This window comes from Vibrio methylphosphonaticus (assembly GCF_023634655.1).
GTDB classification, from domain to species: Bacteria; Pseudomonadota; Gammaproteobacteria; order Enterobacterales; family Vibrionaceae; genus Vibrio; species Vibrio methylphosphonaticus.
Map to the genome: position 1 here is coordinate 1 of NZ_JAMKMS010000011.1, position 115343 is coordinate 115343.

The 115343-nt window shown below is 44.2% G+C and carries 100 protein-coding genes (1 of these 100 running past the window's edge); 37 read left to right on the forward strand and 63 right to left on the reverse strand.

Going from position 1 to position 115343, the window contains the following annotated elements:
* Together M9196_RS13780 and M9196_RS13785 are read left to right on the forward strand one after the other, a co-directional pair.
* The coding region (locus M9196_RS13780; RefSeq protein ID WP_250618109.1) for an IS110 family RNA-guided transposase at positions 1-668 on the forward strand (668 nt) is incomplete at its 5' end.
* A 442-nt stretch (positions 669-1110) separates the two neighbouring features.
* On the forward strand, positions 1111-2076 hold the full coding sequence (locus M9196_RS13785; RefSeq protein WP_250618110.1) for an integron integrase: 966 nt from the start codon (positions 1111-1113) through the stop codon (positions 2074-2076).
* Positions 2077-2143: 67 nt separating this feature from the next.
* Here the strand turns inward: M9196_RS13785 and rplT are convergent, their stop codons facing one another.
* From rplT to thrS, 4 genes are all read right to left on the reverse strand, one after another.
* Entirely contained in the window at positions 2144-2497 is a 354-nt protein-coding gene (rplT, locus tag M9196_RS13790; protein WP_004401084.1) for a 50S ribosomal protein L20, read from the reverse strand.
* Between the two features lie 41 nt (positions 2498-2538).
* Entirely contained in the window at positions 2539-2733 is a 195-nt protein-coding gene (gene rpmI / locus M9196_RS13795; protein ID WP_250618111.1) for a 50S ribosomal protein L35, read from the reverse strand.
* A 115-nt stretch (positions 2734-2848) separates the two neighbouring features.
* Positions 2849-3400 (reverse strand): translation initiation factor IF-3, encoded by a 552-nt coding sequence (gene infC / locus M9196_RS13800; protein ID WP_250618237.1) that lies wholly within the window; start codon positions 3398-3400, stop codon positions 2849-2851.
* A gap of 3 nt (positions 3401-3403) precedes the next feature.
* Positions 3404-5329, reverse strand: a complete 1926-nt coding sequence (gene thrS, locus M9196_RS13805) for a threonine--tRNA ligase (RefSeq protein WP_250618112.1) — start codon at positions 5327-5329, stop codon at positions 3404-3406.
* A gap of 385 nt (positions 5330-5714) precedes the next feature.
* Here thrS and M9196_RS13810 point away from each other — a divergent pair, with 385 nt between their 5' ends.
* On the forward strand, positions 5715-5918 hold the full coding sequence (locus M9196_RS13810) for a hypothetical protein (RefSeq protein ID WP_250618113.1): 204 nt from the start codon (positions 5715-5717) through the stop codon (positions 5916-5918).
* A gap of 50 nt (positions 5919-5968) precedes the next feature.
* Here M9196_RS13810 and fabV read toward each other — a convergent pair whose 3' ends face one another.
* The 5 genes from fabV to M9196_RS13835 all read right to left on the reverse strand — a co-directional run bounded on the left by fabV (position 5969) and on the right by M9196_RS13835 (position 13554).
* Positions 5969-7171 carry an enoyl-ACP reductase FabV gene (fabV, locus tag M9196_RS13815; RefSeq protein WP_250618114.1) on the reverse strand — a complete coding sequence of 401 codons (1203 nt, stop codon included), beginning with the start codon at positions 7169-7171 and terminating at the stop codon, positions 5969-5971.
* A 218-nt stretch (positions 7172-7389) separates the two neighbouring features.
* A complete protein-coding gene (locus M9196_RS13820) occupies positions 7390-9672 on the reverse strand; it encodes an acyl-CoA dehydrogenase (RefSeq protein WP_250618115.1) in 2283 nt (760 codons plus the stop codon).
* Between the two features lie 115 nt (positions 9673-9787).
* Positions 9788-10426, reverse strand: coding sequence for a TetR/AcrR family transcriptional regulator (locus tag M9196_RS13825; RefSeq protein WP_250618116.1), 639 nt, complete (start codon positions 10424-10426; stop codon positions 9788-9790).
* 364 nt (positions 10427-10790) lie between these two features.
* Positions 10791-11975 (reverse strand): D-alanyl-D-alanine carboxypeptidase family protein, encoded by a 1185-nt coding sequence (locus tag M9196_RS13830; protein WP_250618117.1) that lies wholly within the window; start codon positions 11973-11975, stop codon positions 10791-10793.
* A 283-nt stretch (positions 11976-12258) separates the two neighbouring features.
* Positions 12259-13554, reverse strand: a complete 1296-nt coding sequence (locus tag M9196_RS13835; protein ID WP_250618118.1) for a GGDEF domain-containing protein — start codon at positions 13552-13554, stop codon at positions 12259-12261.
* 408 nt (positions 13555-13962) lie between these two features.
* Here M9196_RS13835 and M9196_RS13840 point away from each other — a divergent pair, with 408 nt between their 5' ends.
* The 6 genes from M9196_RS13840 to M9196_RS13865 all read left to right on the forward strand — a co-directional run bounded on the left by M9196_RS13840 (position 13963) and on the right by M9196_RS13865 (position 19374).
* Positions 13963-14247 (forward strand): hypothetical protein, encoded by a 285-nt coding sequence (locus M9196_RS13840; RefSeq protein ID WP_250618238.1) that lies wholly within the window; start codon positions 13963-13965, stop codon positions 14245-14247.
* A 544-nt stretch (positions 14248-14791) separates the two neighbouring features.
* Entirely contained in the window at positions 14792-15928 is a 1137-nt protein-coding gene (locus M9196_RS13845) for an ABC transporter substrate-binding protein (RefSeq protein ID WP_250618239.1), read from the forward strand.
* 6 nt (positions 15929-15934) lie between these two features.
* Positions 15935-17641: an ABC transporter permease gene (locus M9196_RS13850; protein WP_250618119.1), complete on the forward strand. Its 1707-nt coding sequence runs from the start codon at positions 15935-15937 to the stop codon at positions 17639-17641.
* Positions 17607-18257, forward strand: a complete 651-nt coding sequence (locus M9196_RS13855) for an ATP-binding cassette domain-containing protein (protein ID WP_250618120.1) — start codon at positions 17607-17609, stop codon at positions 18255-18257. The genes M9196_RS13850 and M9196_RS13855 overlap by 35 nt, the downstream gene beginning before the upstream one ends.
* Positions 18250-18921: a CDP-alcohol phosphatidyltransferase family protein gene (locus tag M9196_RS13860; protein ID WP_250618240.1), complete on the forward strand. Its 672-nt coding sequence runs from the start codon at positions 18250-18252 to the stop codon at positions 18919-18921. Before M9196_RS13855 ends, M9196_RS13860 begins: the two co-directional genes overlap by 8 nt.
* Positions 18922-19029: 108 nt before the next feature.
* Positions 19030-19374, forward strand: coding sequence for a YajD family HNH nuclease (locus M9196_RS13865; protein WP_250618121.1), 345 nt, complete (start codon positions 19030-19032; stop codon positions 19372-19374).
* A gap of 127 nt (positions 19375-19501) precedes the next feature.
* On the opposite strand, the gene gnd is transcribed toward M9196_RS13865, so the two are convergent.
* Positions 19502-20950, reverse strand: coding sequence for a decarboxylating NADP(+)-dependent phosphogluconate dehydrogenase (gene gnd, locus M9196_RS13870; RefSeq protein ID WP_250618122.1), 1449 nt, complete (start codon positions 20948-20950; stop codon positions 19502-19504).
* A 101-nt stretch (positions 20951-21051) separates the two neighbouring features.
* Positions 21052-22554, reverse strand: a complete 1503-nt coding sequence (zwf, locus tag M9196_RS13875; RefSeq protein ID WP_250618123.1) for a glucose-6-phosphate dehydrogenase — start codon at positions 22552-22554, stop codon at positions 21052-21054.
* A gap of 328 nt (positions 22555-22882) precedes the next feature.
* On the opposite strand from zwf, the gene M9196_RS13880 reads away from it, so the two are divergent.
* Entirely contained in the window at positions 22883-24253 is a 1371-nt protein-coding gene (locus tag M9196_RS13880; protein ID WP_250618124.1) for an L-serine ammonia-lyase, read from the forward strand.
* A gap of 150 nt (positions 24254-24403) precedes the next feature.
* Here M9196_RS13880 and M9196_RS13885 read toward each other — a convergent pair whose 3' ends face one another.
* From M9196_RS13885 to M9196_RS13900, 4 genes are all read right to left on the reverse strand, one after another.
* The gene (locus M9196_RS13885; RefSeq protein WP_250618125.1) at positions 24404-25423 is read right to left on the reverse strand and encodes a YcjF family protein; all 1020 of its coding nucleotides are present in this window, start codon (positions 25421-25423) and stop codon (positions 24404-24406) included.
* Positions 25420-26793, reverse strand: a complete 1374-nt coding sequence (locus M9196_RS13890) for a YcjX family GTP-binding protein (RefSeq protein ID WP_250618126.1) — start codon at positions 26791-26793, stop codon at positions 25420-25422. Before M9196_RS13890 ends, M9196_RS13885 begins: the two co-directional genes overlap by 4 nt.
* Before the next feature lie 159 nt (positions 26794-26952).
* A complete protein-coding gene (locus M9196_RS13895) occupies positions 26953-27138 on the reverse strand; it encodes a hypothetical protein (protein ID WP_250618127.1) in 186 nt (61 codons plus the stop codon).
* Positions 27139-27230: 92 nt separating this feature from the next.
* Positions 27231-28751: a fumarate hydratase gene (locus tag M9196_RS13900; RefSeq protein ID WP_250618128.1), complete on the reverse strand. Its 1521-nt coding sequence runs from the start codon at positions 28749-28751 to the stop codon at positions 27231-27233.
* Positions 28752-28943: 192 nt separating this feature from the next.
* Here M9196_RS13900 and pabB point away from each other — a divergent pair, with 192 nt between their 5' ends.
* A complete protein-coding gene (pabB, locus tag M9196_RS13905; RefSeq protein ID WP_406707688.1) occupies positions 28944-30335 on the forward strand; it encodes an aminodeoxychorismate synthase component 1 in 1392 nt (463 codons plus the stop codon).
* Between the two features lie 6 nt (positions 30336-30341).
* Here the strand turns inward: pabB and M9196_RS13910 are convergent, their stop codons facing one another.
* From M9196_RS13910 to M9196_RS13925, 4 genes are all read right to left on the reverse strand, one after another.
* Positions 30342-32036, reverse strand: a complete 1695-nt coding sequence (locus M9196_RS13910; RefSeq protein ID WP_250618130.1) for an ATP-binding protein — start codon at positions 32034-32036, stop codon at positions 30342-30344.
* A 7-nt stretch (positions 32037-32043) separates the two neighbouring features.
* Entirely contained in the window at positions 32044-32583 is a 540-nt protein-coding gene (locus M9196_RS13915; protein ID WP_250618131.1) for a heme NO-binding domain-containing protein, read from the reverse strand.
* 123 nt (positions 32584-32706) lie between these two features.
* On the reverse strand, positions 32707-34161 hold the full coding sequence (locus M9196_RS13920) for a hypothetical protein (protein ID WP_250618132.1): 1455 nt from the start codon (positions 34159-34161) through the stop codon (positions 32707-32709).
* A gap of 1 nt (position 34162) precedes the next feature.
* Positions 34163-36136 carry an EAL domain-containing protein gene (locus M9196_RS13925; protein WP_250618133.1) on the reverse strand — a complete coding sequence of 658 codons (1974 nt, stop codon included), beginning with the start codon at positions 36134-36136 and terminating at the stop codon, positions 34163-34165.
* A gap of 368 nt (positions 36137-36504) precedes the next feature.
* On the opposite strand from M9196_RS13925, the gene M9196_RS13930 reads away from it, so the two are divergent.
* The gene (locus M9196_RS13930) at positions 36505-36861 is read left to right on the forward strand and encodes a hypothetical protein (protein WP_250618134.1); all 357 of its coding nucleotides are present in this window, start codon (positions 36505-36507) and stop codon (positions 36859-36861) included.
* A gap of 177 nt (positions 36862-37038) precedes the next feature.
* Positions 37039-37386, forward strand: a complete 348-nt coding sequence (locus M9196_RS13935) for a hypothetical protein (RefSeq protein ID WP_250618135.1) — start codon at positions 37039-37041, stop codon at positions 37384-37386.
* A 71-nt stretch (positions 37387-37457) separates the two neighbouring features.
* Here the strand turns inward: M9196_RS13935 and M9196_RS13940 are convergent, their stop codons facing one another.
* Complete coding sequence (locus M9196_RS13940; protein WP_250618136.1) at positions 37458-38342, reverse strand: sigma-70 family RNA polymerase sigma factor; 885 nt, start codon at positions 38340-38342, stop codon at positions 37458-37460.
* A gap of 336 nt (positions 38343-38678) precedes the next feature.
* On the opposite strand from M9196_RS13940, the gene M9196_RS13945 reads away from it, so the two are divergent.
* From M9196_RS13945 to M9196_RS13960, 4 genes are all read left to right on the forward strand, one after another.
* On the forward strand, positions 38679-39014 hold the full coding sequence (locus M9196_RS13945; RefSeq protein WP_250618137.1) for an Hpt domain-containing protein: 336 nt from the start codon (positions 38679-38681) through the stop codon (positions 39012-39014).
* 6 nt (positions 39015-39020) lie between these two features.
* Entirely contained in the window at positions 39021-39614 is a 594-nt protein-coding gene (locus M9196_RS13950; RefSeq protein WP_250618138.1) for a CoA pyrophosphatase, read from the forward strand.
* 273 nt (positions 39615-39887) lie between these two features.
* Positions 39888-41138, forward strand: a complete 1251-nt coding sequence (locus M9196_RS13955) for an aromatic amino acid transport family protein (RefSeq protein WP_250618139.1) — start codon at positions 39888-39890, stop codon at positions 41136-41138.
* A gap of 87 nt (positions 41139-41225) precedes the next feature.
* Positions 41226-42587 (forward strand): L-serine ammonia-lyase, encoded by a 1362-nt coding sequence (locus M9196_RS13960; protein ID WP_250618140.1) that lies wholly within the window; start codon positions 41226-41228, stop codon positions 42585-42587.
* 145 nt (positions 42588-42732) lie between these two features.
* Here the strand turns inward: M9196_RS13960 and queD are convergent, their stop codons facing one another.
* The 4 genes from queD to M9196_RS13980 are packed head-to-tail and all read right to left on the reverse strand — an operon-like array spanning position 42733 to position 45893.
* Positions 42733-43095 carry a 6-carboxytetrahydropterin synthase QueD gene (queD, locus tag M9196_RS13965; protein ID WP_250618141.1) on the reverse strand — a complete coding sequence of 121 codons (363 nt, stop codon included), beginning with the start codon at positions 43093-43095 and terminating at the stop codon, positions 42733-42735.
* A 59-nt stretch (positions 43096-43154) separates the two neighbouring features.
* Complete coding sequence (locus M9196_RS13970; RefSeq protein WP_250618142.1) at positions 43155-44288, reverse strand: hypothetical protein; 1134 nt, start codon at positions 44286-44288, stop codon at positions 43155-43157.
* A 4-nt stretch (positions 44289-44292) separates the two neighbouring features.
* Complete coding sequence (locus M9196_RS13975) at positions 44293-45309, reverse strand: glycosyltransferase family 2 protein (RefSeq protein ID WP_250618143.1); 1017 nt, start codon at positions 45307-45309, stop codon at positions 44293-44295.
* Positions 45306-45893, reverse strand: coding sequence for a hypothetical protein (locus M9196_RS13980; RefSeq protein ID WP_250618144.1), 588 nt, complete (start codon positions 45891-45893; stop codon positions 45306-45308). Before M9196_RS13980 ends, M9196_RS13975 begins: the two co-directional genes overlap by 4 nt.
* Positions 45894-46215: 322 nt before the next feature.
* Here M9196_RS13980 and M9196_RS13985 point away from each other — a divergent pair, with 322 nt between their 5' ends.
* The 6 genes from M9196_RS13985 to M9196_RS14010 all read left to right on the forward strand — a co-directional run bounded on the left by M9196_RS13985 (position 46216) and on the right by M9196_RS14010 (position 54226).
* Positions 46216-47835, forward strand: a complete 1620-nt coding sequence (locus M9196_RS13985; protein WP_250618145.1) for a methyl-accepting chemotaxis protein — start codon at positions 46216-46218, stop codon at positions 47833-47835.
* A 164-nt stretch (positions 47836-47999) separates the two neighbouring features.
* Positions 48000-49400 carry an asparagine--tRNA ligase gene (asnS, locus tag M9196_RS13990; RefSeq protein ID WP_250618241.1) on the forward strand — a complete coding sequence of 467 codons (1401 nt, stop codon included), beginning with the start codon at positions 48000-48002 and terminating at the stop codon, positions 49398-49400.
* A gap of 247 nt (positions 49401-49647) precedes the next feature.
* Positions 49648-49947 (forward strand): hypothetical protein, encoded by a 300-nt coding sequence (locus M9196_RS13995; RefSeq protein ID WP_250618146.1) that lies wholly within the window; start codon positions 49648-49650, stop codon positions 49945-49947.
* Between the two features lie 247 nt (positions 49948-50194).
* The gene (locus tag M9196_RS14000) at positions 50195-51385 is read left to right on the forward strand and encodes an amino acid aminotransferase (protein ID WP_250618147.1); all 1191 of its coding nucleotides are present in this window, start codon (positions 50195-50197) and stop codon (positions 51383-51385) included.
* Between the two features lie 204 nt (positions 51386-51589).
* Positions 51590-53479, forward strand: a complete 1890-nt coding sequence (locus M9196_RS14005; protein WP_250618148.1) for a DUF294 nucleotidyltransferase-like domain-containing protein — start codon at positions 51590-51592, stop codon at positions 53477-53479.
* Positions 53480-53509: 30 nt separating this feature from the next.
* The gene (locus tag M9196_RS14010; RefSeq protein ID WP_250618242.1) at positions 53510-54226 is read left to right on the forward strand and encodes a 3'-5' exonuclease; all 717 of its coding nucleotides are present in this window, start codon (positions 53510-53512) and stop codon (positions 54224-54226) included.
* A gap of 119 nt (positions 54227-54345) precedes the next feature.
* Here M9196_RS14010 and M9196_RS14015 read toward each other — a convergent pair whose 3' ends face one another.
* The 3 genes from M9196_RS14015 to M9196_RS14025 form a co-directional block, all read right to left on the reverse strand.
* Positions 54346-56229, reverse strand: coding sequence for a methyl-accepting chemotaxis protein (locus tag M9196_RS14015; RefSeq protein ID WP_250618149.1), 1884 nt, complete (start codon positions 56227-56229; stop codon positions 54346-54348).
* Positions 56230-56734: 505 nt separating this feature from the next.
* On the reverse strand, positions 56735-58306 hold the full coding sequence (locus tag M9196_RS14020; RefSeq protein ID WP_250618150.1) for a BCCT family transporter: 1572 nt from the start codon (positions 58304-58306) through the stop codon (positions 56735-56737).
* A 322-nt stretch (positions 58307-58628) separates the two neighbouring features.
* Complete coding sequence (locus tag M9196_RS14025) at positions 58629-59102, reverse strand: MarR family winged helix-turn-helix transcriptional regulator (protein ID WP_250618151.1); 474 nt, start codon at positions 59100-59102, stop codon at positions 58629-58631.
* 383 nt (positions 59103-59485) lie between these two features.
* Between M9196_RS14025 and M9196_RS14030 the strand changes: the two genes are divergently transcribed.
* Positions 59486-61078, forward strand: coding sequence for a BCCT family transporter (locus M9196_RS14030; RefSeq protein ID WP_250618243.1), 1593 nt, complete (start codon positions 59486-59488; stop codon positions 61076-61078).
* A gap of 79 nt (positions 61079-61157) precedes the next feature.
* On the opposite strand, the gene M9196_RS14035 is transcribed toward M9196_RS14030, so the two are convergent.
* From M9196_RS14035 to M9196_RS14060, 6 genes are all read right to left on the reverse strand, one after another.
* On the reverse strand, positions 61158-61793 hold the full coding sequence (locus tag M9196_RS14035) for a response regulator transcription factor (protein WP_250618152.1): 636 nt from the start codon (positions 61791-61793) through the stop codon (positions 61158-61160).
* A complete protein-coding gene (locus M9196_RS14040; RefSeq protein ID WP_250618153.1) occupies positions 61793-63142 on the reverse strand; it encodes a cache domain-containing protein in 1350 nt (449 codons plus the stop codon). Before M9196_RS14040 ends, M9196_RS14035 begins: the two co-directional genes overlap by 1 nt.
* 107 nt (positions 63143-63249) lie before the next feature.
* Positions 63250-64533, reverse strand: a complete 1284-nt coding sequence (locus M9196_RS14045; protein ID WP_250618154.1) for a TRAP transporter large permease — start codon at positions 64531-64533, stop codon at positions 63250-63252.
* A gap of 11 nt (positions 64534-64544) precedes the next feature.
* Positions 64545-65099 carry a TRAP transporter small permease subunit gene (locus M9196_RS14050; protein ID WP_250618155.1) on the reverse strand — a complete coding sequence of 185 codons (555 nt, stop codon included), beginning with the start codon at positions 65097-65099 and terminating at the stop codon, positions 64545-64547.
* A gap of 190 nt (positions 65100-65289) precedes the next feature.
* Positions 65290-66384, reverse strand: a complete 1095-nt coding sequence (locus M9196_RS14055; RefSeq protein ID WP_250618156.1) for a TRAP transporter substrate-binding protein — start codon at positions 66382-66384, stop codon at positions 65290-65292.
* A gap of 503 nt (positions 66385-66887) precedes the next feature.
* Positions 66888-67301, reverse strand: coding sequence for a MarR family transcriptional regulator (locus M9196_RS14060; RefSeq protein WP_250618157.1), 414 nt, complete (start codon positions 67299-67301; stop codon positions 66888-66890).
* Between the two features lie 229 nt (positions 67302-67530).
* Between M9196_RS14060 and M9196_RS14065 the strand changes: the two genes are divergently transcribed.
* Positions 67531-68208, forward strand: a complete 678-nt coding sequence (locus M9196_RS14065; protein WP_250618158.1) for a DUF2982 domain-containing protein — start codon at positions 67531-67533, stop codon at positions 68206-68208.
* A gap of 49 nt (positions 68209-68257) precedes the next feature.
* Here the strand turns inward: M9196_RS14065 and M9196_RS14070 are convergent, their stop codons facing one another.
* The 8 genes from M9196_RS14070 to M9196_RS14105 all read right to left on the reverse strand — a co-directional run bounded on the left by M9196_RS14070 (position 68258) and on the right by M9196_RS14105 (position 76946).
* Positions 68258-68911, reverse strand: coding sequence for an MBL fold metallo-hydrolase (locus M9196_RS14070; protein ID WP_250618159.1), 654 nt, complete (start codon positions 68909-68911; stop codon positions 68258-68260).
* Between the two features lie 78 nt (positions 68912-68989).
* Positions 68990-70651 (reverse strand): L,D-transpeptidase family protein, encoded by a 1662-nt coding sequence (locus tag M9196_RS14075; protein WP_250618160.1) that lies wholly within the window; start codon positions 70649-70651, stop codon positions 68990-68992.
* A gap of 88 nt (positions 70652-70739) precedes the next feature.
* Positions 70740-71843: a DUF1513 domain-containing protein gene (locus M9196_RS14080; protein ID WP_250618161.1), complete on the reverse strand. Its 1104-nt coding sequence runs from the start codon at positions 71841-71843 to the stop codon at positions 70740-70742.
* Positions 71824-72891, reverse strand: coding sequence for an imelysin family protein (locus M9196_RS14085; RefSeq protein WP_250618162.1), 1068 nt, complete (start codon positions 72889-72891; stop codon positions 71824-71826). Before M9196_RS14085 ends, M9196_RS14080 begins: the two co-directional genes overlap by 20 nt.
* Before the next feature lie 9 nt (positions 72892-72900).
* On the reverse strand, positions 72901-74364 hold the full coding sequence (locus tag M9196_RS14090; RefSeq protein ID WP_250618163.1) for a di-heme oxidoreductase family protein: 1464 nt from the start codon (positions 74362-74364) through the stop codon (positions 72901-72903).
* 87 nt (positions 74365-74451) lie between these two features.
* Complete coding sequence (locus M9196_RS14095) at positions 74452-75711, reverse strand: imelysin family protein (protein ID WP_250618164.1); 1260 nt, start codon at positions 75709-75711, stop codon at positions 74452-74454.
* Between the two features lie 158 nt (positions 75712-75869).
* Positions 75870-76466 carry a GTP cyclohydrolase II gene (locus M9196_RS14100; RefSeq protein WP_250618165.1) on the reverse strand — a complete coding sequence of 199 codons (597 nt, stop codon included), beginning with the start codon at positions 76464-76466 and terminating at the stop codon, positions 75870-75872.
* A gap of 306 nt (positions 76467-76772) precedes the next feature.
* Positions 76773-76946, reverse strand: coding sequence for a hypothetical protein (locus M9196_RS14105; protein ID WP_250618166.1), 174 nt, complete (start codon positions 76944-76946; stop codon positions 76773-76775).
* A 226-nt stretch (positions 76947-77172) separates the two neighbouring features.
* Between M9196_RS14105 and M9196_RS14110 the strand changes: the two genes are divergently transcribed.
* Positions 77173-77649 carry a WbuC family cupin fold metalloprotein gene (locus M9196_RS14110; RefSeq protein ID WP_250618167.1) on the forward strand — a complete coding sequence of 159 codons (477 nt, stop codon included), beginning with the start codon at positions 77173-77175 and terminating at the stop codon, positions 77647-77649.
* 294 nt (positions 77650-77943) lie between these two features.
* Positions 77944-79320 carry an ATP-dependent RNA helicase DbpA gene (gene dbpA / locus M9196_RS14115; RefSeq protein WP_250618168.1) on the forward strand — a complete coding sequence of 459 codons (1377 nt, stop codon included), beginning with the start codon at positions 77944-77946 and terminating at the stop codon, positions 79318-79320.
* A 122-nt stretch (positions 79321-79442) separates the two neighbouring features.
* On the opposite strand, the gene gyrA is transcribed toward dbpA, so the two are convergent.
* Complete coding sequence (gene gyrA, locus M9196_RS14120; RefSeq protein WP_250618169.1) at positions 79443-82088, reverse strand: DNA topoisomerase (ATP-hydrolyzing) subunit A; 2646 nt, start codon at positions 82086-82088, stop codon at positions 79443-79445.
* A gap of 307 nt (positions 82089-82395) precedes the next feature.
* Here gyrA and ubiG point away from each other — a divergent pair, with 307 nt between their 5' ends.
* The 4 genes from ubiG (at position 82396) to yfaE (ending at position 87571) form a co-directional block, all read left to right on the forward strand.
* Complete coding sequence (ubiG, locus tag M9196_RS14125) at positions 82396-83106, forward strand: bifunctional 2-polyprenyl-6-hydroxyphenol methylase/3-demethylubiquinol 3-O-methyltransferase UbiG (protein ID WP_250618170.1); 711 nt, start codon at positions 82396-82398, stop codon at positions 83104-83106.
* Positions 83107-83805: 699 nt separating this feature from the next.
* The gene (nrdA, locus tag M9196_RS14130) at positions 83806-86094 is read left to right on the forward strand and encodes a class 1a ribonucleoside-diphosphate reductase subunit alpha (RefSeq protein ID WP_250618171.1); all 2289 of its coding nucleotides are present in this window, start codon (positions 83806-83808) and stop codon (positions 86092-86094) included.
* Positions 86095-86162: 68 nt separating this feature from the next.
* Positions 86163-87296 (forward strand): class Ia ribonucleoside-diphosphate reductase subunit beta, encoded by a 1134-nt coding sequence (nrdB, locus tag M9196_RS14135; RefSeq protein WP_250618172.1) that lies wholly within the window; start codon positions 86163-86165, stop codon positions 87294-87296.
* Complete coding sequence (gene yfaE / locus M9196_RS14140; RefSeq protein WP_250618173.1) at positions 87296-87571, forward strand: class I ribonucleotide reductase maintenance protein YfaE; 276 nt, start codon at positions 87296-87298, stop codon at positions 87569-87571. Before nrdB ends, yfaE begins: the two co-directional genes overlap by 1 nt.
* Positions 87572-87691: 120 nt before the next feature.
* Here the strand turns inward: yfaE and M9196_RS14145 are convergent, their stop codons facing one another.
* From M9196_RS14145 to M9196_RS14160, 4 genes are all read right to left on the reverse strand, one after another.
* Positions 87692-88549, reverse strand: a complete 858-nt coding sequence (locus tag M9196_RS14145; RefSeq protein ID WP_250618174.1) for a sterol desaturase family protein — start codon at positions 88547-88549, stop codon at positions 87692-87694.
* Positions 88550-88561: 12 nt separating this feature from the next.
* Entirely contained in the window at positions 88562-89581 is a 1020-nt protein-coding gene (locus tag M9196_RS14150; RefSeq protein ID WP_250618175.1) for a DUF2804 domain-containing protein, read from the reverse strand.
* 277 nt (positions 89582-89858) lie between these two features.
* Positions 89859-90101, reverse strand: a complete 243-nt coding sequence (locus M9196_RS14155) for a hypothetical protein (RefSeq protein WP_250618176.1) — start codon at positions 90099-90101, stop codon at positions 89859-89861.
* Positions 90102-90326: 225 nt separating this feature from the next.
* A complete protein-coding gene (locus M9196_RS14160) occupies positions 90327-91565 on the reverse strand; it encodes a CinA family nicotinamide mononucleotide deamidase-related protein (protein WP_250618177.1) in 1239 nt (412 codons plus the stop codon).
* 162 nt (positions 91566-91727) lie between these two features.
* Between M9196_RS14160 and M9196_RS14165 the strand changes: the two genes are divergently transcribed.
* Positions 91728-92297 carry a TetR/AcrR family transcriptional regulator gene (locus M9196_RS14165; protein ID WP_250618178.1) on the forward strand — a complete coding sequence of 190 codons (570 nt, stop codon included), beginning with the start codon at positions 91728-91730 and terminating at the stop codon, positions 92295-92297.
* 66 nt (positions 92298-92363) lie between these two features.
* On the opposite strand, the gene M9196_RS14170 is transcribed toward M9196_RS14165, so the two are convergent.
* From M9196_RS14170 to M9196_RS14210, 9 genes are all read right to left on the reverse strand, one after another.
* Positions 92364-93851: an arylsulfatase gene (locus M9196_RS14170; protein ID WP_250618244.1), complete on the reverse strand. Its 1488-nt coding sequence runs from the start codon at positions 93849-93851 to the stop codon at positions 92364-92366.
* 33 nt (positions 93852-93884) lie between these two features.
* A complete protein-coding gene (locus M9196_RS14175) occupies positions 93885-94286 on the reverse strand; it encodes a DUF4345 domain-containing protein (RefSeq protein ID WP_250618179.1) in 402 nt (133 codons plus the stop codon).
* 80 nt (positions 94287-94366) lie between these two features.
* The gene (locus tag M9196_RS14180) at positions 94367-94834 is read right to left on the reverse strand and encodes a hypothetical protein (RefSeq protein ID WP_250618180.1); all 468 of its coding nucleotides are present in this window, start codon (positions 94832-94834) and stop codon (positions 94367-94369) included.
* A gap of 4 nt (positions 94835-94838) precedes the next feature.
* Positions 94839-96080, reverse strand: a complete 1242-nt coding sequence (locus M9196_RS14185; RefSeq protein WP_250618181.1) for an anaerobic sulfatase maturase — start codon at positions 96078-96080, stop codon at positions 94839-94841.
* 100 nt (positions 96081-96180) lie between these two features.
* Positions 96181-97923 carry an arylsulfatase gene (locus tag M9196_RS14190; RefSeq protein ID WP_250618182.1) on the reverse strand — a complete coding sequence of 581 codons (1743 nt, stop codon included), beginning with the start codon at positions 97921-97923 and terminating at the stop codon, positions 96181-96183.
* 13 nt (positions 97924-97936) lie between these two features.
* The gene (locus M9196_RS14195; protein WP_250618183.1) at positions 97937-98359 is read right to left on the reverse strand and encodes a tetratricopeptide repeat protein; all 423 of its coding nucleotides are present in this window, start codon (positions 98357-98359) and stop codon (positions 97937-97939) included.
* Between the two features lie 9 nt (positions 98360-98368).
* Positions 98369-98776: a hypothetical protein gene (locus M9196_RS14200; RefSeq protein WP_250618184.1), complete on the reverse strand. Its 408-nt coding sequence runs from the start codon at positions 98774-98776 to the stop codon at positions 98369-98371.
* A gap of 62 nt (positions 98777-98838) precedes the next feature.
* Complete coding sequence (locus M9196_RS14205) at positions 98839-100014, reverse strand: iron-containing alcohol dehydrogenase (RefSeq protein WP_250618185.1); 1176 nt, start codon at positions 100012-100014, stop codon at positions 98839-98841.
* A gap of 22 nt (positions 100015-100036) precedes the next feature.
* The gene (locus M9196_RS14210; protein ID WP_250618186.1) at positions 100037-101452 is read right to left on the reverse strand and encodes a coniferyl aldehyde dehydrogenase; all 1416 of its coding nucleotides are present in this window, start codon (positions 101450-101452) and stop codon (positions 100037-100039) included.
* A gap of 289 nt (positions 101453-101741) precedes the next feature.
* Between M9196_RS14210 and M9196_RS14215 the strand changes: the two genes are divergently transcribed.
* Positions 101742-102257, forward strand: a complete 516-nt coding sequence (locus M9196_RS14215; RefSeq protein ID WP_250618187.1) for a glycine cleavage system protein R — start codon at positions 101742-101744, stop codon at positions 102255-102257.
* A 257-nt stretch (positions 102258-102514) separates the two neighbouring features.
* On the opposite strand, the gene M9196_RS14220 is transcribed toward M9196_RS14215, so the two are convergent.
* From M9196_RS14220 to pspA, 8 genes are all read right to left on the reverse strand, one after another.
* Positions 102515-103195, reverse strand: a complete 681-nt coding sequence (locus M9196_RS14220; RefSeq protein ID WP_250618188.1) for a DNA-3-methyladenine glycosylase I — start codon at positions 103193-103195, stop codon at positions 102515-102517.
* Between the two features lie 213 nt (positions 103196-103408).
* Positions 103409-104020: a DNA-3-methyladenine glycosylase I gene (locus M9196_RS14225; protein ID WP_250618189.1), complete on the reverse strand. Its 612-nt coding sequence runs from the start codon at positions 104018-104020 to the stop codon at positions 103409-103411.
* 127 nt (positions 104021-104147) lie between these two features.
* Positions 104148-107258 (reverse strand): efflux RND transporter permease subunit, encoded by a 3111-nt coding sequence (locus M9196_RS14230; RefSeq protein WP_250618190.1) that lies wholly within the window; start codon positions 107256-107258, stop codon positions 104148-104150.
* Positions 107258-108376 (reverse strand): efflux RND transporter periplasmic adaptor subunit, encoded by a 1119-nt coding sequence (locus tag M9196_RS14235; protein WP_250618245.1) that lies wholly within the window; start codon positions 108374-108376, stop codon positions 107258-107260. The genes M9196_RS14230 and M9196_RS14235 overlap by 1 nt, the downstream gene beginning before the upstream one ends.
* Entirely contained in the window at positions 108376-109404 is a 1029-nt protein-coding gene (locus tag M9196_RS14240) for an efflux RND transporter periplasmic adaptor subunit (RefSeq protein WP_250618246.1), read from the reverse strand. The genes M9196_RS14235 and M9196_RS14240 overlap by 1 nt, the downstream gene beginning before the upstream one ends.
* 193 nt (positions 109405-109597) lie before the next feature.
* Positions 109598-109987 (reverse strand): envelope stress response membrane protein PspC, encoded by a 390-nt coding sequence (gene pspC / locus M9196_RS14245; protein ID WP_250618191.1) that lies wholly within the window; start codon positions 109985-109987, stop codon positions 109598-109600.
* Positions 109977-110213, reverse strand: coding sequence for an envelope stress response membrane protein PspB (gene pspB, locus M9196_RS14250; protein ID WP_250618192.1), 237 nt, complete (start codon positions 110211-110213; stop codon positions 109977-109979). Before pspB ends, pspC begins: the two co-directional genes overlap by 11 nt.
* A 9-nt stretch (positions 110214-110222) precedes the next feature.
* Entirely contained in the window at positions 110223-110891 is a 669-nt protein-coding gene (pspA, locus tag M9196_RS14255; protein ID WP_250618193.1) for a phage shock protein PspA, read from the reverse strand.
* Positions 110892-111081: 190 nt separating this feature from the next.
* On the opposite strand from pspA, the gene pspF reads away from it, so the two are divergent.
* From pspF to M9196_RS14275, 4 genes are all read left to right on the forward strand, one after another.
* Positions 111082-112158 carry a phage shock protein operon transcriptional activator gene (gene pspF, locus M9196_RS14260; protein WP_250618194.1) on the forward strand — a complete coding sequence of 359 codons (1077 nt, stop codon included), beginning with the start codon at positions 111082-111084 and terminating at the stop codon, positions 112156-112158.
* A 140-nt stretch (positions 112159-112298) separates the two neighbouring features.
* Entirely contained in the window at positions 112299-113918 is a 1620-nt protein-coding gene (locus M9196_RS14265; protein WP_250618195.1) for an ABC transporter substrate-binding protein, read from the forward strand.
* A complete protein-coding gene (locus M9196_RS14270; protein WP_250618196.1) occupies positions 113919-114881 on the forward strand; it encodes an ABC transporter permease in 963 nt (320 codons plus the stop codon). It abuts the gene before it with no gap.
* Positions 114868-115343, forward strand: partial view of an ABC transporter permease subunit gene (locus M9196_RS14275; RefSeq protein WP_250618197.1) — the 5' portion only. It continues 412 nt past the right edge of the window; the window shows 476 of its 888 coding nt (coding positions 1-476); the start codon lies at positions 114868-114870; its stop codon lies off the right edge, out of view. The genes M9196_RS14270 and M9196_RS14275 overlap by 14 nt, the downstream gene beginning before the upstream one ends.

Here is a 115343-nt window from a genome sequence, read left to right on the forward strand (position 1 = left end):
GCCTGCATCGTATTCGCCAGGGGTTAATTAAAACAAGAACCGCAACCATCAACCAACTTAGAGGGCTACTCTCTGAATTTGGCCTTGTCATGCCACAAGGCCGCTACTCGGCCCAAAACACTATCGGGAGTATCCTCGAAGATGCGGAAAATGGCTTGCCTATGCTGGCTCGTGAACTACTTCAAGATCTGTCGAACAAGATTCAAAGCCTTAATCTTGAAATCCTACACTATGACCGAAGAGTCTCAGCATTAGTCCGAGAAATGGCTTCAGCAAGGGCTCTTATGAATATTCCTGGTGTTGGGGAACACAGTGCAAGTACCATTATCGCGACCGTCAATGACGCTAAGCAATTTGGCTCTAGCCGGCAATTTGCCGCGTGGATAGGGTTGGTTCCAAGGCAATACTCAACCGGTGGTCATGTTCATCTTGGGCGCATCAGCAAAAGAGGCGAAAAACACATTCGCACTCTCCTTATTCATGGCGCAAGAGCCGTTATTGCACGATGCAAAGAGAAGACCGACCACAACAGCATTTGGTTAAACCAACTCGTTGAACGACGCGGTTATAAACGAGCGGCTGTCGCCCTAGCAGCAAAGAATGCTCGTATCATATGGGCATTATTAACAACAGGAAAAGAGTACAAGATTAACTATGTAAACGGTTAACACTCACCGAGTCAAAGCAATAGCAAATGATGACAATACGATCAGACCGAGATGTTTAAACCTGTCTATAAAGCTAGTAGCAAATACTGTCTAACGAATGAGGTCAGCATCAAGCGAATATCATCAGGGTGACGGAACGAATCCGATTAAACACCGAATGTAGAGCTGCTGTCCGATCCACTGTTGTCAGCGCGAGCTATTGTTGACAAAAGAGGGAGTCCATGTAGCTTTATAGACGGACTTATTCCGTACTTTCTCGCACGCTACCGCCTTCTATAATCATAGAATTGGTCTATGTTAGAGTATTATTACTGAAAAATCAGTTAGCTAAGTAGTATTAAACTTGTTGCTCATCACAAAAGCTAGAATTCTTCCGTCTAAGTTCGGAGCTCACGCCTAAACTAAAAGTCTGTATATATAAACAGTATTCAAGGTAGTGGCGATGAAATCTCCTTTTATGAATTACATTCGTGAATTTATGCGTGCTAGACATTATTCAGAGCGAACCATTGATGCTTACCTTACCTGGATAGTTCAATACATTGTCTACCATAACAAGAAGCATCCTCGCGAACTTAATAGCAAAGATGTAGAGGACTTTCTGTCATATCTAGTGACTAGTCGAAACCTAGCGGCTCGCAGCCAAGCTGTCGCTCTCAATGCTTTAGTATTCTTATATAAACACATAATTGGAGTGCCGATTGAATTGGATATCCAGTTCAAAAAATCACATAAAGGAAAAAAGCTGCCTACGGTACTAACAACACGTGAAGTCGCAAAGCTATTAGAAAATATTCCCGCTAACTACTTGCTTCCAACACAATTGATGTATGGCTCTGGCCTGCGTTTAATGGAGTGTTTAAGGCTTAGATATCAAGATATTGATTTTGAATATGGTGCACTGAGGATATGGCGAGCTAAAGGTAATAAAAACCGTATTGTTACATTGGCTAAAGAACTATTACCGGCAATCGAACTACAGCAGAAAAATGTCATGAAGCTTTGGCAGCAAGATCTTAAGCAAAAGGAATACTCAGGTGTGTTTTTACCTAATGCATTGGCAACGAAATACCCCAACTCTAACAAAGAGCTTAACTGGCAGTATTTATTCCCTTCGATAAGATTGGCCGTTGATCCAGTATCAAAGCGGCTTTATCGCCATCATATTAATGAGACGAGTCTTCAAAAAGTTGTTAAACAAGCGGTAAAAAAGGCGGGAATTAGTAAGTCGGTAAGCTGTCACACGTTGCGCCATTCATTTGCAACTCACCTTCTTGAAAGTGGTGCAGATATTCGCACAGTTCAAGAGCAGCTTGGTCATACGGATATTAAAACTACCCAGATATATACTCATGTGGTGAATCGTGGTGCCAATGGCGTAAAAAGCCCACTATCCAACTTACTTTAGGTAATAAAATTTAGGCAATAAAAAAGGAGAGCAAATGCTCTCCTTTATCAAAGATCTAAACTGCTAATTAAAGAGCAGCTTTCGCTTTTTCAACTAGAACTGCAAATGCAGCTTTGTCGAATACAGCGATATCAGCAAGGATCTTACGATCGATCTCGATAGATGCTTTCTTAAGACCGTTGATGAAACGGCTGTAAGATAGACCATTTTGACGAGAAGCCGCGTTGATACGTGCAATCCACAGTTGACGGAATTGACGTTTCTTGTTGCGACGGTCACGGTATGCGTATTGACCTGCTTTAGTAACAGCTTGGAAAGCTACGCGGTAAACACGTGAACGTGCTCCGTAGTAACCTTTAGCTTGTTTTAGAACTTTCTTATGACGTGCACGAGCTTGTACACCACGTTTTACGCGAGGCATTATGTCTCTCCTAAACTAAACGATTGATAAACTAAAAAGAATTAAGCGTATGGCAACATACGTAGAACTGCAGCAACTTCACATTTAGGAAGAATTGCGTTCGGACGTAGTTGACGCTTGTTCTTAGTAGTACGCTTAGTCAAGATGTGACGTTTACCAGCGTGCTTAAATTTGATACCACCAGCTGTTTTCTTGAAACGCTTAGCTGCACCTTTGTTGGATTTCATCTTAGGCATGATGAAGAACTCCGCATTGTTGAGTTAATTAAACACTAGTAATTAGGCGAATAAAACCCTACCGCTTACCTCTTTAACAAGGCACGGCAAGGTTATATTACTTGCAAGCCGTAAATTACTTCTTCTTAGGGGCCAATACCATGATCATCTGGCGACCTTCAATTCTCGTTGGGAAAGATTCGACTACTGCAAATTCTTCAGTATCCGCTTTCAAACGATGTAGAACGTCAACACCGATGTCTTGGTGAGCCATTTCGCGGCCACGGAAGCGAATTGTTACCTTCACTTTGTTGCCGTCTTCAAGGAAACCAGTCAGGTTGCGTAGTTTTACCTGATAGTCTCCAATATCAGTTCCAGGACGGAATTTTATTTCCTTAATCTGAACCTGTTTTTGCTTTTTCTTCTGCTCTTTAGCAGCTTTGCTCTTTTCAAAGAGGAACTTACCATAGTCCATCACGCGACAGACTGGTGGCTCGGCGTTAGGGCTGATCTCTACGAGATCCATACCAGCTTCTAGAGCTGCATCTAACGCTTCTTGAATCAGAACGACACCAACAGGTTCACCATCTGCACCTGTTAGACGAACTTCACGAACGCCACGAATTTCACCGTTTAAACGATGCTGGTTTTGTTTGGCCGGTTGTTGGCCACGTCTTCCGCCTTTAATAGGTTATTCCTCCAGATTGAGCTTACGGCTTGCGATTTCGGCTTGGATGTATGTGATAAAGTCATCCACTTTAAACTTACCTAAATCGTTGCCCTTACGAGTACGTACTGCAATTTCGCCTGCTTCCATTTCTTGGTCGCCACAAACGAGCATATACGGTACACGTTTCAAAGTATGTTCGCGGATTTTAAAGCCAATCTTCTCATTTCTCAAGTCCGCTTTGGCTCTAATTCCACTTTTTTGCAGTTTTTTCGTAATTTCTTGAACATATTCAGACTGTTTGTCAGTAATTCCCATAACAACAGCTTGCTCTGGAGCTAACCATGTTGGGAAGAAGCCTGCATATTCTTCAATTAGAATACCAATAAAGCGCTCTAGTGAACCTAAAATCGCGCGGTGAATCATAACTGGCGTGTGACGCTCGTTATCTTCGCCTACGTAAGTTGCTCCTAAACGCTCGGGTAATGCAAAATCGAGCTGCACTGTACCACATTGCCAAGCTCGGTCCAAACAATCATGCAAAGTAAATTCAATTTTAGGTCCATAGAATGCACCCTCACCTTCTTGAATCTCGTATGCGATGTCCATAGATTTAAGCGCAAGCTCTAAATCCGACTCTGCACGGTCCCACATTTCATCAGAACCAACACGTTTTTCAGGACGCGTAGATAGCTTAACAACGATATTGTCAAAACCAAACGTCTGGTATGTATCGTAAACCATCTCAATACAAGATTTTACTTCTTGCTGAACTTGTTGCTCTGTACAGAATACGTGAGCATCATCTTGAGTAAAGCCACGAACACGCATAATGCCGTGTAATGCGCCAGACGGCTCGTTACGGTGACAAGAACCAAACTCAGCCATACGCAACGGTAAGTCACGGTAAGACTTAAGACCTTGGTTAAAGATCTGTACGTGACCTGGGCAGTTCATTGGCTTGATAGCGTATTCACGGTTCTCAGAAGAAGTCGTAAACATCGCTTCTGCGTATTTATCCCAGTGACCAGAACGTTCCCAAAGTACACGGTCCATCATTAATGGGCCTTTTACTTCTTGGTAATCGTATTCTGTTAGTTTTTCACGAATGAACACTTCAAGATCACGGAAAATAGACCAACCATTGTGGTGCCAGAACACCATACCCGGTGCTTCTTGCTGCATGTGGAACAAGTCCAAATGTTTACCAATTTTACGGTGGTCACGCTTTGCCGCTTCTTCTAGACGTGTTAGGTGCGCCTTCAGTGCTTTTTTATCGTGGAATGCCGTACCGTAGATACGCTGCAACATTTTGTTGTCGCTGTTACCACGCCAGTATGCGCCTGCTACGTTCAGCAATTTAAAGTGCTGGCAGAAGCTCATGTTTGGCACGTGTGGACCACGACACATGTCGATGTATTCTTCGTGATGGTATAGGCCTGGACGATCATCTTTAGAGACGTTTTCATCCAAGATTTCAATCTTGTAAGTTTCGCCGCGGCTTTCAAATGCATCGCGTGCTTCTTGCCAGCTTACTTTTTTCTTAACCACTTGATATTTGGTTTTGGCAAGCTCTTTCATGCGCTTTTCGATCTTCTCTATATCATCTTGTGTTAGAGATTCTTCTAGATCGATATCGTAATAAAAGCCATTGTCGATCGTAGGACCAATCGCCATTTTTACGTCTGGGTACAATTGCTTAATCGCATGTCCCAAAAGGTGAGCACATGAGTGACGAACGATCTCTAGACCGTCTTCGTCTTTTGCCGTGATGATTTCTAGGCTTGCATCATTTTCAATAAGATCACAAGCATCTACACGTTCGCCATCTACACGACCAGCAATGGTTGCTTTCGCTAAACCAGGACCAATAGAAAGGGCAACATCTAGAGTGGAAACAGGGGCATCAAATGAACGCTGACTGCCGTCAGGAAGAGTAATTACAGGCATGTATAATCCTATTACAGTGGTCTTGCACACCAAGCAAGACTTGCATTAATGATTAACAACCTTACACAGAGTAAGACTGTCACTATTTATCGAGAGAGTTACGCTATTGAGTGCAAATACAGATGCACCCTTTAACGCAAGGCGACATTGTAACTAATGAGTGTTAAATAACAATCGAATTCTATCACTCGTCACATTTTTACTGTCCCAGATAAACATATGACGGGTCAGTGACGGAATAATGAAGATTGAATTACCGACCAACTTTCCTACTATTAGTCATGTAAGCATTTTAATAGTATCAGTGTGTAGGCGTTAAACGTCTTGGCAACGCTTACTCATTTAAGTAAACGGCATTTAAGTAAACGGCATTTAGGTGAACAGTATGGATAGTTTGGATTATTACGTCAGACTCAATAAAAATGGCCATGCCAATGTCTATCGCGATGGGCACCTTCTTTTAGGAAGTGAGGTGATTGAGATTGACAACATGCAAGATGAGTATCATCAGTTTAATTCAGAAGCGACAGCCATTATACAGTTAGCTAGCGGGGTTCGCTTAACCGACATCAAAGTACAAGATGAGTAATGAGAAAAGGAAGCCGAAAGGCTTCCTTTTTTATCTTGCTATTCGCTAGATTATAGGTCGATAACGTCAAACTCGACAAGCGGAGAGATATCCGCTTCGTAGTCAACGCCTGCAACCCCAAAGCCAAATAACTTCAAGAACTCTTCTTTGTACTCAACGTAATCCGTTAGCTCTTTCAGGTTTTCAGACGTGATCTGTGGCCATAGCGCTTCACAGTGCTTCTGAATGTCTTCACGCAGTTCCCAGTCATCAAGACGCAGACGGTTTTTGTCATCCACTTCAGGTGCTGTGCCGTCTTCTTTATATAGACGCTGTGAGAACATACGGTGAATCTGTTCCATACAACCTTCGTGAATGCCTTCTTCGCGCATCTTTTTAAAGACCATCGCAATGTATAGCGGCATGACTGGAATCGCAGAGCTTGCTTGAGTCACAACAGACTTAAGCACAGCAACGTTTGCACTGCCGCCCTTTTCTGCAAGCTTAGCGTTTAACTCAGACGCAGCACGGTCTAAGTCCATCTTCGCCTTACCCAACGCGCCTTCCCAATAGATTGGCCACGTTAGCTCGGTACCAATGTATGAGTAAGCGACTGTCTTACAACCATCAGCCAAAACACCAGCATCAGAAAGTGCGTTAACCCACAATTCCCAATCCTCGCCACCCATAACGGTAACGGTGTCTTTGATCTCTTCTTCGGTTGCCGGCTCAACGCTCGCTTCAATAATGGTGTCAGAGTTCGTGTCAACGGCGGTAGAGGTGTACGTCTCGCCAATTGGTTTTAGCGATGAACGAATTAGCTCACCGGTATCTGGTAGCTTACGGACTGGTGACGCTAGTGAGTAAACGACCATGTCGATTTGACCAAGGTCTTCTTTAATCAGATCGATAACTTTTTGTTTTGCTTCGTGCGAGAAGGCATCGCCATTAATGCTTTTCGCATAAAGGCCTTCTTCTTTTGCCAGTTTTTCAAATGCCGCTGAGTTGTAGTAACCCGCAGTACCTGGCTTACGCTCAGTCGCTGGTTTTTCGAAAAATACGCCGATTGTTGACGCACCACCACCAAATGCCGCAGCGATACGAGAAGAAAGGCCGTAACCACTAGAAGAGCCAACAACAAGCACGCGCTTTGGTGCATTAGCGATTGGGCCTTGCGCTTGGGTATAAGCAATTTGTTCTTTTACGTTAGCTTCACAACCTACTGGGTGAGTAGTAGTACAGATAAATCCACGAATTCGGGGTTTGATGATCATATTCAGTTCCTCAAAAAATCTTTGTTAGGATAAAAGGTTCAAAGACAAATCGCATCTTATTTCTGTCAAAAACCCTTAATTTCCTAAGTGGTTGGAGCACTTTCAGAGCAAAATCATCTTTTATTGAGACCAAAAGAAGAGCGCATAAGCGCCCTTCTTAACTTTACTTGTTACGTTTTTTAGTACCGAACGGACTTATCCTCAGCAGAAGTCGCTCGTTAGGCCACACTATTTAGCTTAGGTTTGTTCTCGCTGTGTGTTCTGACTTCACTCAAGTCATGACTAAAGTGATCCACTTGAATCGCTTTATAACGTAAGGCATCGGCTGCGTTGATTTTATCGACTTCTTCTTGCGTCAATACCTCCGCTTCCAATGCTTGAGCCAAACGCTCCTTGAGCAAGCCTTTCTTCGCCACTTTGCCCTCTTTCACACCTTTGAATAACTTCTTCTCTAGGTCTTGAATGTCAAACATCGCAATGAAAGCGTTCTCCATCAAGCCGATTTTATCATCCTCTTTCGAACCGATATAACAAAGTTGGGTTAAACGATCACGCTGGGCTCCTGGTACCATCATTGCTTTAGCGATATTAAGACCAATTTCATCCGATGGTTTTTCAAAGTGATTACCAATTGGGAACAACAACCCTTTTAATGTTCGCCCTGCCCAGCGCGCTGGGAAATTACGGTACGCTTCATTCAAAGACGTCGCGGCATGATGCATACAGTGCTGAACCGCGTAGTGAACAAAATCGAGATCTGCACGCTGACGACCATCATCTTCATATTTTTTCAACGCCGCTGACGCCATGAACAAGTACGCCAGTCCATCACCTAAGCGAGCTGAAATCGTCTCTTTTCGTTTTAAGTCGCCGCCAAGCGTTAGCATGGCAAAATCCGCACTCACCGCTAATGCTTTGCTAAGCCTCGTAATATCTTTATAGTAACGCTTCGTTGGACCGCTCATGTAAGCCCCAACGAACGCCGAGCCCGTTAATGCCGCACCAAATGCACCAAAGGTATTTTTTGTGGCGTGACCAATGTGTTTGAAGAGCAACTTGTCAAAGTCCGCTAATGCCTGCTTTTCATCTGGATTTGCCGCCGCTTCCATCTCTTTTAACACGTAAGGGTGACAACGCGTCGCACCTTGACCAAAGATCATTAAGTTACGAGTTAAAATATTGGCACCTTCTACAGTGATGGCTACCGGGATCCCAAGATAGCTGGATGCGAGGTAGTTCATTGGTCCATCTTGAATAGCCCGCCCTGCGTGGATATCCATGGAGTCATTTAGAATGGTACGTGCCATTTCTGTCATGTGATATTTCGCAATGGCAGTAACAATGCCTGGCTTTTCGCCCATATCAAGAGAAGTCGTCGTCATGGTACGCGTAGCTTCAAGCAAATATGTTAGACCGCCAATGCGGCCCATGGCCTCTGCTACTCCTTCAAACTTACCAATCGACATACCAAATTGCTTACGAACATAGGCATAAGCTCCGGTCGTTCGTGTTGTAAGATGCCCGATCGCCGTGCCTAATGCTGGCAGTGAAATACCACGCCCTGCTGACAAACATTCCACCAGCATACGCCATCCACGACCCGCGTAATCCGCTCCGCCAATTAACCAATCCATCGGAATAAATACATCGTTACCACGTGTTGGACCATTCATAAAGGCAAGATGAATAGGATCATGACGCTCGCCAATTTCCACACCTTTATGGTTTGCCGGTATCAACGCACAGGTAATACCGAGATCTTCTTTTTCACCCATCAACTGGTCAGGATCATGAAGTTTAAAGGCTAAGCCTAATACCGTTGCAACAGGTGCAAGGGTGATGTATCGCTTATTCCAGTTGAGACGAATACCAAGCACTTCTTTACCTTCATGCTCGCCATAACAAACAATACCTTTATCTGGAATGCCACCAGCATCGGAACCGGCTTCTGGACCCGTTAATGCAAAACATGGAATATCCGTTCCGTCTGCAAGACGTGGTAACCAGTAATCTTTCTGCTCTTGCGTTCCGTAATGGGATAATAACTCACCAGGACCCAGCGAGTTAGGTACCATCACCGACACAGCAGCACTGATGCTTCGTGTTGCGATCTTGGTGACGATTGTCGAGTTCGCCAACGAAGAAAACTCGCGGCCACCGTACTCTTTGGAAATAATCAGAGAGAAGAAACGCTCTTTACGTAGAAAATCCCATACCTCTTTCGGCAAATCGCGGTCTTTCGTCACTATTTTGTAGTCATCAAGCATCGCGAGCAGTGTTTCAAGCTCGTTGTCCATAAACGACTGCTCTTCTGCCGTTAGAGTCGGTTTTGGGTACTGGTGTAGTGTTTTAAAGTTAGGCGTTCCAGAGAACAACTCCCCATCCCACCAAACACTGCCCGCCTCCATCGCTTCACGCTCTGTTGCGGATAGTGGTGGCAGTACTTTTTTAAACATTTTAAATGCTGGGTCACTCACCCATTTTCTTCTTAGAGAGCTCATGTTACCTATCCTTTTGTTCACAATTTGTCTTGTTTTTAAAATAATTATTTAGGGTACAAACTTGGTGGTGCACTCCGTTTAACAGCCGTTAAATCGGGAAAACTTTAGTTAACAATCATGACGTCTCAGCGGCGACACCTGCAGCCAAGTACGGAATAATTTGATCGATGATCACTTCGGCATCGACTTTTCTTTCAAATGAACTGTACGCAATTTCTGAAAGCGCTTGGCTTGAAGCCATCGTAAAAACACACGTACCTAGGGTGAAATGCAACCGCCAAAACAGGGTTTCTGGGGTTAGTTGAGTATTGGCCTTTAATACCGATTGAGTAAACATCGCCAGGGTTTCGGTGTAACGCGTGGAAATAAACCAGCGTAAATGCCCTTGTACATCGGTATAACCACGACCCACTAACAACATAAAACGACTGGCGCCATTTGGCTTCACTTGGTTCAAACTCAACAACGGCTGTTTCAGTGCCTTGAACACTTCTTCCATCGTATGCGAGTCTCGATCATTAAGCTCATACAGTGCTTTTTCCACCGCCGGCATAAAGGCTTCCAGATAACGGTTCAAAACCGCTCTTACTAACGTTTTTTTATCACCAAAATGATAATTGACCGATGCCAAGTTTACATTTGCTTTGCTGGTAATAGTCCGCAAGGAAGTGTCGTTAAAGCCCTGTTCGGCAAACAATACCTCTGCTACATCTAAGATTTTGTCTTTGGTGGTTATCTTTGCCATTTCAATCATCCGTATAAAACATATGTTTGAATATACGCCTGCAACAGAGATATAACAAGTGATTAACATCAAACATTTTGAAACTGGTTAGACCAGAATCAAAAAGGTCGCGATACATCAGACGGTTACAAAAAAAGAAATGCATTTAAATTTTTTTGAGAAGAAAGGGGAACTAACGCAAAAGAAGGGGGTCTATTACTATGCAGTCAGTAATGAACCGATGAACACATTTACACTGACTTTTCATAGCTGACGGCACTGCTGCTGTTTTTTCTTATAAACTCCTATATTTGTATGTGCCCAAACCACTATTGGTTTGGGCTTTTTTTTGGGTTTACTTTCTTCGAAAGTTGTGACGTCGATGTTTAAGAACCTAGCTTTCCCACAGCGACTTGGTATCTGAAAACAATGACTTAAACCAAAGAACGACAGTATCAACGACGCGGGTGAAAATTGACCCTTCTTCAACGCTCGATTTCGCCACCAGCGGCTCAGTCATGATTTCGTCAACGCCAATTTTCCATGTCACGCTACCAACAATATCGCCTTGTTTCACGGGGGCAATGAGCGGCGCATAAATCTCCACTTCTTTCGATAGATCTCGGCCTTTTCCTCGCGCATACGTGGCGTAGACATCCTGCTCAAAGCCAACAGAAAGATTCTTGCCTTCACCTTTCCAAATTCGTACTGAGCGCTCATCCCTATCGGCAACCGCCAGCTGGTCGGTTTCATAGAAGCGGAAACCGTAATTAAGGAGCTGTCTGGATGCCTCAGCTCGTGTTTGTGTACTTGGTGTTCCCATCACGACAGAAATCAAACGCATCTGCCCCTGTGTGGCAGAGCTCACTAAGCTATAACCTGCTTCCGACGTATAACCGGTTTTCCCTCCATCCACATTAAGTGAATTGTCCCACAACAATCGGTTTCGGTTATATTGTTGAATATCCGCCCAAACAAAACGTTTCTCCGAGTACAACGCATACACCTCTGGCATATCTTCAATAATACGTTGCATCAAGATCGCCATATTTTGCGGTGTGGTGTGGATCCCTTGGCCATCAAGTCCGTGCGCGTTGATAAACTCGGTGCTTGTCATTCCTAGCGAGACTGCCCATTGATTCATTAGTGCGACAAAACCACTCTCTGTGCCCGCAACATGCTCAGCCAATGCTACCGCTGCGTCGTTACCCGATTGGATGATAAGTCCGCGCATCAGATCCGCCACAGTGACGCTGTCACCTGGTTTAATAAACATTTTTGACGAATCAGGGAATTTAACCGACCACGCATTTTCACTCACTGCGACTTTACTGTCCCAAGAGGTGCGCCCGGATTCAATTTCTTTGCCCACGACATAAGCCGTCATCAATTTTGTCAGGCTTGCTGGTGCCAATGCGGCGTCTTGGTTCTTTTCAACTAAAATCGCGCCAGATTGGTAATCCATCAGCACATAGCCTTTCGCATTTAATGTTGGTGGGTTTGGCGTCACCAACGCATAAGCGGTAGCAGACGAACACAAAGTCATCGATGCAAATAGCAGTGACAATGATTTATTCATCTCACTTACTCCTTAAATAATGGTTGCTCCATTCGTTTTCGATAGAGGAAATGCAGCAGCGCATGATGGATTAAATTCATCGAGCCACGTCCGGAGCTAAAAAGGGTTCCCCTCTCATCAAACTAGATGAAAATCAGCCATTTCACAGGCTTTTTTTGTAAGATTTATTACGATGTCAGTCGTCGGTAGGATTGGGTAGGAAAGGTGGGAGCGAAAACAATGGTTTTGCTTTAGCGACCCAAGCATGACCAAAATCTGCGTTGTTACGTTGAGGCAAGCACTCTTATTGGCAGTCTAAGAACGCAATCGCAGAGCCAGCCTGCTTTTTAGCTAAGTACATCGCCCTATCAGCAATCGCTATTGCATCCGTTGTACACCACTTAGACTCTTTACACAGCGTCAAACCAATGCTTAAACTCACGTCAATTTCTTTACCTTCACTGCTCTTAAAGCGATGAGAAAAAACTTGTAACAAATGTTCAGCGATACTGCGAGCATGAGGCTGGTTTTTAATGCCTTTCATCACCACAAGAAACTCATCTCCTCCCAGCCGCGCGGTTATGTCTGACTGACGAGTAAAGTCATTCATTCGTCGTGCCAGCTCGACTAAGATTTCGTCTCCCGTCGTATGACCATATTGATCATTAATGATTTTAAAATTGTCGACATCAATATAAAGAAACGCAATAGATTGGGTAAAGCTTTCGCTAGCATTGATTAAGGTTTGCAAACGGCGATCAAGTAACCGACGATTAGGCAAATTCGTTAACGGGTCTAAATTTTGCTCTTCGATGATTTTAACCTCACGAGCCTTACGCTCAGAAATATCCCGAACCACCGCCAATAAGTAACAACATCCATTATGCTCTACCATGTTTACACTGGCCTCAACGGGTAGCTCGGTACCATCTTTTCTTCTGTGAGTTGCTTCGATATATTTGTTGCGCTCTATCTTCATATTTAAGACATGTTCACTCCATGACACAGATGGGTTAAACAACGGATTAATGTCTGATACGCTCAAACGCAGCATTTCCGACTTCGAATATCCTAAGCGTTGGTATGCTAGCTCGTTACAGTTGAGAATTTGTCCTGAAGCGGGATCCACCACATAAATGGCGTCATTAGACTTGAGTACTAGCTGCTCTAATAACAGCTCGCCGGCCTGCGATTGCCGTTCACCGGATAAGTCTCGAATTTGGGATATTAGCTGCGTCGTGACTCCATCATCATTACAATGAGCGACAATGCATAAGACAGCATAAATAGTATGACCATCTTTGTGCCGATAACGCTTTTGAATTTCGACTGGCTCATTTGGGTTCTGGTCAAGCCGACTACGAATAATTTTATTAAGGCGAAGATCGTCTTGATGAGTGATCACCACCTCATCAGACATAATTTCAGCTTGGGTGTATCCCAGTAAATTCAACAGCGCTTGATTGACATAATGAAGCTTACCTGACGATTCCGTGATGATCGTCGGTACTGATGTTATATCAAACAGTTTCAATATCGCACTATTCAAATTGCTGGTACCCCTCTCATCCATTTCCTTGCTACCCCTTACGGTATCCATTCTGTATCCCTAGACTCAGACTGGCATGGTTCACGCTGATGTTTATCGCCTAAGGCTCATTACCTTCTAAAGGGTTGGGGAGCAGTTATGTTTCGCCTAATGTCGATGTTATCGTGATCAGCGTAAGTAAAAATAACGACGTAAATAAAATATTTCCTCTCATTGAAGCGCGTAATCATGGAAATTCGAATCACTGGCTTGTCGTTATTTACAAAATACTCAAAATTGAGACAGATCAAACTCCTGTTTGATTACTCATTTAGAGGCATGTGTTGCATGACGCTTATGCAATAGCATCGCGTCTCTCTAATTCTTGGTTTCATTATGAACATTCAAACTGAGCAGACATTTAGTGCTGATAATCAGCCACATAGGTTCACCCCTAACCCTACCGCCCCCACAACATCTATAGGCATTCGAAAGCCTAACTTATACGAAGCCGCTAAGGGTCTCATTGCGCAGGTCAAAGCTGAACTGCCGCTCTATGATGAGTCTACGTTTAAGTGTGGGCCCGATAATTCCTGCATAGGCTGTCCGAAAAAGCTATTAGAGCTGGTTGAAACGGAAGTGAGTTATTGGGAGTCGGCGCTTGAGCGTGGCATCATACCCAACTTCGAAGAGTTACGTCGTTTTGGAAAACTCTGCCATAGCGTAAGACGGGGTCTTGTTCGCAATGGTCTGATTGAAAATTAATCGAAGCGTCGTATAAGTACTTTATCTATACAAGCATAAGCATAAGCATAAGCATAAGCACTGGAAGTATATAGGTACTCTAACCATATAGAAGTACCTTAACCAAGTATAAGTACCTTAACCATATACAAGCACCTTAACTAGGTCACAAGTACGCTAAGTGCCAAAACATTTACCTCGCAATTTAAAGGCGATGAAATTGTCCAGAGCGCGGTGAAATCATCGCGCGTTAGGCTTTATTGAGTTACCCCTCCCTTCTTAAGATACGACTCACCTCCTTATCCATTATTTCCCTAAAAATTACGCCACATCGTTGAAATTTATTCTGAATCTGTCCGGTCGAGTATCAAAAGTCTCAAATTTTAATGAATCTTGCGGGTGTTTCGCGCTCAACGCACACTCACTATTGATTCTGACACGCTAACCTTTAGTATCTTTTATTAACAACTCGGCATGGTTTGCCACACTATTCACAATGGATGATAAAATGAATAAAAAGACATTCAGCAGATCCGCACTGACCACTATCGTCAGTCTAACGACTATGGTCAGTCTTTCGTCTTTTCCACTCTACGCACAAGACAATAGTCCCTCTGATCAAAATTGGGACGCGGTTATCAAGGAAGCCAAAGGACAGACCGTCTACTTTCATGCCTGGGGTGGCAGCCAAGAAATTAATCGCTATTTGCAATGGGCTGGACAACAAATTCAGCAGCAATATGGCGTCACGTTCAATCATGTCAAAGTCACCGATATCGCCGAAACCAGTGCACGATTATTAGCAGAGAAAGCCGCAGGTAAAAATAAAAACGGCAGCGTTGATATGGTGTGGATTAATGGTGAAAATTTCAAATCAATGAAAGAAAATGCGCTTCTTCATGGCCCGTTTGTTTCCTCTCTGCCAAGTTGGCAATACGTCGATAAATCGTTGCCTATCGATGTCGATTTCTCAGTATCAACCGACGGACTTGAAGCCCCGTGGGGAGTGGGTCAACTGGTTTACATTCATGACACACAGACTCTCAACAATCCCCCAACTTCCTACTCAGAAATGCTCAACTACGCACAAGCGTACCCAGGCAAGCTCAGCTACCCTAAACCACCGGAGTTCCATGGCACCAGTTTCTTAAAATCACTACTGATTGAGTTAACTGAAAATGACCCATCTTTAGCTAAACCGGTTACTGATGCGGATTTTTCCGGCGTCACTCAACCGCTTTGGGCGTATCTCGACGCGTTTCATAAAGTGGCATGGCGTGGCGGCAAACAATTCCCAGCTGGCACTGCAGAAACGCTGCAATTACTGGACGATGGTCAGCTTGATCTAGCGATTACGTTTAACCCCAACGCGGTTTTCTCTGCCCAAGAAAGCGGCGCATTAAGCGAAAGCACCGCCGCTTACGCGTTCGACAACGGCGCATTGTCTAATATTCATTTTCTTGCCATTCCATGGAATGCAAGCGCACAAGCTGGTGCAAAGGTCGCGATCAACTTCCTACTTAGCCCAGAAGCCCAATCGCGTAAGGGTGATATCACCGTATGGGGGGATCCTTCTGTTCTCAAAAGTCAGTATTTACAAGGTTCTGCGGCTAAAAGTCAGCAATTTAAATCAGTGGCTGAGCCTCACCCGAGCTGGCAAGCAGCACTCGAGCAAGAGTGGCTGCAGCGCTATGGTAGCTAGTTCACTATGCTAAGACTGTTGTACGGCCTATTAGTCGTTGTCTGCATATTGCCAACCATACCCGGATTACTGGGTGTGGGTGTGGCCTCACTTGGGTATATTCCCCCATTGAGTTTACATGCGTTTTCTTTGGATGGGTTTAGCCAGGTATTCTCCTGGCAAGGCGTTGAAACGTCGTTAATGTTGACCTTATTCACGACCCTTGCCAGCAGCTATCTTGCCTGCGTACTGACTTTTTTTATCTTAGAGTCGTGCTGGAATCGACCAATTTGGAACAAGATCGAACTGGCACTGTCGCCACTGCTTGCCATGCCACACGTCGCTTTCGCAATAGGATTTGCCTTTTTGTTCGCGCCGACAGGCTTTGGTATTCGTGTACTCAGTGAGTTTTTCAATATCAGCCAGAACACAGGAGTAGACTCGCGTGCTTTGCTGATTAAAGACCCATACGGGGTTGGACTTACCTTAATGCTTGCTCTTAAAGAGGTGCCGTTTCTGCTCCTCATGAGCATACCTATCCTGAAACAACTTAGAGTTCGGGAAACCATAAAAGTCGCCTCGGCGTTAGGCTATCGCCATCATGTGACATGGTGGAAAGTCATCATGCCTCAGTGGTTTAACAAAATGCGTTTTCCTATGCTTGCGGTCATTGCTTATAGCTTATCTGTGGTTGATGTTGCTTTAGTCCTTGGCCCCACTAACCCACCGACATTCGCCGTGCTCGTCTGGCAGTGGTTTAACGATCCGGACCTCCAGTTACTGCCTCGCGCGTCAGCAGGAGCGGTCATATTGTTTTTAGTGGCATCGTTATTAATTATGCTCGCTAGATTCATCGAACATGCGATCTGTCGCTCAGCGAAACAGTGGCAATATTCCGGAAGATGGGCGCCTCGCCTACCCGGCAAAGCGATGATTTTAACCCTTATCGCGCTTTTTCTTGTGATGCTTCCACTGATCGTGACTTGGACGTTTGCGCTGCGTTGGCGCTTTCCAGACAGCTTGCCTAGCCGATACACATTGAGGTTTTGGGAGTACGAGTGGCACGGAGTGTTAGAGGTGCTATCGCAAAGCTTATTCATTGCCTTGATTTCAGCCACTATTGCGCTTGTCTTTGCCATTATTGGTCATGAATATCGCCTCCGTTATCGATGGCAGGTGCCTGGGTACGTCATCGCTATCCCAATGCTTATTCCGCAATTAAGTATTTTATTCGGCTTACAAGTGGCGACGCTTGTTATCAGCAACGGGCACTACACCTTTTGGGTTTGCTGGTCACATGTGTTTTTTGCTTTTCCTTATATTTACCTTTCATTAGACGGTCCATGGCGCAGCTATAACGAAAAATTGACTCAAGTGTCTTTGAGCCTGGGTAAAAGCCCTATAAACACATGGCTCCATGTCAAACTTCCACAGCTATTACCTGCCATCATCTTTGCGTGGGCGGTGGGAATAAGTGTCAGCTTAGCGCAATACCTACCTACCCTGATTCTCGGAGCGGGACGTGTTTCAACCATCACCACCGAGGCAGTCGCGCTATCGAGCGGTTTTGACCGCCGTGTCACGGCCATTTATGCGCTTTTCCAAGCGTTGCTACCGCTACTATTTTTTACTCTGGCTGTCATGGTCAGTCGGCTAAATACTCGTCATCGATATAAGCGAGTAAAAGGATTAATACCAAATGAGTCTTTCTCTAGAAAACCTCGCCATCCGTAAGAGTGATGGTGAGGTGCTGTTTTCTAATTGCAACTTCTCGATTCAACCGGGAGAAATCGTGACATTAATGGGTCCAAGTGGCTGTGGGAAATCGACACTGCTTGATGCCGTCGCAGGTCATCTCAGTAACGAATTCGCCTACACAGGGCAGGTAATGCTTAACGGGCAGTCCATTGACGCACTCGAGCCACACGAGAGAGAGGTCGGCATTTTATTTCAAGATGACTTGCTGTTCCCTCATCTTAACGTGTGGGAAAACTTAGCATTTGCTCTTCCTAATGAGGTAAAAGGTAAAGATCGCAAAGCGCAAGCACTCACAGCATTGGGGGCGATTATGCTAACACCACTCGCCCACCATTTTCCGGAGCAACTGTCCGGTGGGCAACGTGCACGGATTAGTTTAACAAGAATGCTACTGGCCAAACCAAAGGTTGCACTCCTCGATGAACCTTTTAGTAAACTAGATCAAGCGCTACGAAGTCAGTTTCGTGATTGGGTGGTCGAGCAACTGCGTGATGCCAATATTCCCACCTTGATGGTGACTCATGATAAAGACGACATTCCAGTGAATAGTCGTGTCTATACTTGGCCATGGGAGAATAATGAAGATGCTTGATAGACTCAGTATTAAAGTCATTCGATGGCCGTTATCAAAAAGCGCCGAGACGCTCAATCATTTCCAATTTACCGCCAATCAAGTCACTCTTTTTGGTTTTGTTCTCGGCTGCTTAGCCTTTCCTGCACTTGTACTGGAACAGTATACCGTCGCACTGCTATTCATATTACTTAACCGGATATGCGACGGATTAGACGGTGCATTGGCGCGAATTCAAGGTATCTCTGATGCGGGCGGCTTTCTGGATATCAGTCTCGATTTTTTGTTTTACTCTCTCATCCCTTTTGGATTTGTGGTAGCCAACCCTGAAAGCAATGCGGTCGCGGGTGCCTTTCTGATTTTTTCTTTTATTGGTACCGGTTCAAGCTTTTTGGCGTTTGCCGTGATGGCAGGTAAACGAGGCATCGAAAATCCCGTTTACCAGCACAAGTCGCTGTATTATATGAGTGGATTAACAGAGGGAACCGAAACCATTGGTTGTTTTGTGCTGCTTTGCCTGTTCCCACAACACTTTTCCACTATCGCGTTTATTTTTGGTACCGCGTGCTGGTTCACCACATTTACTCGTATCTACTCGGGCTTTCATACGCTCAAAGAGCCTGAGCTCAAATATCCTCAGAGTAAAACGCCTGACAGCAACACACCTGAGAATAAGCAGCAATAGTGAGATCCGGCTAAAGTGAGATCCGGCTAACGCTGACATCGCCTCAATCCGGCATTAGTATGATAAAATCAACACTGGTATTAAAATTGAAACAACGAAGGATTTAATATGTCTTCTGATTATACGGGTTCTAGCTCTGCGTACGCTCGCCAAGAAAGCGGCTACCGCGAGAAAGCACTAAAACTCTACCCATGGGTATGTGGCAACTGTGCTCGTGAGTTTGTTTATTCAAACCTTCGCGAACTTACTGTTCACCATAAAGATCATGACCATACAAACAATCCCAATGATGGCAGTAACTGGGAGCTGTTATGCCTGTATTGTCACGATCATGAGCACTCAAAATACACCGACCACGACCGTTACGGCAGTGAAGTCAAACCGGGTCAGGATGAGCATGAAAGTGCCACTCATAACCCGTTCGCTGATTTAGCGAAAATGATGAAGAAATAGATGAAGAAATAGACGCAAGCCAGTCACGAAAAGAGACACGCAAGTGACCACGTTTCGCGGTTTATTCAAATAAAAAAATGGAGCCTAACGGCTCCATTTCACTATCAAGGTTACTATCAACGATTAATTATACGTCGTAAGTCGTCGACGCTGTATCGCCGCCAGTACCAGTCCAGTTCGTGTGGAAGAATTCACCACGTGGACGGTCAGTACGCTCATAAGTGTGAGCACCGAAGTAATCACGCTGAGCTTGTAGAAGGTTCGCAGGAAGACGAGCAGTCGTGTAACCGTCTAGGAACGTAAGCGCAGAAGTCATACATGGCATTGGGATACCCGACTCCATAGACTTAGCGGCAACTTTACGCCATGCACCCATACAATTATCTAGGATACCTTTGAAGTATGCATCTGAACCTAAGAAAGCAATCTCTGGGTTCGCTTCGTAAGCATCACGAATGTTGCCTAGGAAAGCAGAACGGATGATACAACCACCACGCCACATAAGCGCAACGTTACCGTAGTTTAGATCCCAGCCGTTTTCGTTCGACGCTTCACGCATTAGCATGAAACCTTGAGCGTAAGAGATGATCTTAGAAGCCAGTAGCGCTTGACGGATTGCATCCACCCACTCTTGCTTGTCGCCTTCAACTGGAGCAACCGTTTTTCCGAACAGTTTCTCAGCTTCAACACGTTGATCTTTAAGTGCAGATAGGCAACGAGAGAATACAGATTCAGTGATTAAAGTGAGTGGGATACCCATGTCTAGTGCATTGATGCCTGTCCATTTGCCCGTACCTTTTTGGCCAGCAGTGTCTAGGATCTTCTCAACTAGCGCTTCACCGTCTTCATCTTTGTAGCCAAGGATGTCAGCCGTGATTTCTACTAGGTAGCTGTCTAGCTCAGTTTTGTTCCAGTCAGCAAATACAGCCTGCATTTCGTCGTGGTTCATACCTAGGCCATCTTTCATGAATTGGTATGCTTCAGTGATAAGCTGCATGTCACCGTATTCGATGCCATTGTGAACCATCTTAACGAAGTGACCAGCACCGTCGTTACCAACCCAATCACAACAAGGCTCACCCGCGTCAGTTTTCGCTGAAATACCTTGGAAGATAGGCTTAACCGCTTCCCAAGCTTCTGGAGAACCACCTGGCATGATAGAAGGACCGAAACGTGCGCCTTCTTCACCACCAGAAACACCGGTACCGATGAAGTGAATGCCTTTCTCACGAAGAGCGGCAACACGACGGTTAGTGTCTGGGAAGTTAGTGTTACCACCATCAATGATGATGTCGCCTTTGTCTAGAAGCGGTACCAGCTTATCGATGAACGTATCGACTACGTCACCAGCACGTACCATAAGCATCACTTTACGTGGTGTTTCTAGTTTCTCAACGAGTTCTTCCAAAGAATAAGCACCAACAATGTCAGTGCCTTTCGCTGGGCCTTCTAAAAATTCATCAACTTTGGCAGCAGTACGGTTATGCGCCACAACTTTAAAGCCGTGATCGTTCATGTTTAGGATAAGGTTCTGACCCATTACGGCCAAACCAATAACACCAATATCACCTTTCATCGTTCTCTCCATCAATTCGGCAACTTAACTTGCTGCGATTAAGTTTTAGTTAACTTCATACGACCAAAGCAAACGGCTCTGGTCGTTAAATTTATTTAAAATTACAGTTCACAGTAGTCTGTGTCTGTGAGGTTTTTACATGGGAAACGCCAAGCTCGACCGTCGTCATGCAACAACTTGTCGCACTCTTTTGGTCCCCAAGTACCACAGGCATAGCCATAAAGCGCTTGTGGTCCCTGCTTATAATCTAAGATTGGCTGAACAAACTCCCAACATGCTTCTACTGCATCACTACGAGCAAATAGCGTAGCATCGCCATTTAGCGCATCCAGTAGTAGACGTTCGTAAGCCGTTAACATTTGTGTTTCTTGTAACGACGCGTAGTGGAAGTTCATCTTCACTTCTTTGGCATTAAACCCAGCACCTGGCTCTTTCAAACCAAAGCTCATCTGAATACCTTCATCTGGCTGAATACGTATGATGAGCTTGTTTTCTGGCGCATTTTTGCCAAAAACAGGATGTGGTGTTTGTTTGAAGTGAATAACAACTTCAGTCACACGTGTAGGTAAACGCTTACCAGAACGAACGTAAAATGGCACACCATTCCAACGCCAGTTATCGATAAACATCTTAAGGCCCACATACGTTTCCGTTCTGGAGTCATCAGCAACGCCGTGCTCGTCACGGTAACTAGGCAGGAACTGTCCACGAACATTGGACTCGGTATATTGCCCTAGTACGAGATTGTCACGTAAATCATCATCCGATAGCGGGCGAAGACACTGCAGTACTTTAACGACTTCATTACGGATAGCATCCGCATTGATTTGCGCTGGCGATTCCATGCCCACCATTGCTAATACTTGCAATAAATGGTTTTGGAACATGTCACGAACGGCGCCGGAGCCGTCGTAGTATCCACCACGTTCTTCTACACCAAGGAACTCGGCACCAGTGATCTCAACATAATCAACGTACTGATGATTCCAAAGCGGCTCAAACATCGCATTCGAGAAACGCAAAACCAGCAGATTTTGAACCGTTTCTTTACCTAAGTAGTGATCGATACGATAGATTTGGTGCTCTTGGAAGTGCTCATGAATCTCTTTATCTAGTTTACGAGCAGACGCAAGATCATAGCCAAATGGTTTTTCAATAATAAGACGCTTCCAGCCATCCTCTTCGCTGTTAAGGCCGTGGGCCGCGAGACTTGCTGGAATAATGCTGTAAAGGCTTGGCGGCGTCGCCAAATAGAAAAGCGTGTTACGTTGTTCAAAACCATACTGGTTAGCAACCTCATCAAGACGAGTCGCCAGTTTTGCGTAATCTTGCGTGTCCGACGTATCAATCGCTTGATAATGAAGGTGGTCACAGAACGCTTCTAGCGTTTCCGGCTCCGTTTTCTCCATTTCTTGCAGCGATTTTTTAAGCTTTTCTCTGTATGACTCGTCACTGTATTTTGTGCGACTTACACCAAGAATAGCGAATGATTTTGGCAGCTGTTTGCTGGCAAACAAATGGTAAAGTGCAGGGATCAACTTACGGTAAGTCAGATCACCCGAAGCACCAAAAATAACGATGCTGCTGTTTTCAGGGATTACCATCTTTTTTCCTTAGACAATGGGGGCAATTGTTTAGCGGACGCAATGTTAACAGCGTGCTAGGCAAAAAGAAAATAACTTTTGCCTATCCAAATAATAGGTAAATTCACTCAATTTATGACATCCGACCACTAACGCGCAAACGTTTCACTTATCATATAAAACCAGACTCATTAAAAACAGCACATTCCATACGAATTCCCTCTTCACAGCAGAGGAAAATCAAACCATTGCCAAAATTTACAAACAAATAATAATAAAATAGGAAATTTAACAATATAATAGAAAGGTCAATCGACGAATAGCTATAAGAAACAGTGAGACAGTCAATATGCTTTCAATTTTCGAAATCTACAAAATCGGCGTCGGGCCTTCAAGCTCTCATACCAATGGTCCAATGATCGCCGGGTATGAATTTACTCAACTCCTTGTCACCAACCTCAACAATGTGAGTCGAATTCAAGTCGATTTGTATGGTTCGCTTTCACTCACTGGTATCGGTCATCATACCGATAGAGCGACTATCCTTGGGCTACTGGGTAACAAGCCTGACACCATTAAGATCACCAGTGCCAATGATGCGATGCGCGCAGCGATTAAAGAAGGTACGTTAACGCTATCAGGCCAACATGACATCAGTTTTAATTTTAAAAAAGATATCATTTTTCATGAGGAAAACCTCCCTCTTCACGAAAATGGCATGACAATCTCTGCCTTTGATGAAAATGGCGATCGCCTCGCCTTTGAAACCTATTATTCAATTGGTGGTGGTTTCATCGCAACAGAAGATGAGCTGCAAAACGGGAAAAAAACCAAAGCGATTGATGTCGAATTCCCTTTCTCCAGTGCGGACGAGATGCTAGAGCAAGCCGAAACAAGTGGCATGAGTCTGGGTGGGATGATCCTTCGCAACGAAGTCTCGTTTACCGATTTGGAAACCATTAACGCCAAAGCCGAGCAAATTTGGCGGGTAATGATGCGTTGTATGGAGCGCGGTTTTGAAACAGAAGGTATCCTTGATGGCGGTCTCAACGTTACCCGACGTGCCCCTAACCTACTTAAAAAACTTGAAGCAAATGCCGCAATAGAAAATGACCCAATGGAAATTCTTGATTGGATCAACCTTTTTGCCTTCGCGGTCAGTGAAGAAAACGCCGCTGGCGGACAAGTGGTGACATCACCCACGAATGGGGCTGCAGGTGTGATCCCTGCCGTATTAATGTACTACCATCGCTTTATCAAAGAACTCGATACGAAACAGCTTAAAGACTTCCTAGCCGTATCAGGGGCAATCGGTATTCTTTATAAAACCAATGCTTCTATTTCTGGTGCTGAAGTAGGATGCCAAGGCGAAGTTGGTGTCTCTTCATCAATGGCAGCGGCAGGATTAACCGCGCTTCGAGGCGGAAGCAATGAGCAGATTTGTATCGCGGCCGAGATTGCGATGGAGCATTCCCTCGGTATGACTTGTGACCCTATTGGCGGGCTAGTTCAAGTACCGTGTATTGAACGCAATGCTATGGGAGCAATGAAAGCCATCAATGCTTCCCGCATGGCGTTAAAACGCACCAGTAAATGCCTCATCTCCTTGGACAAAGTTATCGAAACTATGTACCAGACGGGTAAAGACATGCATAAGAAGTATCGTGAAACGTCGCAAGGGGGACTGGCTCTCATTCACCTTGCGCCACCCTGCGAGTAATATTTGGCTGATAGACTAAGCAATAAAAAAGCCAGTTAGGTTTCATCCTTACTGGCTTCCTCTATAACATTTGATGACTTAAACAAACGCCATTCTAGGTTCTAGTTTGTAGTTTGTAGCTTCTAATAAAAGCGTCAACCCACTTACCAATCAACTTAGTTTATTTCGTAAACTCGCCATCACAGACTGACGAATAGAGCTAAGCTTTGGCTGCTCTTGAGCTGGGAATGGAATCGGGCGCATTAAGCTGATCGTTTTGAGTCCTAAGCGAGCGGTGATAAGACCAACCCCTAGCCCTTGTCCTGCTCTAGCTGATAACTTTTCAGCTAGATTCAATGACAGAATATCAGCACTTGACTCTATCGCCAGTTCCGTCGCACCAGCCACTGCTATGTTGACGAGGACAAGTTTAAAGAGACGTAAACGAGACCAATATCCAAGCTCCACACCATAGACTTCTGACAGTTTGTCGATCATCTTGAAGTTTCGCCACGCAATTAACAGCATATCGGCGATCGCGAGTGGGCTTAAAGCAACAAGTAACGCGGCCTCTCCGGACAACGTTGATACCGTTGATAGTGCTTTTTTGTCTTGTTCGGTAATCACCATCGACTGGTACATATTCAGTACCTCAGCATCACTATGGGCACTGTGAACACTGTTTTTCCAGCGGTCATACGATGGATGTTCAGGTTGTATTCCCGCTTCCTCAGCTAATCGTTGGCAGAATTTTTCCCCCTGCCCTACGCCATCGCTATCAATAAGTTGTTCAGCTTGCTCTTGAACTGAAAAATGGTCTTTCAGTTTCCTAAGTTTGTATAACTCTTTTCCGAGCGCGCCAATACCTAGGGTAGCAATTGCCGTAACTAAACCAGACCAACCCAATGACAGCCAATCCCCTGTACTAGCCGCCGTTATAACATTGTCAACGGCTTGCCAACCTACTAATCCAGCAAAAGCAACGAGCAAAGACGTGGCGATCCAGCCTTTTTTACTATTACCTTTAATAACGCGCTCTAACGCTTCATCCTCATCTTCATGAGCTTCGCTTGACGTGATCGGTACAAATGTTTCTTGGGGTTCAAAGAGAGTTTGGCTCGTGACATCACAATCAATATCCGATGTCTTCTCATCTTCTGTAAATACTTGTCGCCCTTTTAGATCATTCATCGAAGTTTATCTCCAATTAAATACTGCAGTGCTTTATCAATACGAATGTGGCTGCACGGCTCATCAGCAGAACTCTCTAGTGGTCGAAACGACGTAAACTCAAACCGGTTCGTTTGCCAGTAGTCTGATTTAGGTAACTTAGCGGGGACGTCTCCGGGGTAAAGCGTCATTGGCTCCCCATCTAAATTTGTCCCTCTAAGCGCAGGTACGCTTTCGCTGCTTTTGCCAACAAATCCGGCTTGGGTCGCGCGGATCGATGCGACGCTCATGCAATTCATATCTATGTTTTCAAACGCGGTTTCTTGCCACGCGGGGTGAACCATCTGTTGTAATAAGCTGACTAAGTTATTGTGCTGCTCTGGCGTCACGTGATCAGCCTTAGTCGCAGCAAATAAAATTTTATCGATACGAGATGAAAACAACCGACGCAGTAAGTTAGTTTGCCCATAACGAAAGCTTTTCATAATCTGCTGTAACGCTTCTTTCATGTCATGAAAAGCTTCATCTCCAGCCATTAAAGGCTGCAAACAATCCACCAGCACTATCTGGCGATCAAACGTCGCAAAATGGTTCTTATAGAACTGCTTGACGACCTTGTTTTGATACTCTTCGTATCGATGTCTAAGCATGTCATAGCTACTATTTTTTACCACTTTCCCATCTGGATGTTTACACGGGAAAAACTGCAGAACTGGTGCACCGTGAAGCTCGCCTGGTAAAACAAAACGCCCCGGTTGCACCCAATGTAGACCACGATTTTTGCAATCAAATAGATAGTCAGTAAACACTTGTGCGATTTCAGCAATGGCTTTTTCATTCGCGGGTTCGTTCGAATCAAAGCCCTCTAGTGAGGTCAACCACGCTTGTGCACATTCCAAACGAACACCTTTCAAGTGTTCAAATTGCAAGTCACTCCACTGCTCAAACGACATATCCAATAAAGGTAAATCAAGCAGCCACTCGCCTGGATAATCAATGACATCAATATACAGAGTGGATGTTTTGCTCAGTAATCGTTTCGCACCTTTTGCCGGTTTATATTTTAATGCCAAACGTATTTCGCTTACGTCTCTTGTCGGCTTTGGCCAATCTGGTGGCGTACCATGCAATTGTTCCATTGCTTCATCGTAAGCGAAACGCGGAACCATGAGATTTGATTGTGGTATGCGTTTAGCGCCAATTAAACGCTTATCGCGCGCGCATTCTAATAGCGGTAAATTGTCATGAGTCGACGTGTGAAGTAATTGGTTAACTAACGAAGTAATGAACGCGGTTTTCCCCGCGCGAGACAAACCGGTGACCGCAATTCTGACATGAGAATCCATACTGCGATGTAAAAGATCTGATACTTCCTGACCAATTCGGTTCATTCAACGAACTCCAAATAAATAACGAGATTGCAGTATGCACTATACGAGATTAATGAAACATGAACAAAAAACCCCTGAAGCTATTCAGAGGTTTTAGTCGTAATCAGGGCTTTTAACCATAACTAGGAATGTGATAATCAGAACCGGCCCTTGACTGGACTAATCGTCTTCGATGAGCTTGTAAATAACGAAAAGTGCTATTTCTAGTAGTGCGGTAAGTACACAGACCATGGTTACATACTTCTCATTGAAGATGCTGACCCCATGAAAAATTAGGTCGTAACCAACAAAAAAACCGACGATGAGCAGTACTGCAATTTGTAATATTTGTATAAATCGAGGCATTCGCGCGCTCTCCTTCATTATTTTTTCAGTATACTGCTGAATTATAGATAAAAAAGAGAATATGTCTGCACATACTCTCTTATTTTTATCCTCTATGACGCGCTTTCAGCCTCAGCAATTTTAACTTTCCAGGTATCTGGTCCGATCTGGTGAGCATTTGCGCCCGTTGAGTCGACCGCTACGGTGACAGGCATATCCTCAACTTCAAACTCATAAATTGCTTCCATGCCGAGATCTTCAAACGCAACAACGCGGGCTTTCTTAATCGCTTTAGCAACGAGATACGCCGCACCACCTACCGCCATTAAATACACAGCTTTGTGCTCTTTAATGGATTGAACCGTCGCTGGTCCACGTTCTGCTTTGCCAATCATACCCATGATGCCAGTTTCATTGAGCATCATATCGGTAAACTTATCCATTCGTGTCGATGTCGTCGGTCCCGCAGGGCCAACCGCTTCATCGCCCACCGCATCCACAGGGCCAACGTAGTAAATGAATTTGCCTTTAAAGTCCACGCCAGCGGGTAAACCTTCGCCGCTTTCTAACATTCCTTGAATGCGCTTATGAGCCGCATCACGACCGGTCAGAATTTTACCGGAAAGCAGAACCGTTTCTCCTGTTTTCCATTCTTGGACATCTTCTTGCGTGACTTCATCTAAGTTTACACGACGAGTATTCGCGCCCGCTTCCCAAGTGATATCCGGCCATTCTTCCAATTTAGGTGGCGTGAGCTCCGCAGGACCACTTCCATCAAGAGTGAAGTGCACATGACGTGTTGCTGCACAGTTCGGGATAAGACACACTGGTTTAGAAGCCGCATGCGTTGGTGCGGTTTTGATCTTGACATCAACAACCGTCGTCAAACCACCCAGGCCTTGAGCGCCAATTCCAAGCTTATTCACACGGTCAAAAATATCGAGACGAAGCGCTTCTTCTGCGTTTTCGGCACCTTTATCAATAAGCTCTTGAATGTCGATGTGCTCCATCAGCGACTCTTTGGCAAGGACCGCGGCTTTCTCTGCTGTACCACCTATACCTATTCCCAGCATACCCGGTGGACACCAGCCTGCGCCCATTGTAGGTAATGTTTTTTCTACCCACTCAGCAACGTCATCTGATGGGTTTAGCATCACCATTTTGGTCTTGTTCTCTGAGCCGCCGCCTTTTGCAGCGATTTGAATTTCAACTTTATCACCCGGGACCATGTTGATGTGCACAACCGCGGGCGTATTGTCTTTCGTGTTAATTCGTTTGCCAGCAGGATCAGAGAGAACAGACGCTCGCAAAGGGTTATCTGGGTTTGTATACGCTTGTCTCACTCCCTCATCGACCATCTGTTGAACGGTTAGATCTGACGCCCATTGAACATTCATACCGATGTTAACAAAACACGTAACAATACCCGTATCTTGGCAAATTGGTCGATGGCCTTCTGCAGACATTCGAGAGTTGATCAAAATCTGTGCGATCGCATCTTTTGCCGCTTGACTCTCTTCTTTTTGATACGCTTTATCTAACGCTTGGACAAAGTCGAGGGGGTGATAGTACGAGATGTACTGCAATGCATCAGCGACACTACTGATTACGTCTTCTTTACGAATAATCGCCATTGAATACCTCTTTATTCTAATTGCTTCCTGTAGAACGGACTGACTTCTTTTGTGCGATTTCCTTGTTCATTAACAGGCTAAACCCTATTAAACTCAAGGATAAATGTCCGATTTTTTATTGTGAAAATATGATACTCTTGCTTTCCTCTATGCGCCATGTGTGCGACAACGTTTCTGTCACAATTTACACAAATGAATACAAAAGAACTACAACCTATTCAATTCCTTGACGTTCCTTATCAAGAAGATCTTGCGAAACACTACTTTGACGCAATTGAATCTCAACCTTGGTCAATGTTACTCAAATCCTCCGCTTTGAATCATGAAAACGGTCGATTTGACATTCTCGTTAGCAAACCTATCGCAACATTGGTAACGCATGGTGTGACCACGACGTTAACGAGCCAGACAAGTACTCCCAATAAGTTAACTGATGAAGGCAGCGCCATTGAGAGTCAAGACGACCCTTTTGTTTTGCTCGAGGCCGCTATTCAAAAGCATATTGGGTCTATTCAAAATGATTCAAAATGGCCATTTCTCGGCGGCGCATTAGGTTACTTCTCCTATGACCTGGGTAGAAGGGTTGAATCACTTCCAGAGTTGTCACTTCATGATATCCATGCGCCAGATATGGCAGTAGGCATTTATGATTGGGCGTTGATTGTGGATCATCAAGATCAAGAAGCCGTCGTTATTGGCCCTGATGCAGCTGAGCGTTTGCAATGGCTAAAGAATCAAGCACCTGTGCTTGCTACGCCTTTTCAGCGTACTTCTGACTGGCAAGCGAACATGGATGCTGCGGATTATTCAAATAAATTTTCAGCTGTGCAGCAGTATCTGCAAGCGGGTGACTGTTATCAAATTAATCTTGCTCAACGTTGGCAAGCCGACTATCAAGGCAGTGAGTGGCAAGCTTTTTTACAGCTTGATCAGCAGAACAAAGCGCCTTTTAGCGCGTTCATACGCCTTGAAGATATCGCGGTATTAAGTATCTCACCGGAGCGCTTCTTACTCGTTAACGACACACAGATTGAAACCAAACCCATTAAGGGAACTCGTCCACGTAGCGTTGACCCAGTAAAAGATAAAGCCAATGCGATAGAGCTTGCCAATGCCGAAAAAGACCAAGCTGAAAACTTAATGATTGTGGATTTACTCCGCAATGACATTGGTCGTGTTGCGCATCCTGGCAGCGTTAAGGTCCCTAAGCTGTTCGACATTGAAAGCTTCCCGGCGGTTCATCACTTGGTCAGCACGATTACGGCAACGTTAGATGAGAGGTATAACGCGATTGACCTCTTGAGAGCGAGTTTTCCTGGAGGCTCCATTACCGGAGCGCCGAAGATACGTGCCATGGAGATCATTGAAGAACTGGAACCTCATCGCCGGCATATATACTGCGGCAGTATCGGTTATATCAGTGCGCACGGTGTGATGGATACCAGTATTACGATTCGAACGTTAGCGGCCTACCAAGGTAAGCTACACGCCTGGGCTGGCGGTGGAATTGTAGCCGACAGTAAGTGTGAAGCGGAATACCAAGAAACCTTTGATAAACTAGCGAAAATCCTACCGGTTTTGTAGCGCCAACTACACGCTGTTGGGATTCCATTTCTCTAATGTTTTCACTAAATCTTTTGCTGTGTAGGGTTTGGATAAAATATCATCCATACCCACTTCAAAGCATGTTTGCCTTTCTTCTCTTGTCGTGCCCGCGGTCAAAGCAACAATAGGGTTTTGGTAGTGTTCTGACCGCAATATCCGTGTCGCTTCAAATCCATCCATCACGGGCATGCGACAATCCATAAAGATCAGATCATAGCGATGCTTTCTCGCACAATCGACCGCCTCAACACCGTTAACCGCAACGTCTGGAGAGATCGCTAACTTACTCAACATCTTAGTTATGATCACCTGGTTAAGCTTGATATCGTCGACCACCAGTATTTTCATTGTTGATAGGTCAACAGCCGCTGATGACGCATTTTCTGATCGCTTCAAATACGTTTTTGCAGCCTCAACCCTCAGTGGTAAAGTCACTTCAAAAGCCGTTCCCACCCCTAATTCACTGCTAAGAGAGATCTTCCCTCCCATTAACTCAACCAAGCGTTTACAGATCGCTAGACCTAAACCAGTGCCTTCATAATTTCTTGAGCTTGAGCGATCGGCTTGAGTAAATGGCTGAAATAGTTTTTCTTGGGCCGACTGACTGATACCAATCCCAGTATCAATAATTCGAAACACGTAATTATCGCCCCGTTCTTCTATTTTTAAGCTCACCTCTCCACGATCGGTGAATTTAACCGCGTTTCCTAACAAATTCACAAAAACCTGAGTCATTCGCTCTTGATCAGCACAAATAATTTTGTCATCTAAGCATTGAGAATCGATACTAAATTTTAATTGTTTCTCCGTGGCTTTATGTTCAAAGATGCTTTTCAACATCGTATTGATGTTGTGCCAACGAAATTCAGAATCAATCAGCTCCAACATCCCTGCGTTGATCTTACTGAAATCAAGTAAGTCATTGATGATGGTTCGTAGCATCAAACCTGATTGGCTTAAGTTTTGATGCAGATCTCTTTGAGAGTCTGTAAGTTGCGTATCGGCTAATAGCTCCACACTGCCTAATAACCCATTCAGCGGTGTTCTGAGTTCATGGTTGATCATCGCCAAAAACTCGCGAGTTGCGCGTTCAGATGCTTCGGCGCGTTCTTTGGATTCAACCAAACGTAGATTAATCAAGTTTCGATAGATTGAACTCGATAGCAATTCGCCAACCAGGGACATTTGACTGTGAACAAACGCCAAATCCACTGAGGACTGAGACACGATAAGATTAATCGAACCAATTTTCTTTTGCTCAACTTCTAACGGTATACTAGCGTTGATGAGCGTATCTCCCTCACTCACTTGATGAGGAGAGCCTGACACATAAGAGGATAATTTTAGCGATGGAACGGTATCTGGGACTAACGTGATAGAGCATTTTATACTGTCTGATATTTCATCAAGCTGTCTCACTACGTCAAGCAGTAGCACATCATCGATATTTGTTCGCAAAAAGAGCCGACCAAAATAAATCAGTATTTTTTCCACACGCTGCTGCAGCTCCAGTCGCTTGAAACTCGCTTCAGAACGTTGTTCTACTTGCTTAAGCGCCAATTCCAATTTTTGATTGGCGTGAAACAACTCTAGACTTTTCTCCTCAAGTAGTTTCTCCGCAGCTTGACGAGCAGCCTTTTCCCGATTTAATTTTCTCTCTATCGCCGCTTGACTAGGCATAGGTTTCTCAAGTCAGAGTTAAATTAAAACGAACGACACTATTGTCTTCTGTTTGAGGAGACATATTGACTTCAATCTTTTCTCCAAAATGAGTAGCACATCCTTCAATCAAGCCTAAGCAAACGTGAGACATACAGCGGGCACTCTCATAGTCCATTACCATTTCCGTTTCGGTTTCACTAATAAAATGGAACTTAGGGGGTTGAGCATCGGCATAGAGCTTCTTAACTTCAACATGAATGTAGTTTTCCACGTGTCGGATGAATTGGAACGTGGAGTCACTATTGCTTATCCCTGCATTATCGGGCAATGAGCTTAGCAAGGCATTAAAGACCGTCTGCCCAAATACCTGCTGCAACGTGGCTGGGTCAATATTGGTTTTTTTACTGAGGCTCATGATAAGTTTGACCAAGTCTTTATGGTCGTAACTGCCGACTGAAGTATACACCCCCTCATCTCCCGACATTTCAAGAACTTCATCTAGCACATCTAGGCCAAACTTCTCTTCGACCAACTCCATAAATTCGGTAAAAATAATTCCTTTCATCCGCGCTCTCCCTGCCAATAATTAAACTGAGTACTATTGAAACCCTGCTATAAAAGTATTAGAAGAATATCACCATAAATCAATACTATTTCTTTGAATGACATCATCAAATCGTACTGGCAGCTAGATAGCGATAGAAGAAAACCCTACCGTTCCATCATCAAAATCTAGGGTGACATTCAATACGATTTGCGGTTTCGACTCTGTGAACCAAAGTGAGCATAAATGAGCATCTTTAGAAATAACGATTGCATGGAGACAATGAACACTAACATGTCGAACTCTTTGCCTTGTTCGCTGACAGGCTAGCTGTTTAACTTCATGGTAATTGACTTGCCAAAGGTGCGCTGATTTACGAACCGCACATTGCTGATAAAGTAGGTCAGGCATAAAAATTAATTCAACAAAACGACAGCCCCCCTGTTCTACACCCCCTTCAAACGATACCAATACTTTTTCCACCCCCCGTCCACTCTCCGCAGTAAACGTAAACCCTTCACTATTTTGTCGCGTTACCGTCACCCTATTGGAGCACTCAAATCGAAGATTGTTTGTCATTGACTCCGCCTCCGATACGACTCCGGCATTGATCAGATCAGATAGAGTGGTTTCTATCGGACACCACTTACTCCGCCCTTTGTGGTTTATCTCCTGATCGCTTAGACCTTTGGTCAGCGTCACAACACCAACACCAACCACATCAATCGCATCTGAAATATTGTATAGAAGAAGATCCGTGCCTTGACCTTGAAGATAACCACACTCAACTTCAAATACACCATTCGGTTTGGCTTCGAATAAGACCTCTTTGGCACTCGAATACAACGACTCAACAAATAAAATAGGGCTTAGTTTTTGTCCCGAATTCACTAATAATTGTTGCTGTTCAAACGTATAGTGCTGGTTGCTTGCAGATCTCGCTGGCTTTGCAAGCACGGTTGAGAATATCCCTAGATCTATGGTCAAAGAGCGAAAGGTTGTACTGCTGTTCATCTCATCGCATACAACCACATCGAGCGTACATTGGGTCGTTCTTGCAATAGCATTAACGTCCTTTGGAGATATAAAGCAAAACTGAGCCGTTTGCCGAACCTCATAGTTTGGACATTGAGTCGATACAATCAGATTCGATAATGGACCCTCTGTAGGCTCTTCTAGTCCCAATCCATCGGCAAGCTGCGCATTAGAAATAATGATTGAATCGTCACTGGATAGTGTGTGGGAAACGCTAGGTTTTTTACTGTCTGCACGCCTAAATTGAGCCGGAACACGCGAGTTGGCATAATCGTTAAGGTGACATTCAATAGACACGGTAATCCCTTCCACCATGCATCGCAAAGATATGCTACCTTTGAAGTTTTCCATCGGGAGAAAACCAAATAACCCGTCACCAAACGTTTTGAGCACTCCACTAACACTATCGCATACCACTAAGTCGGGCGATAAGCCGTTTAATGCTTCACTTTCAGCGAACAAATAATGCTCAGAGAAAAGAAATAGGCCACAAGAAAGTTTAACAATCGGTCGTTGTGATCGGAGTACCGACACTTGGTCAGATATTGATTCAGAGGAGAGCATATCAACATACCACCCCTTCAATGGGACGGGTAAGCAATTGTTCTACTTGCGATGGCGTCATTGGTCGATAAAAGAGATAACCTTGAATATAATCAATACCAATGTGTCTTAGCACTTCGACCTCAGCCTCAGTTTCGACCCCTTCAGCAACGACCTTAATATCCAAGTCATGAGATAACCGGCCTAACATTTTAACTGCAAAATACTTTTGCTTGCTCTCTTGAATATTTGAAATGAATTTTTTGTCGATTTTCAACTCGTCAAAATCAAAATCACTAAAATATGAAAACGACGCATTCCCTGTCCCAAAGTCATCCACTGCAACCTTAACACCAGCAGCGCGAATGGTTTCAATGAGTGTTGCGTTTTTAGCATTGTTATTAAAATAAGAGGTTTCCGTGATTTCAATCGTGACACGATCATCGTTAATCGAAGACGAACGAATCAGCTCAAACAAGTCATGGAGGTGGTCTGAATACTCTCCAGATTCGGCGAGCGAGCAGTTAAGTGAAATTGATAATGGTACTGACGTGGAGGCTTGTATCTCCATTATTTCTGTAATAGCGCGCTCAGCGACAATTAAGTCGAGTACGGATATTAACTTTAGTTCTTCCGCTAGATAGATGACTTCCTGAACAGAGTATTTAATGCCTTCAAATCGAAAGCGGCAAAGCGCTTCTAACTTAACAATTTGCCCCGTAACCGCATCCACGATTGGCTGAAAATTAACATCAATCTCTTTCTTTTCTATCGCGTTAATCAACAAGCGCTCTAAATGACGCCGTCGAAGATTTGCTTTTACAAGTGACTCATCGTAGAAATTTATATTACTAGAGGCAACCTCATGGACCGACATTGCCTGTAGTGATTGTGAAATCACTTCATCAACGGCGTACTCATTAACGCCATGTAATGCCACACCCACTTTTCCTTCAGAAATATCATTAATTAAGTGGTCATCCAGATAAGTCCTAAGACCCTCTAGAAACTGGCCCACACTGGCATTAATGGTCTGTAAATTTTGACTATCTGTATGTCGGATTCGGATGAGAACAATAAACGTATTGTTTCCCAAGTAACCAAAGCTCTCTCTGTTATGGAAATCGCTTAGTGCTAGCAGTACTTTATCACGCGATTCTTCTTCAAGACCCGGATAAAAGTTGGGCTGAAATGCTAAGACGATAAACTTTTCCGTTTGACGCGATAATTCTTGTGCTTTTTTTCGAAACGATGCCTCATCCAGTACGCGCGCAGCCAAATCCGCAGCGCCCGTGGATAAAGCGCTTTGGAATCTAAGATCAAAATCGCTTCGAAAAGTGTAAATGTATAAACTTTGTCTGTTCGCTAACTGAACTTTTCTAACGCTTACCATTTCAAGCATCGTTTTACTTTCGTTTGAGCGCGTTGCCATTGCCCCCTGCCATTTTGGCGTGCAAGCGATCGCCCGTTTAAACGCGTGAAGATGCGCTCTGTTTTGATGGAATAAACTGATATCCGATATATTATGTCCAAGCATGGTTAAAGCCGATACCGAATGCTGATGACAAAGCGCCTCGTTGACAAAGATAACGTCATGATTATGGTTGGTTATCATTACCCCACCCATTCGCTCATCTAGAAGCTGATCGATGAGCGTCAGTACGCTTATATAATCAATCGTTTTTGATAAAATACTCACGCACCCTTTAACTTTGCCCTCCAGCACTAAGTAAACTTCAAACTTAACAATAAAAACGTCGCCATCAGACGTTTGCAAAGGGACTGACTGTGCGGCGGGGTTACCACTAAACTCCACTTCCCTTATTAAACTGAGTAACTGATTAGTCGTATCCAAGGGAGGAGCTTGAACATGTTTGCCACTTTCTTCACTGGCTAATAGCTTTTGCCAAAACTCGGACGTCGGTATGACAAATGCCACATCGCAGAGCGCTTCCGCCCAAAACATTTTTCTTCCGCTCTTCGAATTCGATACCATGACGTTTCTCTCAGAAAACCAATGCACGTTATTTGTATAAGAATGATGTTGCCCTAAAGCAACGTTGCGCAATGTCAAATAAGCCTAAATACAAACTAGGAAAAATAGTTCAACAATCAAGCTAATCTCTGTATCAAACTTATCTTTGTATCCAGTCACTCTATATCAAACCACGCTATATCAAACCACTCTCAGCAATACCCTTATAAATGGCTCTTAGATCCGTCAGCATTCGTTATTCGATGATATGCAATGGAATGTGATATCCGTCCCTTTATTTTGACATTATTTAATTTTATCAATAACTCGCTTGAATCAGATCAAAAGGCTCCTAGTTTAGTGATATTAAAACTCAATGAGAGCGTCTTATGAACTATCTGTATGTGCATGATATGTATGATGATAATTACACCTCACCGCCACCATTGAGGCGTCTAACCATATTGGACGTTCCACAAGCTGAAATTGAAATTAGGGATATTTTACTATGCTGGTACGAGACGGGATTCATTCCACTACAACAATCTATGGCGCTGAAAAAAGAATTTACTGAGCACAAGCATTTATTTGTTAGACATACACGTACGTTATGCAGGTTGATTAAATGTAAGGCGTATTTTTTTGCCGTGAAACGCGTGATTTCAATATGGGACAACCGCTCTCTTGAGTGCCAGTATCTGGCCTACTTACTTAATAAGTATGCCCATCATTCACCTGAAGCGTAGCTCGAACCTATAAGTATTAACCTGTCACAGTTAATTATTAACTTGTCACCTTGAAGTATTAACTTGTCACGTTGAACTACCTACTTGTCACATTTGTGAGAGAATTAACATAATGATAATAACATCAATAGAATCATACAACACTCCATGTTAGTATTGTATGAAAAGGTCAAGATTATGATTTTTATGTATAAATTTGTTGTAAACAAGCTAGATACTCAATACTGTCAAGCGCCACCCACTGACAGAAAATTGAATAAAGCCGATATTCCATTAGAAGAAATAGAAATGAGAGAAATGCTATCGGCTTGGTATGACACCGCATATCAACCACTCATCAAAGCGAATAACGATGATAATGATACTCGAGCTGAAAGCGCGCGTCTGAAGAAACTAGAAACAACGTTACTTGTTGTATTGAAGAATAAAGCCTATCAGGCGGCTTTCGAGCGTATTTTAACGACAACGACAGCATCAATAAGTAAAGACAGGCTGCTAAGACTACTTATGGAATCAAAAGGGTGATACACGACGCAATAACACTGACATCTCGTACAATTCGTTTCCCTTTCAGGGGGAATAAATCCAAATGTGGGTTAGTTAATCCAACCGTCAAACTCAAGTTTCTTTTGCAGTTTAGATACCCCCTCTTGTTGCAACTGCCTAACACGTTCTTTTGATAAACCGTATTTGGCACCCAATGCATCCAACGTCAGCGTTTCCTCACCAAATAATCCAAAGCGATGAATCACTATATCTTTGTACTTATCTGGCAAAGTCATGACGACCTGCTCTAAATTTTTAAGCAACTTTTCATCATAGCAAACTTCATAAGGCTCAGGGATAGCCTCAGAACTGCAGTTGTCCAATGACAAATAGGCTTTATCTATAATGTCCACAGAAGAGCTAGACTCGATAAAACCACTCATGTGAATCAATTCGCTAATATGGTTTTGTGATTTATCTGCAAGTTCCGCGATCTCTTTCACCGAAGGTGCGCGTTTCAAGTCCGCACTCATTTGATTTGTCTGCTTAGACAAACGGTTAATTTCTTTAATCACATGCACGGGTAAACGAACGGTTCTACCGGTATTCATCAACGAAGACTCTATACTTTCCCGGATCCACCAAACGGCATAAGTACTAAAACGAAACCCTTTATCAGGGTCAAACTTATCTACCGCCTTCATGAGCCCCAAATTTCCTTCTTCGATGAGGTCCAAAATCGTATGATTACTCAGGCCTCTCTTGGTATAACCTCTTGCTATTTTTACAACCAGCCTCAGGTTAGATTCAATCAGGACGTCCCTCGCTGAATTTTCACCCCGTCTTGCCATTGTCGCATAATGAAACTCTTGCTCTGGCGTAAGCAAATCTATACCGACAACATCACTCATGTATTGGGAGTAGAAATCAAGGCGTTTTTCACCGTTGTCTGATGCTGCAGCTGTCGAGCCCCTGCTGTTTATCCTTGCGCCCATAACATGCTCCTCTATCCCTATTGTGTATTAATCGCCGTGTGTCGAGGTATTAAATCATTGTAATAAATACCGTCCAAATAAGCATAGGCATGTTTATCCTATGCATCAAAGTTTACAACCAAAGATTAATGAAGATAGTACAAAAATTAGTAGAAAAGCATTAGTTTGATGAGCAATTAAACTAATAAGTTTAGGTAGTACAGCTAGATTGCTCATTCGCATCAGTTTCTATTTTCATTTTTTGCTGAGCTGTACTATTTTGTAACGGTATGAAGTTGAAAAATAACATTAACTCTACACTCAAAACCCAACAGACATTCACAGAAGGATCTTAGAATGATTGATTTTGAAGTATTGCGTGGCTACATGGACAATGACGAAGACATCATCGCGGCAGTATTTATGGCGTTCATGGAAGAACATGAGAATGGATCAGAAACGCTTCAAAACCTTTATCAAAGTCAAAACTGGAGCGAGCTATTTATCACAGCCCATTCCTTGAAAGGCATACTGGCCAGTTTCGGCGAAACAAAAGCGGTCGACAAACTAGAGGCCATTGAAGGAACAACGCGTAACAATGAATCTCCTAATGCAGAAGATATCGATTTTGTCGTCAAAGAAATGCAGGTGATTAAAAACCAAATTAACGAATATCTAGCGTCAGTAGCGTAAGGGCCAATGACACGAATCGAGTTTTTACAACGCTTTCAGCTTCATTTATTGGCTGACTATCACCCTGAATCAAAACAACGCTCAGCTCATGTACAGCAATTGTCACATCGTTCGGCAAGTGTACTTATTGGTTTGGTTGAGCGCGAAGGAAGGTTGCATGTCATCCTTACAAAAAGAGCCCATCACCTCAAGCACCACCCGGGGCAGATCAGCTTTCCTGGTGGTAAAGTGGAAGACAGCGATACCAGTGTATATTTCACAGCGTTAAGAGAAGCGAATGAAGAAATAGGCATTAAATACGACGAGATTAACATTGTAGGTCATTTACCTGATCTACTCACAATTACTCGTTTTCACGTCACGCCTGTAGTTGCATTTGTTGATCCCGGTTATCAACCGCAAGTAGACAAAAATGAAGTCGATTATCTATTCGAGGTACCACTCGAGTTTCTAGCTCATACCGCCAATATGACAACCCAGCGGTTTACTATTAAAGGGGCAAATCATCGAGTTCTAGCCATTCCTTATCAATCTCACTTTATATGGGGAGTCACCGCGCAAATCATCGAAAGCTTACAAACTCAACTTTTACAACAGTAATTTTACTCAAACAAACATCCACCCAAAAGCCCGCAACAACCCCCTCACAACCCAGCAACACCAAGCAATCGTTTACGTAAAGATAGATTAGTTTTACTAATGAATAAGGCAATTAAACTAATCTGTAGCACGCAAAAAACGTGAGCTAAATAACGAATTCATCAGTACAATGAATAGACACCACCAAATCATGACCTAGATCTAATTTTTACAAGTAAAAACATTGCAAACTCCTCCCGACTTATTTCCTGTTCCCAAAATGAGTAAAACTTAATGACTACTTCAACTTCTACGGCGTCAAGCCGCACTTCATCTAAGTGGAATTACAAAGATTTCACTTGGGCTTTATCACTTTTTGGTACTGCTGTTGGTGCCGGTGTACTTTTCCTACCAATTAAAGCGGGTGCTGGTGGCTTTTGGCCATTAGTTATCTTATCCCTAATTGCTGCTCCAATGACTTGGTTCGCGCACAAAAGCTTAGCGCGTTTTGTTCTTTCAGCTAAAAACCCAGATGCAGATATTACCGATACGGTAGAAGAACATTTCGGTAAAACTGGCGCAAACCTTATTACCTTTGCTTACTTTTTCGCCATTTACCCTATCGTTCTAATTTACGGTGTAGGTATTACCAATACTGTGGATTCATTCCTAGTAAACCAAATGGGTATGGAGTCCATCCCTCGCTGGTTACTGTCTGGTTGTTTAATCGCGGCAATGACATGTGGTGTGGTATTTGGTAAAGAGCTGATGCTAAAAGCAACGTCAGTGATGGTATACCCATTGGTTGCTATCCTACTTGCTCTTTCACTATACCTAATCCCAGATTGGAATACTTCAATGGTTAGCGTTAGCCCAGACTGGGGCTCAATGCCAGCAGTTATCTGGCTTGCAATCCCTATCATTGTATTCTCATTTAACCACAGCCCAATTATCAGCCAGTTTTCTAAAGAGCAGCGTCGTGTATACGGTGATGATGCAGTAAAGAAAACAGACATGATCACTGGCGGTGCTGCGACAATGCTTATGGGCTTTGTCATGTTCTTCGTATTCTCTGTTGTATTGTCTCTTTCACCAGAGCAACTTGCGACAGCACAAGAACAAAACATCAGCGTATTGTCCTACTTAGCGAACGTTCATGAATCTCCACTGATCTCTTACCTTGGTCCAATTGTTGCCTTCGCTGCAATTACATCAAGCTACTTTGGTCACTTCTTAGGTGCTCACGAAGGTTTGGTTGGCTTAGGTAAGTCTCGCTCTACAATGCCAGTTAAGAAGCTTGAAAAAGGCTCTTTGTTATTCATTGTTATCACTACTTGGATTGTTTCTATCATCAACCCAAGCATCCTTGGCATGATTGAAACAATGGGCGCACCTATGATTGCGGCTATCCTGTTCCTAATGCCTGTGTTTGCAATGCGCAAAGTACCCGCTATGGCTAAACTGCAAACTTCTGCTCCTGTACAAATTTTTACAGCAGTGTGTGGTATTGCAGCCATTACTTCTGTAATCTACGGCGCTTTTTAATTGACTCCATCAATTAATAAAATAAACAACCTATAACAATAATATAAGCCTCCTCATTCGAGGGGGCTTTGCTAGAGGTAAATCAGTATGATCAGTGTTTTCGATATCTATAAGATTGGTGTTGGTCCTTCAAGCTCACACACTGTGGGCCCAATGAAAGCAGGTAAAGAGTTTATTGATGACTTACGTTCAATGGGCAAATTACGTGACATCACCAAAATTACCGTAGATGTATATGGATCACTATCACTGACAGGGAAAGGTCACCACACAGATATCGCAATTATTATGGGTTTAGCAGGTAACTCACCTGAAAAGGTAGATATCGACTCGATTCCAAATTTTATTGCGCGCGTCGAGGAAACTGAGCGTCTTCCAGTTGGTATGCACTGCCATACTGTGTCATTTCCGCGCGATGGCGGAATGAACTTCCACTCTTCAAACTTATCGCTTCACGAAAACGGCATGCAAATTCATGCTTGGATAGATGACGAAGTAGCGTACTCAAAAACCTACTACTCGATTGGCGGTGGCTTCATTGTCGACGAAGAGCACTTCGGCAAAGAAGAAACATCTGCAATCAAAGCGCCGTACGAATTTAACACCGCTGAAGAATTGGTGAATCAATGTAAAGAACACGGTTTGTCTATCAGTACCCTTGTGATGGCCAATGAACACGCTATGTATTCTGATGAAGAAGTTCGCAGCTACTTTGCTAACATTTGGAAAACCATGCGTGAATGTATGGAACGCGGTATGAATACCGAAGGTATTTTGCCTGGTCCATTGCGAGTACCACGCCGCGCATCTGCATTACGTCAGCAGTTAATCACCTCTGAAAAAACAACAACCGATCCAATGGCAGTTGTAGACTGGGTGAACATGTACGCGTTTGCGGTAAATGAAGAAAATGCAGCGGGTGGTCGTGTCGTAACCGCTCCAACCAATGGCGCTTGTGGCATCATCCCAGCGGTATTGGCTTACTACGATAAGTTTATCCAAACCGTGACAGAGAAAGACTACATTCGCTACTTTGCTGCTTCTGGTGCGGTAGGTGGTCTTTATAAGCAGAACGCTTCTATTTCTGGCGCGGAGGTTGGCTGTCAGGGTGAAGTGGGTGTGGCTTGTTCTATGGCTGCAGCCGGTCTTGCTGAGCTTATGGGCGGAAGTCCAGAGCAAGTGTGTATGGCGGCAGAAATTGCAATGGAGCACAACCTAGGACTAACTTGTGACCCTGTCGCTGGGCAAGTTCAAGTACCATGTATTGAGCGTAACGGTATTGCCGCGGTTAAAGCAATTAACTCAACTCGTATGGCACTTCGTCGCGCCTCGGCGCCACGCGTGTCTCTAGATAAAGTCATTGAGACAATGCTTGAAACCGGTAAAGACATGAACGCTAAGTACCGTGAAACCTCCCAAGGCGGACTTGCTATCAAGGTTGTGTGCTAAACCAAGCGAACAAGTGCTCAAGACCCCTAAATGTTTGAGCGCTTGAGCGCCTAAGCTACTCAAACAAAAAAACCGAAGCATCCGCTTCGGTTTTTTTATTCGCTTTATAACAGCTCAATACTTTTCGTCTTCAAAAAGCGTGTGGCTACTCGCCGATATAAATACAGCCAGCCGTGCACGTCTCTTTAATTTCTACTTTGCTTAGCAATGGCAAGCTTGGCTTCAGTTGTTGCCAAATCCACTTTGCTAGCACTTCACTTGTAGGGTTTTCTAACCCTTCAATGTCGTTCAAATAGTAGTGATCCAGGCGATTATAAATTGGCTTGAATGCCGCTTTTATTTCAGAAAAATCAATCACCCAGCCAGTGTGTGGATCCACTTCACCTTCAACATAGAGACGCACCAAAAAAGAGTGTCCATGTAAACGTCCGCACTTATGCCCTTCTGGCACATGTGGAAGATGATGAGCAGCTTCAAACATGAACTCTTTATACAACTCAGTTTTCATAGGGTATCTCTGGTAAAAAATGACACGCAATCCTACTGAAAACCGAGTCGTATCTCAAGCTATACAGTAAAGAATACGTTTGAGAAAAATCCAATGGTGATAAAAGTTGAAACCGCTGAGCACACAAGTAGCATCGGCATTCTTGCTGCTGGATAGCGCTCAAGCAGAATAAATATTGCTAAGTAAGTAGGATAAAGCCCAAATAAGTATCTTGGCATAGCGTTCACGCCGGATGACAGAGGAATCAGCAAGTTGATCAACATAAATGTCGCTTCAGCATAGCGTTTATTGTAAAACAAATAGCCATTCAACATTAATCCCAATACCGATACCACCACTAAATAGCTTTTTGCTCCACCCGTTTCTATGCCATACATGAGCCACTCAAGAGGGTGACTAAACACTCTTCCCCAAGCGATTTGAATGTGACCAAACGCTAATGCATCGCCCATATGAAAATGAAGAAAAACCATATAGCCAAAGAATCCCAATGGGATTAGCCATATTGCCGTGAGAACCGATAGTGCATTGTTTTTCAACCGAACAAAGTTAGAGACTCCGTACGCCTGTATACCAAATATTAGAACGGAGAAAACCAGCATAACGCCTAAATTACGAGTAATAGCCGCCACTAAGCCAAGCAGGCCAACAAGCCACCAATTCTTGCGATAACACGCAATAAAAACACCACTTATAAGTGCGATATATAGAGGCTCGGAATATCCTGATAACGCATAAACCGTATAGGGTGAAAAGCACATAAACCAAATAGCAATATCTTGGATGTCGTTGCTAAATGATTGTTGCTTTAGAGCCATCACAAACACGACAACGCTAAGGATAAAAGTAAGATTAGAGACCACTATTAAGGCTAGGTTGGTATCACCAACGAAAATTGACATCCACTTACCTAAATAAGGAGACACTGGCATAAACGCCCAATTCGCCGCATTGCCGTTTTTCATATAAGTGGGAATCAACGCATACCCATCATCTGCAATTCGTTGGAACCACATGCAGTCAAAACGACAAATTTGCTGCCAAAGATCCATGTTGACCACTGATTCTGGGTTATAGGCGTAGGTACCCGCTAGCCCTAAACTGTAAAACACCGTCCTGCTGACAATAACAGCGAGAAAAATGGTAAACCATTGTTGCTTAGAGAGGGTAAGAGAAGGTTGTACATGCTGCATTCGATTAACTCGCCTTTTTAGCTAGATAGTTAGTCAGCTCTAGATCAACGTCTTTCGTACCGTTTTCATCTCCATAACGACCATACACCCCTTCTACCAAATAGATGGGACGTTGCTTAAGTTCTCGGTACATGCGGCTAATATAGCCACCAATAATGCCCAGAGAAATAAGTTGAATCCCACCAAGAAAAAGAACGACGCTAATCGTAGATGCATAGCCCGGTGTTTTGACATCAAAAAACGTGGCGCCAATAACAATTTTCAACATAAAGATGAAAGCGAGACAAGAAATTGCGCACCCCACAAACCCCCAAATTCTCAACGGCCAAGCGGTAAAACTGAAGATACCATCGACGGCAAAATTCCAAAGCTTCCAGTAGTTAAATTTGGTCTCACCACTATGCCGCTCCGGACGATGAAATTGGACACCAGTAGAACGAAAGGCCGACCATGCCATTAAACCTTTCATAAACCGATTGCGTTCCGGCAGTTGGCGTAATGCATCTATCACGACCCTATCGATTAAACGAAAGTCCCCCGCATTTTCTGGAATTTTCGTGTCTGACGTTATCCAGTTAAAGAATCGATAAAACCCGCCCGCCGTCAGGCGCTTAAACCATGAATCTTTGGAACGGTCGACTCTGACGCCATAAATCGTATCCCACTGTTTCGTTTTCCATAACTCGACAAACTCTAGGATCACTTCCGGTGGATCTTGTAAATCAACATCCATAATTACGCAGGCGTCACCCTCTACGTAAGCAAGGCCTGCGGTCATTGCCGCTTCTTTGCCAAAGTTTCGAGCGAGATTGACCAAACTGACCTGTGAATCCGAGGCCATGACCGACTCAATGATCAGCTTAGTGTTATCGCCGCTTCCATCGTTGACAAAAACAACATCAAGGTTTGCTTTGATGGGTTTTAGCGCCGTGTATAGTGCATGCATGAATGGTTTAATGGATGCTTCTTCGTTATAAACGGGAATCAGTATTGATAAAGTAAAGTTGTTGTTGCATGTCATGAGGTCAATTCCTGAATAGAGATCTGCTTAACCGTTAAGCTCGCGGGGGTTTCAATTTGCCAATGTTGGAGCGGGAGACGTTGATCAATAGCCTCGACCGGAATAATTGCTTCTATCGCTTCTATTTCTAACGGCAATAATTTGATTTTGTTACCATCACCCAGCGTCAGATAGACGGGCTCAGTAATTGATTTTGACAATAACAGTTGAATCTTTACCGGGTGTTTAGGGAACTCGGCAAAATTAAAGAATAACCCACCTGAATGCAGCATGACTCTGCCTTCTTTAGTCGCTTCCTTTGCCCACCCAGTGCGACTCAAATACGGGGTTTTGTCACTGGTAACGATCACGCCTGCCTTCGGGAAAAGCATGTCTGTGTTTGTTTTCGCCCAATATTGGGTTTTCTTGTCTATATAATAAGTTTGATAAGCCAACGAGACATTAGGGTGTGCGGCAAGGTAAAGCGTCCATATATAAAAAGACGACAAGCAAATTAACAACACAAACATCAACGGACGACTAAAACGCGCATTTGACGTCTGTTTTGCATCCACTCTTTGTAATTCAATAGGTTGGGAAGGCATAAGCACATACATTTAGTTACATATGGTACTTGTTTTACGCCTGTCCCCTTGCCCGCCTGTCAGCACGCCGTCAGAAACTAATTAAGATTAGATGAATGCCGAATGTCGCATTGTGACTCATCTGAACTGCGAATGTTTGTTTTCACTTCCCTATCCGCAGGACCACACGCTTTCTCTATAAATAGCGCCAATTCTCATAAATATTAATCCTTTCAATAAAAACCATGAACTTTGCGAGGTTTTATAGAAATTCGACTTTTCCAATCCATTGAAATTAACTTACTATTCACGCTGTCAGCCCAACTTTTTAACAAAAATAATTATGCGACTTACTATAACGAATAAACTACTTATCGCGCTTATCTTGGTATTTGGTATCGTTGTGATCACCTCAACAACATACCAATATAATCAACAACGTGAGCTCATCTACTCCGTACTCGGTGAACAGCTCCATGACAAGGCGGGTAACTATTTCGACAGCCTTAATATGATGATGATCACTGGCACCATGGCGCAAAAAGAAACACTAAGAAATAAGGCGCTAGCGCAAGAGAATATAGAAACAGTAAGGGTCCTACGTGGCGACGCGGTCAGTAAGCTCTATGGTGCGGGTTTAGCCAACCAAGTCCCTATTGATGATATCGATCAGCGCGCGTTACTGGGAGAAACCGTATTAGAGCCCTTTAAAGCAGAATGGGGGACAGGACTCGTCGTTGCCCTTCCAATGAAAGCCAGTGCAGACTATCGCGGCACCAATTGTCTTTCCTGTCACATGACACAAGAAGGGGAAGTGCTTGGCGCTATCCGAATTGAGTACAATTTAAACCAAATAAATACCTTAGTTAATAAGCGCACGGCAATCGCTGTCGGCATCATGGCGGCCATCGCCTTTCTCGGTTACTTGTGCACCATTTTTATTGCTCGTAGATTCATTGTCGCACCGGTTCAAACGACATCTCGATTTATGAACCGAGTCAGTGGCAGTAAAGATCTCTCGGTACGCCTATCTCAAGACCAAAATGACGAAGTTGGCGATCTGACTCACGATATAAACACTTTTTTAGATACAGTATCCGAGAGCTTGAATAAAGTGCAATCAACGGCAAAGACTGTCAGCGTCAATGCTGACAAGTTGACAGAAATTGCCCAAAACAATGAGACCACCGCTAAAAGGCAGCTCAACGAAACGGCAGCCGTTGAAAGCAGCATGCAAATATTAAAAAATCAGCAAAGTACCGTAAGTGAAGCAACAGAGCGTGCTTCGGAACTCATGCAGCAAACTTGCGAGCTCACCAAAGTGAGTAGCGAAGAAGCACAAAACGCCAGCGCGGATATCGAATCTTTGGTTCAAGACATCGGTCAAGTCTCCACTCATATCTCTGAGCTTAATGAACAAACCGAACAAGTCTCCGCGATATTATCGACGATTAAAGGGATTGCTGACCAAACAAACCTGCTTGCTTTAAACGCGGCTATCGAAGCGGCAAGAGCGGGTGAACAGGGTCGTGGTTTTGCCGTCGTCGCCGATGAAGTCCGCTCACTCGCAAACCGAACCACTGAAGCCACCAACGACATAGAAACGATCATTGCCCAATTCCAACAAGGCAGTAGCTTTTCTGTGCAAGCCGTCAACAAAGTCTCGAGAACAGCCCATCAACGTGCGGATGAGGTACAAGCCTTAGCCAGTAAGATGCAAACCGTTGTCGAGCAAATCGAATCGACGACGAACATTGCCAATCAGGTTCAAACTCAGATACAAGCTAACCGTCAAACTAGTGTGAGTGTTGGACAAAAGACCGCCGTCATCACTGAACACGCCAACGAAACCTCTGGAGCCGCGACACAAACTCATCAAATCAGCATGGATTTGCAACAACTTTCTCATCAATTGGAGACATTACTTAATCAATTTGTATTGAATAGCCACAATAAAGGCTGATTAACCACAATAAAGGTTGAACCATGAAAATTGACAGGTAATATATCCGTTTGAAAAGAAATTTATACTCCACTCAATGTCGCGCTTATATTTTAAGCAACACACACTTATTTTAACGAATAAGCATTGAGTGGTTTTTTACCTCCATGGAGAAGATGAATAACATGACTTACGCGCCTGTAACAGACGTACTCGGCGGCAAGCTTGCGGTAGACAGTGAAGTAACTGTTCGCGGCTGGATCCGTTCACGTCGTGATTCCAAAGCTGGAATCTCTTTCCTTGCCATTTACGACGGCTCTTGTTTCGACCCGATTCAGGCCGTGGTCCCTAATAATCTTAATAATTACGACGACGAAGTACTTAAGCTCACCACTGGCTGCTCTGTTGAAGTAACAGGTAAGATTGTTGAATCTCCTGCGAAAGGTCAAGATTTCGAACTGGCAGCGACTGACGTTAAAGTAGTAGGCTGGGTAGAAGACGCAGAAACGTACCCAATGGCTAAGACTCGTCACTCTATTGAGTACCTTCGTGAAGTGGCGCACCTTCGCCCACGCACTAACGTAATCGGCGCGGTAGCACGTGTACGTAACTGCCTATCTCAAGCGATTCACCGCTTCTACCACGAGCAAGGCTTCTTCTGGACTTCAGCTCCGCTTATCACAGCTTCTGATGCAGAAGGTGCTGGTGAAATGTTCCGCGTGTCTACACTAGACATGGAAAATTTACCTCGCACTGAAGCCGGCAACGTGGACTTCAATGAAGACTTCTTCGGGAAAGAGACATTCCTAACGGTATCTGGCCAACTTAATGCTGAAGCTTACGCGTGTGCACTAAGCAAAGTGTACACATTCGGTCCTACGTTCCGTGCTGAAAACTCAAACACAAGTCGCCACCTAGCCGAGTTCTGGATGGTTGAACCTGAAATTGCTTTTGCAGACCTCGACGACGCAGCAAAACTGGCTGAAGACATGCTTAAGTACGTGTTTGCCGCTGTTCTTGAAGAGCGCCGCGACGACCTAGAGTTCTTTGCTTCTCGTATCGACAAGCAAGCTATCACTCGTCTAGAGCAATTCGTTGACGCCGACTTTGCACAAGTTGACTACACTGACGCCATCCAAATCCTACTAGACTCTGGTAAGAAATTTGAGTTTGACGTTGAGTGGGGTATCGACATGTCTTCTGAGCATGAACGTTACCTAGCTGAAGAGCACTTCAAAGCGCCAGTTATCGTTAAGAACTACCCGAAAGACATTAAAGCTTTCTACATGCGCTTAAACGACGATGGCAAAACAGTAGCAGCAATGGATGTCCTTGCGCCTGGTATCGGCGAAATCATCGGTGGTGCACAACGTGAAGAGCGTCTGGATATTCTAGATGAGCGCATGATTGCTATGGGTATCGACCCTGAGCATATGAGCTGGTACCGCGACCTTCGTAAATACGGCACAGTGCCTCACGCTGGCTTCGGACTTGGATTTGAGCGTCTAGTATCTTATGTAACCGGTATGGGCAACGTTCGCGACGTGATTCCATTCCCACGTACACCTCGCTCAGCTAACTTCTAAGCGCGTTTACAAATAATAAAAGGTCACCGTTTGGTGACCTTTTTTGCCCCTGCTCAGTCAATTCTCTTCCTGTAGATATAGCGGTTTCAACTCACATATCTGCACCCTTACGTTTCATTTTCAATTCATCATTTTGCTTGGTTTTTTTCTTCGCCAGCACTACATTTAAGTCAACGATGCTATATCTGAGTCAACAGCACGTATATCTGAATCAACAGCACGGCTGACATGATAGAAGGTGAAAACTATGAGTAAATTTACCGAATCTGATATTCAATATCGAGGCGAGTCCAATGGTGTTCATAAATGGGAAGCCAGCAACGGTCAACCTTATTATTGGCACCCTGACTGGCTTCACGTGGCAGAAGATGAAATGGGACTGCACGCCAAAGCGCAGCTAGATGTTGAGGACACCGCTACCCCATCAAAAACTCACGCCGCTTCGGCTGTAATTAAGCACCTAAATGACTGGGTTGAGTCAAAATTTGCTCAACATCCAGATATTGAAACTCAAGCACACGAATCAGAAATAGACCTAAAGAAATAGCGAGATCATTGATTCCAAACGCCAAATTGGCGTTTGGAAGTCCATTATCACTCGCGAGACCAACAATCGTTTCCGCTTATAAATTACAAAAAGAACGAATTAGCGCCCTTTTCTGCTCCAAATCAAACTAATTTTCTGTTTTCTTCTTTAATCTGGTTGTCACGTATGGCCTACAAAGGTATAAATAGGCTGTTATCGTCACAAAATATGTTCACATTTGCCCCTTCAATTAACATGGATGAAGATTATGTTTGAAAAAGTTGTAGCTGCACCCGCTGACCCTATACTTGGCCTCACTGAAGAGTTTAAAAAAGACACTCGTGCAGAAAAAATTAACCTCGGCGTTGGTATCTACAAAAATGAGCAAGGCCAAACCCCTGTTCTTGCTACCGTAAAGAAAGCTGAAGCAGCGCTGCTAGAAAATGAAAAAACAAAATCTTACCTGACAATTGAAGGGACTGCTGAATACGGTTTAGCTGTACAAAAACTGCTATTCGGTGCAGATTCAGCGATAGTTAGCGAAAAATTGGCAAAAACCGCGCAAGCTCCTGGCGGTACTGGCGCACTTCGTGTCGCTGGTGAGTTTATTAAACGTCAACTTAGCGGCGCTAAGATCTGGATCAGCAATCCAACATGGGCGAACCATAACGGCGTATTTGCGGCTGCAGGCATTGAAACAGCCCAGTACAGCTACTACAACTCCGAAACAAAAGACAAAGACTTCGCTGGCATGGTTGCTGATTTAGAGCAAGCGGCGGCAGGCGACATTGTTTTACTGCATGGCTGCTGCCACAACCCAACTGGCATCGATCCTACTGCAGCTGAGTGGGAGCAATTAGCGAAACTGGTAGCGGAAAAAGGTCTAATCCCACTATTCGACTTCGCTTACCAAGGCTTTGCAAAAGGCGTTGAAGAAGATGCGCAAGGTCTACGTACGTTTGCAAAATACAATAAAGAAATCCTCGTCGCGAGTTCATTTTCAAAGAACTTCGGCCTGTACAATGAGCGTGTAGGCGCCTTCACTCTGGTTGCCGCTTCTGAAGAAATCGCAACGACGGCCTTCTCACAAGTTAAAGGCATCATTCGTTCAATCTACTCAAACCCTCCTGCTCACGGCGCTGCGGTTGTGACGTACATCCTTAACGATGAAGCGCTTCGTGCAGAGTGGGAAAATGAAGTAGCAGAAATGCGTGATCGCATACAAGAAATGCGTGTCCTGTTTGTTGAAACACTAAAAGCAGAAGGTGTGAATGCCGACTTTAGCTTCATCGAACGCCAGAATGGTATGTTCTCTTTCTCTGGTTTGTCTAAAGAGCAAGTCAACCGCTTAAAAGACGAATTTGCCATCTACATTGTTGGCTCTGGCCGTATCAGTGTTGCGGGCATGACAAAGTCTAACATGACACCACTATGTAAAGGCATTGCAGCCGTTCTATAACGGTACTGCTATGCACAATTACGCGTGAATACGCCAATCATTAAGCGTATTCACAAGCTTAATAATCAACGCGTTAGCGGTTGTGCTTGCTAAAAATAAAGGTCAGCTTCGGCTGACCTTTTGCGTTTCTGCGTGTACTATTAAGCCATCACTATTACATTTAGATAGTCGTCAATTACATTTAAATAGTACTTAAGGCCGCACATGGACGCAGAACTCATAGAGATCCAACACTTTCTCGCCAGCTACCCACCTTTTGATGAATTACCAGAAGAAGCCGTGTTATATGCCTCTCAAAACATCGAGATAGCCTACTATCGGCAAGATACACCCATCATACATTTCGGTGACGAGATCAATGACCTTTATATCGTGAGAAGTGGTGTCGTAGAAGTGTATCGCCGTAAAGGCGAGCTCTATAACCGCTTAGATGAGGGCGATCTCTTTGGGCAAATGGGTCTATTGACCAATAATAAAGTCCGATTTCCTGCAAAAGCCGTCGAAGATACCCTTGTCTACTGCTTATCCGCCGACGTGTTTCAAGAGCTTTATGACAAGTTCGATGCCTTTGCCGACTTTGTAGAAGTCGAGGACCGAGTCAGACTGAGACAAACCGTCTCCAATAACAGCAACACCAATGATCTCACTACCTCAAAAGTTCGCACACTGCTCACTGGTGAAGCCGCGACTATTGATCGTCATAGAACGATTCAAGAAGCCGCTAAACAAATGGCGGACGAACAAGTCTCTTCATTACTGATCCTTAACCCCAACATTAGTGAGAACGATGAAGACGACTCATCGCCAATCGTCGGCATCATTACCGATAGAGACCTCTGTACGCGTGTACTCGCGCAAAACCTAAGCCCACAGGATGAAGTGGCCACCGTGATGTCTACTGACCTGATATCACTTGACCACAATGCCTATGTTTACGAAGCCATGCTTATCATGCTGCGCTATAACGTACACCATCTCCCTGTAGTAAAGAACAAAATCCCACTTGGCGTCATCGAGACCTCAGATATCGTACGCTATGAATCTCAAAATTCACTGCTGTTAGTAAGCAGCATATTCCAGCAACAATCCGTAGAAGAACTTAAACTGCTTTCTGACCAGGTTCAGGATAGTTTCGTACGCCTAGTCAATGAAGATGCCAACGCACACATGGTCGGAACAGCAATGTCGGTCATTGGCCGCAGTTTTAAACAACGTATTGTTGAGCTTGCGGAAGAAGAGCTTGGCCATGCGCCCATTCCTTATTGCTTCCTTGCCCTTGGCTCGATGGGACGTGATGAACAGCTAATGGTGACGGACCAAGATAACGCTATCATTCTTGACGACAGCTACGACGAACAAAAACACGGCGCTTACTTTAAGGCATTCTCAACCTTTATCTGTGATGCGCTTGCGGACTGCGGTTATACCTATTGCAGCGGCGACATTATGGCGACCAACCCTGAGTGGCGAATGACCAGAAAGGAATGGGAAGCCTGCTTCTCTGACTGGATTGATGATCCAAATCCTAAAGCGTTACTCAATGCCTCCATCTTTTTCGATTTGGATGGGGTTTACGGCAAACTCAAATGGGCCGAGCAGCTCAATAGTTTTATTGTCAGAAGAGCCAGAAAGAATAACCGCTTCCTTGCCTGCTTAGCGAGAAATGCCCTCAATCGTACCCCTCCACTAGGCTTTTTCAAAGATTTTGTAATGGAAAAGGATGGGCAACACAACAATTCCATCAACCTAAAACGACGTGGGACGGCGCCACTCGCTGACTTAATACGTGTCCACGCCTTGGCGGTTGGGTCACGCTCTACTAACTCCTTCGAGCGCTTAGATGACATCCACGATGCAGGAATACTGCCCAAAGGGCGAGCTCGTGACTTAAAAGATGCGATGGAATTCATCTCAATGGTTCGTATCAGCCACCAAGCAATGGATGTTCAGATGGGAATAGAGCCGGATAACAACATAGAACCAGAAAATTTATCCGACTTCGAACGTCGTAATCTTAAGGATGCATTCCAAGTCTTGAGTAATGGTCAAAATTTCCTAAAATTTCGCTATCAAGCTAACAACAATTTCAAATAGCGTCAGACTAAATGGTGAGTGTGGATTATGATAAAAAAGCTATTTAGTGCGCCGAGCATCCAGTGGCAAAGTAAATTTAAAACATTAGCTGGCCGGGCTCAGGATGAGCGGCTGCAATCGTTTTACGCTAAAGGGTTACCCGACAGCGAGACTCCGCTCAAAGATGTCTCCTTTGTTGCACTAGATTTTGAGACGACGGGATTAAACCCTGAAAAAGATGGCATCCTGTCGATAGGTCTTGTGCCTTTTACCACTTCAAGAATACGGATTAACGCCGCTAAACACTGGACGGTAAGACCCAAGGCAATCTTAGAAGAAGAATCTGTGGTCATTCATGGCATCACGCATAATGACATCTTAGATGCACCAAAATTTAAAGATATCCTTGGTGATGTGCTCGATTCTTTGGCAGGGCATATTATTGTGGTGCACTACAACCCCATTGAACGTGGTTTCTTTGATGATGCCTTGAAAGGTATGATTGGTGAAGGCATCGAATTCCCTGTCGTTGACACGATGCAAATTGAATCCATCTATCAAAAACGCGTAACAGCAGGTGTGATTAACATGTTGAAGGGGAAACAGGCGGACTCCGTTCGTTTAGGGCAGACTCGCCGTCGCTACGGGCTGCCTGACTATCCGCCCCATCATGCGTTAACCGATGCCGTGGCGACCGCAGAGCTGCTTCAAGCGCAATTAGCTTATCACTACGATGAAAACGCCGTGCTCAACGATATCTGGATATGAAGACACGTTGATCTGAACATATCCGCAATGCAACCTTTCGTCTTGCATCGGATGGTGTGCACCAATAAAAAAAGGCTCTGATGAGCCTTTTTTAGTTTTTAGATTAGAGTGTTACCTCATTAAATTTTAAACCGGCCAATCTCGCGACCTAACTTCTGGGAGAGTTCTGACAACTCTACGGCTTGTTGAGCGGCGTCGTGCGCTTCTTCTGCGAGTTCATCAGAAACATCGCGGATACCCTGAGTATTGCGTGTAATCTCAGAGGTGACTGACGCTTGCTCCTCTGCCGCCGTTGCGATTTGCGTGGCCATATCACTGATTTGACCTACCGCCGCCAAGATTTGAGTCAAGCTTGCTGCTGCACTGTTTGCATCGTCCACACTGGTTTCGGCTAAACCGCGGCTATCATTCATAATATCGACCGCTTTGCCCGTTGTGGCTTGTAGTGTCTCAATGGTCTGCTGAATCTCTTGTGTCGATGCGTGAGTACGTTGACTTAACACTCGCACTTCGTCCGCAACCACAGCAAAACCTCGACCTTGCTCACCCGCTCGCGCGGCTTCAATCGCGGCATTAAGAGCCAGCAAATTTGTCTGCTCGGCAATGCCTTGAATCGTCGATAATATGGTGTTAATACTACTACCATGCACTTCAAGTTCACGAATTACCGCGGTAGCAACATCCACTTCTTGAGCAAGATTCTGAATCGAATTTTGGGTCGCGGATACTTGACCCGCGCCATGATTACTCGCCTCTACTGCCTCTGAAGAGTTACTCGCGGTCATATCTGCGTTATTGGCAATTTCTTGAGTCGCCGCTGCCATCTCGTTAATTGCCGTGGCAACCATATTGATTTCGTCTTGCTGCGTTTGAATACGCTGACTACGAACTCGCGCATGACTGGCCGTGTCTTTCGCTTGCGCAGATAAGGCGACCGATACATCGGTAAGCTTCATGATCGTTTCGTGCATGTAACTAACAAACGTGTTGAAGTTACGAGCTAACTGCCCCACTTCATCATTACTTCTTGGTTCTAAACGGCTGGTTAAATCCCCCTCACCTGACGCGATTTCCGCCAGTGCTTTAGACACTCGCGCCAAATCATTAATGAGAAAGCTCATCATCCAAGAAGCGATGGCGGCAACAAAAATAACGATGACAACTGAGGTCAGTATTAACTGCGTAAGAGCACTGTTCAGTTTCGCCAGCTCGGTTTGCTTATCTAACTCTACTGCAAGTACCCAGTTCGTTTCTGGAACCTTAGTAAAGTACAACATTTTGTCTACGCCTTGGATGCTCACTTCCGTCATATCACCACGAGACGCTAACTCACTAATAGCAGAGGCCGTCAATGTCGGGCTCAGCTGTGTCATTGGTTTTAATAACAAAGACGTATTCTGGTGGGCAAGAAAGGTGTTGTTGGATAAATCAATCAGCATCGCGCTGGCATTACGCCCTACGTTCAAACTAATGACGTCTTGCACTAAGTGATCAATCAATACATCCGCACCCACAATGCCAACTAAACGACCATTTTTTTTCACTGGTTCTGCAATAGTGACAAGCAAAGCATTGGTAATGGCATCTTGATATGCCTCGGTGATGATCTGTTTATTCGCCGACACAGCATCTTGGTACCAAGGACGGGTTCTAGGATCGTAATCTGCCCGGTTTCGCTCAGGGTGAGAGCGATACATTCTACCATCTGGAGTACCTAAAAATATGTCATCAAAGCCTCCAGCTACACGTGCTTGTCTGAGGTATGGCACTTTATCTTCGGCTTCCGAAAATGAATTAAACGCGGTCGCAATCGACTTCCTAACGCCAATCCAATTCTCTATCCCTTCGACTGCGGCATGCGAGACGTTATTTGCTCGATCTGAAATAGCAGTATGCGTTTGTGTTGACAATTGTTGCGCGGATAAGATGGTCAATACCACTGCCATCAATAGTACAGCAGATAACATTGCTGTAATTAATTTTTGTTTTAGAGATAATGTCATTGATTATTATTCTTCTCGTCACTGAATTATTAACTAATCATGGTCGTCATAATTAGTATTGCGCGCAGATAATATATAAATTCCGACACAAAATCGACCGTCAATATTTTGTCTTATTTTATACAGTACCATATTTATGCTTATATTATTCCAACTGATTTAAATGATATTATTCACACCAACTCGCCCATGGACACCTCGCCAACTCACCTTTCAATAAAATAAAAAAACCATCGTAAGGCATTGAATTAAATAATTAATTCAATAAACCCAGCAAGGCCCATTTAATAGCTTACATGTAAACGATTGATTTAATTAATAATTAATAAATTACTCAATGTAAGATTGCAACACTGAATAACAGAAAATAACACATCACTGTTAGCGAATTAATAAGCAAGGTTTAACATGACATAATATCGATTAGATCAAAAAAGAGCAGCTAAGGCTGCTCTTTTTTCATTATTATAATTTACTTACATCAACACACTAAGCTTCACATCCACTAGGTGCGTTCTGTCTTCATACCCATAAGCAGACTCACACACATTGCAAGCAATATAAAGGTGAATGGCAACGCCGATGAAATAGCCCCTGCTTGCAGAGCTTGGATAGCTTCGCTACCACCAATCCACAATAACGCGACTGCAATAGCACCTTCCATGAAAGCCCAAAACACGCGCTGAATAACCGGTGCATCTATTTTACCACCAGCGGTAATGCTGTCGATCACCAAAGAGCCAGAATCTGAAGAAGTAATGAAGAACACCAGAACTAGGATCACTGCGATAATAGACAGTAACGTACCCATTGGTAGCGCATCAAACATTTCAAACATAGCCAGTGGTACGTCACGTAAACCATTTGCACCTAGCGTACCAACTTGATTAACCACTTGGTCAATGGCAAGACCGCCAAATACAGACATCCAAATAATCGTGACAGATGTCGGAACAATCAGTACTGCTGTAATGAACTGTCGTACTGTACGTCCTTTAGATACGCGCGCAATAAACATACCGACGAATGGGGACCAAGAAATCCACCATGCCCAATAGAATACTGTCCAGCCGTGCATCCACGCTTCGTCATCACGGCCATGAGGATTACTCAATGGCACTATATTCTTCAAATACGCGAACAAGGTATCAGGAATCGATGCGAACGTGACCGCGTATCCAATTAAAGCGACTAAAGCCAATAGAATAAATGCCACGATCATATTAATGTTACTGATGACCTTAACACCACCATCAATACCACGTAATACCGAAACAACGGCAAGCAGAGTCACGACCGCAATAACGATCACTTGCAGCGTCATGCCGGACTCAACACCAAAGACATGATGAATACCACTTGCCGCTTGCTGTGCACCTAAACCAAGAGAGGTGGCTAAACCGAACAAAGTCGCCAGCACCGCAAGAATATCAATGATATGCCCTGCCCAACCCCAAGCTCTATCGCCTAAAATAGGATAGAACACGGAACGCATCGAAAGCGGTAGACCTTTGTTATAGGTAAAAAATGCTAGAGATAAAGCAACAACACCGTAGATTGCCCATGGGTGCAATCCCCAGTGGAACATAGTGGCGCCCATCGCTAGCTCGCGAGCTTCTTCTGTGTTGGCAGTAACGCCTAGAGGGGTTTCATACCATCCCGTGAAGTAAGCCACAGGCTCTGCGACACTCCAGAACATGAGGCCAATACCCATACCCGCGGCAAATAACATCGCGAGCCATGACATAAAGGAATAATCTGCCGTTGCGTCTTTACCACCTAAGCGTATCTTACCAAATGGCGAAACAATCAAGCCCAAGCAGAAGATAACAAAAATGTTACCCGCCCACATAAATAGCCAGTCGAACTTATTTATGATCTGCCATTTAATTCCATCCAACGCATTTTTCGCTGTCTCGGCATCGACAACCACAGCCAACACGAGCAAAAGCGCAATAAAACCTGCACTCCAGCCAAATACTGGGTTGTGTACGTCAAATCCCCATTTTTGGACATTATCTTGTCCAATTGTATAGTCAGTACTGTCAATACTGTACTTATCAATACCTTTTGTCATCGTTCCTCACCCTGACGAACTGCTATCCATCAAAATATTTGTGTACTAAGAAATACCAACAATCCGTACGAAACAGACTGAGTTATCACTCAACTTTTAGTGCTACGAGAATTTTAGTTTAGCAAAAAATGTCTGAATTATCATACAGTCTTTGCCATTAGCCCGCCATCCATCGCCGACTAAGGCAAAGTATAGACTATTTAGATGTCAAATAATTAAGACTAAAACCACCTCTATTTGTCTCTGTCTTACGAGCAAAAAAAAGCCCACAGTACTTTCCAGTAACATGGGCTTAGGCGTTATTGTCCGTAAATAAATGACGTTAGTTTTTCGCTATCGCATCTATTTGTAATACTGGCGCGGCATCGATACCTTCCGCATTCATCATCGATGAAATTCTTTGGATAGAAGATAGCAATAAGGTTTGTTCCCACGCCTCAAGACTTTGAAACTTCTGCACAAAGCTATCTTGGAGTGGCAAAGGCGCGCTATCTAACACTTCGGTACCTTTTTCGGTTAAAACCGCATGAACTTTTCGCTTGTCTTGATGACTTCGTTCACGCCTTACATAATCGTTTAGCTCAAGTCGGTCGATAATCGTCGTCGCTGTCGCCTGACTAACATTGGTATAATTCGATAACTCACGAATGGTTACATTCCCTTTTTCCCTGATTGCCTTCATCAGCACCAGTTGCGGTCCAGTGAGTCCGCACTCTTTTTTCAATTTTTTCGAATGCAAATCGATGGCTCTTATTACTTGGCGTATCGCCACGAGCACTTCTTCGTGTTTTTCCAATTCTTTAATTCCAAATTAGCGATTATCCGTTGATCCCTGCGTTTTAACACATTCATATCAATGATGCATCTCAATCACACCTATAAACCGATCGCGACCACCATTAACTCATTACTAGTGTTTAAAAAGTGCGCTCACACACTCATTTCATAATGAGCTGCAACCCTTGGTCGCATTTAAGTTTATTGCGTTTATTTTACCGATAAAAGCTCAGAAAAAACAGCCCACTTCATTAGAGCTAAAACAATTAGTGCTCTATACAGTTTGTCTACTAAAAATAGTTCAAAATGCGAGCAAAACAATGAATATCTTCCCTTTAATAATTACTTTTGTTAGTATTCGCCCGAATTTTAGTTAGAGCTCTAAGTAGTATCAGAGGAATGATGAATAATACTAAGGACAAGTATAGTATTGAAAATACTGACTATACTGTTGGACAAGATAACGTCCAAAAATGGGGATTTGATGTTCACAACCCTGTCTTCGGCACCAGCGCAGCACTTATCGTACTGTTTCTCGTCGCCCTTCTCGTCGTAGACCCAGCCACCGCCAAAGCCACTCTTGATGGCGCTAAATGGCAAATCATTGGCGCATTTGACAGCTTATTTATGTGGGCGGGTAATATCTTTGTGATTTTCTGCCTTGGCCTCGTTTTGTCTCCTTACGGAAAAATCCGTATTGGTGGTGCAACGGCCAAGCCTGATCACTCAACCCTATCTTGGATCGCTATGCTGTTTGCTGGCGGTATGGGTATTGGTTTGATGTTTTGGGGGGTGGCTGAACCCGTTGCTTACTTCACTGGTTGGTATGAAACACCGCTTGGTGTTGAAGCTTATACCGAAGAAGCGCGTAAAGTGGCACTCGGCGCGACAATGTTCCACTGGGGTATTCACCCATGGTCCATGTACGCGGTTGTTGCCCTCTCGATGGCATTCTTTGCCTTTAATAAAGGTTTGCCACTTTCAATGCGTTCTGTGTTCTATCCATTGCTTGGTGATAGAACGTGGGGATGGTTTGGTCATGTTATTGACGTCCTCGCTGTTTTGGCCACCCTATTTGGTCTAGCGACTTCCTTAGGTCTTGGTGCACAACAGGCAGCGAGCGGTATTGGGCATGTATTTGGGTTTGAATCTGGCACATCGTTACAACTGGTCGTGATCGCCTTTGTGACGGCGTTAGCTATTTTTTCTGTCGTACGTGGTATTGATGGGGGTGTCAAGCTACTGAGTAACACCAACATCCTTGTTGCGTTCGTATTGTTGATGGTTGTGATTGTGGTATCCATTGCCACCTTCTTTGGTTCACTTGGTACGACTATTGTTGGCTACGTTGAGAATATCATCCCTTTAAGTAACCCTCATGGCCGTGAAGACGAAGCGTGGATGCATGGTTGGACCGTATTCTACTGGGCGTGGTGGATCTCATGGTCCCCATGTGTTGGCATGTTCATTGCGCGCGTTTCTAAAGGACGTACCGTACGTGAATTCCTGACAGCAGTGATCGTTATTCCGACCACCATCACTCTATTTTGGATGGCGGCGTTTGGTGGTATGGCGATCGACCAAGTAATCAACCAAGTTGGTGAGCTTGGCCAAAATGGCCTGACCGATCTAACGCTATCACTGTTCTATGCATACGAAGCGCTACCAATGAGTACCCTTCTATCGGTTATCTCTATCATCTTGATTATGGTGTTCTTCATTACGTCATCGGATTCAGCTTCGTTGGTGATCGACAGCATCACTGCGGGCGGTAAAGTGGATGCACCGGTACCACAGCGTGTGTTCTGGGCAACCATTGAAGGTGCTATTGCGGCGGTGTTGTTATGGGTTGGTGGTACAGAGGCGATTCAAGCGCTACAAGCTGGTGCAATCTCTACCGCGTTACCATTTACCATTATCCTGCTCGTGATGTGTGTGAGCCTATTAAAAGGTATGCGTACCGAGCTGCAAGTGCATCAACATAGCTACGCGTAACGCTATAACGTTCAAAACACTTAAAGACCCGCTTTTGCGGGTCTTTTTTTTATCCAATATCTTCGTTAGCATCAAGCCGTTACCCCAAACCATGTTCCAATGCGTACTTTGCCAGTTCAGCTGTTGAGTGTAAGTCCAGCTTATGTTTAATGTTCTGCCGATGAGTTTCTACCGTGCGATAAGAAATATTGAGCATCTGCGCTATTTTCTTACTGCTGCTTCCCTGTGCGACTAACTTCAACACTGACTCTTCTCGGCGACTCAAAGGGTTAGTTTTGCTCTGCGTTGGTGACACCTCTTGGGAGAATAACGTTTGCGTGACGGACTCACAGAAATACGTCGAACCTTGTTTAACGGTTTTGATGGCTTGAACCATTTTTTCTGCAGAGATTTCCTTTAACATGTAACCCACAGCGCCGGCCTGCATCACTTTCATTATGTACTCACGATTGTCATGCATCGTCAGCATGAGCACCTTAGTTTCCGGACGCTCTTCTTTGAGTAATTGTGTCGCTTCTATGCCGTTCATAATAGGCATGCTCACGTCCATTAGTACCACGTCAGGCTGACAAGCTTTGACTACATCCACCGCTTCTAGCCCGTTACTTGCCGTGGCAATCACCTCGATATCAGGCTCTCGCTCAAGCCGAGCGATGAAACCTTCCAAAACCACTTGATGATCATCCACAATCACCACTTTGATCGGTTCATCCATTATTCCGTTCCTTCTAGCTTGAGCAAGACTGTTATTTCAGTACCGGACCCATAATCACTCAATAATTCAAACTCGCCGCCAATAAACTCAACACGCTCTCTCATGTTACGCAAACCAATTCCACGCGTTGCCAATGCATTGGTGACATCAAAACCAATACCATCATCACGAACCATTAACTGCAACACATTACCAAACTGTTTCAGAAAAACAGTAACTTGCGTCGCATTCGCATGTTTTTCTATGTTATTTAATGATTCTTGCACCACGCGATACAAGGTTGTTGCCACCTCTGATTTAAGTTTAGATGCTTGTGTATCAAGCACCAGTTCTGTGTTGGCGTGAGAATAGGTTTTAAAATCTTGCAGCAAACTCGAAATCGCCGCTTCCAGCCCGATATCATCGAGTGCGCTTGGACGAAGATGATGCGAGATTCGCCTCACTTCAATGATGGCCTCTGACAACGAAGATTGGGACTGACTCAAATGCCCGATGGATCGAGCATCAATATACTTAGTATCCATCAACTCTAGATGGCACTTACTCGAAGCCAACAATTGGTTTACCCCATCATGTAGTTCTCTGGCAAGATGCTTTCTTTCGTCTTCTTGAAACATCACCGTTTTATGAGCCAATTCTTTTAAGTTCTTATCGGCTAATTTATGCTCATGCCAGTTCACGGCCAGCGTGAGCACAATAATGACAGCTACTGTGACAGTAAAAATCGTCACAATAGAAAACATTGTGGTTTCTATATTGTTATCAATCGCGGCTCGAAGTACCGCGACTTCCCTTGCCACGTCCTCAATATAAAGCCCCGTGCCAATCATCCATTCCCATTTATCTAACCAAGCCGCGTAACTCAGCTTAGTCACCGTTTCACCAGTAGATGGCTTTTGCCACAAATACTGATGAAAGCCACCACCAGCCTGAGCTTGAAACAACAGTGTCTCAATTAGATAGTTTCCGTCTTGGTCTTGTAACTTGAGTAAGTTCCTGCCCACCAATTCTGGTTGTATTGGATGTACGAGGTTAGTCCCGGCTTTGTCATAAGCAAAAAAATAGCCATCGGTTCCATAGCGTAACCGGTCGAGAATTTGCCGGACCTGAGCTTTTGCTTCGGATTCAGACAGATCAGGGTCATTGTAAGCGTATTCGATAGCATCAAAAGCTAGTTCAACGCTATCTTTCAGCGCCGATTCTTTAGATCGAATTAAGCTTTCCCGGAAAATCTCGATTTCTTTTTCGCCAAAGGATTTGGCTTGATGGAGGGCAATCCAACTCACGCTAGCCGTCAATATCACTAACGGCAGCAACGTCAATAAGATCAGTTTTGCTTTGAGTGGCATAGAAGTCCCTTCTAACTGCAGCCGCCGATAAAGGCAATGCATCCCGAAAGACACATTACCACGGCGGTCAAATAAATGAACTTCCTTACGCCACAACGGTAATTAGATCACATTCCATAGAAGGATGGGAAGACTAACAGTGACGCTAACACGAGGATTTGAATAGCAATAAACGGCATAACACCACGGTATATATCTCGAGTCGTCACGCCATTCGGCGCTACCCCTTTCAAGTAGAACAAGCTAAAGCCAAATGGCGGTGTTAAGAACGAGGTTTGTAAATTCATGGCTACAAGGATAGCGAACCAGGTCATATTGATGCCCATGATCTCAGCAACGGGTGCGATCATAGGAACAATGATGAAACAAATTTCCACAAAGTCGATGAAGAAGCCTAGAATCAAAATCACCAACATAGTGATAATAAGGAAGCCCCATTTCTCACCGGGTATCTCTAGCATCCACTCTTCCACCAGCATATCGCCACCGGTATAGGTAAACGCCATTGAGAATGCCGTCGCACCCAACAGAATCGCAAAGACCATCGCGGTCACTTTCACCGTTTCTTTTGACGCTTCATAAAGCATACGGAAGTTAAATTGGCCATAGGCAAGAGACAGTAAAATTGCGCCAGCGCCCCCTAGAGCAGCCGACTCTGTAGGCGTTGCGACCCCTGCAAATATTGACCCAAGAACAATGACAATCAATGCCAGTGGCGGCACGATCGCTTTCAACGCCGTCTTTACTTCTTGAGAACGAGAAATGGACTCATCTCTAGGAATAGGCTGCGCCGCTTCTGGATTAAGTTTTGCATAAATCAGGATATATAAAACATAGGCACCCACCAAGACTAATCCCGGCCAAATTGCCGCTTGAAATAAATCACCGACAGGGACACCTAATACATCCCCAAGAAGGATCAATACAATCGAAGGTGGAATGATTTGCCCCAATGTACCAGACGCACAAATGGTGCCACACGCTAGTCCTTTGTCATAGTTGTACTTCAGCATTACAGGTAGCGAGATAAGCCCCATCGCCACAACCGATGCACCTACCACACCTGTCGACGCGGCTAACAATGCTCCAACTAATACCGTTGAAATAGCAATACCACCGCGTACACCACCAAACAGACGCCCCATTGATTCAAGCAGTTGCTCTGCCAACTTGGTTTTTTGTAACACTAAGCCCATGAAGACAAATAACGGAACCGCCATCAAAACGGTATTTTCCATAATGGATTGGATTCGATATGGCATGAAAGCGAACATTTCGATGCCTTCTGCCCATACCCCAAATATCAGCGCGATGCCTCCAAATGTGAAGGCGACAGGAAAACCTAACAGCAGCGCAAACAGCGCTACAAAAAACATGACTATGCCGATCATAGAAACAATCCTTATTCTTTAGAGTCGGTTGAATTGGCGTATATCAAATGAGGGTTAATCAGCTTATTCAGAGAATGGAGCACGAGTCCTACTCCACTGATCGCCATGAAGAAGAACGAAAGCGGGATCATGGCTTTAATTACCCAACGATACGGCAAGCCTCCTGGATCCCCGGATGTTTCGCCCAGTGCGAAGCTTTCTTTGGCGAAATCAATACCAAACCATGCCACTAACAAACAGAATGGGAAAAGAAACACGAACGTACCGATCAAATCGATAATAGCGCGCGCTTTTACCGACAGTCGCTCGTAAAATACGTCGACCCTCACGTGACCACCTGCTTTAATCGCGTAGGGAACGCCAAGTAAAAATACCGCTGAAAATAGATGCCATTCCATCTCTTGAAAGGCAATCGACACGTCATTAAATACATAACGCATCACCACGTCATAGACGACGTTGGCAAGTAGTAATAAAAACAAAAGACTCGACACTACTCCCAGCACGTCGCTGACTTTGTTAAACAGTCTCTCTATATAAATTAGGCTTCGCATACCAGACTCCATCCCGCGACTCATATAGTTTTATTTATGTGCAGAGTGCGTAAAGATTCAAAAATAGAACATCGTAAAATAAAGTGTGATAACGAACGCTCTGTGAGCATCTCGCCACCCCTCTTTATAAAAGTAATTAGGTGTAATTTGAATTCAGTAACAACCGAAAAAGGAAGTGGCGCTAAGCGCCACTTCAGAGCTATTAATCATCAAATTTATTGAGGTAAGCTTTCGTCGCAATATCCGTCCATGAACGAACCTGCTCAAGATAAGCAGCTTGAGACATTTGAATCTCTTTCGCTGTTGCATCTTTTTCAGCATGCTCTTTTAGCAATTTATCATTCGCATCACGCAACGCATCGATAACTTCGCGTGGGAAATCCTTCACTTTAATATCCGGATAATCCGATTGGATTGTCGCCCAGTTTTTACCACTTTCATGGGTAGACTGAATATACATATCGTACGCGGCGGTTTTCATTGCGATTTGTAAGATAGCTTTCAGGTCATCGGGTAACTTATTCCATGTGCGTTTATTAACAAGAAACTGAAGTTCTGTTGCAGGCTCATGCCAACCTGTGTAGTAGTATGGCGCGATTTTGTGGAAGCCCATACGAAGATCTAGAGAAGGTCCGACCCATTCAAGAGCATCGATTGTGCGTCGCTCTAGAGAGGTGTATAGCTCACCCGATGCGATATTCGTTGGTTTTGCACCGACTTCAGCCAGAATTTCACCTGCGAAGCCTGGAATACGCATCTTCAAGCCTTGTAGATCTTCAACGCTGTTAATTTCTTTTTGAAACCATCCACCCATCTGTACGTCGGTATTACCACCCGGGAATGACATCATGTTATGCGGCGAGTAAACTTTTTCCATCAACTCCATACCACCACCATGATAAAACCACGCGTATTGTTCTGGCGCCGTCATACCAAAAGGCATCGTTGTGAAATACAGTGTGTTCGGTACTTTTCCTTTCCAGTAGTAAGATGCTGAGTGACCCATATCGTATTGGCCAGACTTTACCATATCAAAAACACCGAAAGGCGCTTTATGTTTGTTTGACGAGTCGATACGAATTTGCAGTCGACCATTCGACATCTCTTCGGCCATCTTCGCCATATTTTTTGTGGCATCACCAAAGATTGGGAAATTAGGCCCCCATGTCTCAGCAAGCTTAAGGCGGTATACTTTATCTGCTGCCGTTGCCGTTGTTGCAACAAAGGCTAAGCACGTCGCCGCAACAATGGCGGTGCTTTTTAGCGCGCGAGTGACTGATTTCTTGATTAGACTCATTTTCAGTTCCTTGAGTAGTTTCTTATATGGAGTGACATCCGAACACTCCAAGTTTCACGTTCAAGGTAACTATGAATCTAATTATCAATATCTTGTATTCGTGCGACCACGCATTTTCAATATCTCAAGTCCGTAAGTTCGACCTTGGTATTACGTAGTACTACGTACTACAGTCGATATCAATTTTAAATATCAGCAATATTTCAATTACTTAAAAAATTCAGTTTATTTTTATAACTAGCAATTACGTACGTATTTACCCTTGCTGTAAATTACAGAAATGCTACGTAACTCACAACAAACGCTAACAAGGCACTCTAGAAAAGATCCTTGATAGGCAATAAATATCATAGTTGGAGTGGGGTCTAAAGCAGGCAGAAGGTCAGGTCCAGAAAATAGCATTCTGTTTAGGTGTAGCGGTCAAATAGCAGATAGGTGCTGACAAAGTAAGATCAAAAAAGCCCCTGAACAGGGGCCTTTTTGACATTGAATAAAGTGAGGCATTACTGCGCTTTGTAGATCACTTTATTACCAGCAAGCTGCTCTTTCGCAACTAAGCCTTCTTCTAGTAACTTCTTAAGAGCACCTGTGGCCCAAGATGCTGCTTTAGCGTCTTCTTGGCCAGCTTCTTGGCCAATCCCTTTAGGATTAATACCATCGGCGTGCTTAACAACAATATCTAATACTTGCTGCTGCTTAGGAGTTAATGCTACTTCCACTTTTTTTGTCGCAGTTGCTTTTTCAGCAACCGGTGCATTTTTAGCTACCGGCGCTTGGTTAACTACAGCTTCTTTTGTTACAGATGCTTTTGCTACAACAGGTTTTTCAGTTTTTGTTGCAGCTGCTGTATTCGCAACTACCGCTTTAATGCGCTTTTGCAATTTTGATTGCACTTTGCGCTTATGAGCAAGTTTCATTGAGTTTTCTCTCCATTTCACTGCGCTGTAAGCAGTGGTCAAAATTTGAAGCGCGTTTTATACCAAAATTTTGACAGCTTTTGTAGAGGCATGACACAAAGCGTCACGAAAAATGCCGACTTTCAACGTTTATGACTATTATTTAAACAACAACACTAACATTTCGAGGTCATCGTATAACATGATACCGAGGACCTGTTTTTACGATTAAGGATGTTATTTGTAATATATGGACACTATCCACATTAGTAATCACCATTATTCTTGGCACTCTCCCATTTTGCGTAAAAGTGCGGCTATCGCAACGCTGGTAGGACTCGCTATTGTACTTTTTTCACCGAATTGGCAACTGTCACTTCTTGTGGTTATTTTGCTTACCATCGCGCTAACCTTCACCTATTACACCTTAGTGAAAAGCCGAGTCACCTTTACTTTAACCGCAACCCATATTCAACAGCACATGTTTAAAGGTGGCTGGGCGCTTCGGTGGAGTGACATCGAGCGCATTGGCACTTGCAGTCACCATCAAAATGGCTGGCATACCCCGCTTCCTTGGATTGGTTTACGGATCAACAATTATCAAGCTTACCTCAATGCTATTTGCCCACGCATCGCGACGGACTTATTGCTTAGTCAGCGTGCTCTACTTTATCTTGGCATGCAGCAAACTACCCCACATGCTACCTTCGAGGACATTGTGTTAGATTCCACCGCATTTATAGATGCCGATGGCTCAGAATATCATGGGCTTATGGCAATGCTTGCCAATCGTATGAAGTATCAACGAGAATTCTTCGGCTATGATATTTTTATTTCAGAAGCGGATTTAGACAGAAATGGGGAGGCATTTGTAGGACTGACCCGCCGCTATTTAGCAGCAGCGGATCGTGACATGTTAAAGCCGTAATCATGTTATGTTACTAGGTTAAATTAGCTTAGCGCTTAGTTAAATTAGCTTAGTAAAGAGGCATCTCATCAGCAACAAAGGGGTTTGACACCCTTTCATGCCCAAACGTAGACTCTGGTCCATGTCCAGGAACAAACGAAACATCATTGCCCAAAGGCCATAGCTTACCTTTGATCGACTGGATCAACGTTTCATAGTTACCTTGAGGGAAGTCCGTTCGACCAATGCCACCTTTGAACAGCACATCGCCAACAAACGCTTGTTTCGCATCACTATTAAACAGGACAACGTGACCTGGAGTATGACCCGGGGTGTGAATGACGTTTAAAGTCTGATTACCAAACGTGACCACATCTCCGTCATCAAGCCACTGATTCGGTTCAAAAGCTTTCGTCAACGGGAAACCAAACATTTGACTCTGATTTTCTAAACCTTGTAACCAGAACTGATCGGCTTTATGTGGGCCAACAATCTCTACACCCAGTGCTTTTGAAAGAGGCTCTGTTCCACCTACATGGTCAAGATGCCCATGGGTGAGCACTAATTTTTCTACTTGAACGCCAAGCTCTTTTATCAGAACTTGTAGCTGTTCAATGTCTCCGCCTGGGTCAATCAACACACCTTTCATGGTTTCATCACACCAAACAATTGAACAATTTTGTGCAAAAGACGTCACGGGCACGATTTGATACTTAAGACTCATCAGAAATCCTACTATTCAAAAAAAGTAGCGAGACTATGACATTGTCTATAAGCGATGACAAGTCAGATAAAGCCCTCTCTAGTTTTTAATCGAAGCCGTTTCAGTCACACTTCCTCTTCTATTATCATACTGGTAAACATCGGCCCGAAAATGCGCTTTACCATCTTCAAGCCACGCCGTTTGATAGATAATATGGACAGGAATTCTGGTTTTAAATGAAATGGCTTTGTTTGCTCGGTAGGTCGATAAATCGTCAAGCAATTTTCCCTGATGTTCTAGTAACACCTGGGCAAACTTATCAGCATGTTCAACTCGAACACATCCCGAACTGTAAGCTCGGCTGCTTTCATTAAACAGCTGTTTTCCTGGAGTATCGTGCAGAAAGATTGCCCGCTCATTGGGTGTATTAAACTTATACTGCCCGAGTGCGTTTGACACACCGGCTTGTTGCCTCATCCTATAAGGGAACTGCTTAGGCTGAACTTCTTTCCAATTTATCATTGTTGGATCGACCGTCACTCTATTATGCCAACCTTCTAGAATTTCGATACGTTGTGAGAACAGATATGTTGGGTCGTTTTTAACTTTAGGAATGATGTCTTTTACCATTATTTTCCACGGTACGTTCCATGTCGGGTTAACGATCAATGAATCCATTTTAGTTTCAAATATCGGGGTTTGGCGCGTCAGCCGCCCGACAATGACTCTCGATTCAAAACGCGCTTCGCCTTCACCCCAATATTTGAGTTCAAAGCTCGGTACATTAACCAAAATGATATGTTCACGCTGTTGAGGCCAAAGTCGTGATCGTTCAGCATTTAGCGCTAATACTCTTAACTTTTCCTGTGCGGGTTTATTTAACCAAAGCAATGTGTTGGGGCCAATTATTCCGTCATCTTCTAGACCATAGAGCCTTTGAAATTCCTTGATGGCGTACTCTAACGATTGGTCAAATAGGCTATCCTTTCTGACTTCAACATACAGTTCAGAATCTGCAAGGCGATCTAACAAATGCATGTAGGATTCAGGCTCAAGTTTATCGCCTTTTCTGGTTAACCCAGCTTGTTCGTAGGTCGTCAATTCAACTTGAGATTTGGCTACTAAATCAATGTACGCATTTTCAAACCCTGTTTGTTGCAGCATAGGTGGGGATATTGAGAGCAAGTAATCTGCTAATGTGTCGTCCTCTATGGCAAGCAGAAGTTGATGCACTTCAGTCGCCGATGGCCTTGGCAGGACATCAATGAGATTATCAGAAAAATACCACTGTTTCCCCAACTCTGGCACGGCGGCAGCATAACTAATATAGAGTAATAATGTATCGGTTGCGGCTCGATCATAGTCTGCAAAATCGTCGGACTGATACAAAGACTGCATACGATTGACTCGGCGTTCAAATAAGGGGCTAAATCCGGCTAGTTTCAACATCTCTAGTTGCAGATTTAATTGTGCATTGAGCTCATTATTAGACCAAATGTTGTGACGACCGGTTTCGCTATAAACATAATCAACCAACGAAGCATACAGTAAATCTTCCGCACCCGACTGCTTTGGTATAGATGAAGATAGCACAGGGGCAGATAGCGCAATGCGCTGATCATAATAGGCAGCCTGTTCGTCAACCGCGAACGCGGAAAGCGTTTCCCTTTCGTTGATGACTTGATCGGGCGTCGCCCACACTGGCACCGCGAGTGAGCACGCCACCCCTGCCGTCACCATGGTAATTAACTGTTTTGACATCTAGCCACTCCCTCTTTCTAGAGTTTAAGTATGGCAGATCTCAACGCATCAACATGACTAATTCACCAGCAAATATCATCCGTCTCACTTATGTGATCATCTGCCAGTGGTTATCCCATTGTATCGGTGAGGGCATCATTTTCACGGTCAAATCTGAGGATATTTTCACCACTTTCCCCGCACCTGAACTAATAAAAAATTGATCGTCTTTAACCACAACTCCTGACGCATCTGGTAGCACATTGATTTGTAATAAGTTCCGTGTCTCTTTATCCCAAATCCCATAGCAATTGCCTCTCGGGGAAGTGGCGACAATATGCTGTTTAGTGGCGGCAATGCTGGCGACATAGTGATTAAATCGAGCCCAGTCCTCGGGATCTCCACCTAATTCTTGCATTGGTTGCCCTCGCTTGTGCAGTGCCACAAGCGGGACATATGAATCGGCTTCGCCGCGATATTGCTGCCCTGTCAGCACTACTTCATCACCATCGTGGGCTAGATGACGAATACTTTTTCGATGATCCGCTAGAGTCACCTGCTCTAACAACTCACCGCTCGCACTTAGGTACGCCAAGCTCGGCTTCATCGTGGTTAAGTTTAGCGGCGTACGTCCATCCGTATGCACCCCGCCTACCCCAACAACTAAAGTGCCATTCTCCATCACAATGATTTCATGTGGCCCCAAGCCAAATCCTGTGAATTCCTCGACTTTTTTATAACCTTGCTGCGTATCATATACGCCAATAATACCGCGGCTAGATGAACGTTCTCCTTCTGTTGCATACAGCCAGCGACCATCAGAGGAAAACACACCATGACCATAATAATGGCGTTGTTTGGATGCTAAGAGCAGAGACTCCATTCGGCCTGTTTGGACGTTAAATATCATCGCGTAAGTGCCTGGTCTTCGACCAAACATGACAGCCAGCGGTTGATGAGGATGAATAGCCACACCGTGTCCTCGACCCGGCAGTGGTAATTGATGTACAGGATCGCTGCCATTTGCCGCAATGACGACATCAAATTCCCCATTTTGACGAATTGAACCACCAATCAACCGAGGAGCAGGGCCTTTCTTTACACCTAGAGGGCTTGCTGTACTGCAACCTACTAACCAGGTAGGGGCAATGACACCCATCGCACCTACCCGCATTAGGTTTCTCTTGGTAATATCAATCGCCATCAGTTGCATTGAACCCTATTACTACACCCAACTTGATCGCCGCCTCTTCACTCATTAAATATCTAAGCTGCTCAAGTTTGTTATATTGGCTAAGCACCATACGGTAACCCTCTTTGCTTTGCAGTAACTCAAAAAGGCTCCTGGACTCAGGCCAAGTCTCCAAGATGAACCTAAACTGACGTTCAATACTCATTGCCAACTCTGGTGAGCCAGATTCACGGAGTATCGCATCAAGTCCTTGCCCATTTGCCAAATACAGCGCCTGCAATGCTTCTACATTGGATCGGAGATGCAGCATTGATGTTTGAGAGCGCCAAGATTCAGAAAAATACGGCTTCGCTGCGCCTATTTTAGCTAAAGGGCGTGACAACTTTTTCATGCTGTAATCCAACTGATTGGTCAGCAAGGCTAAATATTCAGCTGTCCACGCTTTGTCATCCAGTGCGCGCCAAGGGTTGGCTGACCATGCCTGCACGATCGTGTCCGAACGTTCCGTTAGAGCCCCTGTTACGGCGATAAGTAAAGAGCAGCTCGATGAAGGGTTAGTGTCCAAGTTAGAATTCGGATCAAATAATAGCCACTCTACGGCGCCTAATCCCTGTACCGTGACACTCTCATCTTTAATTGCTGCAACAGACCATTGGTCACGTTGACTTGCGGCCGTCATTTTTCGTCCAGTGGTGTTTTTTTTGTCTGGCCAAAACTGAATATTCCAGTTTTGTTCTAACGCTTGAGTCGGCCCTCTTTCTTGCCCCTGCAACCACATCCACTGCGCCATCCCTTGTTGCCAGGCATGTTCGACAGAAGCGATAGATTCGCCTTGTTGGCAGTATGCTTGAGATTGCTGATGTAAATGGCCCATAGCAAGGTTAAATTTAACCGCAGATTGGTGCTCACGTTCATAAACAGACTGACTGACGTGTTGCGTCTGTTCTGGTTGATAAGATTCAAGTTGAAACGAATCATGCACGTGTTCATCGCTTGTCGCCGCACAACCCACTAACATGGCTGAAAACATGACGGGCAATAGGCCTATCATCGATAGATTGTGATTCATCTCTCTTCCTTACAATGAGTTCAAAAATGCGAGTAGAGCTTTGCGCTCTTTGCTACTTAACGCCAATACATTTTGCTTTGTCGCTTCTGCTTCCCCGCCGTGCCACAGGATGGCTTCTGTTAAGTTTCTCGCTCGCCCATCATGAAGAAAGTAAGTATGGCCGTTTACTTCTTGGGTGTACCCAATCCCCCACAGCGGCGGCGTTCGCCACTCTTGACCTGTCGCAGCGTATTCTGGTCGATTATCCGCTAACCCTTCTCCCATATCATGCAGCAGCATATCGGTATAAGGATGGATCTTTTGTGCTGACAAAGCAGGTAAATCCGCTCGGGTTTCGGTTTGAATATTGGTTCGATGACAACTCTCACAGCCAACTTTCGTAAAGAGCTTTTGTCCTTCGATAACTTGCGGGTCCTGAATATTCCTGCGACTTGGAACGGCCAAATGTTGACTATAAAACTCGACAAAGTTTAATATTTTGTCGCTTACCTCTGGAACGCCTCCACTTACTCCTTCATGACACACATCTTGTTGTGGTGAACAATTTTCCGCAGGAAATAGCGTACTAGTTAGGCCAAGATCACCTTGAAATGCGGCGGCGTTTTGCTGCATTAAATTAGGCTGCCCAGCCTTCCAACCAAAACGGCCCAAAACCATTTCTTCTGTACGAGCATCAAGGACATAATTAGGTTTGCCTGAGATAAGCGAGTCTTCTTGAACCTGTTGTTCTGCGATGTCGAGAATTGTTGACTCTGGTATGGACTCCAATAGCCCAAGACCAATCATAGGAGGAGCAACTCGCGCAGACATCATGACGTCTGGGTGCATATCTCCATAAGCCAGCTCAATAATCTTTAAGTTTGGCTTGCGTAAAAGTACCGTCGTCCCATCATTAAATCGAACCGGAAACTCACTATATGTAATGCTTATTTGACCTTCCGGCGTCATATTAGGCAGAGCAAAATCTTGCAGCTGACCACCATATGTTGGCTCTGGAATTACCCCTGAACGCTTAATTTGCTCTTTCTGTGCTTCTGTTTCAGCGGGTATACTTAATCTTACTAGCATGGAAACCGCATGCTGATCGTTTGCCTCAGGCGGATGCCCTCTTCCATCTTTTATATGACAGTTTTGACACCCGTTTGTATTAAATAGTGGACCAAGCCCATCTCTTGCGTCGGTTGATGCGGGAGCTTGAACCCAAGGGTTTCGGAAAAAACTGTTTCCCACGCTAAAATCCAAGCGCTTACTCATCGGTAAGTTGGCGGCAGGAAGAGAAAACGCGTTCGCGCCTTGCTTATTAACGGTCGTTTTACCGCCAGAATATTTACTAATTGGTCGTTCTGCACTATTTGGTTGTTCTGCAGTAACTGGTTGTTCTACACTAACTGGTTGTTCCGCATGAACCGGTTGTTCCGCATAAGTAAAAAAGGACATGACGACTAAGGCGGCGGGCAATACTATTTTTAACATTCAACACTCACTCATATCTGATCAACAAAGGGGGTTCATCCCCCCTTTTTATTATTATGTGTTTAGCACTAACGAGCGCTTAATTGACTAAAAGTCATGGTCCGCTGTGTCAGGGTTTAGACTTGTGATTCCAATGATTCCAGCCGCACGCTCAATAGAACCTGTCTGAGCAACTAACGAGACGATTGTATCGTTGACCAATTTGTTACCTTGAGGATTATTTGAAGCGATAAGTTGATCAAAATGTTGATTATCATTCTCTGCTGAAGAGACAAGTTGACCCACTTGAGCACGAGTCACGTCGAATTGTTTTTGAATCTCTTTCGACGCTGCCTTGTCTTTTTGTGCGACAAGATCGGCGATGCTTGGACCAACAACTAAAGCCCCGTTGGTACGTACATACGTTCCGGTATACACGTTGTAGATACCTTGCTCATTATAGTAATGTGAGTTGTGAGTATTGTCTGAGAAGCAATCATGCTCATCTTCTGTCGAATTCGCTTCTAGTGCGACCTTCATACGCTCACCAGCCAATTCACCCAATGACAAAGAGCCCATACCAAACAACATTTTTCTCACACCATTAACTGGTTTATCAGCGAGTAGTGTTGAACGATAATTATTTTTTTCAGCATCAGACCATTGCTTTTCCATCCATGCCAAATCTTGAATCAACAACGTAGATACGGCCTGTAAATACTCTGCACGACGTTCACAATTACCATTGGTACAACCGTCGCCGACGACATAATCGGTATATGGACGCTCTCCAGCACCAGCATTGGTGCCGTTAAGATCTTGTCCCCACAACAGAAACTCAATAGCATGATAACCTGAAGCAACATTCGCTTCTGAGCCACCGACTTCATTTAAGTCAGCAATCAATGCTGGTGTTATCGTTTTAACATCAAGCGTCTTTGCGCCTATAGTTAGGCTCTCATTCGCAACAATATTGGCTTGAGCACCATCGTTACCTAATTCATATTGGTAGTCTGAGTTGACATAATCAATCAGACCTTCATCCAATGGCCAAGCATTTAGTTGCCCTTCCCAGTCATCTACGACGGCATTGCCAAATCGGAACACTTCCGTTTGTTGGTAAGGTACGCGAGACGCTATCCAAGCTTGTTTTACGTCAGACAAACCCTTTTCTGAGGGATTGGCTAAAAAAGTGTTAATAGAGGTGTCTAAAGATTGGGCCGTAATAAGGGCATCAGAAAAAACGGCGTGAGCTAGATCGGCGTAATGTTCGACGACTTGCTGTTCTGAAACTGCAGATAACGCAGTCGTTGAAGTCAGTACGAGAGAGGCAGCCACTGCACTCTTCACAAAAGTGGTTACATTCATTGAAGCATCCTTGTTGAGCATAATTATTATTGTGTAGTGCGAATTGTTATCATTAACACTATCAATGGGCAATAATACTTAGTTACAATTTATTTTCAATGACTAATACAAAAAAACCTCACTTTCGTGAGGTTTTTTAACAAATCCAAACCGCATGGTTAGAACTTCAAATTATGCTTACCATGAGAGACTTTAGCTTTTAGATAATTCTCGTTGCCGTCTTTTACGTGAGCATTGGTGTTCACTACTTCTTTAATAGTGATGCCGTGCTCTTGCAGTTCTCGAACTTTCTTTGGATTATTAGTGACCAATCTAATCGCATCCGTATTAAGCGCTTGTAACATTTGTGCTGCTTCAGAAAAGTCTCGTAAGTCATCACCAAACCCTAGGTGATTATTCGCTTCATAGGTGTTCATACCTTCAGATTGTAGCTTATAGGCATCAAGCTTATTATATAAACCAATACCTCGCCCTTCTTGGCGCAGATAAAGAATGATGCCGCCTTCAGCGCCCATTTTTTGTATGGTTTCTTCCAACTGCTCCCCACAATCACAACGAGATGAATGGAAGACATCGCCAGTTAAACATTCCGAGTGCATTCTCACCAAAGGGATATCTTGTTGCTGGTCAACACTCTTAAAGATCAGAGCAACGTGCTCTTTATCTGTACTAAGTCCACGAAAGGAAAGCATCTCAGCTTGGATGTCACTATTAAGTCCAACTTTTAATTCTATTCTGGCTCGTACTTCCGCCATAACTTCTCTCACTTGATTTTTAAGGCCAATATCAATGTCGTCTTAGCCAGTTCACACTGCACTCTACCCTTGACTATGGGGGTTGTTCACCGAGTTTTCAATGATAAGTTCACCACATAAGTTGTTATATTATAACAATTCATATTATCAGGACACTAAAAAACCCTAAGTGCTGCCACTTAGGGTTATAACATTGTCATCTATCGGCGAATCACGACGCTCTAATGAGCCGAGTTTTCGGCGCAGCTCACTGGCGTAAGTCGCGTTGCTGTCGCAGATACTTTTTTGAGGAGCCCCACACTAACTCTACGCCTGCTTTTGCTTCCAAACCGCAAGCTGAATCCAGACGTTTTCAAGCTCAGTTAACTCATCTTGAGTTAAGATAGAAAGGGTTTTAGAGCCATTGCTGGCTTTCGGTTCCTGATACGACTTAAGGTGAGCGTAAAAGTCCTTTTTTAACTGATTAATTGCTGCTTCCACTGCGTTATCCACCATCGTAACTGGTTAATCTATAATCATTATATTGATAATAACATCATCGCGTTTTCATACACTTTACGTCGAACAAATTGGAATCATAATCACATTTTTGAGCGACATATATTCAATCTGTTTAATTAGAAGTAAGGGGATATCAAATTTATTGCTGCACATTTTTTGCAAAGCTTTAGAATACATAAGATCGTTCACTTTACAGAGCCCAGCAATGTTAAAAATAATCAGTAATCAAGACTTTGATACGTTTTCAAACAACGCAAAACAAGCGCCTCGTCAACGCAGCCACCACAATTTACACGAACAATTAGACGCGAACGTGCAGCGCTTGTTCATATCAACAGAACCTGATACCTACATGCGACCACACCGCCATAGTGAATCCCATAAATGGGAATTGTTCTTGGTACTAAAAGGGCAACTTGATCTATTGATTTTTAACGATGATGGGCAGTTAACACAGCGTCACAGTCTTTCTCCTGACACGAACCGAGCTATTGAGATTCCACCAGGTACATGGCACGGCTACGCTTGTATGAGCGAGGGTACAGTTGGATTAGAAATAAAAGAAGGTGCTTACCTTCCAACGCAGCCACAAGATTTTGCCTCTTGGTCACCAGCAGAAGGCGAAGACGGCGCCGATGCTTATCGCGATTGGATGAGAACGGCTCAACCCATTTCCGAGTAATGTCACGCTAAAACAATGTCACGCTAAAACAACGTCAGTCAATATAGACCACTGTTGAATACCATTACAGAGACTTGTTTCAAACGAGTCTCTGTATGTTCCCATTATCGACCTTTCTACCGCATATCTACCATTGTATTTATTATCGGTGCTTTTACTGTCATTTCTCCCCCTAATATCGACGTTGGCTCGTACAAATTTCCCACTTCGACATGAACAAATTCACTTTCTTCTGGTATCCCACACAGATATGTTGATAATACCCCCTTGCCCGATGACCACTAAGGATCGCTCTTGAACAGTTCCACTTTCTCTACCCTAAATCTATCCCCTTCTTTATTAAGCAACTTAGAAGGACTTGGCTTTACTAACATGACAGAAATTCAAGCACAGTCGCTGCCTTTGATTCTTGATGGTAAAGACGTTATCGGTCAGGGAAAAACCGGTTCAGGTAAAACGGCGGCATTTGGTCTAGGGTTGCTCTCTAACCTACGCGTTAAACGCTTTCGCGTTCAATCACTCGTGCTGTGCCCTACGAGAGAACTCGCAGACCAAGTAGCAAAAGAAATTCGTAACCTTGCCCGCTCTATTCACAACATTAAGGTTCTGACTTTATGCGGTGGTACACCTATGGGTCCTCAGATCGGGTCACTTGAGCACGGCGCACACATCCTAGTCGGTACACCAGGTCGTATTCTTGATCACTTAGAAAGAGGTCGCATAGACCTAAGTGAATTGAATACACTCGTATTAGATGAAGCAGATAGAATGCTGGATATGGGCTTCCAAGACGCACTAGACGCGATCATTAGCGAAGTACCAAAAGAGCGCCAAACCTTGCTCTTTAGCGCGACGTTTCCAAAACAAATCGAGGCAATTGCTTCTCGTATCATGAATAAACCAGAAGTGGTTAAAGTTGAAAGCAAACATGACCACAGCAGCATTCAGCAGTTCTTCTACAAATTGGATTCACATGAAGACCGAGACAACGCACTAGAGAACTTACTACTGACTCACCAACCTGAGTCGGCCGTCGTATTCTGTAACACCAAAAAAGAAGTTCAAAACGTTGCTGATGAGCTTCATCACCGCGGCTTTAGCGTCATTGATCTTCATGGCGACTTAGAGCAAAAAGAACGCGACCGCGCATTGGTTCAGTTTGCGAACAAGAGTGTTACTGTCCTTGTAGCAACGGATGTTGCCGCTCGTGGACTCGATGTTGATAACCTAGATGCAGTGTTCAACTATGAGTTGTCACGCGATCCTGAAGTGCATGTTCACCGTATTGGTCGTACTGGCCGAGCTGGTAATAAAGGACTCGCGTTTAGCTTCTTTAGCAGCAATGAAATGCATCGTGTGGCTTTAATCGACGAATATTTGGATATGCCAATTGAGCCGAGTCAATTACCCGCACCATCATCAAATCAACCTTATCAGGCAAAAATGGTGACGATCCAAGTATCTGGTGGCAAAAAGCAGAAACTACGCCCAGGTGATATCCTTGGTGCGCTAACTGGCGACAAGACCATTCAAGGTAGTCAGATTGGTAAAATCAACATGTTCCCTATGGCGTCATTTGTTGCCGTTGAGAAAAAGATTGCTAAGAAAGCACACGGAAAAATTGAAAACGGCAAAATGAAAGGCCGTAGTTTTAGAGCACGTATCCTGTAACGTTGTTATCGCAGCTCAATAGCCGCGTCTCTTTTTCAGAAATACTAATACTATAGACACAAAAAAGCCGAGCTATGCTCGGCTTTTTCTTATCTTATTTCAGAACATCTTAGCTTAAAAGATTACTCTTCATCGCCTGCTTCGTCTTTAGGCTCCGCGTCCACTTGTGGCGCTTCCTCTGTTGATGCAGCAGTATTCGCTTCGTCACCTTCAAGGATTTCACCTTCAGGTAAATCGGCTTCTTCTACTTCGTCAATGCGTTGAAGGCCAACCACTGACTCATCGTCTGCAGTTCTAATCAGTGTCACACCTTGCGTATTTCGACCCACTTGGCTTACTTCCGCAACGCGTGTACGAACCAACGTACCTGCATCGGTGATCATCATCATTTCGTCGCCAAGTTCAACTTGAACGGCACCGACTACAGGGCCATTTCGATCTGAAACTTTGATAGACACTACACCTTGAGTAGCACGACCTTTAGTCGGGTATTCAGCAAGTTCAGTTCGCTTACCGTAACCATTTTTCGTTACCGTTAAGATATCACCTTCGTTTGAAGGAACAATCAACGACACGACTTGGTCATCATCAGCAAGCTTCATACCACGAACACCGGCTGCAGTACGTCCCATCGCACGGACTTTATCTTCGCTAAAGCGAACGACTTTACCCGCTTTGGAGAACAGCATAATATCGCTATCGCCGTTGGTAATATCAACGCCAATCAGTGAATCGTCATCACGTAGGTTAACAGCGATTAAGCCATTCGAACGTACGTTAGAGAATTGATCCAAGGACGTTTTCTTAACCGTACCGTCACCCGTAGCCATGAAAATGTACTTTTCAGGACTAAATTCGCTGACTGGCAGAATAGCGGTAATACGCTCGCCTTCTTCCAATGGAAGTAGGTTAACAATAGGCTTACCACGTGCCGCACGGCTCGCTAGAGGCAATTGATACACTTTCAGACGGTATGTTTTACCGCGAGTAGAGAAACACAAGATGTTGTCATGAGTGTTAGCAACAAGCAGACGCTCGATGTAATCCTCCTCCTTCATCTTAGTGGCGCTCTTACCTTTACCACCACGACGTTGAGCTTCGTAGTCGCTTAAGATTTGATATTTCACATAGCCTTCGTGAGATAGAGTGACGACCACATCTTCACGAGCAATTAGCTCTTCCATATCAATATCGTGTACCGCTGCAGTAATTTCACTGCGACGTGCATCGCCGTACGTTGCTTGAACAAGTTCAAGCTCTTCACGAATCACTTCCATCAAACGTTCTGTGCTACCCAAAATGTGCAGTAGTTCAGCAATTTCTTCTAGAAGTGCTTTGTACTCATCAAGAATCTTCTCATGCTCTAGACCGGTTAGACGGTGTAGACGAAGTTCAAGAATCGCTTGAGCTTGTTGCTCCGTTAGGTAATAAAGACCATCACGGATACCGTATTCATCTTCCAACCAATCAGGGCGAGCAGCGTCAGTTCCTGCTCTTTCAAGCATAGAAGCAACATTACCCAATTCCCAACCGCGCGCCACAAGACCCACCTTCGCTTCTGCTGGCGTTGGTGCGTTACGAATCAATTCGATGATTTCATCAATGTTCGCTAATGCAAGAGATAACGCTTCAAGGATATGAGCGCGGTCACGTGCTTTCTTCAATTCGAAGATAGTACGACGCGTTACGACTTCACGACGGTGATCAACGAAACACTTCAACATGTCTTTCAGGTTGAAAAGCTGTGGTTGGCCGTTGTTCAGCGCAACCATGTTGATACCAAATGTCGTTTGCAGTTGAGTTTGAGAATAAAGGTTATTCAGAACAACCTCACCCACAGCGTCACGCTTACATTCGATAACAATACGCATACCGTCTTTATCAGACTCATCACGCAGTGCACTAATGCCTTCTACTTTCTTGTCTTTAACAAGCTCAGCAATTTTTTCAATCAGGCGTGCTTTGTTCACTTGATAAGGGATTTCAGTAACGATAATGGTTTCTTTACCATTTTTCTCTACTTCAATATCCGCTTTCGAGCGCATATACACTTTACCACGACCCGTCTTGTACGCATCAATGATACCTTTACGGCCACTGATTAACGCTGCTGTCGGGAAGTCTGGCCCAGGGATATAATCCATGAGCTCATCAATCGTAATGTCTTCATTAGCAATAAACGCCAGACATCCATCAATAACTTCATTCAAGTTATGTGGTGGGATATTTGTCGCCATACCAACGGCAATACCAGACGCACCGTTAACCAATAGGTTAGGGATCTTTGTTGGTAATACTGCTGGAATTTGCTCCGTCCCATCATAGTTGGGAACGTAATCAACCGTCTCTTTATCAAGGTCTGCCAACAGTTCGCCAGCAATTTTCGACATACGTACTTCGGTGTAACGCATGGCCGCTGCTGAGTCACCATCGACCGAGCCAAAGTTACCTTGGCCATCGACCAGCATGTAACGAAGCGAGAATGGCTGTGCCATACGAACAATCGATTCGTAAACTGCACTGTCACCATGTGGGTGATACTTACCAATAACATCGCCTACTACACGAGCAGATTTTTTGTATGCTTTGTTCCAATCATTGCCTAGCACGTTCATCGCGAATAAAACACGACGGTGCACTGGTTTTAGGCCATCACGCACGTCAGGAAGAGCACGACCAACGATGACGGACATCGCGTAGTCGAGATAAGAGCCTCTCAGCTCATCTTCTATATTTACGGGCGTGATCTCTTTAGCTAGATCGCTCATAGAGCTAACATTCCTCTATATATTGATCGTATATTCGATACGTATAAGGTCAGAAAATATAACACAATAATACGTAGTTCGGCATCACTTTCACGCGGCTTTTATCATGTTGTGACCTTTGTTACGATTCAACTGTCCACTATTTGCACATTTCAAATCCGCCACATGGATAAGTGGTGTAAAAAGCACCACTATTTGACGAAAATTTGCCAACGTAGGTAAAAACACACAAACCTGCTTCATAGTATTCGTGGTAAAAAAGATTTGCGGTATACTCGACGAAAATTGGAAATAGGCACTGCTCGGTATGGATAAGCATCAAAACGTCGATTTAGACGAAATCAAAAAGTTTGAAGATATGGCAAGCCGTTGGTGGGATCTTGAAGGTGAATTCAAACCTCTTCATCAAATTAACCCATTGCGACTTAACTATGTTCTTGAAAATGCCAATGGATTGTTTGGCAAAAAAGTCCTAGATGTCGGTTGTGGCGGCGGCATACTTGCCGAGAGCATGGCTGTTCAAGGCGCAACGGTTACTGGCCTCGATATGGGTAAAGAGCCACTAGAAGTGGCAAGACTGCATGCGCTAGAAACAGGCACCAAGCTCACTTACGTTCAAAGTACTGTCGAGCAGCATGCGAGTGAACACGCCGGTGAATACGACGTTGTGACCTGTATGGAAATGCTAGAACACGTCCCTGACCCTGCATCTGTCATTGCGTCATGCGCAAAGCTTGTCAAGCCGGGCGGACAAGTCTTCTTCTCTACATTGAATCGTAATTTGCAGTCTTACCTATTTGCCATTGTAGGCGCTGAGAAGTTACTCAAAATCGTACCCGATGGTACCCACGACCACGACAAGTTTATCAAGCCTTCAGAGCTGATAAAAATGGTCGACAGAACAGAATTGGTTGAGAAAGGCATCACTGGTCTTCAGTACAACCCGCTGACAGACAGTTACAAGCTTGGGAAGCGTGTTGACGTCAATTACATCGTCTACACAGAAAAAGCAAAATAGAAGACTCTCATCAACACAAAGGGTAGCGTTCATCGCCTACTCTTTGTGTCTTACGCTCTATACATTGAACGTGCCATTCGTGGCAGACTAGCGCCACCTCTACCCTGCCGATTAATTATGCCACTTCTCATGACCGTCGCCTCATGAGCCCTACGCTAAATCATACTTTCCTATAATTGCCACTACATCTAGTCTAGTCACTCCTTCCAGAGCCACTATAAAGCTTTCACTGTCTATTCCTTTCATTGCACTAGGTTAATCACGTTAATTATTCGACACAAATACGCTACAAAAACAAGACAAACCTGTGCGTTTTGCAGCCTAATATCGCACTTTTAATTATCTACTCAATACCGTCCAGAAATTATCAAAGATCAAGGAATTTTTTTTTGAAATGGTTAAAAGAAAACCGTTTTGCTAGCACGCAAATTTCACCGCTAAGTCTGCTCTATCTTCAATGGTTAGTATCTACTAACTGTTTTTTTCTGTCCCCTGCTTATCCACAGATTCAAACAAATATGTGAGCTTGAAAATTTTGGCTGATAGCACTATCTTGTAAGCCGGAATGCAAATTACCCCTATATCTTGTGTTAACAACAAAAAGCCATAGGGCGACTTGGATCACGAAGTCATCGCTAAGACTCAACAAAATTTCATAAAAGCAAGACTTCATATTGTTTTGTTAGGGAACACCTCAGAATGAACCAGCAACTAACCGTTACCAAACGTAATGGCCGCAAAGAAACTATCGATCTTGAGAAGATTCACCGTGTTATCGCATGGGCAGCAGAAGGTCTTCAAAACGTATCAGTCTCACAAGTAGAGCTAAAAGCTCATATCCAGTTTTACGACGGGATAACGACGTCTGATATTCACGAGACAATCATTAAGTCAGCGGCAGATCTTATTTCAGAAGAGACGCCAGATTATCAATATTTATCTGCTCGCTTAGCTATCTTCCACCTTCGTAAAAAAGCGTATGGCCAGTACGAGCCCCCAACGCTATTTGACCAAGTGTCTAAGATGGTTGAAGCAGGTAAATACGACAAGCATCTCCTTGTTGACTATACCAAAGCTGAACTTGATGAACTCGATAGCTATATTGACCACACTCGCGATCACGATTTCTCCTACGCCGCTGTTAAACAGCTGGAAGGTAAATACTTCGTGCAAAACCGTGTAACGGGTCAAATCTTTGAAAGTGCACAATTTTTGTACATTTTGGTTGCTGCTTGTCTATTCGCTAAATATCCAAAAGAAACACGTCTTGACTACATCAAGCGATTCTACGACGCGACATCGACTTTCAAAATTTCTCTACCTACACCGATTATGTCTGGTGTACGTACCCCTACCCGTCAGTTTAGCTCTTGCGTACTGATTGAATGTGGTGACAGCCTAGATTCTATTAACGCAACAGCAAGCTCGATTGTTCGTTACGTTTCACAGCGAGCTGGCATTGGTATCAATGCAGGTCGTATTCGTGCTCTGGGTTCAGAAATCCGTGGCGGTGAAGCTTTCCACACTGGTTGCATTCCTTTCTACAAATACTTCCAAACAGCAGTAAAATGTTGTTCGCAAGGTGGTGTTCGTGGTGGTGCAGCAACGGTTTTCTATCCAATGTGGCATGGGGAAGTTCAATCACTACTTGTACTGAAGAATAACCGTGGTGTTGAAGAAAACCGTGTTCGTCATATGGACTACGGTGTTCAACTCAATAAGCTGATGTATTCGCGCCTTGTGAAAGGTGGCAATATCACCTTGTTCTCACCGTCTGATGTACCGGGTTTATACGACGCATTCTTTGAAGATCAAGACGAATTTGAACGTTTGTACGTTCAGTACGAAAACGACCCTTCAATCAAAAAAGAAACAGTGAAAGCGGTCGAGCTTTTCTCGTTGCTAATGCAAGAGCGTGCCTCTACCGGTCGCATCTACATTCAGAACGTTGATCACTGTAATACACACAGCCCATTTGATTCAAAAGTTGCACCAGTACGTCAATCTAACCTTTGTTTAGAAATCGCACTGCCAACTAAGCCATTAAGTAATGTTGAAGATGACGAAGGCGAAATCGCACTTTGTACACTATCTGCCTTTAACCTTGGCGCTATCAATGAGCTTGATGATCTTGCAGATCTATCTGACCTCGTGGTTCGCGCGCTAGATGCACTGCTAGATTACCAAGATTACCCGCTACCAGCGGCGTATAAGTCCACAATGAACCGCCGTACGTTAGGGGTTGGTGTAATTAACTACGCCTATTACTTAGCGAAAAACGGCGTGAAGTACTCTGATGGGTCAGCGAATAATCTGACACACCGTACATTTGAAGCGATTCAATATCACCTGTTGAAAGCGTCTGTTGAGTTATCGAAAGAGCAAGGCCGTTGCCCACTGTTTAACGAAACCAACTACGCAAAAGGCTTGTTGCCTATCGACACTTACAAGAGTGACATCAACACTTTGTGTGACGAGCCTTTGCATTACGACTGGGATAAACTGCGTGAAGAAATCATGGAGTTTGGTCTGAGAAACTCGACGTTGACTGCACTTATGCCGTCGGAGACGTCATCTCAAATCTCAAATGCGACCAATGGCATTGAGCCACCTCGTGGTTACGTTTCAGTAAAAGCCTCTAAAGATGGTATTTTGAAACAAGTAGTACCCGATTTTGTTAATCTTAAAGAAAACTACGAGTTACTTTGGGAAATTGGTAACAACGACGGCTACCTGCACCTTGTGGGCATTATGCAGAAGTTTGTTGACCAGGCTATCTCAGCTAACACAAACTACGACCCAAGCGTTTATGACAGCGGTAAGGTACCAATGAAGAAATTACTTCAAGACCTTCTGACTGCATATAAATTCGGCGTAAAAACGCTGTACTATCATAACACCCGAGACGGTGCAAAAGATGACCAAGGCGATAAAGGCGTGGTTGTTGAGCAAGAAGATGATTGTGCAGGCGGCGGTTGTAAGATTTAATCGTTCATAAGACAAATTAGTAACACAGCCCTTTCCTTAGCGAAGGGGCTAAAAAGGATTGCAGCACCATGGCTTACAGTACTTTTACTCAAACAAAGAATAACGCCTTAAAAGAACCAATGTTCTTAGGGCAGCCGGTAAACGTAGCGCGTTATGACCAGCAAAAATTCGAAATTTTCGAAAAGTTGATCGAAAAACAGCTTTCCTTTTTCTGGCGACCAGAAGAAGTTGACGTATCCAGCGATCGTATCGACTACAACAAGCTACCAGAACATGAAAAGCACATCTTCATCAGTAACTTGAAGTATCAAACTCTACTGGATTCGATTCAAGGTCGTAGCCCTAACGTTGCGCTTTTGCCATTGGTTTCACTTCCTGAGCTTGAAACTTGGATTGAGACATGGTCGTTCTCTGAGACGATCCACTCTCGTTCATATACGCACATCATTCGCAATATTGTAAATGACCCAAGTGTTGTCTTCGACGACATCGTTGAAAATGAGCACATTTTAAAGCGTGCTAAAGACATTGCGCATTACTACGATGACCTCATTCAAGCAACAAACGACTACCACCGTTACGGCGAAGGTACGCATGTTCTAAATGGTGAAGAAGTTAAAGTTAGCCTGTATGAGCTAAAGAAAAAACTCTACCTTTGCTTAATGTCAGTTAACGCCTTAGAAGCGATTCGTTTCTACGTAAGTTTTGCTTGTTCATTTGCTTTTGCGGAACGCGAGCTGATGGAAGGTAACGCAAAAATCATCAAACTCATTGCACGTGATGAAGCATTGCACCTGACCGGCACACAGCACATGGTGAACATTCTTCGTAACGGTCAAGATGATTTCTCATTCATGCAAATTGCAGAAGAATGTAAACAAGACTGTTTCGACCTATTTAAAGAGGCGGCAGAACAAGAAAAAGAATGGGCAGAATACCTATTCAAAGATGGTTCTATGATTGGCTTGAATAAAGATATTCTATGTCAGTACGTTGAATACATCACTAACGTACGTATGCAAGCTGTTGGCTTGGGTGTGGCTTATCCGGAAGCGACGTCGAACCCGATTCCTTGGATTAACGCTTGGTTATCTTCAGATAATGTTCAAGTTGCCCCTCAGGAAGCCGAAATCAGTTCTTATCTTGTTGGTCAAATTGACAATGAAGTAAGTGCGAATGACTTCGAGGACTTCGAACTTTAATGCCAACCATTAAGATAAACTCTATCACTACCATTGAATCTAACCCTTCTAATACGGTCTTAGAGACGCTAGAGCAAGCGGGATTAGAGCCAGAATATAACTGCCGAGACGGACACTGTGGTGCTTGTCGCTGTACGTTAGTATCTGGAGAAGTGGAATATGTAGGGTTTGCGATGGCTTACACTCAAGGCAATGAGATACTGCCTTGTATTTGTCGAGCGAAAACAAACATTGAACTCGGCGATATTGCGCATCAAGTAAAGAAGCGAGCATAAACCAAGCTCTCCCCTCTTTAAACGGCTCTTAATGAGCCGTTTTTTGTTGCCGCTCGTTTAAATCTGTCGTTAACCTTGTTCTTTGCTACCTAGCCCAATTACCTTCTTTGTTATCATTGCCTAATTACCTTCTTTGTTATCATTCGGCGGTAATAACATGGTAGTAAGTCGTTGCTTTAACGTTTGGTCTGGTGCAAAAACCTCTCGCCACATGTCTTTCCACTCGGCAAATGTCACAGTAATGGGATTAAAACTCTCAACCGGCTTGCTAATGCCATATCTTACTGTCTCCACTTCAGGCTCAAACGTGCCAAATATCCGGTCCCAAACAATCAGCACACCTGCATAGTTTTTATCGATATATTGGGAATTTCGTCCGTGATGCACGCGATGATGGGAGGGCGTATTAAAAACCCACTCAAGCCAACCAAGTCGTTTTATCCATTGGGTATGAACGAAAAACTGTAGCCCCAGGTTCAGCAGCACAACAAATACCACCCATTTAGGGTCAAATCCAATCACAATCAGTGGCAGCCAAAACAACCACATCCCTGCTAAGGGGTACATTAGGCTTTGTCTAAACGCAGTGCTAAAATTCATGTTCTCTGAGCTATGGTGAACCACGTGAGCCGCCCACATCCAACGAACTCGATGGCTCGCCCTGTGAAACCAATAATAGAAAAAATCCTGCAATAGCATCAATAATAGAAACGTAAAGACCGACATATCTATATCGAAAATACGCCAGCCAAAGACACTCAAGTAAACGTATGAAATGAATAGACCCGCCAGTAACTCCGACAGTTGATGCAAGCCAGCTAAGCTGAAGTTGCACACAAGCTCTTTTAACGAATAATGGCCCGATGTAGGTAACCGCCCTAAACGCTGTCCAAATACATATTCAAGTATCATCATGACAACAAAAGCCGGCGCAAGCAGCAGTAATAACCACTCTGGGTTTTCGACTATATCAGCCACAACAAGCTCTCCTTACCATTTGGCATAGTGATCTTCCGTCAAACCAATCACACGGTCTAATGGATAACGGTGACCTTCGAGATCCGTTAATACTCCGGAAAAGTAACCGACATACTGGCGAAAATTGCTCTTTAGCACGCCAACGTTGAGCTTTTCTGATCTTGATTGAAGTGGTTGGAAAGTCAGATCAATACCACCGTCATCCCCATAAATTCGCCATGGTTTATTTGAGTCCAGTCGATCAAAGTCAAAATGCACGCCATTAAGTAAATAGCGCTGACCATCAATCCACACGGTATTCTCTGTCGCGCCAGTTTCATTAACACCCGCCGCAACATTGACGCCAATTCGCCGCCCGTTGACCCACGCATTAATACTTGCCCAGCGCCAGCTAGTTTCTTGTCTCATGTAGCCAGCTGAAAAATCGTAACCAGCTAAGCAAGTTGACACATCAAGTGCGTTACCTTTCACCACGATACGGCCTGTCACGTCCAACGCGTTGTGTTTTTGCGTATACGTCCAGCCTGAGTATCCTGTAGGCGTACACAACATTAACGGACCCGTCCCGTTGCTCGGAGGACTCAACGTGATGTCCATATCAAGTAACTCTGAGGTTACCCTGACGTGCCATAAGCCCTCCTCGATCTCAAACCGAGTATCCAGAGCTTTAAAGTAACTCGCACTTTGCCATGGTGACGGACTCATTTGGTACTGATACCCCAACAGTTGGATTGTTTTCGCCTCTACAAGCTCATTAGTGGCAATGTCATAGACGTAATAGAAGCTATTGCCGAGGTAGCGTATGTCAGCCATCGCTACCCCTATGATGTAATCTGGGGTACAAATACTGACAAATTGAAACTGCTTATAATGAAAGTACTTCGCTAGTCGATTTGCTGTTTTGTCCATGGTGGTGCGATAGACAAAACGCTCCAAATCTAGATATTTGGGGATGGCAGTAAGATGACCAAATTCTGGTTTCCCGTTGTCGTTAAAAAGGCTTTCAATTTCCACCAGTGACGATGCACTCATAATAGCTTCATACTCCAACCGTAATAAACGTGTTACATCGAGTATGAGCCATGATTTGCAATCATGATCAGAATTAGAGCAAAAGCACAAAATGGATCACGTTTAACTAATGGATTAGTCGTAACTAGTTGGTTAGCTTCCGCTATAAATAACAACTAATGATGATGAGCGTCAGGCAGGCAATCAAAACAGAGCGACAAATACTGAGCAGGTATGGCACAAAAAGAAAAAGCCGGTTGAATAAACCGGCTTTAAAGAGAAAATACGATATAGACGGCTAATCAACCGTCGCAAGAATGCTATCGGCAGTGCCCATCGAAACGGCTTTATCCGCCACGTGACGTCCACCATCATCATAAAGTGAGATCTTAAATCCTTCATCATCAGACAAAAGATCTTCCATCGGAGCTTTCAACCACATCGCCGCAATATCACCGCATGTTTTACTAAAGGCTTCGCCCAACATGATCTTTTCGTTTGCGACTTGGTATACCACCCGAATCTTTGATTGTTGAATCATTGCTTCCTCCCTAGACACCACTGTTTCCAGAGTGAACATTGATTCTAATCAATTTCTTAAGAAGAGCTACTCTCAAAAATGAGAATCTTAAATTTTGCTTTAAGATCAATATACTGTGACATAGATCTTATATTCATATAGTGATAACTATTTGGCATATAAGCACTCGGTTGAATAGCTTTTATGTCGCTATGCCAACCTGAAAAAGCCTGACTTACCCGCCTCTTACAACAGACTAGAGGGTACGTAAATCTCCTCTTTACGATTCACATAGCCATAATCTGGAAACATTGGTTTGCCATCTAAATAACGTCGTAACATGTCCCCTGCGACCGTGCTAATGATCGTTTTCACATCCTTTGATTGGTACTTTCGCTGCAGTTGAAGAATCTGCCCCCATTCACCTTTCGGCGTCGCAATCGCAATTGAAAAGACGCCCGCCTCAAATTTACCGGTCGCTAATGCAATATCTGCATGGCAATTGCTTTTGGTCGCAGCCGCTAATGCCAAAACAGCACCTAGTGGTTCTCCATCAGCCGTCAATGGTGATGACGTCTTATCACCGAGTATCCATGTGGCACCGCAATATTGGGCTAAGGTCTCATCGTCTTGTAACCATGCCGACAAATATCCCTTGGTCGCATGCTCAGATATGGCAATTGTCGGCTTATGAGCATCCACAAGATGGCTAATACGAGACAGCATTGGCTCGTCAACACTGACCACATTTTGATGCAGTAGCTTCTCTATCATGGCAAGAAGACGAACACCCTTTTCAACATCTTGGCTCGGTCCAAATAACTTCACCTCGATAAAAGGCAAGTAAGAACGGTAACCAAGTTCATAGCCATCTGGCAATGCAATGACCGACAACGTATCAGCGATACCGGACTCAGAAAGACCAAACGTATAGAGGCGGCGACATTCACGCCCCTCAGTCTGTCCAAACTGTCGCTTCAGATCGGGTAGAATTTGTTCGGTTGCCATCTTTTTAAATTCACTTGGCACACCTGGGGTAAAATAAAATAAGCAATCATTGATATACATCTTGAAGCCACACGCCGTCCCTATGGGATTGTCCACAATAGAGGCACTTTCTGGCAGTACGGCCTGTTTGATGTTGCTCTCAGGCATAACCTTACCACGAGAGGCGTAGAAAGCTTCTAGGGTCGCTAACCATTCTTCATTTAGTACCAGTGGCTCTTCTGCAGCTTCAGCCGCAACTTCAGCGCTGAGATCGTCGGACGTAGGCCCAAGACCGCCATTGACAATAACCACGTCAAGATTCAAGCTCAACATAATCAATTCTTGTAGCAGTGACGCTCGCTGATCTCCGACAGTAGAACGCTTATACATCGAAAAACCGTTCTCATAAAACACTCTACTAAGCCATGCAGCGTTCGTATCGACAATATCGCCATACAAGACTTCTTCACCTGTACTTAGCATTGCAATTTTGGTCATGGTTTTTCCTTTTGATTTTTTTCATAAGAATGACACGAGTTGTTTAAATAGCAATAGTGATTTCATCGCAATCATCTAATTACGTTCGTTACGACCTTCTAGACTGTACGGTCTAATCTTTCAGAGTTACAATATGCATAAATTTCTAGGAATGGCGGACGTATGGCCGATTTAAAACAAACACTTCTCAACGCTGGGTTTGAACTCATTAGTGAACATGGGTTCGCTGGCATTGGCATTATGAAGATCATTCAACAAGCGAAGGCGACAAAAGGCTCTTTCTATCACCATTTCAAATCGAAGGAAGATTTTGGCCGTCAGCTATTAGAAGACTATTTTGAGAACCATCTCAACACACTCAACCATTATCTTGAAGACAGCTCCATTCCGTTTGAACAACGCGCAATCCATTATTTCGAATTTTGGTCAGAATCAAAAGTGACGGAAGATTTTCAGATTAAATGCTTAGTCGTGAAATTATCTGGTGAAATATCAGGGACATCATCGAGCATGCAAGCAGAGTTAGATAACGGCGCTAATAAAGTGATTAGCCGCATGACCGATTACTTTGTATCTGGCAATGAACAAGAGCTGCTGGATATAGAAACACCACACATGGCATCACGAACACTCTATGCTAAGTGGCTAGGGGCGACGTTGCTTTGCGCAATACAAAAAGACCGAACACATTTAGAACAAGCCATGACCGAAACAAAAACGCTCATAAAATAAGGGCTGCAAGCAGCCCTTTACTCTTTATACCTTTGATACTCTTTATATTGGTTAATTGAACACGGTTTAACGCCCAATTCCCGACGCATCCACTGCATCGGGTTCAAACGTCACAGGAGGCCATTCTTTGAATGTCTCTAAGTGCTGTTGTACGGCCGCTTGAGCAGGACCAAACGCCCACATTTTTTTACCCATCCAATTGATATACATCCCGGACTCCTCAGCAGCTCGCTCATAAGGGTCGCGGCGTAAGTTGAAAAGCAGCGGCGCATTAAGTTCTTCTTTCGGCCCACTCCAACCATGATTTTGTACAACAAAGTGAGCTTTCCAATCACCAACACGAACCGCTTGTAGACGATCACGCTCGTAGTAAATGATCTCCTTTCGATTTGAAGGGGCGAGCTCAGTTAGCATCGTCATTTGATTGTAACCATCTAAATGCGCTTTAAAACCTTCATAACCTGTCAGCATTTTCTGTTTAAGGTCGCTTGGTCCACCCGCGGCTTCAACCAATGTAGGTAACCAATCCATTCCATCAAACACACCATTATGTACTTTTCCGGCAGGGATTTTATCCGGCCAACTCACAAGCAACGGCGCACGCACCCCCCCTTCCCAAGTCGAACCTTTTTCACCATGATATGGCGTCATGCCACCATCAGGCCAAGTCATAATTTCCGGTCCATTATCCGCCGTAAATATCACGATGGTATTATCTGCTACGCCTAATTCTTCTAATTTAGCGAGCATCTCACCCACATGGTCATCAAGATCCTTCATGACTACTTCTTGTAGCCCCCAACCATTTTGACCAAGCATCGCTTCATACTCTGGTGACAAATGGGTCCAAACATGACCTCTCGATGGGCAATACCACGTGAAGAAAGGTTTATCTTCCTTGACTGCATTTTCAACAAAATTAATAGCATGCTTGTTAACTTCATCGTCCAAGGTACGCATACGTTCTATCGTCAACGGCCCGTCATCTTCTATGATTTGCCCACCTTTGCCATCTGACTTCGAGTGAATGACATTTCGTGGGGCAAATTTCTGGAACGCTTCGTCTTGTGGCCAATCTGGGTCTTCCGTGTATTCCATCGCATTTAAGTGATATAACCAGCCCCAATATTCATCGAAGCCCTTCATTGTCGGCAATACTTCATCCCTATCACCGAGATGGTTCTTACCAAATTGACCCGTTGTATACCCTAGTGTTTTCAGTATCTCCGGTAGCGTCGGTGTTTCGGCGCTAAGCCCTACAGGACTACCTGGAAGACCAACAGTGTGCATACCCGTCCGAACGGGGAATTGCCCCGTAATAAACGCTGAACGCCCTGCGGTACAAGAAGGCTGAGCGTAATAATCTGTTAACAGCATGCCTTTTTCAGCAATACTGTCGATATTAGGAGTCTCGCTACTCATCACGCCTCGATGGTAGGCGCTTAGATTCGATATACCGATATCATCAGTGAAAATAACAAAGATATTCGGCGGTTTTTCATTCGCGTTGGCGAGTGAGCTTAACCCTAATAAACTAACGACTAACCATTTCATTAATATACGGTGCATCCTGCCTCCTAAATATATTTATTCTACTTGTTTGACTCTATTATCATCATTTTTAATAAGCATAATTCCTACTACTCCAAACCCTATTTCAAGCAGTAGATAAAAGATTAAAATCCCATTTGGAATCCCATCTATCGCCATACTGATGGCGCGGCCCAAACCCAAGCCCCACATAAACACAATCAAACTTTGTAGTGCGGATCGAGCCATTTGTTGTGTTCCAAAAGCGCCCATAAGCCAGTAGACCGCTAATGCAAGATAAAGCCCCATTACGGCACGAAAAATATGACTTACGTTTGTTGGTGAAGCATCTATATCAAACAAAAAAGGTAAAGTGACACTCGGCACCAATCCATACATTAAGGCAATTGGGATCAGCCCAAGTACTGCGAGTAACAGGAATTTTTGAGTATGCGTCATGTTGCTTCTCCTATTTATTCTTACAGACTAGTTGCTGGTATCAATAAAGCAAATATACAGATTGAATAGAGTAAGTTAGCTTAAAGCCCTATCTGAATGAGTAGGTCTTGTAGATTGAAGTGCGTACTTAAATTCAATGCATTAACGAGGCTATAGCTTAAGCCACTCCAGCACAGAATAGACAGTGACAATAAAATGAAGGTTGTAACGTGATTTTGCCTAAGTCGACTTGCAACCAAGGTGTACAATGGAATGCCAACGAGAACAGGGGCGAGTGTGGCCATCGTTTTATTGCCGTACCTTTTCCATACAACTAAGAAGCGCCTTAGCTTTGGCCGATAGGGTTGAAAGTTTTTTCTCGCATAAAGGTAGAAAGAGTATCGGCCGATAAACCAGCCAAAACATCCTGCCATCAAAGCTGGAACAACATTAAACAACAACATTTCGGGATAACTAAAACCCACAAAGCCTGCTAATGCAGGGCCAGTATATGTTTTCCAAATACTGAGCAGCGCCATGACCAAGCCGAGTAGCAAATAACTATCCATGTTCTCACCCAGTATGTGTGTATGTACTTTTCTCAATGCTATTAAGCTCAAGTATATGCGTTATCACCGGGTCAATATGATGAAATATTTGTTTCCAGCCTTTGCATAAATAGTTGAGACCTGGGTTACCGTACTTATCGTTGATGATGCGATTCTTTGGACACTCACCATGACACGAAAATTTAAATGTGCATTCCAAACATTGCTTAGGTAGCGCCCTTTGTTTCGCAAAGCCAAAGGTCATTTGCTGTTTGGATAAAGCGATTGCCTGCAAAGGCATCTGTTCTATATTGCCAATTTTATGCTCAGGATGGACATAGTGGTCACAGGCATAAACATCACCATTGGGTTCTACGGCAATACCCTTACCGCATATATCGTTCAACGTGCACATCGAACTTGATTTGCCCATCCAGATTCCAAAAAAATTCTCAAAGTAAGGAATATGGACTTTGCCAAAATCGTGCTTTACCCATTCATCAAACACCGTTGTTAAAAAATCTCCCCATTGAGTCGGAGTAACGCTCCAGCTCGTTGTTTGAGCTGATACTGGGATGATTGCCGCTTCAGAATACTGGACCCATTTGGCCTCTTCATCTCGGTCTACGACTGGGATAAATTGAATTTGTGATGGCTGAATGACATCTCTTATGAATCGATATACGTCTAGAGGGTGATCGCCATTAATGTTATTGACGCAGGTAAGAGTCGCAAAATGAATGTCATAGCGCTTTAGACGTTCAGCAGCTTCTAATACCTTGGTAAACGTGCCCTGCCCACAGCGATTTTTACGATAGGTATTATGTAGCAGCTCTGGCCCATCAATACTCAAACCAACACTAAACGTGTATTTCGCCAAAAACTGACACCATTTTTCATTGAGTAACAACCCATTTGTCTGAATATCATTCACGATTTTCACATTGGGCTTGGCGTATTTCATTTGAAGCTCGACAATTCGCTCAAAATAATCAAGACCTAACATTGGCGGCTCACCACCATGCCAAGAGAAGATGATCTCTGGTGTGTTCTGACCTTGAATATATTGACGAATATAACGCTCTAGCATCTCATCACTCATCTTATATGAACGATTCTTGGGATACTCGAGTAGCTGTTGTTTATCCAAATAATAGCAATAATCACAGTTGATATTACACACAGCTCCAATTGGTTTTGCCAGCGCCTGAAACTTGGCGTGGGGCTTACCTTGGAACTGGGGTACATCGAGATGATAGCGAGACATAATGTCGTTCCTCTACAGAGTGATTTCAAACTGTTCAATCATTGACAAGAATTAAACTCGCTTAATACAAACCGGTCAGTTTGCATTAAGCGAAAATTTTTTACTTCACGTTTTCAAATGGATTCCATTGCTCGTCTACAGGTACGATACCCATTTTCTTTTCGTATTCTTTATAAACGGACAACATGAGTTGGAACTGCTCAGGGAGTTGACGTTTTAGGTCAATCATTTCAGCAGGGTCTAACTTGGTGTTATACATATGCCACTCACTGTCCCCTCCCATCCCTTTCGAAATGCGAATGATCTTAAAATCACCCTGAAGAAGAATGCCACTGCCAAATAATTCGAACGGGATGGCATTGCCGTCGCTATGAACAGTGTCTCGTTCTCCTTGCAAATAAGGCATGATGCTTTGCCCACTCATTGGCGCTACTTTTCTGCCTTTATATTGACCTCCCGCAGGCTCTACATCGGCAGCGTCCAAAATCGTAGCGGCGAGATCTTTTACTTGAGTCAGTTCATTGGTTTGAGTTCCGGCATCTAGAGATTGGTTCTCTCCTAGTACACCTTTTGCAGGCTTGACGATTAAAGGAACACGAACTCCACCTTCTGCTGTATAAGCTTTGAACCAAGACAACCCACCAGTAGATGCACTTGCCCATTCAGGGCCCAAAGAGACACTCGAATTCGCACTACCCAGGTTTTCGGTACTGTTATCAAAGTGGTGGTCTGTCCAAGTACGAATGAGGTCACTGACATTTTTACCCGTGATATCCGTGGCTTCCGGACCATTATCTGCAAGATAGATAATATACGTATTGTCGTACTCGCCAATCTTCTTGAGATAGTCCGTCACCTGGCCTATTTGCTGGTCTTGAAGCTCCATCATCCCCATCGCAATGGCCATTTTCTTGCCATACCAATGCTTTTGCTCATCAGACAAATCATCCCATGGTCGGCTCAATGAATTTCGATCAGACATCCTGGCGCTACTTGGAATCACGCCCATCTCCTGCATTCTTTTAAAGCGGCTCTCTCGAACAGAGTCCCACCCATGCTCTACGTAGTAGTCAATTTTGTCTTCAAATGACGCTTTAGGCGCTTGAAGTGGCAAATGAATCGCGGTGAATGGTAAATAAGCAAAGAAGGGTTTCCCAGAATCCTTATTGCTGTCAATCATGCTGATTAGCTCTTCGGTATAGCCTTGATCTGAATACTCTCCCGGATACTTATCTTTTACCTGTTCGCCATTTTGATACGTCGGCTCTACCTCAACACCTGGCATTTCCCCTTTTTGCAGCGCGTTTGCTGTCGCCTCATTTTTTGCAGGGAACATCATATCTCTATTGAAATGATTCGAACCGCCAGCCAAAATTCCGTAGCTCTGTTCAAAACCTCGATCATCAGGTAGGAAACCATCGTCATGGCCCAAGTGCCATTTTCCAGAAAGGTAAGTATGGTATCCATTATCACGAAGCAGCGTCGCGACGGTGACACCATCTTTAGTAAGGTAACCTTCGTAACCTGGCTTGCCAATAGCTGGCGGATAGACGGCATAGTCGAACGTACCCAATCCAACTTCATGACTGTTTGCACCGGTTAGCATCATAGATCGTGTGACAGACGATGTTGGTGACGCATGGAAGTTGGTAAATTTCACCCCTTCTTCAGCCAGTTCCATCAGGTTTGGCGTTGATACTTCAGAGCCAAAGGGTTGCGTATCAGCAAATCCTACGTCATCACCAACGATAAGTAAGATATTGGGTTGTTCCTGTGCAGCGAAGGCGTTAGGCGCAAAAGAGGCGGCGATTGCCGTACACAGGATCGTTTTTGAATTGTTCATGGTTCACCCTTATTTAATGAGCACTTTGGGACATCCAGTGGAGCATATCCAGTGCTCTAGGATGGTTCTGTTTAGCGGCTTTACCTATCCAGCTCACCGCTATAGAGTCGTCTTTCTCGCCACCAGTCCCTGCCGCGTACATAAGACCAAGCTGTATTTGAGCGTCAGCATTCCCTTGATTCGCTGCATGTGATATCCATTTCCGTGCTTTTTGCTGGTTCGATTCAAGATATTCACCGCCTGAGTCGACGCCATGTAGATAAAACATACCAATATCGTATTGTGCTACCGCGTCACCTGCATAGCCGTTTTGAAACGTTGCTCCAATCTCACTAGAAAACGTCTCTGGCGTGTCAGTTGCGTGCCCTAGAAACGCTATGCTAATAACAAGTAAGCTGAGAAAACTAAGCAACCAATGTTGAATGCGTTTATTCATAATCTAACGCTAATGCTCCAAGGTTACGGCTTGTAAACGTAGGGTTTTCTGCTCTCGCCAGTAAGCCAATGTCCAAAGGACAACAACGGTATCCATGGCACCTGCGAGCAAAAAGCCAGTAATGTGTGGGCTGTCGAAATTGAGTAGAAGAAGAAGCACCATAAAGCCTTTCTCTACGGCAGAGTAAAGCATGATGCTCTCTCTCCACTGTGGCTTGAAAGCAGCACCTACCATCATGACGCCCATCATTCCAACCATGACGCCCCAGTGCTGATAAAATACAAAGTCCTGATCCACATAAGGGAGTTGTCCGATGTTGGTGATAGCCCATTGCGGAAAGAATGCGTAGGCAAAAGCGGCCGCAGTTCCAATACCGGTAATCAGTAGCATCTTGTTGACGTGTTGGGTAAAAAACATAATTGCCTCCTAGTTTTAAAAAGGTAAGGCACATCCCTATGCCACGATGGGTAAACGGGAAACTAACAAGTGCTAGCGAGAATAGCGGTGACTTTATCTTGAGCGATTGGATAGAACTGAAAACTGATGTCTTTTTCTATTCCGATGACAATCTGTTGTTTTGTGGTGTCATCCAGATTCCATTTAGCAAAATTCTGAGTCGCATTGACTAAGGTCTGGAACGCACGTAAGGAGTGCACGACCTCTTGATGTTTTTCTTTATCCGTTAGATTCTGTGGAATATCAAACACCGAAGCGAGCTTGCTAATACTTGATAGGTAAAACTCTGGCAGGGCTTCAATCACCACAGGCAATAAGACGCTATTGGCATCACCATGTGGAATATGAGCGATCGCACCGAACGCGTGCGCACAATTATGAATAGGTATTCCGCCTAGTGACGAATAGAACGCAGAAATGGCCATCGTACTGGCCTGGAGAAGCTCACCACGAGCAACCATATTTTGCGGAGTGTGGAGCACTTTCGGCAGATTATTCAGTATTAAACGACAAGCTTGTATCGCATAGGCGTCAGTAAAGGCATTACTCATTGGTGAAGCCAGTGCTTCAATGGCATGTGTTAATGCATCCATCCCTGTTGATACTGTTAATGCTACCGGCAAGTTTACCGTCAGTTCAGGATCGAGGACGGCAATATCACATTCAAGTCCAGATACCACCAAGCTGGCTTTAACCTGTTCTCTATCATTATAAAAAACCGCTATAGGTGATGCTTCTGCACCGGTGCCTGCCGTAGTCGGAACACCAATATGAGGAATTGAAAACGGTTTGACTTCTGGACCAACTTCAATACGCCCGCCTCCCTGAATCGCGTCACGAATATCATCAAGCTTGTGCTCCAATCCGTACTTAATGCCTTTTGATGCATCAATAACGCTGCCACCGCCCAGGGCCAAAATACTATCGGCATTCACTTGTTTAGCAAATTCCAGAGCACGATTAATATCCAAACAACTCGCATCTGCCTCAACGTCTGTGTAAATACCGGCGAGTTTCACGTCATCGTTGTGATTAAATAGCGATGCTAAGCGCGCTACAAAGCCCAATGACTCAAGACCTTGGTCACTAATCAGCAATACTCGCTGCGCTCCTTTTGCTTTGAACAGCGTTGGAATCGCTTCGATTGATGAAGAACCAGAGTGGATGACGGTTCTAAGATTAAAAGTAAAGTTATTCATAGTTAAATCTCCAATTAGTCATTTATTCGCACAGACTTTTTAATACTGCACGTTTGAATTCGTTGTCTTCTGGGCCAAGCAATAAGCTGACATTGTGCTGCTGTGTATTGGTTGTCATCACCGTCTTACCGTGGGAGAAGGTCTGAAACCCTTCTTTACCGTGGTAAGCCCCTTTTCCTGACTCTCCAATACCTCCAAATGGCGCATCATCGACAGCAAGGTGGAAAACGCAGTCATTAATACACATACCACCAGAATGCACCTGATTAGCCACTTTGTGTTGCAATGAGCCATCTTCACTCATTAAGTAGAGCGCTAATGGTCTTGGTCTTTCAGTAATGAATTGAATCGCATCATCAATGTTGGAATAGGTAATGATGGGTAATAAGGGACCAAAAATTTCCTGAGTCATAACCGGTGAATGCAACGATGGATTGACAATTAAGTGTGTCACCATCAATTGCTCCTCTACATCGACTGCTTGGTTATGACAGGCGGTCACTTGCGACTCTGCCGCTAGTTCATTTGTGAGCAAGTCATGAAGGCGTTGGAATTGACGCTGATTAATAAGACTGGTCATCGAGTCGCTGTTTACCCCTTGAGGAAACAGCCTTTGATAATGTTCGACATACGCGTCAACAAACGCCTGCTGCTTACCTTCACGAACCATCACATAATCGGGGGCGACACAGACCTGACCATTATTTAAACTTTTGCCATAAATAATGCGTTCCACCGTCAAATCAATATCAGCGTCGTCTGCGACAAGAACCGGAGACTTACCACCAAGCTCTAAGGTCAACGGAGTGAGATTTTCTGATGCAGCCTTCATCACTTTACGGCCAACTTCTGTCGAACCAGTAAAAAGTAAGTGATCGAACGGCAACGAGGTAAATTGAGCCGCGATATCGGCCTCACCCTCTACGACGACAACCTCGGTGTCGCTAAAGCTACACGCTAGCATTTCGCGAATGACTGCATTGGTGGCAGGGGTAAACTCACTGAGTTTGATCATGGCTCTGTTGCCCGCAGCAATGGCGGAAATCAAAGGTCCAATAGACAACATAACTGGGAAATTCCACGGCGTGACTATGCCGACAACACCTTTAGGTTGATACACCACTTCTACGGTAGAGCTAGAGAGCAATGGACCTGGATCTCTAGGACATGGACTCATCCATTGCGATAGAGAAGATAAAGTGTGGTCAATATTGCCGATACATGGCAAGACATCGGCGACTAATGTGTCTTGTCTACTTCTCTTCCCGTAGTCTTGATTCAGAGCATCGCAAAGTGCATCACTAAAACGTTGCAACGACACTTTTAACGACGTAAGTGCTGCAATGCGCGCCGCATAACTTGGCATAGGATCGCTCTGGTAATGCTTTTTTAGTCGCTTGTGAATGAGTTTTAAATCGTCAAAAGTGGTGTTTTGCATGGTAATCCTCCGTAGAAAGTGATTACACAATAAACAAAACAAACCGGTCGGTCCAGACGATTATTGTCAGAGTTGTGTCAATTGGATATGCAAGCACAAGGGATATAATGACTAACTCTTTGTTGATTCGATAAAAAACGGAGAAATTGTGCGCCTAATTACAGTTCAACAATCTTGCATTGTTTTTAGAGTGAATACTTGACGTTCATCATGCGGCCACGCCATTTTAGTTCTAGACTGGTATTAACTATTCAGATAGTGATCGGTTTAAACCTGTGGAGGGAATTTTATGAGCAGTACTACTTTCATCGTCAGCTTTGTCGGACAAGCCAGCCCAACCACCATTAAGAACTTGGCAGCCATAACCCATGAAAATGGTGGTAAATGGTTGGTGAGTAAAGTGAATTTCCTCGAAGATCATGTTGCGGCCGTTATCAAGGTAGAGCTCCCGAGCGAAAATCAAAGGATCGTCAAACAAGCTTTTGAAGATCACTCTAATCTCACGGTTCAGATCACCGATACAGAAAGACACACTCACGATCAAGAAACCATCTACCATCTAAGGTTAGATGCCAGCGATCGAGCCGGTATTGTCAACGAGATTACTCAATACCTCGATGCGCAAGACGTTAGAATTCTAGATATGGACTGTCAGCGAGTTTTCCTCGCCGGAGGAGGTGGCATTAGTTCTAGTTTATTTACCGCGAATATCGCCCTTAAGATCCCACAAGCAATGAAAATTGCCGATATAGCTAATGAATTAGAAGCACTCAGCGAAGATACACGCGTTATTTTAGAGTCTTAACCGACCTTATTTTATAGACGCTTCGTCTCAAAATTTTGTACACGCTTCGACCCAAAGCCATCGCAATTACGATGGCTTTATTACTTAGATGACTATATTACTTAGATGACTATATTACTTAGAAGACTATATTGCTTAGATGACTGTATTGCTCAGATAACTGTATTGCTCAGATGACAGTATTACTTAGATAGCCCAATAACAGTGACAAAAAGCGCTAGCGTTCACAATCGTCAATGCCCTTGCAAGCGCCGAAACTAGACTCTATTTTCTCCAAAGCCATACGCTATAATTTGACTAATCTCTGACAGCGACCGTCCTGACTCTTGCTGCCAATCAGCAAACGCCCTATTGGCGGCCTTGAGAGCACGTTTTGTCCCTCTTCCTGAATCTACGATATTGGTATTTCTTAGGTAAGATTCTACATCTGAGGATAAAAGAAACGTATCGACACCAAGCTGACGCAATGCGTAAGGTCCAGTGTTCCCCCCTAATCGTGCACCGTGTTTTTTCAAATACAACCACAGCTCCGTGACGGTATCGGCAGGCCAGTTAGCGACCATGTCAGCGAAAGAGGCATGGTCAAAACGAGCCGATTGAATCATTCTCGCGTTACTAGGAATCGACATCACTTTGGTCAAATGTCTAATAATGCGTGGGTCTTGGGCTTTTTGCTCCCAATGCTCATCCGACAGCATCAATAACGGTTCCACTCGAAACTGGAAAAATACTTCTTCAAAGTTGTCCCATTTGTTGCGAACCACTTGCCATGAGATACCACATTGGAACACCTTCATCGTAAACGCAGCCAGCCACCTATCATCTGATATCGCCAACACTTCTGATCGTGTTAGGGGTTTAGTAAGCAGAGACTCCAACGCATCGTCACCGCCTTTTCGCTCTGAAGCACGAGCGTAAATAGAGGAAAACTTTTCCATATGATCCTTTGTCTTGTTCAACATTTTGGCTACTGGTTTTCGTCACTATAACACGCTGGATTTAGCCATTTCCATCTCCCCCCTCCCAACACAAGTGACAATGTCACTTAACCGCTATCATGTTGCTATCAGAACCAGCCATAACGAGGTGCTATTGGTTTGGAGAAATGGTTAATGGTTAATGGTTAATGGTTAATGGTTAATGGTTAAAAGCTAAAGGCTAGCCATCTCATAGTTAACGCCCAAAGAGGAATAGCTATCGATAATCTGTTGTCGGCGATAGCATTGTTGACTGTGATCATTAATCAAGCCTGCGGCCTGGAGGTAGGCATAAATAATGGTGGAGCCGACAAACTTAAAGCCACGCTTTTTGAGGTCCTTACTTAAAGCGTCCGATACAGGGGACGTGGCAGGATAGTCTTCTAAGCGCTGCCAATTATTGACGATGACCGCGTGATTAACATACGACCACAAATATTCACTAAACGAGCCAAACTCTTGCTGAATTTTGATAAAGCATTGAGCATTAGTCACTGTCGATTTAATTTTCAATCTATTACGAATAATGCCCGTATCTTGCATGAGCTGTTCTTCATCTTGCACGGAGAACTGCGCGACCTTCTCAACATCAAAGTCGGCAAATGCGCGTTGATAGCCTTCTCGCCGCTTCAATATCGTGTACCAACTTAGGCCTGCTTGGGCGGATTCAAGCACCAAAAACTCAAACAAAGTCTTATCGTCAAGAACGGGTACCCCCCATTCGTTATCATGGTATTCGACGTAGTCGACCTTTGTTTCATCTAACCAAGGACAACGCTTACACATACTCACTTCCTTCCTGTTCTCAATATCGCAAAAATGCTGTCACAGCAGTTCGTGACAGCATTCAATTTAGGGCACTAAAATCCAGTAAAACCCGCGTTCGCAATTTCCTTTCACGGCATTGAATTCATTACATCACTTTTACTCGATGGAACAATCGATACAGTACAGGCACAACAATCAACGTCAGCACCGTGGCAAATCCAAGCCCGAACATGATGGTTACCGCCATCGGTTTAAAAAAGATATCGGGTAGTAATGGAATCATCCCCAGTATCGTGGTAATTGCCGCCATACACACCGGCCGCACACGGCTCAACGCGGCATCGACCACCGCGTAATACGCTTCTTTACCTGATTTAATTTCAATTTCAATCTGGTCCAACAGTACGATACCATTTTTCAGAACCATTCCTGACAAGCTGAGGAAACCCAGTAACGCCATAAATCCAAACGGGGTATTCAACGCCAGTAACCCCGTCGTGACACCAATAATGGCAAGCGGCACCGTCAACCACACTATCAACGCTTCTTTCACGGCATTGAACAAGAATATGGTGATCAAGAACATAAACAAATAGCCCATTGGCATCGTTTGGAACAGCGACGCCTGCGCATCTCCTGATGATTCATATTCCCCACCCCACTCCAAGAAGTAACCTGGTGGTAGCTCGATGGCTTCAATCTGCGACTGAATACGTTTCTGTAGCGTCGCTGCGGTTTCTTCACCAAGTAAGTCAGGATCTGCCATCACCGTTAGCATACGCTTTCGGTTCTTACGCACTATGATGGGATCCTCCCAGCGAACGTCATACCCCTGCGTCACTTGCTGGAATGGAATAAACTCAGACAGGGCCGGACTCCATATCATCATGCCTTCAATATTACGAATATCCACCCGTTCATCATCAGGAAGGCGCGCGACGATAGGCATCAGTGTCGTACCATCACGATAGAGCCCAACCGATTTGCCAGAAAAAGACATCATCAACACATCATCGACATCCGACTTGGTAATACCGTAGCGCCTTGCTTGGCTTTCATTAAATATTGGCTCAAGTACCTTGGTCCTCTCTCGCCAATCATGGCGAATATTAAATGCACCGGGATCCGCATACATAATATCCATGACTTGGGTCCCAATACTTCGCAATACCGTCGGATCAGAACCTATGATGCGCGCTTCAATTTTCGCCCCTCCGCCGGGACCAAGTTCAATTTGTTTGAGCTTGTAATTGATCTCGGGAAAAGTGCTGTCTACATAACTTCTAAAGCGATTCATTAAAGGTTGAAGTTGTTCGTAACTTTTCGCTCTTGTGGTGATTTCACCGTAAGCGGCATAACTCTTTTCCGGTGCATATGTCAGCATGAAACGCTGTAAACCTTTACCTGCTGTCGTTGTGATATGGTCCGTTTCCGGTTGCTCCGCTATCCAGTTTTCCAATACTTCTAACTTAGTATTGGTCGCTCGAATGTCCGTACCTTCCGGTAGCCAAACATCCACTTGAAACATCGGCGTTGTCGATGCAGGGAAGAAGGACTGCTTCACTAAAGTAAACCCGTATAAACTTCCACCTAGACACACAATAAGAAAAACGACGGTTAACCAAGCGCGGTGCATACAAAATTCTAGAAACTTTCGATACATCACAAAGACAATGCCATTATAGGGATCACTGCCCTCTCCACCGTCTTCACCCCCTTTGATTTTCTGACCTTTAAAAAACATGTCAGCAAAAAACGGAGTAAGAGAAATCGCCGTAAACCAACTTAGCATTAGGGAAATAAGCAGTACGGTGAACAAGGTGCCACAATACTCCCCAGTAGAGTCTTGCGACAGACCAATAGGCGCAAACGCGGTAACAGCGATTACCGTAGCACCTAGTAGTGGCCATTTCGTTTGAGTGACTATGTCTGTCGCGGCTTGAAGCCGCGTCTTCCCTCGCTGGGTTCCGATTAGTATCCCTTCAACGACCACAATGGCATTATCCACCAGCATCCCTAGTGCAATGACCAGTGCACCTAGTGAGATGCGCTGCAGGTCAATCGCCATGTATTGCATGAAAATAAAGGTGCCAAGTACCGTTAGTAGCAAAATCAAACCAATCAATAGACCCGATCGCAGTCCCATAAAAAACAGTAAGACAATAATAACAATCGCCACTGCCTGCCCTAAACTCACAACGAAACCACGGACGGACTTATCCACTTCTTTTGGTTGGCTGTAAACCTCAGAGATCTCGATACCCACTGGCTGCTGGAACTTAAGCTCAGCAAGTCGCCGGTCAAACCGCTCTCCCACTTCCACTACATTCACGCCTGTCGCGAATGATACCCCTACATTCAGCGCAACTTGACCATTAAAATTGATGATATTCGTCGGCACTTCAATAAAGCCGCGTTTAATATCCGCCACATCTTTTAAATAGATGAGCCCTTCAGCGCCGCCTTCAGTTAAAATCAAATCACCGAGTTCGCTGACATCAGTAAATTCACCCGTTGGTTGAATGCGAATATACTCGCTACCAATGCGAGTCGCGCCAGCGTTCGACACCACGTTCTGCGTTTGCAGTAAATTAAAAATCGTACTTGGTGCAATGCCTAAAGCACTAATTCGTTTAATGGAGATCTCAATGAAAACTTGTTCTTGCTGTTGTCCCGTCACCGACACTTTACTCACGCCATCAATGAGTTCGAGCTCGCGCCGCAAGTAATCCACATAATCAGAAATTTCTTTATAACTGTATCCTTCCCCCGTTAGCGCCAGTAATACACCGTAAACATCACCAAAGTCATCTATCACCGTTGGGTCGTTAACACCCGGTGGCAAGGATCCTTGCAAATCATTCACTTTTCTGCGTAATTCATCCCAAATTTGCGGCAGATCATCAGGACCATAATTGTTTTTCATTGTTACGGTAATTTGAGATAAGCCCCGGCTGGAAATTGAATTGATTTCATCAACATACGTTAGCTGTTGAATCGCTTTTTCTATTGGGTAGGTGACTTCTTCTTCCACTTGTTGTGGCGTCGCTCCCGGATAAGATGTCACCACCATGGCATCTTTGATGGTAAAAGCGGGATCTTCCAAACGCCCTAGTTCAAAAAAGGCGGATACACCTCCAATAAGGAAAATCAACGACACCATCCAACTAACGACTTTGTTACGAATGAAATAGGCGGCTACACCCGTGATCTCGTCATCACTTTGAGGCAAAGACTTCTTTTCTTCTTGGCTCATTACTTCGCCTCCTGCGTTAGAACTTCCACTTCCATACCGTCACGTAATCGGGCAACACCGGCAATGACTATCTGATCATCGCGCTCAATCCCGCCCAATATTTGAATAGTAGAACGAGAAACTTTACCCGTTATTACTTTTTGCTTTCTTACCGTTGCACTGTTTCCATGACTAAGGTTTCCTTTGCTAAGATTTCCCTCACTAGAGATAACCCAGACATATTTTTCAAGATCATCTAACCCATCACCATCTTGATTAAACACCGATTCAATCGGAACACTCACGCCCAAGTCCAACTTAATGCCGACATCTTTCGCCTTAGAGGTCACATCCACTGCCATCCCATCCAAAACAAACTCCTCTTCTGGCATCGGCATCACTAAAGTGGCAGTAAACGTCCCGAGTGCAGGGTCTGGCTCCGTGGTGAACTCTTTGAGCTGTGCTTCATATTCATTCCCAGAAGGAACTCTTACAAGCGCTGCAATGTGGCTTATATCGTTACTTTTCGGCTGATTTAGCGAGAAGCTATCGGGCATCTGTATAATGATTTCCACTTCTTCGACGCTATGAATATTAACGACTTGCTGGCCAATTTGGACATTTTCAAATTGCTCCGCTGACACTCGTGAAATCACGCCATCCACTGGCGCAAGCAGCTTAGTAAACGACAACCTCAACTGAGCCAGTTCGAGCTCTGCTCTAGCATAGGCGCGCTGTGCTGCTAGTTCATCAAATTGCGATTTAGCCAATAGCCCTTTCTTTACTAACGGACTCGAACGGCGATACTGACTATCGATCACCGAGTAACGAGCCTGCGCATTATCAACATCTAACTTGTAATCCGTTGGTTCGAGCGTGGCGAGAATATCGCCTTTTTTAACAAAGTCTCCTTCTTTAAGGGTGATGTTATTAATCTCTCCCGGTACCCGAAAACTCAAATGCGAACGATCGGCCGCCGTTGCCAATGCTGGAAAATACAATCTGTCTTTAAGTTCACCTTTACTGATCGTTGTCGCTCTCACTTTCGGAATTTCATTTCTTGCCTCTATGGGGGCTTTGTCGCAACCTACTAGCAAGGCAGCGATACCAAGTAGACTGACCAGGCGAAAATTCATCATCATAGCCCTCTTTCCTTAATCCACTCACGGACCTTAATGCCCGCTTCTATGCCCTGAACACCCGAAATCACGATTTTGTCGCCATCTTCAAGCCCGGTAATCACTTGTCTTTTCTCATTCAGCTCCACGGCAACTTTTTCAACGATGCCATCTTCCGTGACTTTCCACACACATTGCTTGTCATTTTCTACAAACAACGCAGACACTGGGATAACAGTAGCTGCCGCACTCTTTGCCATCACTCTGACTTGCCCAGCCATACCCGGTAAAATACCAATATCAGATGGCCTCTCCATGACCATCGTCACTTTGTAACTGCCGGTTTTAGGGTCTGCTTCCGTGTCAATTTCTTGGAAAGTAAGCTCGTATTGATTACTTGGATACGCATCAAACGCCATTGATGCATCAATTTGGTTTTTACCTTGAAAGCGATTTAGTAAGTAATCGGGCAATTGGAATATAACCTTGAGCAGTTGGTTAGACTGAATATTCATCACCCCTTCTTTGGCTTGAATATACTCAAAGTTATCTGCGGGAATAATTGAAACGGTACCATCGTATGGCGCGACTAACTGAGCATAACTTAGGTTGGCTTTGGCTTGTGACCAATTTGCTCGCGCAGACTTCATATTGGCATTGGCTTGATCATAATCTTGCTCGGAGACGACCTTTTCTTTGCGTAACTTTAATGCTCTTTGATACTGCACATCTGCCAGCCTAAAATTCGCTTTTGCTTGTTTTTCTAATAGCAGATATTCGTCCGGATTAAGGCTGGCAAGCAAATCGCCCTTGTTGACGCTCTGACCCGAACGCACCATTATTTGTTCTAATTGTCCCGGTACCCTAAACGCCAACACCGCTTTATCACCGGCTTCAGACGTTGCAGGAAATGAACGCTCAAATTGGCTATTACCAACTGAAACAGAGAATAATTTTGCCGGGCGAGATTCCGGCTCGGGAATGGGAGGGGGAGCTTTTCCACATGCACTAAGCACTGCTACAACTAAAAATAATGCCGATAACTTCATGTTCATTTCTAACTACCCTATGTTAGCTTATAGTTAAAAAGATAGCCTAGAGCTCAACCCTCCGCCAACAAGTGATTAATTATTCGAAATTTTATCAGCTAGGTAGTCATTGAATACTCATCACCATGGTTAACTGGCAACAAAAAACCCAGTGTCCTAAGACAGCTGGGCTCTAGCATGGTCAAAACATCAGTTACAACTTACTAAATTCTCGGTTCACGGCATACGCATCCGACGTAACGTAGGCTTCCATACTGCGAAGTGAGCCTTCCATCTTATCCATGTCTTTTTCAATAGTGTTGAGGAGATCTTTAGCATTTTGCCCTTGTTTCCAAGGCTTGCTTTTGAGCGAGTGTTCTTGTTTCGATCTTAATTCTTCAACAAAATTGTCCGGTTGCTTCTCTAGCATCAAGCTCATTGCAACATACGCTAACAACACTAAGAAACTTCCCCCCAGCAAAGCCGCGGAGATAACCAAGATTCGAACTAACCACACCTCAACACCAAAATAATTGGCAACCCCTGCACAGACGCCGGTTAGCTTACCGTTGACTGGATCCTTATAAAGGTCTTTATGCGTCATAATTCTGTCTCCACTTCGGTGACTCCGCATCTAAGATTCGTTCTAAGCTCTCGACGCGACGCTGCATACTTTCCGCTCTTACTGACAACGCTTGCAGCTTCTCAAATTCTTTAGAAGACAAACCAGACTCAGACTTACGCTTACTTCGATAATGAAGAAACAACCATAGCGGCGCCACGAATATTAAAAAGACAATAACGGGTCCAGCAATAAGAAAAGTCGACATAGTTATCTCCTATTTGTTTTTATTCATCTGTTCTTTTAGCTTAGCCAACTCTTGGTCAATTTCGTCTTGCGCTTGCAACTCGGCAAACTCTTGGTCTAAAGACTTAGCGTTACCGCTATTGGCGTACAGATCGGCCTCTGCTTCCAATTCATCCACTTTACGCGAGTACTGTTCAAATTTCGCCATCGATTCATGAGTACGACTCGTATGGAGGTGCTTTTGCACATCACGACGGTTATTAGCGGTCTGTGAGCGAATCATCAATGCTTGCTGCTTAGAACGTGTTTCGATGATCTTTGATTCAAGTTTACTTATTTCATTGGTTAGCTTATCAATAGTCTCTTCAACTAAGGTCTGTTCATCGTGCAGGCCTTTAACGATTTTCTCTACTTTTTGCTTTTCAATCAGTGCCGCTCGAGCCAGCTCTTCTCTTTGCTTAGTCAATGCCAACGTCGCTTTGTGCTGCCATTCAACAATTTGTTCCTCTAATGACTTGACCTTACGAGCCAGCTCTTTTTTATCTGCAATGGCTTTTGCCGAGTTAGTGCGAACTTCCACCAAGGTGTCTTCCATTTCTTGGATGATCAGGCGAATCATCTTCTCCGGATCTTCAGCCTTGTCTAAAAGAGCGCTAACGTTAGAATTTACGATATCAGCGAAACGAGAAAAAATACCCATAATACATCTCCTAAAAATAACGTGGTGTCATGAAACTAATCGAGTGTTATGAAAGACACTCCAAGTTTCATGCCAGTTTTACAAAGCCAATGTTAACAATATGTTAGCTCAATCATTCGCATTTCATTATTAGCCTGCTAATATAATTGACCAATAGTTGGTAAAAAAAACCACATCTAAGGACTGTCACATGGCGCAAAACCTCATTGGTGAATCTCCTCGCTTTTTAGCCGTTCTCGATAAAGTCTCAAGGCTGGCACCGATTAATCGCCCGGTACTGGTTATTGGCGAAAGAGGAACCGGCAAGGAGCTCATTGCCCAGCGCCTTCACTACCTTTCCACACGCTGGGATCACCCTCTGATTTCGCTAAACTGCTCAACATTAAGTGACGGGCTCATCGACTCTGAGTTATTTGGTCATGAATCTGGCGCATTTACCGGCGCAAAAGGTCGCCACCTAGGACGATTTGAACGTGCAGAAAATGGCACATTGTTTTTAGATGAATTGGCCACAACGCCGCTATCGGTTCAAGAAAAACTATTACGTGTCATTGAATATGGTCAATATGAGCGTGTCGGCGGAATAAAAGCACTAGAAGCCAATGTAAGGTTGGTGTGCGCGACTAATGAAGATTTACCAGCGTTAGCGCAAAAAGGTAAGTTCAGGGCAGACTTATTAGATAGGCTCGCGTTCGATGTGATTCAGCTTCCACCGCTAAGAGCCCGCCAAGACGACATTGCGTTACTGGCTGAGCACTTTGCTATCAAGATGTGCAGAGAACTTGGGCTACCTCTGTTTGTCGGTTTCACTTCCCAAGCTTGGCGTAGTATTCATGAATACCCTTGGCCTGGAAATGTCCGTGAACTCAAAAATGTTATTGAACGCGCTGTTTATCAGCACGGTACGAGCTCACACCCAATCAATACGCTCACTTTTAACCCGTTTAACAACGACTTCCCGTCATTAAACTCAGAGGCTGCGAAAAACCCGGCTATAAATGCCGTTACTGAATCCGTCAATGCAGATTCGGAAGGCATCACTCCCGCCGTAACACCCGATAATGACCCTTTGCAGGCATCATCCACACCACTCCCTGATACCCTAACCTTTCCTATTGACTTCAAATTATGGAAAGAAGAGCAAGCAGTCATTGTAATTCGTGCGGCGTTAGAGCAAGCACAATACAATCAAAGAACCGCCGCTAAAATGCTGAGCTTAAGCTATGATCAGCTAAGAGGGCTGGTTAGAAAGCACAAACTCATATGAAGGCGCTCAAAGAGTCACCATTAAAATAAATAAAATCGTCGATAACTACTTGTCGTTATTGGTTTAACCATCAAATTAGTGGTAAATTACTCTGTTCTCAATACAGATATTACGTTCACTAAAATGAATGTAGCGTGTTTATGAAGGCATTACTAAAACTATCCATTACACTTTGCAGTATCGCGCTTGTCGCTGGCTGTGAGGATACGATCGACCATACGAAAGTTCGACAGGACGGTTTCGTGTATTGCGATCAAGGTCGCCCAAGTACATTTAACCCTCAATTAGTCGACGGTGGCATTACTGTCGAAGCGATCGCGCCTCAATTATATGACACGTTACTCACGCTTAATTCAGGCACTCATCAACCGGTGCCCAATCTGGCAAAAAGCTGGACGGTAGATGAAAGCGGTACTGTCTATACCTTTAAGCTGCGCGATAATATCCAATTCCAAACCACGGATTGGTTCTCCCCAACTCGAGCGCTAAATGCCGAGGATGTGGTATTTAGCTTTGAGCGTATTTTGGACCCGAGCCACCCTTATCATCAAGTGGGTGGTAGCGTGTATCCATGGTTTGCGGGTATCAACTTTGCTTCGTTGGTCACCCATGTTATTGCCATCGATGATCAAACCGTACAATTCACGCTATCGAAACCAGACAACTCCTTCTTGTCCAATATTTCAACGGCACACGCACCAATATTCTCTGCCGAATACGGTAAAATATTGCAACAAGAAGACAATAAGCTCAATCTCGACACACACCCTATTGGAACCGGACCATTTTACTTGGACGAGTATCAAGTTGCCGATCTCGTGCGCTTAAAGCGTCACGACAATTACTGGCGTGGCCCCGTTGAAATGGACCAAGTGGTTTTCGACATCTCCCACCGAGGAGCTGGAGCACTGGCGAAATTATTGCGTGGTGAATGTGACGTACTCAACTCACCAGTATCGAGTCAAATACCCATTATTCAGAAAGAAGACTCTGTCGTACTGCAAGCTAAGCCAGCGATGAACGTGTCATTTATTGCACTTAATACCCAGCATCCTGCACTCAGTGACCAACGCGTCCGCAAAGCCCTTAATCTCGCCATTAACCGAGATAATATTCTCGAAGCGGTCTACTACGACAGCGGTGAAAAAGCCTATACGCTATTACCACCAAGCTCTTGGGCCTATCAAAAAGACCAAATTCAAGTGCGTTATGACCGTAATTATGCGATGGCGTTACTTCGTGACGCAGGCTATGACAATGGATTAGAGCTCACGATGGCGGTTCCACTCGAACCCCGAGTATATAACCCGAGCCCGAGAAAAACGGCAGAGCTTATCCAAGCAAACCTTGCCGATGTGGGTGTCACACTTAATTTACTCACCGATGAACGCGTTGACCGCATTGAGTTAGCCAACATCCAAGAGGTGGATTTATTACTGACGGGCTGGGTTGGCAATACTGGCGATCCCGATAACTATTTAAGACCATTACTCTCCTGTTCATCAAAACGGGAAGGACTCAACCTTTCAATGTGGTGTAATGACGACTTTGACTTTTTACTTGATCTTGCGCTTGAAGTGAGCGAACCCCGTTACCGCGTTAATTTGTATCGACAAGCTCAGAACATTCTGTTCGAACAAGTGCCGATCATCCCGATTGCACATGGACGAAAATATCAAGCGCATGTTGATGACCTGACTGGGTTTCGAACTAGTCCATTTAATGCCCAACCGTTTGACCAAGTCGTGAGGTTAAAATAGATGTTCTGGTATGCGATTCGCCGACTCAATTTGTTCGTCATCACCTTGCTTATCCTGACGCTTGTTGGCTATAACTTATTGCGCCTAGAGCCTGACTCTTTTTGGGCACAACAAACATTTTTTCAAGGTTGGATTCACTATGTCGGCCAGCTGACAAAACTGGATTTTGGGTTAACGAAAGCCGGTGTTCCGATCATTGATGAGCTCACCGCGGTTCTACCTGCAACATTAGAATTGTGCTTTGCCGCCTTTACTATTTCCGTTTTGATTGGCATCCCCGCCGGTACGATCGCAGGCATGAAAAAAGGCAAGTGGCTCGATAACATCATCTCTTTTTCATCGATGGTGGGTTATGCTGCCCCACTATTTTGGATTGCACTGTTGATGATTATGTATTTTTCACTCAACTTTCAATGGTTTCCCGTCGCTGGTCGCTATGACTTACTCTATGAAATTGACCACGTCACTGGTTTTGCATTAATCGATGCCCTACTTTCGGATGGACCATACCGACGCGAAGCGCTACAAAGCGTTATCGAACATATGATTCTTCCTTGTTTCGTCCTTGCACTTTCTCCTACGATGCAAGTCATCAGGATGATGCGTACTTCAGTAACGGAAGTGATGGCACAGAACTACATTCGAGCGGCTCGAATCAAAGGTTTATCCAATTACGAAATCGTAATTGAGCATGTATTGCGAAACGCCATACCACCAATAATACCTAAACTGGGTGTTCAACTGTCGAGTATGATTACCCTCGCGATTATGACGGAATCCATTTTTAACTGGCCAGGTATCGGTCGTTGGCTCTTGGACGCCTTATCAAGTCAAGATTACGCATCAATACAAGCTGGTGTAATGGTCGTTGCGACCATTGTGCTCGCAGCAAGTATCTTATCCGATATTATCGGCGCAATGATCAACCCGTTAGTTAGGAAGGAATGGTATGCTGTCAGATAACATCTATCAGGAAGAGCGTATTCCAACCCAACTCGAGCGTTTTTGGCGAAGCTATCGAAGTAACAGCCTATCCATGTTTGGACTTTGGTGTTTTGGGCTGATCATTCTCATTACGCTCTCCTCTCCATGGCTCGCCCCACATGACCCAATGGCACAAAGCTCGTTTTTGCTTATTCCGCCATCTTGGGACCCAGCAGGGACAGTCGAGTTCTTTTTTGGTACCGATGATTTAGGTCGTGACATTCTTTCGCGGATTATCGATGGCTCTCGCTTATCTTTCGGTGCGGCGGTCATTATTACCGTTATTGCGGCCCTAGTGGGCTGTTTTATAGGCATCCTAGCGGGTATGACAAAGGGTTTACTATCGAGTATCTTGAACCACCTTCTTGATACCGTGATGTCAATTCCATCATTATTACTTGCTATCATTTTTGTGGCATTTTTAGGCCCCGGTGAATACAA

Coding starts and splice junctions, on each gene's coding strand:
- M9196_RS13810 (WP_250618113.1), top strand. CDS start 5,715: ATGGATAGTTTGGATTATTACGTCAGACTCAATAAAAATGGCCATGCC.
- M9196_RS14055 (WP_250618156.1), bottom strand. CDS start 66,384: ATGAGTCTAATCAAGAAATCAGTCACTCGCGCGCTAAAAAGCACCGCC.
- M9196_RS13880 (WP_250618124.1), top strand. CDS start 22,883: ATGCTTTCAATTTTCGAAATCTACAAAATCGGCGTCGGGCCTTCAAGC.
- M9196_RS13930 (WP_250618134.1), top strand. CDS start 36,505: ATGAACTATCTGTATGTGCATGATATGTATGATGATAATTACACCTCA.
- M9196_RS14180 (WP_250618180.1), bottom strand. CDS start 94,834: ATGGATAGTTATTTGCTACTCGGCTTGGTCATGGCGCTGCTCAGTATT.
- M9196_RS13855 (WP_250618120.1), top strand. CDS start 17,607: ATGAGTCTTTCTCTAGAAAACCTCGCCATCCGTAAGAGTGATGGTGAG.
- M9196_RS14110 (WP_250618167.1), top strand. CDS start 77,173: ATGTTAAAAATAATCAGTAATCAAGACTTTGATACGTTTTCAAACAAC.
- yfaE (WP_250618173.1), top strand. CDS start 87,296: ATGCCAACCATTAAGATAAACTCTATCACTACCATTGAATCTAACCCT.
- gnd (WP_250618122.1), bottom strand. CDS start 20,950: ATGAAAGGTGATATTGGTGTTATTGGTTTGGCCGTAATGGGTCAGAAC.
- M9196_RS13825 (WP_250618116.1), bottom strand. CDS start 10,426: ATGATTGAAATGGCAAAGATAACCACCAAAGACAAAATCTTAGATGTA.
- pabB (WP_406707688.1), top strand. CDS start 28,944: ATGAATACAAAAGAACTACAACCTATTCAATTCCTTGACGTTCCTTAT.
- M9196_RS14190 (WP_250618182.1), bottom strand. CDS start 97,923: ATGAACAATTCAAAAACGATCCTGTGTACGGCAATCGCCGCCTCTTTT.
- M9196_RS13940 (WP_250618136.1), bottom strand. CDS start 38,342: ATGGGCGCAAGGATAAACAGCAGGGGCTCGACAGCTGCAGCATCAGAC.
- M9196_RS14150 (WP_250618175.1), bottom strand. CDS start 89,581: ATGAGTGCATCGTCACTGGTGGAAATTGAAAGCCTTTTTAACGACAAC.
- M9196_RS13850 (WP_250618119.1), top strand. CDS start 15,935: ATGCTAAGACTGTTGTACGGCCTATTAGTCGTTGTCTGCATATTGCCA.
- M9196_RS13955 (WP_250618139.1), top strand. CDS start 39,888: ATGACTACTTCAACTTCTACGGCGTCAAGCCGCACTTCATCTAAGTGG.
- M9196_RS14065 (WP_250618158.1), top strand. CDS start 67,531: ATGGACACTATCCACATTAGTAATCACCATTATTCTTGGCACTCTCCC.
- M9196_RS14100 (WP_250618165.1), bottom strand. CDS start 76,466: ATGGCGGAAGTACGAGCCAGAATAGAATTAAAAGTTGGACTTAATAGT.
- M9196_RS13980 (WP_250618144.1), bottom strand. CDS start 45,893: ATGCCTTCCCAACCTATTGAATTACAAAGAGTGGATGCAAAACAGACG.
- M9196_RS14270 (WP_250618196.1), top strand. CDS start 113,919: ATGTTCTGGTATGCGATTCGCCGACTCAATTTGTTCGTCATCACCTTG.
- M9196_RS14005 (WP_250618148.1), top strand. CDS start 51,590: ATGGACGCAGAACTCATAGAGATCCAACACTTTCTCGCCAGCTACCCA.
- M9196_RS14195 (WP_250618183.1), bottom strand. CDS start 98,359: ATGAATAAACGCATTCAACATTGGTTGCTTAGTTTTCTCAGCTTACTT.
- thrS (WP_250618112.1), bottom strand. CDS start 5,329: ATGCCTGTAATTACTCTTCCTGACGGCAGTCAGCGTTCATTTGATGCC.
- M9196_RS13935 (WP_250618135.1), top strand. CDS start 37,039: ATGATTTTTATGTATAAATTTGTTGTAAACAAGCTAGATACTCAATAC.
- M9196_RS14095 (WP_250618164.1), bottom strand. CDS start 75,711: ATGAATGTAACCACTTTTGTGAAGAGTGCAGTGGCTGCCTCTCTCGTA.
- M9196_RS14215 (WP_250618187.1), top strand. CDS start 101,742: ATGAGCAGTACTACTTTCATCGTCAGCTTTGTCGGACAAGCCAGCCCA.
- M9196_RS14050 (WP_250618155.1), bottom strand. CDS start 65,099: ATGGAGTCTGGTATGCGAAGCCTAATTTATATAGAGAGACTGTTTAAC.
- M9196_RS14080 (WP_250618161.1), bottom strand. CDS start 71,843: ATGCAACTGATGGCGATTGATATTACCAAGAGAAACCTAATGCGGGTA.
- ubiG (WP_250618170.1), top strand. CDS start 82,396: ATGGATAAGCATCAAAACGTCGATTTAGACGAAATCAAAAAGTTTGAA.
- M9196_RS14075 (WP_250618160.1), bottom strand. CDS start 70,651: ATGTCAAAACAGTTAATTACCATGGTGACGGCAGGGGTGGCGTGCTCA.
- M9196_RS13910 (WP_250618130.1), bottom strand. CDS start 32,036: ATGCCTAGTCAAGCGGCGATAGAGAGAAAATTAAATCGGGAAAAGGCT.
- fabV (WP_250618114.1), bottom strand. CDS start 7,171: ATGATCATCAAACCCCGAATTCGTGGATTTATCTGTACTACTACTCAC.
- M9196_RS13860 (WP_250618240.1), top strand. CDS start 18,250: ATGCTTGATAGACTCAGTATTAAAGTCATTCGATGGCCGTTATCAAAA.
- M9196_RS14175 (WP_250618179.1), bottom strand. CDS start 94,286: ATGACGCATACTCAAAAATTCCTGTTACTCGCAGTACTTGGGCTGATC.
- M9196_RS14045 (WP_250618154.1), bottom strand. CDS start 64,533: ATGATCGGCATAGTCATGTTTTTTGTAGCGCTGTTTGCGCTGCTGTTA.
- M9196_RS13890 (WP_250618126.1), bottom strand. CDS start 26,793: ATGAACCGAATTGGTCAGGAAGTATCAGATCTTTTACATCGCAGTATG.
- pspB (WP_250618192.1), bottom strand. CDS start 110,213: ATGTCGACTTTTCTTATTGCTGGACCCGTTATTGTCTTTTTAATATTC.
- M9196_RS13960 (WP_250618140.1), top strand. CDS start 41,226: ATGATCAGTGTTTTCGATATCTATAAGATTGGTGTTGGTCCTTCAAGC.
- M9196_RS14060 (WP_250618157.1), bottom strand. CDS start 67,301: ATGAAACTTGCTCATAAGCGCAAAGTGCAATCAAAATTGCAAAAGCGC.
- M9196_RS14000 (WP_250618147.1), top strand. CDS start 50,195: ATGTTTGAAAAAGTTGTAGCTGCACCCGCTGACCCTATACTTGGCCTC.
- M9196_RS14040 (WP_250618153.1), bottom strand. CDS start 63,142: ATGCCACTCAAAGCAAAACTGATCTTATTGACGTTGCTGCCGTTAGTG.
- M9196_RS14070 (WP_250618159.1), bottom strand. CDS start 68,911: ATGAGTCTTAAGTATCAAATCGTGCCCGTGACGTCTTTTGCACAAAAT.
- gyrA (WP_250618169.1), bottom strand. CDS start 82,088: ATGAGCGATCTAGCTAAAGAGATCACGCCCGTAAATATAGAAGATGAG.
- nrdB (WP_250618172.1), top strand. CDS start 86,163: ATGGCTTACAGTACTTTTACTCAAACAAAGAATAACGCCTTAAAAGAA.
- M9196_RS13820 (WP_250618115.1), bottom strand. CDS start 9,672: ATGAGCTCTCTAAGAAGAAAATGGGTGAGTGACCCAGCATTTAAAATG.
- M9196_RS13925 (WP_250618133.1), bottom strand. CDS start 36,136: ATGGTATCGAATTCGAAGAGCGGAAGAAAAATGTTTTGGGCGGAAGCG.
- M9196_RS14185 (WP_250618181.1), bottom strand. CDS start 96,080: ATGTCTCGCTATCATCTCGATGTACCCCAGTTCCAAGGTAAGCCCCAC.
- M9196_RS14240 (WP_250618246.1), bottom strand. CDS start 109,404: ATGAAGTTATCGGCATTATTTTTAGTTGTAGCAGTGCTTAGTGCATGT.
- M9196_RS14165 (WP_250618178.1), top strand. CDS start 91,728: ATGGCCGATTTAAAACAAACACTTCTCAACGCTGGGTTTGAACTCATT.
- M9196_RS13945 (WP_250618137.1), top strand. CDS start 38,679: ATGATTGATTTTGAAGTATTGCGTGGCTACATGGACAATGACGAAGAC.
- M9196_RS14235 (WP_250618245.1), bottom strand. CDS start 108,376: ATGATGAATTTTCGCCTGGTCAGTCTACTTGGTATCGCTGCCTTGCTA.
- M9196_RS14265 (WP_250618195.1), top strand. CDS start 112,299: ATGAAGGCATTACTAAAACTATCCATTACACTTTGCAGTATCGCGCTT.
- M9196_RS13920 (WP_250618132.1), bottom strand. CDS start 34,161: ATGCTCTCCTCTGAATCAATATCTGACCAAGTGTCGGTACTCCGATCA.
- M9196_RS13995 (WP_250618146.1), top strand. CDS start 49,648: ATGAGTAAATTTACCGAATCTGATATTCAATATCGAGGCGAGTCCAAT.
- rplT (WP_004401084.1), bottom strand. CDS start 2,497: ATGCCTCGCGTAAAACGTGGTGTACAAGCTCGTGCACGTCATAAGAAA.
- M9196_RS14230 (WP_250618190.1), bottom strand. CDS start 107,258: ATGAGCCAAGAAGAAAAGAAGTCTTTGCCTCAAAGTGATGACGAGATC.
- M9196_RS13830 (WP_250618117.1), bottom strand. CDS start 11,975: ATGAATAAATCATTGTCACTGCTATTTGCATCGATGACTTTGTGTTCG.
- M9196_RS13895 (WP_250618127.1), bottom strand. CDS start 27,138: ATGCCTCGATTTATACAAATATTACAAATTGCAGTACTGCTCATCGTC.
- M9196_RS14205 (WP_250618185.1), bottom strand. CDS start 100,014: ATGAATAACTTTACTTTTAATCTTAGAACCGTCATCCACTCTGGTTCT.
- M9196_RS13970 (WP_250618142.1), bottom strand. CDS start 44,288: ATGCAGCATGTACAACCTTCTCTTACCCTCTCTAAGCAACAATGGTTT.
- M9196_RS13785 (WP_250618110.1), top strand. CDS start 1,111: ATGAAATCTCCTTTTATGAATTACATTCGTGAATTTATGCGTGCTAGA.
- pspA (WP_250618193.1), bottom strand. CDS start 110,891: ATGGGTATTTTTTCTCGTTTCGCTGATATCGTAAATTCTAACGTTAGC.
- M9196_RS13885 (WP_250618125.1), bottom strand. CDS start 25,423: ATGAATGATCTAAAAGGGCGACAAGTATTTACAGAAGATGAGAAGACA.
- M9196_RS14210 (WP_250618186.1), bottom strand. CDS start 101,452: ATGCAAAACACCACTTTTGACGATTTAAAACTCATTCACAAGCGACTA.
- M9196_RS13900 (WP_250618128.1), bottom strand. CDS start 28,751: ATGGCGATTATTCGTAAAGAAGACGTAATCAGTAGTGTCGCTGATGCA.
- pspC (WP_250618191.1), bottom strand. CDS start 109,987: ATGACGCATAAAGACCTTTATAAGGATCCAGTCAACGGTAAGCTAACC.
- M9196_RS14015 (WP_250618149.1), bottom strand. CDS start 56,229: ATGACATTATCTCTAAAACAAAAATTAATTACAGCAATGTTATCTGCT.
- M9196_RS13845 (WP_250618239.1), top strand. CDS start 14,792: ATGGTCAGTCTTTCGTCTTTTCCACTCTACGCACAAGACAATAGTCCC.
- asnS (WP_250618241.1), top strand. CDS start 48,000: ATGACTTACGCGCCTGTAACAGACGTACTCGGCGGCAAGCTTGCGGTA.
- M9196_RS14020 (WP_250618150.1), bottom strand. CDS start 58,306: ATGACAAAAGGTATTGATAAGTACAGTATTGACAGTACTGACTATACA.
- zwf (WP_250618123.1), bottom strand. CDS start 22,554: ATGGTAATCCCTGAAAACAGCAGCATCGTTATTTTTGGTGCTTCGGGT.
- M9196_RS14170 (WP_250618244.1), bottom strand. CDS start 93,851: ATGAAATGGTTAGTCGTTAGTTTATTAGGGTTAAGCTCACTCGCCAAC.
- M9196_RS14160 (WP_250618177.1), bottom strand. CDS start 91,565: ATGACCAAAATTGCAATGCTAAGTACAGGTGAAGAAGTCTTGTATGGC.
- M9196_RS14155 (WP_250618176.1), bottom strand. CDS start 90,101: ATGATTCAACAATCAAAGATTCGGGTGGTATACCAAGTCGCAAACGAA.
- M9196_RS14225 (WP_250618189.1), bottom strand. CDS start 104,020: ATGTGTAAGCGTTGTCCTTGGTTAGATGAAACAAAGGTCGACTACGTC.
- queD (WP_250618141.1), bottom strand. CDS start 43,095: ATGAAAACTGAGTTGTATAAAGAGTTCATGTTTGAAGCTGCTCATCAT.
- M9196_RS14090 (WP_250618163.1), bottom strand. CDS start 74,364: ATGTTAAAAATAGTATTGCCCGCCGCCTTAGTCGTCATGTCCTTTTTT.
- M9196_RS14200 (WP_250618184.1), bottom strand. CDS start 98,776: ATGTTTTTTACCCAACACGTCAACAAGATGCTACTGATTACCGGTATT.
- M9196_RS14220 (WP_250618188.1), bottom strand. CDS start 103,195: ATGGAAAAGTTTTCCTCTATTTACGCTCGTGCTTCAGAGCGAAAAGGC.
- M9196_RS13915 (WP_250618131.1), bottom strand. CDS start 32,583: ATGAAAGGAATTATTTTTACCGAATTTATGGAGTTGGTCGAAGAGAAG.
- nrdA (WP_250618171.1), top strand. CDS start 83,806: ATGAACCAGCAACTAACCGTTACCAAACGTAATGGCCGCAAAGAAACT.
- M9196_RS13835 (WP_250618118.1), bottom strand. CDS start 13,554: ATGGATACCGTAAGGGGTAGCAAGGAAATGGATGAGAGGGGTACCAGC.
- M9196_RS13975 (WP_250618143.1), bottom strand. CDS start 45,309: ATGACATGCAACAACAACTTTACTTTATCAATACTGATTCCCGTTTAT.
- pspF (WP_250618194.1), top strand. CDS start 111,082: ATGGCGCAAAACCTCATTGGTGAATCTCCTCGCTTTTTAGCCGTTCTC.
- M9196_RS14085 (WP_250618162.1), bottom strand. CDS start 72,891: ATGAATCACAATCTATCGATGATAGGCCTATTGCCCGTCATGTTTTCA.
- M9196_RS14030 (WP_250618243.1), top strand. CDS start 59,486: ATGAATAATACTAAGGACAAGTATAGTATTGAAAATACTGACTATACT.
- M9196_RS14035 (WP_250618152.1), bottom strand. CDS start 61,793: ATGGATGAACCGATCAAAGTGGTGATTGTGGATGATCATCAAGTGGTT.
- M9196_RS13950 (WP_250618138.1), top strand. CDS start 39,021: ATGACACGAATCGAGTTTTTACAACGCTTTCAGCTTCATTTATTGGCT.
- M9196_RS13985 (WP_250618145.1), top strand. CDS start 46,216: ATGCGACTTACTATAACGAATAAACTACTTATCGCGCTTATCTTGGTA.
- rpmI (WP_250618111.1), bottom strand. CDS start 2,733: ATGCCTAAGATGAAATCCAACAAAGGTGCAGCTAAGCGTTTCAAGAAA.
- M9196_RS13865 (WP_250618121.1), top strand. CDS start 19,030: ATGTCTTCTGATTATACGGGTTCTAGCTCTGCGTACGCTCGCCAAGAA.